The organism is Enterobacter cloacae complex sp. FDA-CDC-AR_0132 (genome assembly GCF_003010695.1).
Lineage (GTDB): Bacteria > Pseudomonadota > Gammaproteobacteria > Enterobacterales > Enterobacteriaceae > Enterobacter > Enterobacter ludwigii.
Genome location: NZ_CP027618.1, coordinates 3,502,676 through 3,616,431, shown reverse-complemented (window position 1 = coordinate 3,616,431; position 113,756 = coordinate 3,502,676). Strand labels below are relative to the sequence as shown.

Here is a 113,756-nt window from a genome sequence, read left to right as displayed (position 1 = left end):
GCGCCTGCCGGGTTGCGTCGTCGACCTGCTCTTGCTGCAACCGCGCGCGGTAAAGCGCAAACCAGTCGTCAAAGCCCTGCCTGTCAATGAACTCGTCGCGCAGCGGTGAGGCACTACTGTGTTGCTCAGTCTGGCTCAGCATCCGGAAGGTGCGGGTGTAATCGCTGCCTTCACGTTCCATGAGTGCAAACAGAGCGTTCAGGATGTCGTTATCGCCCCTCTCCTGCGTCACCAGTCCCAGTTTGTTGCGCATCAACGCGCCGTATTCGCGCAGTAAAATGCCCTGGTAGCTGTCGAGCGCATCATTCAGGGCATCAACGTCGATAAACGGCGACAGAGTTTGCGCAAGACGCTGCAGGTTCCATAGGCCAACAGCCGGCTGATTGTCGAAACTGTAACGTCCCTGATAGTCAGAATGGTTGCAGATGTACCCCGGCTGATAGTCATCAAGGAAGCCAAACGGACCGTAATCAAAGGTCAACCCGAGAAGCGACATGTTGTCCGTGTTCATCACCCCATGGGCAAACCCGACCGTCTGCCAGCGGGCAATCATGGTTGCGGTACGGGCTACCACATCGCGGAACCAGAGAATGTACTTATCGGCCTCGTCCTGGAAATGAGACCAGTGATGACGAATGGCATAATCCGCAAGCTGGCGGACTTTTTCCGGCTCACGACGATAATAAAAGTGCTCAAAGTGGCCAAAACGCAGATGGCTTTGCGCAACGCGCATGAGCATCGCCCCTTTTTCCATCGTTTCACGCGCCACCGGGGTGTCACTGGTTACAATCGACAGTGCGCGGGTGGTGGGGATCCCCAGCGCATGCATCGCTTCTGATGCCAGACATTCGCGAATAGTCGAACGCAATACCGCGCGCCCGTCGCCCATTCGAGAGTAAGGGGTCAGGCCGGCCCCCTTCAGGTGCCAGTCCACCGTCTCCCCGTTGGGCAGCCGTTGTTCGCCCAGCAGAATCCCCCGGCCATCGCCCAGTTGTCCTGCCCAGACGCCAAACTGATGTCCGCTATAGACCTGAGCCAGAGGCTGCATACCGGCAAGCAGCGTTTCGCCTCCCCAGACGCCAGCGCCGTCGGAGGGCTGAAACATCTCAGGTGGAACAGCCAGCTCATCTGCCAGCCGATCATTATGCCAGATAAGACGGGAATTTTGTAACGGTGTGGGTTTGAGTGCGGTATAAAAACCCGGCAACTCGTCATGCCAGTGAGCAGTAAAAGACAGGGTCATAGGTCCTCCTGCTTTTAGTGTAGAGGGTTTACCCGGACTTAAACACGGGCGAAAGAGAGGGTTATCACTGAACGAGCGTGGTGACGTGCTCTGCAGAGACGGCTGGCCAGAGCGCCCCCTGCATTGCGCCAAAGTTAAAGGACAAGACGCGCTGCAATAAACCGTGGTCATCAATGCCGCCGACGAGCACGGACTGACAGTGAGGCGTTATTTGCCAAAGGATTGCGCGCATAAAAGGCTCAAAAGAGAGTTCAGAAGCACGCTGCTGGATAAATCCCTTGTCGAGAATGACCCGTTTAAACAATCCATCATAAACGGCTTTCAACGACGCTGCGCCTGCGCCAAAGTTTGCCAGCACCAGCGGAAAATGGATTGCCATTCTCGCCAGTTGCAGATCGTCCTTCCCGTTATTTAAACCTGGATAATTCTCATTAACAGTAAACTCAAGAAACGGATAACGCTCAAGTATTGAAACAGCGTTCCCATTACTTAATAAAAATTCAACAATTACAGGTGTAATATTGATCCATGCAATTAACTGATGCTGAATAAAAAACAGTTTACAGGTATCAAGCAATTGCAGTTTCTCGTTAAACAACGCTAACTCTTCTTCAGCAGAAAGCCGCGGGATAACGAGTTCGGTGGGGATCCGAACGTGGGTACCGACGCCAGTAAAGTTAACCAGAACCTCTAAACCTTTAAGCTCGCCGGCGCTATTTCGGGCAGGCAGAAGCATCAGTTCAGACTGGTAAGCATTATCTAGCGTAATAATCATTGCACTCGCCCCGCATTAAAGATGAGAGAGGACATCCTGGAGCAATTGCCGACACAATTCCACTGTCTTGATTTTAATAAGATTAATTTCATTAGTTCCGTATTATTTTTCAGATTTATCCCTGAATCTAAAATAATCTTATCCTGGTTGCTCAGTAATAGCCAGTTTTAGATAAAACAGACACCTGAGGAGATAAGTCATTTTTCGTAAATTTAACTTTAAAACTCTTATTTGAGAAAAAATGGCATGATTTATTAGTTATCATGCCATCATAAGAGACTGCTCTTTGACAGACTAAATACGTCGTGCCTGCCAGAAGTTTTTACGCCAGTAAACATTATCGAGCGACGAGCGCATCACCCCACGGCTGGTCGAGGCGTGAATAAACTGATTATCGGTATCATAAATACCGACGTGAAGCCCACTGTCACCCGAGCCGGTTTTGAAAAAAACCAGGTCGCCGGGCAGCAAATCATCTTTATCGATTTCCGTGCCAATTTCCGCCTGTTTGCGCGTTTCGCGCGGAAGCTGTAAATCAAACTTATCGCGAAACGTCATCAGAACAAAGCCAGAACAATCCACGCCCCCACGGCTCATGCCGCCATAACGATAGGGCGTGCCGCGCCAGTTGCTCAGCTGATCGTTAAGGCTGGCAATGACGGTAATAGAATCTGAAAGCCGCGGGTTAGGCGGCGGCGCACGATGGCTACTGCATCCCGCAAGAAATAACGCGGCCATCAGGAGAAACCAGAATCGCATTTTCAGACGAATCCTCTGCTTTTTTTGTTCTTTTCGTAATTTAGCGTGCAACGGCGTTAACAGGCAAGAAACGGTTACGCCTGCACGGTAGAAATCAGCATCTTATGCCCTTCTATATCCAGCCTGCGGAAAGACATATTGTACGCGCGGGCAAGATTTGGCGGCGTCAATACCGCATCGCGCGTGCCGCTGGCAATCATCTTTCCTCGCGCCAACAGCCACACCCGGTGGGCGTGACGCAGCGTATGGTTCAGGTCATGACTGCTCATGACCACGCCGATCCCTTTTCTGCTCAGGGAGCTTAACAGGGTGTCCAGCGCGGCCTGCTGTGCCACATCCAGACCGCTCATCGGTTCATCCAGAAGCAGCAGTCTGCCATGCGGATTGCCGGCCGGGTGAATCTGCAAAATGACGGCCGCGAGACGCACGCGCTGCCACTCGCCCCCGGAAAGCTGGCTGGCATGCCGGGACAGTTTATCTTCTAGCCCTAATCCCGCCGCCACCTCAGTGAGCAGCGACGTATGCTGTTTATCGTGCAGATGCAGCATCAGGTAGTGCCAGACGGGCATCGCAAAGGGCGGGACCTGCTGCTGCACCAGATAGCTGCGCCTGTGCGCCAGCGAGACTGGCGACCAGTCAGCAAGGTTATGCTCCAGCAGGGTTATCTCCCCCGCGCCGGCAGTCAGCCCTGCCATGCGCGCCAGTAAGGTGCTTTTTCCTGCGCCGTTCGGCCCGACAAGATGCAGGATTTCGCCTGCATTGATGGCACCGGTTATCGGCTCGAGACGCCCCGTATCGGCGACGTCCGTGAGCTGCATCAGCAACGTCATTATTTCGCCAGCGCCAGCTTGATAGACTCCATCACAATCGGATCTTCAGGCGTCATGTCCGGTGAAAAACGCTGCACCACCTGTCCGTCACGACCAATAAGGAATTTTTCAAAATTCCACAGGATATCGTCCGGATAGAGCGGCGCGCGTCCTTTACTGGCCATGCGCTCATAAAAACCGCTGCCTTCCGGCGCAACGGCGGTCGGCGCGGCCGCCACCAGCTTCGCATACAGGGGATGGCGATGTTCACCGTTAACATCGATTTTGCTGAACATCGGGAACGTCACACCGTAGGTGGTGCTGCAAAACGTTTTGATTTCGTCTTCGCTGCCCGGCTCCTGGCCCAGGAACTGGTTGCACGGGAAGCCCAGCACGGTGAAACCGTCTTTCTCCCAGGCTTTTTGAATGTTTTCCAGCTGTTCGTACTGCGGCGTCAGGCCACATTTGGAGGCCACATTCACGATGAGCAGCACGTTGCCTTTATAGCTTTCCAGCGTGGTTTTCTCACCCTCAATGGTGGTCACTTCGGTATTCAAAATATCAGACTGCATAGCATTCCCTCTGGTTATCTTACGGGTAGTGATTTAACGTCCGGATTTTAATAGTAGCCAGATAAATACCGGCGCGCCCAGCGTGGCGGTCACCACGCCTATTGGCAGCTCAGCGGCTGTCAGGGCGAGCCGGGCGATGATATCCGCCACCAGCAGCGTTACCGCCCCGGCAACCGCCGAGGCCGGCAGTAAGGTTCGATGGTCGGTGATACCGCACAGACGCAGCATGTGCGGGATAACCAGCCCAATAAAGCCAATCGCCCCGGCCAGTGCCACGCTCACCCCAACCAGCCAGCCAATGGCAATGACCAGCACGTTGCGCCAGAAGCCTATCGGCATGCCAAGCTGGCGGGCCGAGGTTTCCCCCAGCGCGAGAATATTCAGTGGCTGTGCCTGCAGGCCTGCCCATAGCAAGACCGGTATCAGCAGTGCCATCAGCCAGCCCTGGCGCCAGTCTACGCCCCCGAAGCCGCCCATCATCCAGTACATCAACTGACGCAAGTCAAAGGACGTGGAGAAATACACCGCCCAGGTCATCAGCGCGCTACAGATGATCCCCAGAGCCACCCCGGCAAGCAGCAGCCGACTGGTTGATAAGTGCCGTCTGGCAAAGCGCAAAAGGATTACCGTTATCAGCAACGCGCCGATAATGGCGCTGAGGCTGATTCCCCATGAGGAGAGTTCCCCCCCGCCCAACATCACCGCCGCCACCAGCCCTACGCCCGCGCCATTCGACACGCCGAGCAGCCCGGGCTCCGCCAGCGGGTTATCAAATAATGCCTGCATAATGGTGCCGCACAGTGCCAGCGCGGCGCCCACCAGGATCACCGCCAGCGTGCGCGGCAGACGGATTTGCCAGACGAAAAGCTGCCCCTCAGGCTCAAACCAGTGTTCAGGCCCTATCCACTGTTCCCCGGCGCACAGGCTAACGCCTGCGGTAACAATGAGCAGCAGCACGAGCAAAAGCAGGTGTCGTTGATCTAAACGGTGCTGGCGATGGGCATAATCAAACATGGACATGGTTTTAGTAGCGTGTGATGTAATTGATTTTACGGCGGGTTTGCCAGAGAGCGCAAAGAAAAAAGGCCGCGTGAGCGGCCTTTTTAGTTAGTTCATATTACTCTGCTTTGGGCGTTGCGTTTTCGACACGGCTTTTTAACTTCTGGCCGGGTCTGAAGGTCACCACGCGGCGGGCTGTAATCGGAATATCTTCCCCCGTCTTTGGGTTACGGCCCGGACGTTGGTTTTTGTCACGCAAATCAAAATTGCCAAAACCGGAGAGTTTTACCTGCTCACCATTTTCCAGAGCACGACGGATCTCTTCGAAAAACAGCTCTACCAGCTCTTTGGCATCTCGTTTGCTAAGCCCAAGCTTATCAAACAGATATTCTGACATTTCAGCTTTTGTAAGCGCCATAGGTTCAATCCCTCAATGATGCCTGGAATCGCTCTTTTAATGCCTCTACACATTTGGCGACGGTAGCGGCAATCTCCTCTTCTTCGAGTGTACGGCTGGTATCCTGAAGGATAAGGCTAATAGCGAGGCTCTTGAAACCTTCTGCTACGCCCTTGCCGCGGTACACGTCAAATAAGTTTACGCCAACTACCTGATTTACGCCAACTTTCTTACATTCGGCCAAAATATCTGCTGCGGGCACATTTTCCGCGACCACAACCGCGATATCACGGCGGTTTGCCGGGAAGCGTGAGACGTCGCGGGCCTGAGGAATAACGCGGTCTGCAACCGGGCTCCATTCCAGCTCGAACACGATGGTACGGCCGTTCAGGTCCAGCTTGCGCTCCAGCTCAGGATGAACAACGCCAATGAAACCAATGCGTTTGCCGTCTAAATAGATAGCTGCACTCTGGCCTGGATGCAGCGCAGGGATCGCTTCTGCACGGAATTCAATTTCAGATAATTTACCGGTCAGATCGAGAATTGCTTCCAGATCTCCCTTCATATCGTAGAAATCAACCGTGCCTTTTGCCAGGTCCCAGTGCTCTTCGTAACGGTTACCGCTGATGGCACCAGCCAGCATGAGATCCTGACGGATGCCTAAATTTGCCTGATTATCCGGTACAAAGCGTAAACCACTTTCGAAAATTCGCACGCGGTTTTGCTGACGATTCTGGTTGTAAACGATAGTCCCCAGCAGACCGGTCCACAGGGACAGGCGCATCGCGGACATTTCGCTGGAGATTGGGCTTGGCAGGATCAGCGCTTCCTGGCCCGGATGGATCATCTGCTGCAGTTTTGGATCAACAAAGCTGTAGGTGATCACTTCCTGATAGCCTTTGTCGTTCAGCATGGTTTTCACACGCTTAAGAGACAAATCTGCTTCACGGTGGCTTCCCATCACCAGACCCGCCTGAACAGGCTCATCCGGGATGTTGTTGTAGCCGTATACGCGAGCCACTTCTTCCACCAGATCTTCTTCGATCTCCATGTCGAAACGCCAGGATGGCGCAACGGCTTTCCACTCGTCCTGCCCTTCGGTCACGTCACAACCCAGGCGGCGAAGGATATCGCTGACCTGTGCGTCAGCAACATGGTGACCAATCAGACGATCCAGCTTGCTACGACGCAGGGTAATGGTCGCACGCTTCGGCAACGTCGCTTCGTGGGTGACGTCGATAACCGGGCCCGCTTCACCGCCGCAGATGTCGATCAGCAGACGCGTCGCACGCTCCATCGCTTTGTGCTGCAGTGCCGGATCGACGCCACGCTCATAACGGTGAGAGGCATCGGTATGCAGGCCGTGACGACGTGCGCGGCCGGTGATAGAGAGCGGGCTGAAAAACGCACACTCCAGCAGAACGTTTTGCGTTTCATCGTTTACACCGGAGTGTTCACCACCGAAGATACCGCCCATCGCCAGCGCTTTAACGTGGTCCGCGATCACCAGCGTATCAGCATTCAGTTTTGCTTCGGTGCCGTCGAGCAGAACCAGGGTTTCGCCCTCTTTCGCCATACGCACCACAATACCGCCTTCGATACGATCTTTATCGAACGCGTGCATCGGCTGACCCAGCTCCAGCAGAACATAGTTGGTCACGTCAACGACGGCGTCGATAGAACGAATACCACAGCGACGCAGCTTCTCTTTCATCCACAGCGGGGTTGGCGCTTTTACGTTAATGCCTTTCACCACGCGACCAAGGTAGCGTGGGCACGCCTCAGCGGCTTCAACCTGAATCGGCAGTGTGTCACTGATGGTAGCGTCAACCGGTACGATTTCCGGTGCGTTCAGTTCAGTCTGGTTCAGCACGGCCACATCGCGGGCCACGCCGATAATGCCTAAGCAGTCCGCACGGTTTGGCGTCACGCTGATTTCAATGGTGTTGTCATCGAGTTTCAGGTATTCGCGGATGTCGGTACCAATAGGCGCATCAAGCGGCAGCTCAATGATGCCATTGTGATCGTCGGAAATACCCAGCTCAGAGAACGAACACAGCATGCCTTCAGACGGCTCCCCGCGCAGTTTCGCTGCTTTAATTTTAAAATCACCCGGCAGTACAGCCCCCACGGTCGCCACGGCCACTTTCAGGCCCTGACGGCAGTTTGGCGCGCCGCAGACGATATCCAGCAGGCGATCGCCGCCTACGTTAACTTTTGTCACACGCAGCTTGTCAGCGTTAGGGTGCTGACCGCACTCAACCACTTCGCCCACAACGACGCCATTGAAAGCGCCAGAAACCGGCTCAACACCGTCAACTTCCAGACCCGCCATGGTGATCTGGTTGGAAAGCGCTTCGCTATCAAGCGTGGTGTTCACCCATTCGCGTAACCACAGTTCACTGAATTTCATTGTTCTGTCCTGCCCTTATTTAAACTGTTTGAGGAAACGCAGATCGTTTTCGAAGAATGCACGCAAATCGGTCACGCCATAGCGCAGCATTGTCAGACGCTCCATGCCCATACCGAACGCAAAGCCGGAGTAGACTTCTGGATCGATACCCACGTTGCGCAGAACGTTTGGATGCACCATGCCGCAGCCCAACACTTCCAGCCATTTGCCGTTTTTACCCATCACGTCAACTTCCGCAGACGGTTCAGTGAACGGGAAGTAGGACGGACGGAAACGAACCTGCAGGTCTTCCTCAAAGAAGTTGTTCAGGAAATCGTGCAGCGTACCTTTCAGGTTGGTAAAGCTGATGTTCTTATCAACAATCAGGCCTTCCATCTGATGGAACATCGGGGTATGGGTCTGATCGTAGTCGTTACGGTACACGCGGCCCGGTGCGATGATGCGGATCGGGGGCTCCTGTTCCTTCATGGTACGGATCTGAACGCCCGAGGTCTGAGTACGCAGCAGACGGGTGGCGTCGAACCAGAAAGTGTCGTGGTCAGCACGTGCCGGATGATGGCCTGGAATATTGAGGGCGTCGAAGTTGTGGTAATCATCTTCGATTTCCGGGCCAGTCGCCACGGTAAAGCCGAGCTCACCGAAGAAACTTTCAATGCGATCAATGGTGCGGGTAACCGGATGCAGGCCACCATTTTCAATACGGCGACCCGGCAGGGAGACATCGATAGTCTCTGCCGCCAGACGCGCATTCAGCACCGCGCTTTCCAGCTCAGCTTTGCGTGCGTTCAGTGCCTGTTGCACCTGCTCTTTGGCTTCGTTAATGACCGCACCCGCTGCCGGGCGTTCCTCTGGCGGCAGTTCACGCAGGGTTGTCATTTGAAGGGTCAAATGCCCTTTCTTACCGAGATATTCGACGCGGACATTGTCTAACGCGGCAACATCTGAGGCCTGATTAATGGCGGCTGTTGCACTGGCAACCAGCTCTGCGAGATGTGACATGATTTTCCTCATTATGTCGGTGCAGACACCGATTTGGTGGAGTTATTCTCTCGAATTTAGACACAAAAAAAGCCTCCATCAGGAGGCTTATCTGGCGCTGTTTTTCGTTTCATCTTTCACGCGCTAGCCTCCTGAATTCAGGTGCTAAAGTAAAAGAAGAAGCGGAAAATAGCAGCATTCATGCTTGCGTTACCTTGTGTGGTAAAAAACCGTTAAGACCATATTGAAAAGGTTGCACGGGTAAAAGTCAATGTTCTGATGGTGTTAAATGAAAAGAGGGAGCGAAGCCCCCTCTTTCAACTGGCTTATGCCAGTGCTGCTTTCGCTTTTTCGACCAGAGCGGTGAACGCTACTTTGTCGAATACTGCGATGTCAGCCAGGATCTTACGGTCGATTTCAACAGAGGCTTTTTTCAGGCCGTTGATGAATTTGCTGTAAGAAATACCGTTCTGACGTGCTGCTGCGTTGATACGCGCAATCCACAGTTGACGGAACTGACGCTTACGTTGACGACGGTCACGGTAAGCGTACTGACCTGCTTTGATAACAGCCTGGAAGGCAACGCGGTATACGCGTGAACGCGCACCGTAGTAGCCTTTAGCTTGTTTCAAAATTTTCTTGTGACGTGCACGTGCAATTACACCACGTTTTACGCGAGCCATATGTGCTCTCCTGTATCTATATTCTTAGTAAAAAATTAAACGTTAACGGCTTATGCGTACGGCAGGCACGCGATAACCAGACCCAGATCGCCTTTAGAAACAAGGCCTTTTGGACGCAGGTGACGTTTACGCTTAGTAGATTTTTTGGTCAGAATATGACGCAGGTTTGCGTGCTTACGCTTAAATCCACCACCACCGGTTTTTTTGAAGCGCTTAGCAGCACCGCGTACGGTCTTAATTTTTGGCATCTTAATTACTTCCACTTCGCATTGTTAAATAAACGAAACATAGGCGAACAAAACCTATGAGACCCGAAGGCTCCACAGGTTTTGCTGCTTGAAGGCCTTACTGTTTCTTCTTAGGAGCGAGCACCATGATCATCTGGCGGCCTTCGATCTTCGTAGGGAAGGATTCGACTACTGCCAGTTCACTCAGATCGTCACGGACGCGGTTAAGCACTTCCATACCAATCTGTTGGTGGGCCATCTCACGACCGCGGAAACGCAGTGTGATCTTGGCCTTATCGCCATCTTCCAGAAAGCGAATCAGGCTGCGGAGTTTTACCTGATAATCGCCATCGTCGGTACCAGGACGGAATTTAATTTCCTTAACCTGGATAACTTTTTGCTTTTTCTTCTGTTCCTTAGAAGACTTACTCTTTTCATAAAGGAACTTGCCGTAGTCCATGATACGACAAACTGGCGGTTCGGCGTTAGGGCTGATTTCAACTAAATCTACTCCAGCTTCTTCAGCCTTTTCGATCGCTTCTCTCAGACTCACAATCCCCAGCTGCTCGCCTTCCAGACCTGTTAAGCGAACTTCCTGGGCGCGAATCTCGCCATTGATACGATTCGGACGTGCCGTTTGAACTCGTTTTCCGCCTTTAATACCTTATTCCTCCAGTTGTTGAAGACTGCGGCTGCGAATCTCTTGTTGCAGCTTCTCAATCACTTCACTTACGTCCAGGCTCCCCAGGTCTTTACCACGGCGGGTGCGAACGGCAACTTTGCCTGCTTCCACCTCTTTATCACCACAGACCAACATATACGGGACACGACGTAAAGTGTGCTCGCGGATTTTAAAGCCAATCTTCTCATTTCTCAAGTCTGCTTTTACGCGAATGCCCGCATTTTGTAGTTTCTGCGTCAATTCTTTAACGTATTCAGCCTGAGAATCGGTAATGTTCATCACCACGACCTGCACTGGCGCAAGCCAGGTTGGGAAGAAGCCGGCAAACTCTTCAGTCAGGATGCCGATGAAGCGCTCCAGAGAACCGAGGATTGCACGGTGAATCATAACCGGTACCTGACGTTCGTTGTCTTCGCCAACATAAGAGGCGCTTAAACGCTGCGGCAGGGAGAAGTCCAGCTGTACAGTACCGCACTGCCATGCGCGATCGAGGCAGTCATACAGGGTAAATTCAATTTTTGGACCGTAGAATGCGCCCTCGCCCAGCTGGTATTCGAACGGAATGCCGTTCTCTTCCAGCGCCACGGCGAGATCCGCTTCTGCGCGATCCCAGGTCTCATCGCTACCGATACGTTTTTCCGGACGCGTTGAGAGTTTGACAACGATCTTCTCGAAGCCAAAGGTGCTGTACATATCGTAGACCATACGAATACAGGCGTTAACTTCATCGCGAACCTGATCTTCAGTACAGAAGATATGCGCATCATCCTGAGTAAAGCCACGAACACGCATCAGACCGTGCAATGCACCTGATGGCTCGTTACGGTGGCAGCTACCGAACTCTGCCATACGCAGCGGCAGATCGCGGTAGGATTTCAGACCCTGGTTGAAGATCTGAACGTGGCCCGGGCAGTTCATTGGCTTAATGCAGTATTCACGGTTCTCAGAAGAGGTGGTGAACATCGCATCTTTGTAGTTGTCCCAGTGGCCGGTTTTTTCCCACAGCACACGGTCCATCATGAACGGGCCTTTCACTTCCTGATACTGGTACTCTTTCAGCTTGGAGCGTACGAACGTTTCCAGTTCACGGAAGATAGTCCAGCCGTCATTGTGCCAGAACACCATACCCGGCGCTTCTTCCTGCATGTGGTACAGGTCAAGCTGCTTACCGATTTTACGGTGGTCACGTTTAGCCGCCTCTTCCAGGCGCTGCAGGTAGGCGTTAAGGGCTTTTTTATCGGCCCACGCGGTACCATAGATACGCTGCAACATCTTGTTGTTGCTATCGCCACGCCAGTAGGCGCCCGCGATTTTCATCAGCTTAAAGTGATGACAGAAGCGCATGTTCGGCACGTGCGGACCACGGCACATGTCGACGTATTCTTCGTGATGGTACAAGCCAGGCTTGTCATCATGAGAGATGTTTTCATCAAGAATAGAGACTTTATAGCTCTCGCCACGCTTCACGAAGGTTTCACGCGCTTCGTGCCAGCTGACTTTCTTCTTAATGACGTCATAGTTAGTTTCGGCGAGCTCGTGCATACGTTTTTCGAGCGCGTCGATATCTTCCTGAGTCAGGGTATGGTCAAGGTCAACGTCATAGTAGAAACCGTTGTCGATAACCGGACCGATCGCCATTTTGGTGTTCGGCCACAGCTGTTTGATCGCATGACCTAACAGGTGCGCGCAGGAGTGACGAATGATCTCCAGACCTTCTTCGTCTTTCGCTGTGATGATAGACAGCTGCGCATCGCTTTCAATCAGGTCAGATGCATCAACCAGCTCACCATTAACACGGCCAGCGATGGTTGCTTTCGCGAGTCCAGGACCAATGTCCAGGGCAACATCCATTGGGCTTACAGCGTGGTCGTAATGGCGTTGGCTGCCATCAGGAAGAGTAATTACAGGCATTTTATATCCTTATTTGCAGTGATGCCCCACACATAAGAGCATATACAAAGAAAATAATCGTGATTTGACAATAGATTACGACACCATCTGACCAACAATCGTCAAATTGGCTCGCGATCATTCACCCGCCGAAAATCAGATAAATGCGGATTTACGGCAAGCCCTGCAATGGTAACACTAACAAAAGAGAGATTGCACCCTTTGCTGGCAGATTGCTGCGCTGGCACTTTCGCATGAATTTGCAGGGCGCATATCTCCGGTGCTCGCATTCCAGAGATGCTGGGCTACTCTTGAACAAGTCTTTAAACCCAAAGGTGCATACCATGAACGTATCAAGTAGAACGGTTGTGATATTGAACATCCTTTCAGCCACCGGTTTATTGTTGATTCTTGCAGAACGATTCCACTGGTTCTAACCGAACCGGAAGCAGGCATAACCTGATTCACCACTGGAGAAGGGGCATTTCCCCGCCCTGTTTGGTAGACTGTTCGCATCAACTTACAAGGATCAGGTTATGCCAACAAAACGATTTGCCGTAAAACACTGGAAAATGGTACTGGTGCTGATTGCCATCTGCGGCGCGATGCTGCTTCTGCGTTGGGCGGCAATGATTTGGGGCTGAACGTGAATATAAATAACTGCGCAGGGAATAACATCGTTATCCGTAATACCCTTTTGCGGGTATTCACCGCCAGGACGAAATACGGACGATAGGTTTACGTCAAATAGGTTTGCCGCGAAAAAACCGGTACCACAAAATCCGGTTTTTTTGGCGCGATGAATTAGCGTTTAAACGTCAATAACAACACGGCAAAACCCATCAGGACCATTCACCTGCAACCAGTTTATGGACGTCAAAAGCATCATTCATAGACTGACCGGTGGACTGAGAGGCTGGCGCGATGTTAGACCCGGCTTCAACGTCAACGGCTTTCGCAATGCCGATTTGGCTGTGGGTCTCACTGGCTGTCGGGGTGGTTTCATCAGCAGCAAATACGCCAAAAGACAGTGCGGAAAGCACCATCGCTGCTGCGGCAGTTTTGATTTTTTTCATAATGTTTTTTCTCTTTCTACATTTAATACTAATAATGCTAAATACCTTAAGGCCGAATTCTGCCCGTGCTAAGAGTGTAGATCCAGATCACACTTTTGCCTAGCCTATTACGTTATCAATTCGTGTCAAATAAGCCGCAAATTAATGAAAATGCATTATGAAGAAATGATGGAGATATCAGCAGACCAGATATTTCAAAACAGCGTTTAATATAAAACAGCACAGTTTCAAAAAATAAAAAACGGGCCGATAGCGTAATCGGCCCGAGAATATTACATTTTATAACCCAGTGAAACCGTGGTTCTGCGGTCGGTATGATCCGGAGCAGAATCAGGAGGAGAAGAGTTCCAGGTGACGTTGTAGGCCACTTTCAGGCCAAAGTGTTCGTTGATGGCCACGTTCAGCGCTGTTTCTGAGTTCAGCGTCGTATCGTCGGCACCAAACACAGACACCCCCTGGGTAAATTTGGTGTTGTCAGTCATCTGCCAGGCATAGGTGCCGGAAGCGTAACCGAGCGGTTGAGTTTTGGTTTCGCCGTCGGTGTACTCGTCGTAGCGCACGCCTGGACCGAATTCAAAACGTAAACTGTGTACCGGACCGTTCAGGAACTGACGACCGTAACCGGCAGTGAACACATCACGCTGGCGATAGCCGTTGTAACGGTCAGTTAACCAGCTGGCCTGACCAAACAGGTAGTCAAAGTCGGTCATGTTGTAACGGCTACGTCCGCCAACCGCATATTTCTCGGAAGAGCGTTCGTCATTCGCGGAGGTGTTACTGGCATTTCCCCACAGAGACCAGGCGGTGGTATTACCGTACCAGGTCAGCGTACTGTCCGCCGTGAGAGAGGAGCTTTTCGTGTTACCGGATTGTGCAAGATAGCCAGCGTTCAGGTTACCTTCAAACGGTTTTTGCGCGGTGGCTGGATCGTCCATGACAGTAAAAACGGAATCATCTGCGGTCGCGTTCATTGCAGCAAACACGCCACCCGCCAGCATCAGTGCAGCGGGTACTGTCTTCAAAAGCTTCATTTTATTAAGGAGTCCGTACAACAAAAAAAGAGACCACACGGTCCCGGAAACTTTCTTGAGGATCAATGACAAGGCGTCCAGAGAAAGGTAACAAATTATAAAAAGCCGCAAATAACATAGCAATGATTTCTTATTTCATTTTTTGAATAAGAACGATCTCAAAAAGCGTTTTATTTTATATAAGCCGCCGCAGACTTTATGTCAGTATTCATATTTAAAATCATACTGTTATTTACATTGCCTTCCTGACAAATGGTGCCAGACTAAAAGGAACCCACGCTAAAAGGAGGTAATGATGGTTTCTATCTACACCCTGACGCTCTCCCCTTCCCTCGATTCCGCCACCCTGACGCCCCAGATTTACCCGGAAGGTAAATTGCGCTGCAGCGCCCCGGTGTTTGAGCCCGGCGGCGGCGGTATCAATGTGGCGCGAGCCATAACGCACCTCGGTGGAAAGGCGACAGCAATTTTCCCTGCAGGCGGCGCGACCGGTGAGCACCTGGTCTCTCTGCTGGCCGATGAACAGGTGGCCTCGCAGACCGTCGAGTCCAAAGACTGGACGCGGCAAAACCTGCATGTGCACGTGGAGTCCAGTGGCGAGCAATACCGTTTCGTCATGCCGGGTGCAAAACTCAGTGAAGATGAGTTTCGTCAGCTTGAAGAGAAGGTGCTGGCCATTGAGAGCGGTGCTCTGCTGGTGATAAGCGGCAGCCTGCCGCCCGGTGTCAGCACGGAAAAACTGACGGCGCTGATTCGGGCCGCGCAGCAACGCGGTATCCGCTGCATTGTCGACAGCAGCGGCGAGGCGCTGCAGGCAGCCCTGACGCCGGGCAATCTTGAGCTGGTTAAACCCAATCAGAAAGAGTTAAGCGCGCTGGTGAACCGCGAACTGAACCAGCCGGACGATGTCCTCACCGCCGCGCAGGAATTGGTTCACAGCGGCAAAGCGCGACGGGTCGTGGTCTCCCTTGGCCCGCAGGGTGCCCTGGCCGTGGACGAAACGGGGTCCGTTCAGGTTGTCCCGCCGCCGATGAAAAGCCAGAGTACCGTGGGCGCAGGTGATAGCATGGTTGGAGCGATGACCCTGAAACTGGCTCAGGGTGCTTCGCTACTGGAGATGACACGCTACGGCGTCGCAGCGGGTAGCGCTGCCACCATCAACCAGGGCACACGTCTCTGTTCGCTTAGCGACACGCAAAAAATCGTCGATTACCTGTCCCGAAATTAATCCCCCTTTTCCCCTTCTCTGTGAAGGGGAAATACGCGCCATAGTCGCCAAACGCAGCCTATCGACTATGCTAAGAAAACTTCCAAGATAACAATGAGGTGAATTATGAGCAGTGGTGACATCACCCGCTACGTCGTTACCATCAACATTCATCAAGCGTCGCTGACCGAGCTTAATGAGCTCAACAACGCCTTTACCCGGGCCAATTTCCTGCTCACACTCACGGATGACGAGGGCAATATCCATGATTTAGGCACCCTGACGTTTGGCCTGATCAGCGCCCTGAGTAAAGAAGAGGTTCACGCTCTGGCGGCCAGTCTGGTCGAAAGCGTGACCGACAAAGCGGCAGAAATTGATCTTGATACCTGGGAAAGCTGGCAGAAAAAAGAACAATAAGTGCCCTGCATGAATTTAAACCGCTCAGGTGTGCGTTAGTTCGTATTTTTTTACCGCAATTATGCGCTAACTTTATGATCTGGCAGACAACATGGGAGAGACAACATGTGGCAGGCTATCAGTCATCTTTTAAGTGAGCAACTGGGTGAAGGTGAAATTGAACTGCGGAACGAACTGCCAGGCGGAGAAATCCACGCCGCATGGCACTTACGCTACGCCGGGCGCGATCTCTTTGTTAAATGCGATGAGCGAGAGCTGCTTCCGATTTTCACCGCCGAAGCCGACCAGCTGGAACTGTTGTCGCGCAGTAAAACGGTGACGGTCCCGCAGGTCTGGGCCGTGGGCAGCGACCGCGACTACAGTTTTCTGGTCATGGAATTTCTTCCTGCCCGCCCGTTAGACGCCCATAACGCCTTCATTCTCGGCCAACAGTTAGCGCGACTGCATCAATGGAGCGACCAGCCGCAGTTTGGTCTCGATTTTGACAACGACCTCTCCACCACCCCACAACCCAATGCCTGGCAACGACGCTGGTCGACATTCTTTGCTGAGCAACGCATTGGCTGGCAGCTGGAACTGGCTGCGGAGAAAGGTCTGGAGTTTGGCAATATCGATGCCATCGTCGAACATATTCAGCAGCGTCTGGCATCCCACCAGCCTCAGCCGTCTCTGCTGCACGGTGATTTGTGGTCAGATAACTGCGCGCTGGGTCCTGACGGCCCCTATATCTTCGACCCGGCCTGTTACTGGGGCGACAGGGAGTGTGACCTGGCGATGCTGCCACTGCACCCTGAGCAACCGCCGCAAATTTACGACGGGTATCAGTCCGTTCTGCCTCTGCCGCAGGGTTTTCTTGAGCGCCAGCCGGTGTATCAGCTCTACACACTGATGAACCGCGCCATTCTGTTTGGCGGAGAGCATCTGGTCAATGCCCAGAGGGCACTTGAACGTGTGCTTGCCGCGTAATGGCGGGACGGGTGGCTATGTCGCCACCCTCATCGGTTACAGAAATCCCAACAGCGAAAAGAAGAAGTAACCCGCCACGATGATAATGACTGGCAGGATATACAGCGGGAAAATTTGCAGGAAAATGGTGTGACGCGGCACAACAATGCGGGACTCAATCTGCTCGCGGCTCATTCCTTCCGGGCCTTTCGCCTGTTCCAGAATCATCTGGTCTTCCACACCTTCGCGTAAAAAGCGCGTCTGACGGCTCATGCGTGCGCCAGAGGCCTGCAACGCCATACCAATAAAGATCAGCGCGTAGATCACCCAAAACCCGAGATTCAACTGCTGATGAAAATTCGGCGTCGGCGAATTGAACCAAAAGACATTCAGAAACGGCGTGTTAAAACGCATCATTTCAATCATGACATGAGCAAAATCAAGCATTACCGCATTAATACCTGGCTGTTTTTCACTGTGATCGTACATAAATTTGAGCACAGAGATCAGCGTCGAAATGACGGCTGGAATAAAAATTACCCAGCCAGCAATACGTTTTAATACAGCAATGCGTCCAGCTTGTTGATACGTCATCAGTTCCCCTTCATAAAGACGCGTTATTTCTGCCTAAGTCTACCTGCTGACCATCATTTTCGCCCGCTCTTTAAAGGCAATATGCTAAATTGCAGAGTGCACTTAGCATTTATCGTCTGTCGTACACCCTGGATAAGGAGACGTTGTGATGTCGACACCGCGCCAGATTCTTGCCGCAATTTTTGACATGGATGGATTACTGATCGATTCCGAACCGTTGTGGGATCGCGCCGAACTGGACGTTATCGCCAGCCTGGGCGTTGATATCAGCCGCCGTAATGAACTTCCGGATACGCTTGGTCTGCGCATCGATATGGTGGTGGACCTGTGGTATGCCCAGCAGCCGTGGGTGGGACCCGATCGCGACGAAGTGACCGCGCGCATTATCAGCCGCGCCATCTCACTGGTGGAAGAGAGCAAGCCCCTGCTGCCCGGCGTGCGTGAAGCCGTCGCGCTGTGCAAAGCGCAGGGGTTGAAAGTTGGCCTGGCGTCAGCTTCACCGCTGCATATGCTGGAAAAAGTGCTGACCATGTTTGAGCTGCGCGACAGCTTCGACGCGCTGGCCTCAGCGGAAACGTTGCCATACAGCAAGCCGCACCCGCAGGTCTATCTCGACTGTGCCGCTAAGCTCGTTCTTGATCCCCTCTGCTGTGTCGCGCTGGAAGATTCCGTTAACGGAATGGTGGCCTCGAAGGCCGCGCGCATGCGCTCGATTGTTGTTCCCGCGGAGGAAGGCCGACACGATCCCCGTTTTGCCCTTGCCGACGTAAAGCTGAACTCACTGGTTGAGCTGACGGCGCAGCAGCTGCGCGGCGAGTAACCCGCCCCTTTCAGGCAGCGTCAGGCTGCCTGCTTTAAAAACAAAACATCGTTTCATTTTGTTTGCTTTTCTTATCCCCCGCTTCTATCCTTAGCGTCAGAATGACAATAACCTTACTTCTGAGGCGCGTATGATACTGGATAACTTCACTCTGTCAGGAAAAGTGGCCATCGTCACCGGATGCGATACCGGTCTGGGACAAGCCATGGCCATTGCGCTGGCGCAGGCGGGATGCGACATCGTGGGTGTTAACCGCAAAGCGCCGGAGGAAACGGCTGCCTGCATTAGCGCACTCGGAAGGCGGTTCAGGGCGATTCGGGCCGACCTCAGTCAGCAGGAGAGTCTTCAGAACGTTGTTGACAGCGCGGTGGCTGAGATGGGGCGAGTCGATATTCTGGTGAACAATGCCGGGACCATACGCCGTGAAGATGCTCTCGCGTTCAGCGAAAAGGACTGGGACGACGTCATCAACCTGAATCTGAAATCGCTTTTTTTCCTCTCCCAGGCCGTGGCTAAACAGTTTATTGCGCAGGGACAGGGCGGGAAAATCATTAATATCGCCTCGATGCTCTCATTCCAGGGTGGCATCCGCGTGCCCTCTTACACCGCGTCCAAAAGCGGCGTGTTAGGGATCACGCGTCTGCTGGCGAATGAATGGGCGACACACGGCATCAATGTTAACGCCATCGCGCCAGGCTACATGGCGACCAACAACACTCAGCAACTGCGGGATGATCAGCAGCGCAGCCAGGAGATCCTCGACCGGATACCTGCCGGGCGCTGGGGAGTACCAGAAGACCTGCAGGGACCGGTGGTCTTTTTAGCCTCCGCCGCCTCGGATTACGTGAACGGTTATACGTTAGCCGTCGACGGGGGCTGGCTGGCGCGCTAGGCGCGTTTGTGACATACAGTTACACCGTCACCTCTTTCGTCTACTGTATAAAAACCCTATACTGTATGAATTGACAGTTTTGTGGGTTTTATCATGACGGCGGAAGGCCATCTGCTTTTTTCCATTGCGTGCGCAGTTTTTGCCAAAAACGCTGAACTTACCCCTGTGCTCGCACAGGGGGACTGGTGGCATATTGTCCCGTCCGCCGTGTTGACCTGTCTGCTGCCCGATATCGACCATCCAAAATCGTTCCTGGGACAGCGGCTAAAGTGGATATCAAAACCCATCGCCCGCGCGTTTGGTCACCGTGGGTTTACCCACAGCCTGCTGGCTGTATTCGGCCTGCTCACCCTTTTCTATTTAAAAGTCCCTGAGAGCTGGATAGTGCCCGCCGATGCCATCCAGGGAATGGTGCTGGGTTATTTAAGCCATATCCTTGCCGATATGCTGACACCTGCGGGCGTGCCGCTGCTCTGGCCATGCCGCTGGCGGTTCCGTTTGCCCATTCTTGCGCCGCAGAAAGGTAATCAGCTTGAGCGTGTGTTGTGTATGGCGCTCTTTGCCTACGCCGTCTGGATGCCGCAAACCTTGCCCGAAAACAGTGCAGTGCGCTGGTCATCCCAGATGATCAATTCGCTGCAATTTCAGTTCAATCGTTTCATTAATCACCAGATTGAACACTAAGCACACAAATTATTTCCATTTGTCATAACCCATTCCATTTGGATATAAGCGCCACATCACACTTCTGATAACCTTGCGCCAACAGGATCGGTAAAAACCGACCGTATAATAAATCAGGAGAACGGGGATGAATTTTCCACTCATCGCGAACATTGTGGTGTTCGTTGTATTGCTATTGCTTCTCGCGCAGGCGCGCCACAAACAGTGGAGCCTCGCGAAGAAAGTGCTGGTTGGTCTGGCCATGGGTGTCGTGTTTGGTCTGGCGTTGCAGGCTATTTACGGCTCCGATAATCCAGTTCTGAAAGATTCTATTCAGTGGTTCAACATCGTCGGTAACGGCTATGTCCAGCTGCTGCAGATGATCGTTATGCCGCTGGTGTTTGCCTCTATTCTGAGCGCCGTTGCCCGTCTGCATAACGCCACCCAGTTGGGTAAAATCAGCTTCCTGACCATCGGTACGCTGCTGTTTACCACGCTGATTGCAGCTCTGGTCGGTGTGCTGGTCACCAACCTGTTCGGGCTGACCGCTGAAGGTCTGGTCCAGGGTACGGCTGAAACGGCGCGTCTTACCGCGATTCAGACCAACTACGTGGGTAAAGTCGCTGACCTGACGGTGCCACAGATGGTGCTCTCTTTCGTGCCGAAGAACCCGTTTGCTGACCTGACCGGTGCCAGCCCAACCTCCATTATCAGCGTGGTGATCTTTGCGGCCTTCCTCGGTGTGGCGGCGCTGAAGCTGCTGAAAGACGACGCGCCGAAAGGCGAGCGCGTGCTGGTGGCTATCGATACCCTGCAAAGCTGGGTAATGAAGCTGGTCCGTCTGGTGATGCAGTTGACCCCTTACGGTGTTCTGGCGCTGATGACCAAAGTGGTTGCCGGCTCTAACCTGCAGGACATCATTAAGCTGGGTAGCTTCGTCGTCGCCTCTTATCTGGGTCTGGGCATTATGTTCGTGGTGCACGGTATCCTGCTGGGCGTCAATGGCGTTAGCCCGCTGAAATACTTCCGTAAAGTGTGGTCGGTACTGACCTTTGCGTTCACCAGCCGTTCCAGCGCCGCGTCTATTCCGCTGAACGTTGAAGCGCAGACCCGTCGTCTGGGCGTACCGGAATCTATTGCCAGCTTCTCTGCCTCCTTTGGTGCCACCATTGGTCAGAACGGTTGCGCAGGTCTCTACCCTGCAATGCTGGCGGTAATGGTTGCTCCGACCGTGGGTATTAACCCACTGGATCCCGTTTGGATTGCCACGCTTGTCGGGATTGTTACCATCAGCTCCGCAGGCGTTGCGGGTGTTGGCGGTGGCGCAACCTTCGCCGCGCTGATTGTCCTGCCGGCCCTGGGTCTGCCGGTGACGCTGGTTGCCCTGCTGATCTCCGTTGAGCCGCTGATCGACATGGGTCGTACTGCGCTGAACGTGAGCGGTTCCATGACCGCCGGTACGTTGACCAGCCAGTGGCTGAAGCAGACCGATAAAACCATTCTGGAAAGTGAAGACGACGCTGAACTGGCGCACCGTTAATCACGGATGAATAAAAAAACCGCCTGATGGCGGTTTTTTTTTGGCTGTTATTCTTCAATCTCTTCATCCTGGCGGACCTGGTTCGCCCATCGCTGGGCCGACTCCGGCCCCGAAAACGCGGGCGAACGGCGGAAGTGTTCTCCCATCAGAACAAACGCTACGTATTTACCGCGCAGTTGCCAGACATCACGAAAACCATCCACCTTCAGGGCGTGTTCGGGCGGCGCGGGTTCGACGCGGGGCACGTAGCTAATGACAGGGCGGTTTTGTTGACGAAAAGGTTTCATAAGCGACGGGTTCACTAAAGCACATTCTGGAAGCAGGAAAATTCTATGATAGCCGATCCTCCCCCCACGCGTCGCGCCCTGCATCGCTCTGATAGCGCATTCCTTAACCAGGTCATCTGAAAACTCTTAGTTCGCCCGCCCTTTCGCCACATTGTTCTATAGTTAACAAGGTTTTTAGCAATGGATAAAGGAGAAGCGTGCAATGTCGAACAAAGATAAAACACATCAATCACCCATTCATGGCACTGAAGAATCTCAACCAGGCATGGACTCTCTGGCCCCAGCGGATGGCTCTCATCGCCCGTCCCCCGGCCCTTCCGCACCTGGCGAACAGCCTACCGCGCCGGGAAGTATGAAATCCCCGGATACCGGAAACGAGAAGCTGAAATCCCTTGAGTCCCACCGTAAAGGCGGCGAAGGTTTTGCACTTACCACCAACCAGGGCGTGCGCATTGCTGACGATCAGAACTCGCTGCGTGCGGGAACGCGCGGACCGACCCTGCTGGAAGACTTTATTCTGCGGGAAAAAATCACCCATTTTGACCATGAACGTATACCTGAGCGCATCGTTCACGCGCGTGGCTCCGCGGCACACGGCTACTTCCAGCCCTACAAAAGCCTCAAAGAGATAACCAAAGCGGATTTCCTTTCCGATCCGGACAAAATCACACCGGTCTTTGTCCGCTTTTCAACCGTACAGGGCGGCGCGGGTTCGGCAGATACCGTGCGTGATATCCGCGGCTTCGCCACCAAATTTTATACCGAAGAGGGTATTTTCGATCTCGTCGGCAATAACACCCCGGTGTTCTTCATTCAGGATGCGCATAAATTTCCTGACTTTGTCCATGCGGTAAAACCGGAGCCCCACTGGGCCATACCGCAGGGACAAAGTGCGCATGACACCTTCTGGGATTATGTCTCACTGCAGCCAGAAACGTTACACAACGTGATGTGGGCGATGTCAGACCGTGGCATTCCGCGCAGCTACCGCACGATGGAAGGGTTTGGTATTCATACCTTCAGGATGATCAACGCGGACGGGAAAGCCACATTCGTACGCTTCCACTGGAAGCCTGTGGCGGGCAAAGCCTCGCTGGTGTGGGATGAAGCCCAGAAGCTGACCGGGCGCGATCCGGACTTCCACCGTCGTGAGCTGTGGGAGTCGATTGAAGCCGGTGACTTCCCGGAATATGAACTGGGGTTACAGCTGATCCCGGAAGAGGATGAGTTTAACTTCGATTTCGATCTTCTCGACCCGACAAAGCTGATCCCAGAGGAGCTGGTGCCGGTTCAGCTGGTGGGTAAAATGGTGCTCAACCGTAACCCGGACAATTTCTTTGCCGAAAATGAGCAGGTCGCGTTCCACCCGGGGCATATCGTTCCGGGGCTGGATTTCACGAACGATCCCCTCCTGCAGGGGCGGTTGTTCTCCTATACCGATACGCAGATCAGTCGCCTTGGCGGGCCCAACTTCCACGAAATTCCGATTAACCGTCCAACCTGCCCGTACCACAATTTCCAGCGCGACGGGATGCATCGCCAGGATATCGATACCAATCCGGCTAACTATGAGCCGAACTCCATCAACGATAACTGGCCGCGCGAAACGCCGCCTGGACCGAAACGCGGTGGTTTTGAGTCGTACCAGGAGCGCATCGATGGCAATAAAATCCGCGAGCGTAGCCCGTCATTCGGCGAGTATTATGCCCAACCTCGCCTGTTCTGGAACAGCCAGACGCCGATCGAGCAACAGCACATTATCGGTGGCTTTAGCTTTGAACTGAGCAAAGTGGTGCGGACTTACATCCGCGAGCGCGTGGTCGATCAGCTCGCCCAAATCGATATTCAGCTTGCCCAGAGCGTGGCGGATAACCTTGGCATTACGCTGACGGATGAGCAACGCAATGCGGCCCCACCGAAAGACGTTAACGGACTGAAGAAAGATCCGTCCCTGAGTCTGTATGCGGTGCCGGGTGGCTCGATAAAAGGCCGGGTAGTGGCCATTCTGCTGAATGACAACACCCGTGCCAGCGACGTGCTGGGGATTATGCAGGCGCTGAAAACCAAAGGCGTTCACGCCAAACTGCTCTATTCCCGCATGGGGGAAGTGACCGCCGACGACGGTTCAGTGCTGCCGGTTGCGGCCACCTTTGCCGGAGCACCATCGCTCACCGTTGATGCGGTGATTGTGCCGTGCGGCGACATCGACAGTCTGCTGAACAATGGCGATGCGATTTATTATCTGCTGGAAGCCTATAAACACCTGAAGCCGATCGCCCTGTCCGGCGATGCGCGACAGTTTAAAGCGCACCTGAAGGTGGCTGAGCAAGGTGAAGATGGCATTGTCGAAGGCGATAACGTCGATGATGCGTTTATGACGAAGCTGTTCGATCTGCTCGCAGCGCACCGTGTGTGGTCACGCAGCAGTAAGATTGATCGTATACCGGCATAAGAAAAGCCGGGTCTGGCTTTGCCCGACCCGGCGCTGATTGGTATCGTTTACTCAGCCCGGCAGGCACCGCGCCTCCGGGCTATTTTCATACATCCTCAAAGGTGCCCAGACGGTACCCACGCTCGGCAATGGCGTATTTCAGCGATGCCGACGTCAGCACATCCAGTTCCGCCAGTCGCGGCCAGCAGTAGGCACTTTTACGCACAATGTTATCGACAAATGCAGGGTGTGCCATCACTTCCAGCGACCGTTCCCCCCGCGCGGCGGACTCATCCAGCACCTGCAGAAACAGCGCTTCGCTAATCTCGTCGCCGTAGAACGCGCTACTGAACCCGTCCGTTGTGGGCACAGAAGACAATGACAGCCCGTGCAGCGCCTGCACCTCACGATCCACGCGCATTGCCACGCCTTTGCGCTGTGCAAATTCCGCCACTGACGGGAAAAGTGCCGGGATCATATGCACGTGATGATGGCTGTCAATATGCGTGGGTTCACGGCCAAAGAGATCGACGAAACGGTTGAACTGACAGTCCAGCTCGCGGCTAATCTCCTCGAGCGGCAGCGTGCCCTGCTCTGCCTGCTCCCAAATCCATTTGCCCAGCTGTCCGTCCCGCGTCAGTCCTGGTATCGGTGAAAGCGGCATCCCGAGCGTCAATACAAAGTGCATGCCGACGCCCAGCGCTGGCACTTCGCGGCTGAGCTGCGCGGCGTGTTCAACCGCGTCACCATTAACCAGTGCCGTTGTTGAGGTCACCACACCCCGGCGGCAGGCTTCAATAATGCCGTAGTTTTGACCTTTTGAGAGACCAAAATCATCAGCATTGACGATCAGCAGGTTTTCCATCACACATCCTCTCAGTGCTGTTTGAATTTCAGCTTCTCAATCGTGGCGGCAAAATTAGGCAACCATTTTTCATGCGCCAGAATCATTTCGCTGGCCAGTTGCTCGGCATCACGATCGGAATGGACCAGCGGGCTGAGATTGAGCGCCAGAAGAACGTCATTGAGTTCACCGCTCAGCGCCGCGTTGCTGGCTGCCACTTCAAACCCTTTGATGGTGTGGATCAACCCCATCACTTTGTCGTCAAAGTGGGTAATCCGTGGATGCGGCCTGGCGCCATCACGTCCCAGAATGCAGGTCATCTCAACGGCCCAGTCAGCCGGGATGTTGTCGATATGACCGTGATGCGGCACATTGACGTAGTGCTCGGCCTGCTTGTCGTTGTAAATGGCGTTGATCACTTCACACGCCGCATCGGAATAATACGCTCCGCCGCGCAGCTCAAGCTCTTTCGGTTTCACGTTCAGGTTCGGATCTTTATACAAATCAAACAGCTGCTTTTCAACTTTCTGCACCACCTGAGCGCGTGCGCCACCCTTATAGTACTCACCCATCTCGATGGCCAGCATCTCTTTCTGTTTGAAGTAGTAAAGCAGGTATGAGCAAGGCAGCAGATTAAGCGAGCGGATCAGCCCTTCGCTGAACGGCAGGTCAAAGATGTTTTTCACTGACGCAGCGGTCAGGCGCCCGGAGGCTACGCCGTCAAGCAGTTCGCTAAAGCGAGACTGACCATTCACGATGACATCTTTGATAAACACCATATGGTTCAGGCCAAAGAGATCGATAGAAAGATCGTCGTTATCGGTCAACTCCAGCACATCGCTGATGAACATCTTCATGCCAATCGGAATATTACAGACGCCGATAAAGCGTTTGAAACCGGTGTGGCGATAGACCGCCTCAGTCACCATCCCGGCCGGGTTGGTGAAGTTAATCACCCACGCGTTGGGGCAGATCGCTTCCACATCGTTGATGATGTCAAAAATGACCGGAATGGTACGCAGCCCCTTGAACAGGCCGCCCGCGCCGTTGGTCTCCTGCCCCAGATAGCCGTGGCTCAGTGGAATACGTTCATCCATTTCACGCGCTTTGAGCTGGCCGACGCGCAGCTGAGTCGTTACGAAGTCGGCATCCTGCAGCGCCAGGCGACGGTCGAGGGTTTTATGCACGGTCAATGGCACACCGGCTTTCGCGACCATCCGCTTGCAGAGCTCAAAAATGATATTCAGTTTCTCCTGACCTTCCTCAACGTCCACCAGCCATAATTCGCTGACCGGTAATTCATGATAACGTTTCAGGAAACCTTCGAGTAATTCCGGGGTATAACTGCTGCCGCCGCCAATGGTTACGACTTTTAATTTCTTCTGCATAATATCTCCCTTAGCATATCAGGTTAATCGCCTGCAAGGTGTAGCGTACTCTTCCCGCTCTGTGGGCAAGCAATCAAGGCAATATTTGTGGCGGGTAAATCCGCCGAAATTTAATTAATTACCGTCAGGTTCTTCCGGTAACTGTTCGGTGTGAACGAGGTCAATTTCTTAAAGGTCTTAATAAACAAGCTGGGACTACTGTAGCCTGACTCATAAGCAATATCGGTAACCGAGTAGTTGGTTATTTCCAGCTGTTTTTTAGCAAAATTAATGCGGATTTCATTAATAATTTGCACTGGCGTTTTACGATAATAACGCTGAGTTGCTCGGGTCAGATATTCCTGTGATTTACCGGACAAAGCGACCATATTTTCCAGCGCATTTTCGCTGAACTGCCCTTTATCGTGCATCAGTTCAACCGTACTGCGCAGCCACTGCGGAATATCATCGCTCACCTGCTGCTCTTCACGATGATGGCGCAGACGGTTCATCACATAAAACGTCACCGTTTCAATAAACTCATCAAATTCATTCTCGCGAAAGTTAAGCGAGGCGATAACCGTTTCAATCCAGGTCATGAATTCGTTTTTGATGCGATAAACCTGCGAGGCCACAAAGCAGAACGGCACCAGCGGCAGATAGTGTTTCTCAAAGAAGCGTCTGCTGACACCTACGTTAAGAATGCGGGTTGCACCAAATTCATAAAAGCTCTGGTGATGGGACCCCATCGGCAGGAAGACGAAATCTCCCCGCTCAAGCAGGACGCGCTTGCCGTTGATTTCCTGGTAGTAGCGACCGGTCAGAACAATCGTGAACTCATAGTAGTCATGCTGATGCAGACCGCTCGCGCTCTCCGTCTTGTTGTAAATAATCACGTGAAAATTTTTGCCATTAAACAGTTGCTGTTCAAGTGCGGTTTTTATTTCCATCGCGCTGACCTCCTGCTGCAAATTCTGCCTTACTGCATCTTCTCGTGAAGCTCAATTAACTCGGCCACCAGTTCACGTGCCAGCATCGACGTCATCAGATGATCCTGCGCATGCACCAGCACCAGACTGACCTTCATCTTGCCTTCACCCTGGTCGCTTTCGATAAGCTTTGTCTGCACCAGGTGCGCTTCGTTCAGCGCCGTACGGGACTGTTCCATCATGGTTTTCGCGGCTGCGAAATCACCCTGCTTGGCCTGCTTGAGCGCGGCATACGCCAGGCTACGCGCCTGCCCGGAATTGATGATAAGCCCCATCACCACCTCTTCCAGATTGTTCTCTGCGGTTTGTTCTGCAACAATACTGTCCAAATCTAACATTTTTAAGCTCCTTTTGGCTGGCGCGGGTTGCCCCGCGCCGTGCAATTTTAGAATTTCAGTGCGAGGGCGATATCCTCTTCGCTCTCTTCTTCATCGATAACGGTTGCAGCTTTGTTTGCTATCGCCACGAATGGCATATAGAGCAGTGTTGCAATCCCGAGGTTGAATATCGCCAGCAGGAAGGCAGCCACGCTACCGTTGGTGTTGAAGAACGCCCCCAGACCCGCCGGCATGGTCCACGGCGCAATGTTGGTGACGGGCGGAATAATGCCCAGGTAATAGGCCGTCAGGGTAATGGCCGCCAACAGTGGCTGAACCAGAATGAACGGAATGAACATTACCGGGTTCATGATGATTGGCAGACCAAACAGAATCGGCTCGTTAATCTGGAAGATGCCTGACGGCAGCGCCAGCTTCGCAACCTGACGATGGTCAGCGCGACGAGAAACAATAAAGACCGCGATGATCAGACCCAGCGTCGCCCCGGTACCCCCCAGGAAGATATAAGAGTCGAGCATCGGCTTCGCCCACACATGGAAGGTTTTACCGGCTGCCAGCGCCGCGTCAACGGAGCCGTACTGCTGGTAAAGTGCAACGTTTTCCAGTGCCCATGGGGTCATGATACCGCTGTCCAGCGCCGCCAGTGCCAGTGAACCATGCACGCCAAAGAACCACAGCAGGGAGGTGAAAATCACATACGCCCAACCGACCACGCTACCCATTGACGCCAGCGGCGTTGAGATAGAGTCCATGATGATCTGGTGGAAGTTAGTGCCCCAATGAGAGAGCGCCCAGGCGATAATCCCCATGATGGAGAGAATAATGAAGCCTGGAATCAACGCGGAAAATGAACGAGAAACGGACGCCGGCACGCTATCCGGTAAACGGATAACCCAGTTGCGACGAATAATAAAGGTGAACATCTCCGCAACCACCAGACCGATTACGATACCGGAGATGATATTAGCGCCCCCCAGCCAGTTGGCCCCTACGGCATAGGCCTCACCGACGCTGTATGGCGTCACGGTCATAAAGGCGGCAATGGATAATAAACCTGCGGCCAGCGGATCCACTTTCCGCTCTTCCGCCAGTGCCATGCCAATAAAGAAAGGTGCCATCAGCGACATAATACCTAACGTACCGTTATATACGTTGCCGCCGATGGCTTTTAAACCATTAAGGGTTTCAATTGTGGAAGCGTCTAATCGAATTCCTAATGAATAAAAAAAGGAACCTTCACCAAAGCTCAGAAAAACGTTGTTAATTAAAACGAACATTGCCCCAGCCAGCGTCAACGGCATTAATCTAATAAAACCGTTTTTGATGGCATTAACGTGAGGCTGCTTTCCTATTTTAACAGCAAAAGGAAGGAGTACCTTTTCAAGTGAAGCGATGACTTTACTCATAGGAAAATACCCTTAAATGCCGCAACGCAGGTTACGGCGTATTGTGTGTGAAATAACTCTTTGACGGGAAAAATAAAAATTAATTAGCAGCTTTTTTAATTGCTGCAACAGCAGCTTTCAATACACCTAAACCATCAATCTTGCCGTACAATCCCGAATCGATCACTTCGACCGGTTTATTGGGTAACAGACGTTGAATTTCGGGCAACATATAGGCAATTTGCGGCCCCAGTAAAACGACATCGGCTGTCTGGCCCTTTTCGCCCGCCAGCGTCTCCGGAAACGCTTCGATCACCACCGGGACTTCATACTTCTCAGCCTGAGCACGCATCTTTGACACCAGAAGCGAGGTTGACATGCCTGCTGAGCAGAACAGATAGATATGTTTCTTTTCCATAGTAACTTCCCTCTCGTATGACTACCTGCCATCGCGCTATCACTCGACTCGCTATCCTGGCAGACAGGTAGTTTGCTTACTGTTGTTTGTCGTTGGAGTGAGTATACGCAATGGTACAGACAGGAGATAATTCTGCACAGGGGGAAATTGTCTCTCATTGACCTGGCGTGTTGACTACCTTCACATTTCAGGCAAATAATTCGCGAGAAGAAATAAGATTTACGTATGTATAAAAAAACCGGCCCAACGGCCGGTTTGTTAACATACTCAGGCAAGAAGGGTTACTGCGCCTTAGGTGCCTGCGGATCGGTATCGTATTCAGTACAGGTCTGGTAACCGGAGTTGATCACATGACCGGTCTCATCCAACGCAACGAAGTAGGTCTCTGCCTTACCATCACGTTGACCCAGGATATAGGTCTGGCAGGTACCGCGTGCATGAATCATTGTCACTTCAGAAGAAGGCTTGCCGGCAATCGCAGCCACCTGCGAACGGGTCATGCCTTTTTTGACATCTTTCACTACGGGCTGTGTAAACTGATCTTTGGTGCGGTCGTAGGCCGTACACCCTGCCAGCATAGTCAGTACCGCCGCTGCGCTAAGAATTCCTGCTACGTTCTTGTTCATATTCCGTCCTCTTGTTTATCAGCGTGTTATCTAAGCATGGAATAAAAAGTACTATTGTTCAACTTTGTGAATTCCGCCAGACGAATTTCGGAAAATTCTAATAAAACAACGATAACCTGCTAAATCGCCGCAATTTAACGCACTCGAAACTGTGATCCTTGTCGTTTCTCGTTCAAAGGGTTAGTTTTAACAGTTAACACAATCTGTTTATGTTCTGCATATGGAGGGCGTGATGGCTCTGCAACAAGAGATTATTCAGGCGCTGGGCGCAAAGCCCGCGGTAGACGCACAAGAAGAGATCCGCCGCAGCGTGGATTTTTTAAAGTCTTATTTAAAAACTCACTCGTTCCTGAAATCCCTGGTGCTGGGCATCAGCGGCGGTCAGGACTCTACCCTGGCCGGTAAACTCTGCCAGATGGCAATTTCAGAGCTCCGCGAAGAGACGGGTGATGACGCGCTGCAGTTTATTGCCGTGCGTCTTCCCTATGGCGTGCAGGCCGATGAACAGGATTGCCAGGATGCCATCGCCTTCATCCAGCCCGATCGTGTGCTCACCGTCAATATCAAAGGATCGGTGCTGGCCAGCGAGCAGGCGCTTCGCGAAGCAGGCATTGAGTTGAGCGATTTTGTCCGCGGCAATGAAAAAGCCCGTGAACGTATGAAAGCGCAATACAGCATTGCCGGGATGACCAAAGGCGTTGTGGTCGGTACCGACCATGCGGCAGAAGCCATCACGGGTTTCTTCACCAAGTATGGCGACGGCGGTACCGATATTAACCCGCTCTTCCGTCTCAATAAACGTCAGGGTAAGCAGCTGCTTGCCGCGCTGGGTTGCCCGGAGCACCTTTACAAGAAAGCGCCAACGGCGGATCTGGAAGACGATCGCCCCTCCCTGCCGGATGAAGCGGCCCTGGGTGTCACCTATGACAATATTGATGATTATCTGGAAGGCAAAAAACTGGATGAAGGTACCGCGAAAATCATTGAAAGCTGGTATCTGAAAACCGAGCACAAGCGTCGCCCGCCGATCACCGTGTTCGATGATTTCTGGAAAAAGTAACACTCTGGCACCCTCTCTCTGGGGAGAGGGGGTTCGCCCGCACCGTCCGTTGCACCATCCGGCTCTTTTTTAACCAAACCGGCTCTGCTACACTGTATGCCTGAACAGTATATGGAGTAGTATGTGAGCAGGCGTCAATCCGCCCCGCGTCTTGAGTTTGAAGCGGCGGCTATATACGAATATCCCGAACATCTTCGCCCCTGGCTTGAGGAACTGCCTAAACAGCCGGGCGTGTATATCTTTCACGGTGAGAGTGACACCCTTCCGCTCTACATTGGCAAAAGCGTAAATATTCGCAGCCGGGTCATGTCTCATCTGCGCACGCCAGACGAGGCGGCAATGCTGCGCCAGTCGCGACGCATCACCTGGTTTCGTACCGCCGGAGAGATGGGCGCGCTCTTACTGGAAGCCCGTCTGATCAAAGAGCAACAGCCGCTGTTCAATAAGCGCCTGCGCCGCAACCGGCAGCTCTGCTCCCTTCAGATAAACGCCGGTAAGCCGCAGGTTGTCTACGCACGCGAAGTCGATTTTTCTCACGCCCCCAATCTCTACGGGCTGTTCGCAAATAAACGGGCGGCTCTGCAGGCTCTGCAAACGCTGGCCGATGAGTTACAGCTGTGCTACAGCCTGCTAGGCCTCGAAGCAACCACTCGCGGGCGGGCCTGTTTCCGCTCAGCGTTAAAGCGCTGCGCAGGGGCCTGCTGCGGGAAAGAAAGCATTGAGGAACACCACGCCCGGCTCCTCGCAGGGCTGGCGGCGCTTAGCGTTAACTGCTGGCCGTGGGAGGGTGCCGTTGCGCTAAAAGAAGTCGGTGACGCGATGACCCAGTATCACATCATCAATAACTGGCTCTGGCTGGGAGCTGTTGACGATGTAAACGATGCGGCAACCTTGCTGCGCACACCCGCCGGTTTCGACCACGATGGCTACAAAATTCTCTGCAAGCCCGTGTTAACCGGCAAGTATGAGGTCATTGAGCTTAGTGCCCCGGCAGCCAGTTAATTTCGCTGAATAATAAGGTGCCCTGAGCCTCCAGCAGGCGGAGAGTATGGACGCCCTCCTCCCAGCTGGCGCCCTGATCGGCCGTCAGCAACTTATCGCCAAGCTGCCACGCCCCGCTTAACACGAACGCGACGCCCCCGCGGGAGCCGAACGTGGTAAAGGTGCGGTCAGCGACACGCACTTTCGCCTGACAACGGTCACGCCGGGTCATGATGTTGAAATCCATCGACATCCGTCCTTCGGAAAGCAGCGCTTTCACCGGCTGATCGCCGGAAAAATGGTATGGCTGATGATGTTTCAGGGTATGGCAGAACGCCTGACCGGCATCCAGCGTTACCTCACCCCCTTCAAGCAAGGTAATCACCCGATCGACACCGGGAAAAGAGGAGAATTCGCCATTGCTGGCGATGGTCGCGATACTGGCACGCCAGTAAAAATCGCGCGTTGCGGGCGGAAAACAACAAATTTCCCGCGTCTCGCCTGCGCCATTGCGCCAGAGGCTGACCGGCATCTTACGGATATCAAAGAACTCCATCACCACTCCTGAAAGGCACAACCTGTGCCAGGGCAAGGATATCGCTATCGTTGCTGTCTTGTTTGTTATCGTTGGGTTTTCACAGACACAGTATCGGCAGCAGAGCGGGCAGGCCTTAGCGGAACGTTAATAAAAATTATAACGCCATGACTCTGCCAACATTCTCTGAAGCGACTACAGGAGAATACCGCTCTGGCGGCGGCAGACAAGAGGGCATGAAAGAAAAACCGCCGGTCCTGTCCACAGCGTTAGCGCTTTTGTGGACAGGATCCCGGCGGTCTTAAGATGTTGAACCGATTATTCGGTTGGTGCTGGCATTTTACCTTCCATTGCTGGACGTTCTGTCAGACGCTTCTCAAAATTGGCATTAAATTGTTTTTTCTGTTCCGGCGTCAGAATGTTGTAGATCTTGTTCTGGGTTTCCATATGCGCCAGCATGCGGGCTTTATGCTGCTCAGCCATTTTGTCGATCTGCGCTTCGGCTTTTGCTTTATCGAAGCTGTCGCTGGCGATGATGTCATGCATCGCGCGGCGTTCGTCCAGTGACGGACGTTTCATCTGGTCGCGCTGGCTTTTCATGATGTCGCGGACCTGCTGTTTCTGTGCATCCGTCAGGTTCAGATCTTTAAACATCATCATCTCGTGGTGCATACCCGGCTTGCCTTTATGATGCATCATCATTTTGCCTTCGACAGGCGCGGCAGTGGTGGTGGTCGCGGTATCTGCAGCGAACGCCATGCTGGTAGCGCCCAGAGCCAGGGTAGAAGCAACAAACAGTGCAGTAAACTTACGCATAATTTATTTCCTTACTTTCAGTTATTCTTCGGCGCTATGCCGTGTTGACGAGATTAACTTTACGGGGTTTATCGTCAATTAATCAGAGCAACAGTAAAACAATGAAAGTGTAAAAAACAAATTATCGCCAAATGTGGAGGAATTAAGGATAAAGGATGGAGAGTTGCAACGAAAATATTCAAAATGATGATTTTCAAAGCAATTTAGAAAAGTATAGCGAAGTGAAGACCAATAATAAAGCAATTCACCAGGAATATTCTGCAATAGTTGTCATTGCGCTTTAATCGCTAAGAAAAATAATTTGACGTTCCCCTCTCAGGCAATGAGAGGGGAAATGTTCAGGACACTTTTTCCAGCATCAGCCCGGCGCGCAGGCCAAACGCTACCGATGGATTAGGGAACAGAACATATTCAGTGGTTTTCTGCACCTCGTAACGCTCGTCGCCATCTTCCGCCAGCAGAACGCCTTTGCGAAAAGGGGTGAAGTTCAGCGTGTGGGCGGCCATATGCAGCCGGAAGGCCTCGCTGCGGCGAGTGATCTGCTGTACGACCCGATAGCGCACGACAGTCTGTTGCGTTGGCTCGGGTGCCAATCCCCCGAGCAGCGCGCGAAGCGCAAGATGCGTTGGCGCGAAGCGCGCGAGATCGTTCTGGCCAAACGGTAGCGCTTTTCCCAGCTCCAGCGTGCAGGCCAGCGCGCCGAAATGCTCACAGGTGAAATGGGTAAATGTCCCCCCCGGCGACTGATGAAACACCAGAGCCTCCAGCCCGGCGTCGCCCAGCCAGCTCAGAAACGCCTCATCCCACGGCTGGTTACGCTGGGGCAGAACACCAAAGCGCACATGATAAGAGGCGCGAATTGCCGTATGCAGGTCGAGATGCCAGCGCACGGGACCGGCCGCGGCGAAAAATGTTGCAACCACGTGCTCAAGCCACTGCGCCCGCGACGTTTCATCGCCTGGCACAAACTGTGACCAGCGGCCGCCAAACATGCGGTTAAGGTCGCTCTCAAGATAACGTTTGTTTTGCGCCAGCGCAGGCGGGTTGCCAAGCACCACCAGCAGACGGCACTGCAGGGTGATATCTCCCCGATACAACGCGCGAAGCAGCAGGTCGACAATTTCAACCGGCGCGGTTTCATTACCATGGATGCCGGTTGAAAGCAGCAGCGATAACTCACTCTTCGCGGCCGGTGTCAGTTCAAGGACGCCGCGACCCAGCCACCGCCAGTGAAATGAGGGGCCCTCCCCCTCACGCTGTCCGGGCGTTTCATCGGCCAGTGTCAACGCCAGTAAATTTTCCATAGCCACTCCTTTAGCGCTGGAACGGATAAACCGATCCCAACTGCAGGATTGTTGTTAACGCGTCCAGTGCCTCACGCCCTTCACGCAGTAGCTGAGGGTCGACCAGATCGGCCTGCGTTAATCTGTCGCGATAGTAACGATCCACCCAGTCATTCAGGGAGTTAAACAGCGTCTCATTCATCATCACGGCTGGATTAACAGCCTGCATTTCGTTCTGCGTCAGCACTACGCGCAGGCGTAAACAGGCCGGACCGCCGCCGTTGGCCATGCTTTCGCGCAGGTCAAAGACGCGCAGTTCATCGATCGGGTTATCGGCTTTCACCAGTTCAGACAGATAACGCCACACTCCTTTATGGTCCTGCGACTCTTGCGGCAGCACCAGCATCATGCTGCCGTCCTCACGGCTCAACAGCTGGCTATTAAAGAGGTAAGTTTCAACCGCGTCCTGCACGCTGACCGCCTGGGTCGGCACCTGAATCGGCATAAACCCCGGCACCCGCTCATGCAGCGTAGCGAGCAGCTTCTCCTGATGGGCAAACGCCTGCTCATGGCAGAACAGCACCTGGCGGTTAGAGACGGCAATGACGTCGTTGTGGAAAACACCCTGGTCAATCACCTGTGGGTTCTGCTGAGCAAAAATCACCTGTGAGGGATTCACCTGGTTCAGCCGCGCGACGGCCTGGCTCGCCGCCAGCGTCTGGCGGGCGGGATAACGGACAGGCGCCGAATGGCCGCCCTCTTCTCGCCCGTAAATGAACAGCTGCACGCCGGGATCGCCATAATCCCCCCCAAGACGGTTATGGTTTGCCGCTCCTTCATCCCCGAACATGGCCACCTGTGGCAACGCCTGATGGACCTCAAAGTGAGCCTCATGACGGAAAATCGCACGCAGAACGCGCTCGGTCGTCTCCGCTTCAGTGGCACGGTGGAATTTGTTATTCAGGTTCGCCACCGTTAAATGCACTTTGCCATCCAGCGTATCGGCCGACGGTGCAACGGTAGCAGCGTTTGCCACCCACATCGACGAGGCAGAGCTCGCCGCTGAAAGCAGGTGCGGCGTCTGCGTACCCGCTTTTTCGATAACCTGCTCATCGCTGCCGCTAAAGCCGAGCTGACGTAACACCGCCACGTTCGGGCGCTCCTGCGGCGGGATCACCGCCTGCGGGAAACCGGCATCCGACAGGGCTTTCATTTTCAGCAGCCCCTGCTTCGCCGCCAGTTTCGGGTTGGAGACCTGAAAACGGTGCTTCGTCGAGGCTTCATTACCAAACGAGAGGCCAGCATAGTGGTGCGTCAGCCCCACCAGCCCGTCAAAGTTGACTTCACGCGCTTTCATGACGATCCCCCTGAGTAAAATCCAGCCCCGGACTCAGCGTTTCCGGCAGCGTCAGCGCAGGCGTTTCCAGGCTCGCCATCGGCCACGCGCAGTAATCTGCGGCATACCACGCGCTGGCGCGGTGGTTACCCGAAGCGCCTACCCCGCCAAACGGTGCCGTACTCGCCGCACCGGTAAGCGGTTTATTCCAGTTCACAATCCCGGCGCGTGCTTCGAGCAGCAGCTGATCAAATTTCTCACGATGCGGGGAAATCAGACCGCTCGACAGTCCATAGCGGGTGTGATTGGCCATCTCAATGGCGCTGTCAAAATCGTCATAACGCCAGACGCAGAGCAGCGGGCCAAAGACCTCTTCATCCGGCACGTTGCGTGCGCCACTCATCTCAACAATGCCCGGCGTCAGGAGCGATGTTCCGGGCTTGATTTGCTTTGGTTCAAGCAGGGTTTTCGCCCCGCGCGCCACGTGATCCTGCCAGGCTTTCAGCACGTTCAGCGCGGCCTGCTCGGAAATCAGCCCCCCAATAAACGGCTGTGGGTCGGCATCCCACTGCGCAGGCACCAGACGCGCGCTGATTTCCACCAGCCGCGCGAGGAAGGCATCGCCCTGTGCACCCCGTTTCACCAGCAGACGACGCGCGCAGGTGCAGCGCTGTCCGGCGGTAATAAACGCTGACTGGAGGGTCAAATGCACCGCCGCGTCGATATCATCAGGATCTTCAACGATCAGCGGGTTGTTACCGCCCATCTCCAGCGCGAGAATTTTTTCCGGCTGCCCCGCCAGCTGGCGATGCAGTTGGTAGCCTGTTCCGGCGCTGCCGGTAAACAGCAGGCCGTCGATATCACTCAACGCACTCAGCGCCTGGCCGGTTTCACGTCCCCCCTGCACCAGGTTGAGCACCCCGTGCGGCAGACCAGCCTGTTCCCAGAGCTTCACCACCACTTCACCGGTCAGTGGCGTTAACTCACTCGGCTTGAAAATCACGCTATTGCCCGCCAGCAGCGCGGGCACGATATGCCCGTTCGGCAGATGCCCCGGGAAGTTATAGGGGCCAAATACCGCCAGCACGCCGTGCGGACGGTGGCGCAGCGTGGCCGCGCCGTCAGGCATATCGGTATGTTGCTCGCCGGTACGGGTATGGTACGCCTTCACCGAAATGGCGATTTTATTGATCATCGCCGTCACTTCCGTGGCCGCCTCCCAGCGCGGCTTGCTGGTTTCCTGAGCGATAACGCGCGTCAATTCGGCTTTATTGGCCTCCAGCAGTGATGCAAATTTCTCGACTATTCCCTGACGTACGGAGAACGGTTGTTTCGCCCATCCCGGGAAAGCGCGACGGGCGGCATGACAGGCCTGTTCGACCTGCCCGGCGCTGGCGTCATTTCCCTTCCAGAGCACTTCTTGTCCGACCGGATTGGTCTTTATGCGCGGCTCGCCTTCGCCCGTGACCCAGTCACCGTTGATCCATAAAGTCATGCTGTTTTCTCCTCAGGGCAGAGACGCACCAGGCGAACCGTGTCGCCGGCGTTACATTTCAGGGCATCCAGTTGCGCGGCCGTCAGCACCAGACGTTCACTTTTCGGGTTGGTTCGCACCAGCATGGCGCGGAAATTGTTGTACTGCTCGTTAGCCACCAGACATGCCGGCCACTCACCCGGTGCAGGCTGGCCTTCGGAAACCTCAACCAGCCGGCTTTTACGGATCGCACGCACGCGGTCGATATCGCACTCCAGGGTAGGTCCGCCGTCAAAGATGTCCACATAGTTACGGTAGCGGAAACCCTCTTTTTCCAGCACCGCCCGGGCCGGCGCGGTTTGCGGGTGCACTTCGCCAATCACCGCCTGCGCCTGGGGGCTTAAGAAATGGGTATAGATGGGGTGTTTCGGCATCAGTTCGGCGATAAACGCTTTCTGCCCGGTGCCGCACAGATAGTCCGCGCGGCTGAACTCCATCGAGAAGAAGCGCTCGCCGAGGCTCTCCCAGAAAGGTGAATAGCCGGTGTCGTCGATTACGCCGCGCATCTCGGCGACGACCTTTTCGTTAAAACGATCGCGGAACGCGGCCATAAACATGAAACGCGACTTGGAGAGCAGATAACCGTTGCCCTCTTTTCGCCACGCAGGATCGAGGAACAGCGTGCAAAGCTCGCTGGCTCCCGTGTGGTCATTACAGAGAAAAAGCGTGGGCAGCGCGTTATAGACGTTCAGCTCTTTTGAGGCGTGAACCATCGTACCGACACGGTAGTTGTACCACGGGTCGTTAAGCCCGACGGCCACTTCGATTGCGCAAATGCCGGCCACGGTACCGGTGTCGGTATCTTCGAGAACGAACACATAACCCTGTTCGCTTTTTGGCAACGTCCCCTGCCAGGTTTGCAGGGCGCGCTCAATGCGCGCCGACAGCGTTTTTTCATCGGCAGGAAGCGAGGTCAGCCCGCCTCCCGTCTTACCGGCAAGCTGCATGAGCCCGGCGATATCGCCGCGCTCAACGGGACGGATGACCATCATGATGACACCCCGGACTTCACATGTTCACAGGCCAGTGCAAAACGGTCTAAACCGGTTCTCACCTCTTCCTCGCTGACAATCAGCGCAGGGGCAAAACGCACCACGTTGGCACCGGCAATCAGTACCATCACGCCCATTTTTGCCGCTTCCTGTGAAATAAGTTTAGCTTTTCCGGCAAACTCAGGTGTGAGTTCGCAGCCAATTAACAGACCCAGACCGCGGATCTCTTTAAACAGTCCCGTCTTGCTGTTGATGGCGTTCAGGCGCTCAACAAACCAGTCATGACGTTGTTTAACGCCCTTGAGCACTTCCGGCGTGTTAATGATGTCGAGAACCTGTCCGGCCACGGCGGTAGCCAGCGGGTTACCCCCGTATGTTGTACCATGCGTACCCACGGTCATTACGCTGGCGAATTTATCGGTGGTCAGCATGGCGCCAATCGGGAAGCCGCCGCCCAGCGCTTTCGCCGTAGAGAGCACGTCCGGCGTTACGCCGTAGTGCATATAGGCATACAGCTCACCGGTACGCCCCACACCCGTCTGGACTTCATCGAAAATCAGCACCGCGTGATGACGATCGCACAGCTCACGCAGCCCCTGCAGGAACGCTTTTTGCGCCGGAAGGACCCCGCCCTCACCCTGCATAGGTTCGACGATCACCGCACAGGTGGTGTCGTTGATAAGCTCGCTGGCGGACTGCAGATCGTTATACACGCCGTGACGAATATCCGGCGGCAGTGGCGCAAAATCCTGCGAGTATGACGGCTGACCGCCGGCGCTGACGGTAAAGAGCGTGCGGCCGTGGAACGCGTTTTTAAACGCCACAATGCCGCTCTTATGAACGCCGAATTTATCGTGTGCATATTTGCGCGCCAGCTTCAGGGCCGCTTCGTTTGCTTCCGCACCTGAGTTACAGAAAAAGACTTTTTCGGCAAACGTTGCGTCGATCAGTTTTTTCGCCAGTCGCAGAGCGGGCTCGTTGGTAAAACCGTTACCGGTATGCCAGAACTTCGCCGCCTGGTCGTTTAACGCCTGACGCAGTGCCGGGTGCGCGTGACCCAGCGCGTTTACCGCAATCCCGCCTGCAAAGTCGATATACTCTTTGCCCTGTTGATCCCACAGGCGTGAGCCTTCCCCCCGTACCGGAATAAAAGCCGCCGGAGCGTAAACCGGCATCATCCATTCATCGAAATTTTCACGCGTAATTGACAGAGACATAGCGACCTCATCCGGTAAATAAAAGGTTATTTAGATGTTAAATAATTGAGTGTTTGCACTGTGAATGTAGATTGCAGCCTTCGTGCCAGCCAGCGATAAAAATGCATAAACGGGTTAGGGTTACAGAATATCAATAAGTTACGATATGGAGTTATTCACTGTTATTGCATAAAAAGTGAATATTTTTACGACAAGCGGCGGTTTGCCGCACGAAAATAAGAAAGAGTATGCAGAAGCCAAATATAATTCTGGAATTGTGATCGCTCGCGAAATTTATCGGTTCTTTACGCCCTGTTGGGGGGCAATGCGCGTCAGAATGGTGCAAATATTGCACCGTTGGCATGATCTGTCGCAGTTATTGGTCGAACCCCGTAACAGATGACGCAAATTCTGCTACCATCCATGCACTATTCACCTTGCATTGGCAGCGACTATGAAATTTGTCTCTTTTAATATCAACGGCCTGCGTGCCCGCCCTCACCAGCTTGAAGCAATTGTTGAGCAACATCAGCCAGATGTGATCGGCCTGCAGGAGACAAAAGTTCACGACGATATGTTCCCCCTCGAAGAGGTGGCGAAGCTCGGTTACAACGTCTTCTATCACGGACAGAAAGGTCACTATGGCGTGGCGCTGCTGACCAAAGAGACGCCGGTTTCCGTACGTCGTGGCTTCCCGGGCGATGATGGCGAAGCGCAGCGTCGCATCATCATGGCGGAAATTCCTTCACCACTCGGCAATATCACGGTGATTAACGGGTATTTCCCACAGGGTGAGAGCCGCGACCATGAGACAAAATTCCCGGCCAAAGCAAAGTTTTATCAGGATCTGCAGGATTACCTGACCACCGAACTGAAAAAAGAGAATCCGGTGCTGATCATGGGCGACATGAATATCAGCCCGACCGATCTCGATATCGGCATTGGAGAAGAGAACCGCAAACGCTGGTTGCGTACCGGTAAATGTTCTTTCCTGCCGGAAGAACGCGAGTGGATGGAACGCCTGCTCGGCTGGGGTCTGGTTGATACTTTCCGCACCGCCAACCCGGAAACGCAGGATCGCTTCTCGTGGTTTGACTACCGGTCAAAAGGCTTTGATGACAACCGCGGTCTGCGTATTGACCTGCTGCTGGCCAGCCCGCCGCTGGCGGAACGCTGCATCGAAACCGGCATCGACTACGATATCCGCAGCATGGAAAAACCGTCTGACCATGCGCCGGTCTGGGCGAAATTCAAACTGTAACCTCGTGTGAACACGCAAAAAATACTCCTGATGTGCGCCCTTCTGGGCGCATTTGTTCTGACCTTCGTCTTTCTTCCGCCGGGGACGCTCTCCCTGGAAACCATCAAAACGCACCAGCAGTCGCTCCTCTCGCACGTGGAACAGGCACCGTGGCAAAGCGCGTTTTTCTTTTTCGCCCTCTACGTGTTGGTCTCCGCCCTGTCGATACCCGGTGCGGCGATACTGACGCTGCTGGCGGGAGCGCTGTTTACGCTGTGGGAAGGCACCCTGCTGGTCTCGTTTGCTTCTACCCTCGGCGCCACGCTGGCGATGCTTGCCAGCCGTTATCTGCTGCGCGACTGGGTACAGCGGCGATTCACAACACAGATGAATACGGTGAATGCCGGTATGGCGCGAGACGGTGCAGGGTATCTTTTTGCCCTGCGTCTGATGCCCTTGTTCCCGTTTTTTCTCGTGAATCTGCTCATGGGGCTGACACGTATTGCGGTCAGTCGCTACTGGTGGGTGAGCCAGGTCGCCATGCTGCCTGCAACCATTATCTTTCTGAACGCCGGACGCGCGCTGGGGAAAGTGAATTCGCTTCGCGATATTTTATCGCCGGGACTGATATTCGCCTTTACACTACTGGGGTTATTGCCGCTGGCGACGCGCTGGCTGTTTTCCCGTTTTACCCCTTCATCAAAAAAGTGAGGCATTATGCGCCGTGTGCGTTTTTGCACGTTTCTGAGCGGTCTGCTGCTGGCAGCCCCGCTGTTTGCAGCGGACAACTGGCAGGCTATCCAACAACAAGCCAAAGGCCAGACCGTCTGGTTTAACGCCTGGGGCGGCGATCGGGCGGTAAACCGCTACCTTGAGTGGGTAAGCGGTGAGATGAAAACGCATTACGACATAACCCTTAAAATCGTCCCACTGGCGGATGCCGCCGATGCGGTCAAACGTATTCAAACAGAAGCCGCCGCAGGCCGGAAAACAAACGGTTCAGTCGACCTCTTATGGGTCAACGGTGAGAACTTCCGTACCCTGAAAGCCGCTAACCTGCTGCAAACCGGATGGGCGCAGACCTTGCCCAACTGGCGCTATGTCGATACCCGCAAACCGGTTATGGAGGATTTTGCTGTCCCCACTGATGGCGCGGAATCCCCATGGGGCAGTGCGCAGCTCACCTTTATTGCCCGCCACGCAAGCCTGCCTGCGCCCCCAAACGATCCTCAGGCGTTACTGGCGTATGCGCAGCAGCATCCGGGCAAAGTCAGCTACCCACGCCCGCCCGATTTTACCGGTACGGCGTTTCTGGAACAGTTGCTCCTGACCCTCACCGCTCACCCGGAGGCGCTGCAAAAAGCCCCTGATAACACCTTTGCCCTGGTGACGGCTCCGCTGTGGCACTACCTGGACAAATTACACCCGCTGCTGTGGCGAAAGGGAGAGGACTTTCCTCCCTCGCCCGCCAGAATGGATACCTTGCTTGCCAGCGGTAGCCTCAATCTCTCCCTGACCTTTAACCCGGCACATGCGCAGCAAAAAGTGGCCAGCGGTGAACTGCCTGCCGACAGCTACAGCGTTGGTTTTGACAACGGAATGATAGGCAACGTCCATTTTGTGGCCATTCCGTCGAATGCCAGCGCAAGCGCAGGCGCGAAGGTGGTCGCCAATTTCCTCCTTTCACCGCAGGCGCAAATCCGCAAGGCCGACCCTGCCATCTGGGGAGACCCGAGCGTACTGGATGCGAAAACACTGCCCGAAAAAGAAGCGAAGCAGCTCGTTGCCCATACGCCGGCAGGGCTGCCGAAAATGCTTCCCGAGCCGCACGCCGCCTGGGTTAACGCGCTGGAGCAGGAATGGCTGCGTCGTTACGGCACCCGCTGAGCTGGCTCGTCTGGCTGGCGATGGCGGTCATCTATCTGCCGTTGCTTCCCGCCGCCGCCATACTGTTTGCCCCGGCATTCTCGCTGAACAACTGGCAGTTGCTGCTTAACGACCCGCAGCTGCCACAGGCTACGGTCGCCACGCTGGTCTCAACGCTTATCGCGACGCTGGGGTCGATGTTTATCGCCCTGGTGCTCGTGGCCCTCCTGTGGCCGGGCGAGCGCTGGCGACGGCTCAGCAGCCGGCTGACGTGGCTGCTCGCCGTTCCTCATGTGGCCTTTGCCACCAGCGCTTTACTATTGTTTGCCGAAGGGGGCCTGTTGTATCAGGTGTGTAGCGTCTGTACGCCACCGCTTGACCGATACGGTGCAGGGCTGGGGCTGACGCTTGCGGTAAAAGAGAGCGCGTTTGTGCTGTGGGCCCTTTACGCCGTCCTGCCGGAAAAACGCCTTGCGCAGCAAAAGGTCGTGCTGCATACCTTCGGCTACGGGCGTTTTCAGGCGCTGAACTGGCTCATCCTTCCAACGATCGCGCCGGCTCTTGGCGCCGTGATGCTGGCGGTGCTGGCCTGGTCCCTGTCGGTTGTGGACGTGGCGATGGTGCTCGGGCCTGGCAATCCCCCGACGCTTGCCGTACTGGCGTGGCAGTGGCTCAGTCAGGGCGATACGCAGCAGCAGACAAAGGGAACGCTGCTGTGCCTGCTTCTCCTTCTGCTGCTGGCCGCGTTTTCTGCACTGGGTTACGGCGCATGGAGACTCTGGCGTCGCACGCTGCCGGATCTGAGCGGACGCCGTCGAATGTCGCTTATCGCGCCACCAGCGCGTCTGTTCAGCGGATTTCTGCCCGCCTGCGGGGTGCTTTGCGCGGTCGTGCTGCTCATGCTGGCGCAGCGGGACGACATCGGTGCGGTTGGCACCAGTCTCTCCTTTGGCCTGCTCGCCAGCCTGATTTCGCTGGGGGTAATCGTTCTCTGGCTTGAGTGGGGACCGCAGCGAGGCACACAGTGGGTGTGGTTGCCGCTGGCGCTGCCGGCGCTGCCCCTCGTTACTGGACAATACGTTATCGCGTTGCGACTGGATATCGACGGGCACTATGCCGCCGTGCTGTGGAGCCATCTGCTGTGGGTTTTACCGTGGATGTTGCTAGTCCTCCAGCCGGCCTGGCAGAGGATCGATCCCCGTCTGATCCTTACCGCCAGAACGCTCGGCTGGCGGCGGGGAAAAATCTTCTGCTGGCTGAAATGCCCCTTGCTGGTACGCCCGGCGCTGCTGGCTTTCGCGACCGGGTTTTCCGTCAGCATGGCGCAATACATGCCAACCCTCTGGCTGGGCGCAGGCCGTTTTGCGACGCTGACCACTGAAACCGTGGCGCTCAGCAGTGGAGGCAGCATTCCGCTTCTGGCTAACCGGGCGCTGGGGTTGCTGTTGGTCACGGGGAGCGTGTTTGGCCTTGCCGCCCTGCTATCCCGGCTCGCAAGCCGTTACCGACGAGGATTACGTTAATGCTGCAGGTCAGCAATCTCACCATTGAACCGCTTTTCCGCGAGGTCAATTTTTGTGTGCCACGCGGCGAAATAGTCACGCTGATGGGCCCTTCCGGCAGCGGAAAGTCAACCCTTTTTGCCTGGATGGTGGGCGCACTGTCAGACGATTTTCAGGCTCAGGGCGAACTGTGGCTTGATGAACGTCGCTGCGACGGACTGCCCGTGGAGGCCCGCGGGTTGGGGATCCTCTTTCAGGATGCCCTGCTGTTTGACCATTTCAGCGTCGGACAAAATTTGCTGCTGGCATTACCTGAACGGATTGTCGGACGAGCACGGCGGGAAGCGGTCGAGCAGGCGCTCGGTTCTGCCGGGCTTGCCGGGCATTACGCCAGCGATCCGGCGACCCTTTCCGGCGGCGAACGTGCCCGGGTCAGTCTGCTGCGTGCCCTGCTTGCAGAGCCGCAGGCGTTACTGCTGGATGAACCGTTCAGCCGTCTCGATAATGCGTTACGCGCCTCGTTTCGGGCATGGGTATTTGACACTACCCGCGCACGCAATATTCCGGTGGTTCTGGTCACGCATGACGACGAAGACGTGCCCCCGGGCGGCGAAGTGATTGAGATTTCTCGCTGGCAATAATGTGCTAACGCAATGTTTTACCTTTCAGGAGAGACGACAATGCCCCCCTCTTTTACTGACGTCAGGTTATTCGATGAAACGTGTTTCTCAACTGACCGCGCTGGCCATGCTGTGCGGCCTCGCTTCATTTTCCTCTCTGGCTGCTGATATGCCGCACGCCATGACGCTGTCTCAACTTCAGGCACAACACGGCGCGGTGATCGACACCCGCGCCAGCGCGTTTTACAACGGCTGGCCGCAAACGCTGAGCGCGCCCTCCGGGCATGAGCCCGCCGCACTTAACCTTTCCGCCTCCTGGCTTGGCGCGATGAGCGATGACCAGATTGCCGTCTGGGCCAGACAGCACCAGCTTACGCCGGCCATGACGATCGCGCTCTACGGTCGCGACGCCGATAATCAGGCGGTCAAAGCGCGGCTGGAAAAAGCCGGCTACCACCAGATTTCCGTGCTCAACGATGCCCTGCAGGTACCTGAGCGTCTGCAGCGTTTGCCGCACTTTGAACAACTCGTCTACCCGGAGTGGATCCACCAGCTTCAGCAGGGTAAACCCGTCACTGCCGCGCCGACGGGCGACTGGAAAGTCATTGAAGCCGCATGGGGCGCGCCGAAGTTTTATCTGCTGAACCATATTCCCGGTGCCGGCTACATTGATACCAACGAAGTGGAAAGCGAACCGCTGTGGAATAAAGTTTCTGACGACACGCTAAAAGCGATGCTGGCGAAGCACGGGATCCGTCACGATACGACCGTCATTCTGTATGGCCGTGACGTATATGCCGCCGCCCGCGTGGCGCAGATCATGCTGTATGCGGGCGTGAAGGACGTCCGCATTCTTGATGGCGGCTGGAAAGCCTGGTCTGACGCGGGTCTGCCGGTTGAACGGGGAATGCCCAAAGACGTGAAGCCCGCCCCCGATTTTGGTGCACCGATCCCCGGCCAGCCGCAGTTGATGGTGGATATGGCGCAAGCACGGGGGATGCTGCATCGCCAGGACGCGTCGCTGGTCAGCATTCGTTCCTGGCCGGAGTTCATCGGCGAAACCAGCGGCTACAGCTACATCAAGCCAAAAGGTGAAATTGCCGGTGCCCGCTGGGGTCATGCCGGTAGCGACGCCACCCATATGGAAGATTTCCATAATCCGGATGGCACCATGCGCAGCGCTGACGACATCGCCGCCATGTGGAAAACCTGGAACATCCTGCCGGAACAGCACGTCGCGTTTTACTGCGGCACCGGCTGGCGTGCGTCCGAGACGTTTATGTACGCACGGGCGATGGGCTGGAAAAATGTCGCCGTCTATGACGGCGGCTGGTACGAGTGGAGCAGTCATCCACAGAACCCCGTCTCCAGCGGAAAACGCGGGCCAGAAAGTTCACGCTAACGGGTAAGTGACTTCAGCGTCACGTACCCGCTCCAGATGCGCGTTGTGGTGGTCAGCCAGCACAACGCGCCAAATATCCACGCCTGCACGCTGAAGTGCGCGGGAAAGAGGCAGCACAGCACAAACAGCGCGATCGTCTCCGTCCCCTCCGTTAACCCACCAATATAGTAAAACGACTTATGCGCGTAGCCAGGGTTGTCGATGTTGTGTTTCGCTGCCAGCGCGGCAAATGCCAGAAAACTGCTCCCGGTACCGATAAAGGCAAACAACAGCCAGCCAGCGGCAAGCGCATTCTCTGCGGGGGCCGCCAGCGCGAATCCGAAGGGAACCAGCGCGTAAAACAGAAAATCGAGGGCGATATCAAGAAAGCCTCCCGCATCCGTCAGCCCGCGCCGGCGTGCCAGCGCACCGTCGAGACCATCCAGCAGGCGATTCAGCACGATGGCGACGAGCGCCGCCGGATACCAGCCGAGGGCCAGAAACGGTAAGGCCAGCACGCCTATGGCAAACCCGGTCAGGGTTAATCCGTCAGGCGTGATCCCCGGCTTATCCAGTACTGACACCAGCCGGTTGAGCGCGGGTTTAATCCGCGGGTGCAGATGACGATCAAGCATGGGGATCCTCTTTAAACGTGGCACATAACCCCTGCGCCGGGATGTCCAGCGCGGCATTAAAGCGTGCAGAGAGATTCTGAAACGCAATCAGCGCCGTCATTTCGGCGATCGCGTCCTCGCTGAAATGGCGTGTGATCTCACTTTTGATTTCGTCATTCACTCGGGGCGGCGTCGCGGTGACAGCCTCGGCATAGGCCAGCGCTGCACGCTCCTCTTCGCTAAAAAGAGCGGAATCACGCCACGCGTTGACGGCCTGAACCTTATCCAATGCGCCTGAGCGCTCCGCCAGGCGCAAACTGTTGGCATCGATACAAAAAGCACAGTGGCAAAGCTGCGATACCCGGGTCATTAACAGCGAACGAAGCACCGGCGACAGGCGCGCGTGACGACGTTCGAGAAAACCGACGAACAATGCCACCAGCCAGAAAAGACGTGGCATCCTTCCCCACCAGCGCGTGGGGTTAAGCACGGCACCAAAGTGTTTTTTCTGCATGGCGGCAATCGGTTTTATGCTGACCGGAAGGGTGGCGATGGGATCTACCCAGGTGGACGTCTCTTTCACCTGATTCTCCTGATGGCTGGACTCTTAGAAAGGGCACGATAATATGGTGTTTTTCGCTAACTAGTATTGACGACCATGCTAAAAACAGTCGATGTCGTTGCGGCAATCATCGAAAAAGACAACAAAATTTTACTGGCCCAGCGCCCGGCTCATGCCGACCAGCCGGGCATGTGGGAATTCGCAGGCGGAAAAGTAGAAGCCGGTGAGACGCAGCCCGAGGCGCTTGTCCGCGAGTTGCACGAAGAGCTCGGCATCCACGCGCAGCCAGGTGAGTATGTGGCAAGCCATCAGCGTGAGGTGTCACAGCGGTTAATCAACCTTCACGCCTGGCACGTTCCGGCGTTCAGCGGCGCGCTGACGGCGCATTACCACAGTGCACTGGTGTGGTGTACGCCCGAAGACGCATTTGGTTTCAACTTAGCGCCTGCGGACATCCCGCTGCTGGAGGCGTTTATTGTTTTACGCGACGCCAGACCAGCGGATTCGTGCTAATGGTGCGTTCATCACGCTGGCACTGCAACAGAATGCCATCCGCTTTTACCACTGCCCCTTCCGAATAGTTCTGATCCTGATAGATGCAGCACTGGTTACACGGCTGCGCTCGCTGGCCGCTGGAGCTGAACACCTCCGGCGGCACATTTACGTCCACATCCGGGCGAATGCGGTCTGCCTGCGCGCCTGCGGTAAACATCAAACATAACGCGGTTGTCACGTAACGGTTCATAGACTTATCTTCCTGTTGTGCCCTGATAAAGACTATAACGGTAAACCGGCGCAGAACCTTTAATTTATCTCGTCATCGCTTTTGGTTATGACGCAGCCCCGCTGATTAATTTCCCTTTCGGCATGCATTTCTGCTTGCTTCACAAAGCGGTACGGATGGTATAGTCAAAAAAACAACACAATTCGTATAAGCAATATACATAAAATAATATAAGGGGTTCTTATATCTATGGATCAGACACGCTCTCTGGAAGCTTTCCTCTCTTATGTTCAACAGCGCGACCCGCATCAAAGTGAGTTTGCGCAGGCCGTACGTGAAGTCATGACCACGTTGTGGCCGTTCCTTGAAGAAAACCCGCGTTATCGCCAGATGTCACTGCTTGAGCGCCTCGTGGAGCCGGAGCGCGTGATCCAGTTTCGCGTGACCTGGGTAGATGACCGTAATCAGGTCCAGGTTAACCGCGCGTGGCGCGTGCAGTTTAATTCCGCCATCGGCCCGTTTAAGGGCGGGATGCGTTTCCACCCTTCCGTGAATCTGTCGATTTTAAAATTCCTCGGCTTTGAGCAGACGTTTAAAAACGCCCTTACGACCCTGCCAATGGGCGGCGGGAAAGGCGGCAGTGATTTCGATCCGAAAGGCAAAAGCGAAGGCGAAGTGATGCGTTTCTGTCAGGCGCTGATGACCGAACTCTATCGTCATCTTGGTCCCGATACTGACGTTCCGGCGGGCGATATCGGCGTCGGTGCGCGTGAAGTGGGCTTTATGGCCGGCATGATGAAAAAGCTCTCGAATAATAGCGCCTGTGTCTTTACGGGCAAAGGGCTCTCCTTTGGTGGCAGCCTGATCCGTCCGGAAGCCACCGGCTACGGGCTGGTCTATTTTACCGAGGCGATGCTGAAGCGCCACGGCTTAGGGTTTGAAGGTATGCGCGTGGCGGTGTCCGGCTCCGGTAACGTGGCTCAGTACGCTATTGAGAAGGCGATGCAGTTTGGTGCCCGCGTGGTTACCGCGTCAGATTCACGCGGTACCGTGGTGGATGAAGCCGGTTTTACGGCCGAGAAGCTGGCACGCCTGTGCGACATTAAAGCCAGCCGCGACGGCCGTCTGGCGGATTATGCCCGTGAATTTGGTCTGACCTGGCTCGAAGGTAAACAGCCGTGGGGCGTGCCGGTCGATATCGCCCTGCCATGTGCGACCCAGAACGAACTGGATACCGAGGCCGCACGTACCCTGATTACCAACGGCGTGAAGGCCGTGGCCGAAGGGGCGAATATGCCAACCACCATCGAAGCGACCGATCTGTTCCTTGAGGCTGGCGTGCTGTTTGCGCCGGGCAAAGCCGCGAACGCCGGCGGCGTGGCGACCTCTGGCCTGGAGATGGCGCAAAACGCCGCGCGCCTCGGCTGGAAGGCAGAGAAAGTGGATGCGCGTCTGCACCACATTATGCTGGATATTCACCACGCCTGCGTCGAGTACGGCGGTGAGGCATCGCAAACCAACTACGTGCGTGGCGCAAATATCGCCGGGTTCGTGAAGGTCGCGGATGCGATGATTGGGCAAGGGGTTATCTAAGCACGCTGTCGCCCTTTCCCGTTGGGAGAGGGCGACAACCGAAAGCACATCAGGCTGCGCTTTTTTTCTTTTTGAACGGTTTCTTCGGCGCACCACCCGGTGCAACCATCCCCCGGAACTGCTTCACCGGCGTATTACGCGCCTGGTTAATCAGCTCGTACAAGGTCCCCACCAGCGGCTGCATAAAGTCCTGATAGCGACACTGCTTTTCACTGATTTGCGTCAGCACAGATTCCCAGTGTGCCGTCATGTCCGGCCTTGCGGCCAGCTCAGGCAGTGAGTGGATCAATGCGCGCCCCGGTTCAGTCGAGTGGATATAGCGCCCTTTTTTCTCCAGAAAACCGCGCTTAAACAGCAGCTCGATAATCCCCGCACGGGTCGCTTCCGTGCCCAGTCCGTCGGTAGCACGCAAGATCTTCTTCAGATCCTTATCCTGAACAAAACGGGCGATCCCGGTCATTGCCGAGAGCAGTGTCGCATCGGTGAAGTGGCGCGGCGGTTGGGTCTGGCGTTCAACCACTTCGCCTTTCTCACACAGCAGCTCGTCATCTTTGGCGACCACCGGCAGCGGCGTGCCGTCATTCTCTTCGTCACGCTCTTTGTTGCCAAGCAGCGTGCGCCAGCCAGCCTCCGCCAGGAAACGCGCCTTGGCGATAAATTTCCCCTTGGCAATTTCCAGCTCAATCACGCATTTGCGGAACACGGCGTCCGGGCAGAACTGCATCAGATACTGACGAGCAACCAGGTTATACACCTTCGCTTCGTTTTCCGTGAGGTTAACGTTGCTGGCGCGCGCCGTCGGGATAATCGCATGGTGGGCATCCACCTTTTTATCATCCCAGCAGCGGTTATGAATGTCCGGATTCACAACCGGTTGTGGCAGCAGATCCGGCGCGTGAACGGCAATGGCGTTCATCACCGAGTGACGGCCGGCAAAGTGCTCTTCCGGCAGATACCGGCTGTCCGAACGCGGATAGGTAATGAGTTTGTGGGTTTCGTAGAGCTTCTGGCAGATATCAAGGACGTTCTGCGCGCTCAGACCGAAGCGTTTCGCCGCTTCAATCTGCAGCGCGGATAGCGAGAACGGCAGCGGCGCGGGTTCTGATTCCCGTTTATCGTTATAGCTGGTGACAATAGCAGGCTGACCGGTAATCCGGTTGACCACGTGCTCCGCCAGCGGACGGTGCAGCAACCGCCCCTCTTCATCCTGATACGATTCGCAGGCATCGCTTGGCTGCCAGACGGCGGTAAAGCGCTCGTCTTTCGGCGTGACGATATGCGCTTTAACCTCAAAGAAATCTTTGGCGACGAAATTCTCAATCTCTTCGTCACGACGCACCACCAGCCCCAGCACCGGCGTTTGCACACGCCCGACGGAGAGGACACCCTGATAACCGGCATTACGCCCCAGGATGGTGTAGGCGCGGGTCATGTTGATCCCGTAAAGCCAGTCCGCACGAGCGCGGGCCAGCGCGGAAACGCACAGCGGAATAAACTCGCTGTTCGCGCGCAGACGTGAAATGGCCCGCTCCACGGCCTGCGGATTGAGGTCGTTAATCAGGCAGCGCTGGACCTGCTGGCGTTTTTCCGGCGCCAGCTCCAGATAGTCCAGCACCTCATCCACCAGCAGTTGCCCTTCCCTGTCGGGGTCACCCGCGTGGATGACTTCCGTCGCGTCATGCAAAAAACGTTTAATCACGTTGAGCTGTTTGGTGACGGAAGGCCGTGGCTGCAGGCGCCATTTTTCAGGGACGATGGGCAGGTCATTGAGGTTCCAGCGGGCATAGCGGCTGTCGTAGACATCCGGCTGCGCCTGCTCAAGCAGGTGACCTATACACCAGGTGACCACCTGCCCGTTACCGCATTCGATAAAGCCGTCGCCCTTGCGATGCGGCTTCGGCAGCACATCGGCAATGGCACGGGCCAGGCTCGGCTTTTCGGCAATAAACAACCGCATTGAATTAACGGATCTCAATCATCGGTCGGCCACCGCGCGCGGTCACCAGTTCACCGATCGCCGTCAGGGTAATACCAAACTCTGCGGCCGTCGCCTGAACGTCGGCTTCAGCGTCTGGCGTGACCGCCAGCAGCAAACCACCGGACGTTTGCGGATCGCACAGCAGATTGCGCCACGCTTCAGGCATTTCGCCCATCAGATGACCATAGCTGGCAAAGTTACGCTGGGTACCGCCCGGAACGGCGCCCGCTGCAATGTACTCCTCCACACCAGGCAGCTTCGGCACGTCCTGATACCAGACCTGCGCCTGTACGCCCGCGCCCTGACACACTTCGGAGAGGTGTCCGAGAAGGCCAAAACCGGTCACGTCGGTCATGGCTTTCACGCCGTCGATATTCGCAAAGGCCGCACCCGCGAGGTTCATCTGGCACATGACCTCGGTTGCCAGCCCCTGGTGTTCCGGCTTCAGCAGCGATTTTTTCTCCGCAGTAGTGAGGACACCAATGCCCAGCGGTTTGGTGAGGAACAGCTTGCAGCCCGCCTGCGCGGTGCTGTTGCGTTTCACGCGCTCGGTGGGCACCACGCCCGTGACCGCGAGACCGAAGATCGGCTCCGGCGCATCGATAGAATGACCACCGGCCAGCGCGATCCCCGCCTGCTGGCAGGCAAAACGTCCCCCTTCAATCACCTCACGGGCAATTTCAGGAGCAAGGGTGTTAATCGGCCAGCCCAGAATGGCAATCGCCATAATCGGTTTGCCCCCCATGGCGAAAATATCGCTGATGGCGTTGGTGGCCGCAATACGCCCGAAATCGAACGGGTTGTCGACAATCGGCATAAAGAAGTCGGTGGTACTGATAATGCTGGTGCCGTTACCCAGGTCATAAACTGCCGCATCGTCACGCGTTTCGTTACCGACAAGCAGGTTCGGGTCGACAAACTTCGCCTGTTCACTGTGGAGAATGGTCTCCAGCACTTTCGGGGAAATTTTACAACCGCAACCGGCTCCGTGGCTGTATTGCGTTAAACGAATGGTTTGCTCGCTCATGGACGTCTCCTGTCATCTCAATCGCGCTATGGTAGCGCTCATTCCATAAAGAGGTAAGTATGACTGTCTGAATTCTGCGGCAGATGCTCAGAATCCAGACAGTTTAGCGCGCGTTATCAGAAACGGCTGACGAAAGGCGTGGTGTCCGGCACATTAATGGTGGCGGAGGCTTTAAGCTGAGGCGTGCCGAGATAGAGGAAGCCGACAATTTTATCATGTTCGCCACAGGCGAATCCGTCGCGAACCGACTGGCTGTTGGTCAGCAGCCCTGTGCGCCAGATACCGTTAAACCCTTGCGCCACGGCGGCCATTTGCATTGCCATGACGGCACAGCCGGCAGACATTTCCTGCTCCCAGACCGGCACTTTGTGGTCGGCCTGACATTTCGCCACGACAGCGATGATCATCGGCGCACGGAATGGCGCACTGCGGGCTTTCTCAATACCCTTCTCATCCTGACCTGCGGCAACCGCCCCCTGCTCCAGTATCTGACTGAAACGATCGCGGCCTTCACCTTCAATCACAAAGAAGTGCCATGGCTGCAGTGTACCATGATCCGGTGCACGCAGGCCGGCACGCAGAATATTCTCCAGTTGCTCCCCTGCCGGCGCCGGCTCGGTGAGACGTGAAGCGCTACGGCGGTTAACAAGCAGTTCAAGTGCGTCCATTGGTTAACTCCTTTCTTGAAATTTACTCACAAAATTAACACGGCGGCAGATTTTGTTACAGCGTAGCAGGCGATTCCTGCTGACAAGTGACGGTTGGGTCATTACGATAACCGCACATTGCCGTCCCGTGGCGACGGAAAAAGTCATTTTCTGGTTAGGGAGAATACATGCGAACCCTTTGGCGAATCATTGCCGGTTTCTTTAAATGGACGTGGCGACTGCTCAACTTCGTCCGCAACCTGGTGATGAATATCTTCTTCATCCTCCTGGTTCTGGTTTGCGCAGGCGTCTGGATGCATATCAGCAACGCAAATCAGGCGCAGCATTCGACTCGCGGGGCGCTGTTACTTGATATCACGGGCGTCATCGTCGATAAGCCGTCCACCAGCAATCGTCTGGGCGTTATTGGCCGTCAGCTGTTTGGCGCGACATCAGACCGTCTTCAGGAAAACTCCCTGTTCGATATCGTCGATACCATTCGTCAGGCAAAAGATGACCGCAACATTACCGGCATCGTGCTGGATCTGAAAGATTTTGCCGGCGGCGACCAGCCTTCAATGCAATACATTGGTAAAGCGCTGCGCGAATTCCGCGACAGTGGCAAGCCGGTGATTGCGGTCGGGGACAGCTACAGCCAGGGGCAGTATTATCTGGCCAGCTTCGCCAATAAAATCTGGCTCTCCCCGCAGGGTACGGTCGATCTGCATGGCTTTGCCACTAACGGTCTGTATTACAAATCGCTGCTCGACAAACTGAAAGTCACCACCCACGTCTTCCGCGTCGGAACCTATAAATCCGCCGTGGAGCCGTTTATTCGTGATGATATGTCCCCTGCGGCCCGTGAAGCGGACAGCCGCTGGATTGGTGAGCTGTGGCAGAACTATCTGAGCACCGTGGCCGCTAACCGCCAGATAACCGCTGATCAGGTATTCCCTGGCGCGCAGGGCGTGCTGGAAGGCCTGCGCAAGGTTGATGGTGATACCGCAAAATATGCGCTGGATAACAAACTGGTCGATGCGCTGGGCACCAGCGCGGATATCGAAAAATCACTGAGCAAACAGTTTGGCTGGAGCAAAGAGGATAAAAACTTCAGCGCTATCAGCATGTACGATTATGCGACCAAAAAGCCGGATGACAGCGGTGACAGCGTCGCGGTGGTCTTTGCTAATGGTGCCATCATGGACGGCGAGGAAACGCCGGGTAACGTGGGCGGCGATACCACCGCATCGCAAATCCGTGATGCTCGCCTTGATCCGAAAGTGAAGGCGATTGTACTGCGCGTAAACAGCCCTGGCGGCAGCGTCAGCGCTTCTGAAGTGATCCGCGCTGAACTTGCCGCGGCACGTGCAGCCGGCAAGCCGGTAGTGGTATCGATGGGTGGAATGGCGGCCTCGGGCGGTTACTGGATTTCAACCCCGGCTAACTACATCGTCGCCAACCCGAGCACGCTGACCGGCTCGATTGGCATCTTTGGGGTGATTAACACCGTGGAAAACAGCCTGGATTATCTGGGCGTCCATACCGATGGCGTTGCCACTTCACCGCTGGCGGATGTGTCGGTCACCAAATCGCTGCCACCTGAAGTCTCTGAGATGATGCAGCTCAGTATCGAGAACGGCTACAAGCGCTTTATTACGCTGGTGGCAGAGTCCCGTAAAAAGACACCGCAACAGATCGACGACATTGCGCAGGGCCACGTCTGGACCGGCCAGGATGCGAAGAATAATGGTCTGGTAGACAGCCTGGGAGACTTTGATGACGCGGTGAAGAAAGCCGCCGAACTGGCGAAGCTCAAGCAGTGGCACGTTGAGTATTACCAGGACGAGCCGTCGTTCTTTGACCTGGTGATGAACAGCATGTCCGGCTCCGTGCGTGCCATGCTGCCTGAGGCGCTGCAGGCGTATCTGCCTGCGCCAGTCGCGACAGCGGCTAAAGCGATGAAAGCGGAAAGCGACAAACTGGCGGCCTTTAACGATCCACAAAGCCGTTACGCGTTTTGTCTGACCTGTGCAAACGTCCGTTAAACACCGTCCCCTCTTCCCGTGAAGAGGGGATTTTTTTCTTTTGAAGAACAAGAACTCACTACCATGCAGAAGAAATCGATTTATGTAGCCTACACTGGCGGTACCATCGGTATGCAGCGCTCTGAAAATGGCTATATCCCGGTCTCCGGCCACCTTCAGCGCCAGCTCGCGCTGATGCCTGAATTCCACCGTCCGGAAATGCCTGACTTCACCATCCACGAATACGAGCCGCTGATGGACTCCTCCGATATGACGCCGGAAGACTGGCAGCATATCGCGGACGACATTAAAGCCCATTACGACCAGTACGACGGCTTTGTGATCCTGCATGGTACCGACACAATGGCGTTTACCGCCTCGGCACTCTCCTTCATGCTGGAGAATCTGGGCAAACCCGTCATCGTCACCGGCTCGCAAATTCCGCTGGCGGAGCTGCGTTCTGACGGGCAGATCAACCTGCTCAACTCCCTGTATGTGGCAGCGAATTACCCGATTAACGAAGTGTCGCTGTTCTTCAACAACCGACTGTATCGCGGCAACCGGACCACGAAGGCGCACGCCGATGGTTTTGACGCTTTCGCCTCACCGAACCTGCAGCCGCTACTGGAGGCGGGCATCCATATTCGTCGTCTGGGCACCCCGCCTGCGCCGAGCACGGCGGGCGAACTGATTGTTCATCCGATCACGCCGCAACCGATTGGCGTGGTAACGATTTACCCGGGTATCTCTGCAGATGTGGTGCGTAACTTCCTGCGCCAGCCGGTGAAAGCGCTGATCCTGCGCTCTTACGGCGTGGGCAATGCCCCGCAGAACGGCGAGTTCCTGAAAGAGCTGCAGGAAGCGAGCGAGCGCGGGATCGTGGTGGTTAACCTGACGCAATGCATGTCCGGTAAAGTCAATATGGGCGGTTACGCCACCGGTAACGCCCTCGCGCATGCAGGCGTTATCAGCGGATTCGATATGACCGTTGAAGCTACGCTGACTAAACTTCACTATTTACTGAGTCAGGATCTGGATATTCAGTCCATCCGCAGCGCGATGATGCAAAACCTGCGCGGCGAACTGACGCCGGACGAATAAGGAGGCACCATGACGCAACGCGCCCTGTTACTGGTCGATTTGCAAAATGATTTCTGTGCGGGCGGCGCACTGGCCGTCGCTGAAGGTGACAGCACCGTAGACGTGGCGAATACGCTGATTGAGTGGTGCAAAACGCGGGGTGAGGCGGTTGTCGCAAGCCAGGACTGGCACCCGGCTGACCACGGCAGTTTTGCCAGCCAGCACGGCGTTGAGCCCTTCACGCAGGGTGAACTTGACGGCCTGGCACAAACCTTCTGGCCGGATCACTGCGTGCAACAGACGGAAGGTGCGCAGCTGCATCCGCTGCTGAATCAGAAGGCCATCGACGCGGTGTTTCATAAAGGCGAAAACCCGTCTATCGACAGCTACAGCGCCTTCTTTGATAACGGGCATCGCCAGAAAACGGCGCTGGACGGGTGGTTACGCCATCACGAAATCACCGAACTGATTGTGCTGGGTCTGGCGACGGATTACTGCGTGAAGTTCACCGTGCTGGACGCCCTCCAGCTAGGCTATACCGTCAGCGTCATCACCGATGGCTGTCGCGGGGTGAACATTCAGGCGCAGGACAGCGCACAGGCGTTTATGGATATGGCCGCGGAAGGCGCCACCCTGTATACCCTGGAAGACTGGCTGGAAACGCACGCCTGACCTTCTCGCCGGGCAAGCCACAGTGCTGCCCGGCACGCCCCGTCTCATTCCCCATAAAGTGAACTCCCTCGCATCACCAGCGAAGCGGCAATGCTATTCTCTTCAGGCTGTTTTTTCGCCACGCCTTTTCCGTGGCGTGGTTATTTTTGTTAAGTCAAAGAGGAACTTGTATGAAACGTTTGCCTTTGCTGGCAGCATTACCCCTGCTTTGCGCGTCAGTTGCTTCCGCCACTCCCCTGATGTCTGTGGGATATTTTAATGGCGGTGGCGATGTCACCGCCGGTCCCGGTGGCGATATCAATACGCTCGACGTTCGTCAGATTACCCACCTGAACTACTCATTTGGTCTGGTCTATAACGATGAGAAAGACGAAACCCATGCTGCGCTGAAAGATCCGGCGAAACTTCATCAGATCTGGCTGTCGCCAAAAGTCGCCGCCGATCTGGCGCTAATCCCGACGCTGCGTAAGCAAAATCCAAACCTGAAAGTGCTGCTCTCCGTGGGCGGATGGGGTGCGCGTGGCTTCTCCGGCGCAGCCGCGACCCAAGAGAGCCGTGCGGTGTTTATCCGCTCGGCTCAGGAGATTGTCGAAAAATATGCACTCGACGGCATCGATCTTGACTGGGAATACCCGGTAAATGGCGCATGGGGACTGGTGGCCAGCACGCCAGCCGATCGCGATAACTTCACCGCACTGCTGAAAGAATTGCGCGCCGCCTTCGGCCATAAAAAACTGGTCACCATCGCGGTGGGGGCAAATGCAGAAAGTCCGAAAAGCTGGGTGGATGTGAAGGCCATTGCCCCGCTGCTCGACTACATCAACCTGATGACCTACGACATGGCGTATGGCACACAGTATTTCAACGCCAATCTGTATGACTCCAGCGACTGGCCAACGGTGGCCGCCGCAGATAAATACAGCGTGGATTTTGTGGTGAACAACTATCTGGCGGCCGGGCTGAAGCCGCAGCAGATGAACCTCGGGATTGGTTTTTACGGCCGCGTGCCGAAACGCGCCGTGGAGCCCGGTATTGACTGGACAAAACCCGATGCGCAAAACCATCCGGTGACCCAGCCCTACTTTGGGCCTCAGGAAACCGGCTTGTTCGCGTCACTGGGTTACGACCTGACCAAAGATACGTATGTGAAGTACAACGATATTGTGAAAAAGCTCTTAAACGATCCGCAGAAGCGTTTTACCGAACACTGGGACGAACGGGCGCAAGTGCCGTGGCTTTCAGTGAATGCGGCGGACGGCAAGGCGCTGTTTGCCCTTTCCTATGAGAACCCGCGTTCCGTCGCCATCAAAGCGGATTACATCAAGGAGAAAGGTCTCGCCGGGGCGATGTTCTGGGAGTACGGCGCGGATGACAATAACCAGTTAGCGAAACAGCTGGCGGAGTCGCTGGGAATTAAACCCAAAGAGTAAGGTAAGCACGCCCTCTCTCCAGAGAGAGGGCGCTGGCAGGACTGCCGCCCACCGTTACTGCATTTTTATCGTCGCGATCGGCTTTGGCGTGATACCAAAGTCCTCTTTCAGCTCGCGCTTGCTCTTCATCACCATCTGGCCTTGAGTGTCGATAGTCATGTGTTGCGCGTCGGTATTGTTACGCGCCTGCCAGAGCATCACCAGTTGCAGACTGTTCTCTTTTTGCTCCGGCGTGAGCGCGACACCGTCCGGCCATTTTCCCAGTTCAACAGCAGTCACCAGGCGCTGATACACCTCCGGCGTCATACCGCTAATCATGTCATCAATATTCACGATCTCTCCCTTTCAAAGGAATAATTTGCTGAATCGTTTTTTCAACCTTTTATCTGGTCACCGTTTTCATCATCGGTGAAGCTCATCGACGCTGAATTCACACAGAAACGCTCACCCGTCGGTTGAGGGCCATCCGGGAAGACGTGTCCAAGGTGGGCGTCACAGGTTCCGCAACGAATTTCAGTACGCACCATGCCGTGCGACGTGTCGCTCAGGTAGCGGATCGCATCGTCGCTGACCGGCTCATAAAAGCTTGGCCAGCCACAGCCAGAATCGAACTTCGTTTGGGAATTGAACAACGGGGCGTCACATACCAGACAGTGGTAGACACCGTCGCGCTTGTTGTGCAGTAAACGGCCGGTAAAAGGCGGTTCGGTTCCGTGATTTTGCGTCACGTAAAACTGCATTTCGGTGAGGTTTTTTTTCAAATCGTCAGGGTTACGTTGGTTCGACATATGCTTACATCTCGCTGTAGAAACAGACACCTTTTAACCCGGATTCTAACAAAACATTAACACCCTTGCGTGCACTTTTGTTCTAAACTTATGTGTCGCGAAAAGGCGGTCAGGCAATTGTGATCATGTTCACATTTTTATCCTGCGAGGACTTTAAAATGCCGCGCGCAGCCCCCATGTGGTTGCTAGCTCAAAGGGAAAGTGAGGCGAGTCAGTCGCACAAACGTTAGTCACAGGATTGATTTGTCGCAATGATTGACACGATTCCGCTTGACGCTGCGTAAGGTTTTTGTAATTTTACAGGCAACCTTTTATTCACTAACAAATAGCTGGTGGAATATATGACTATCAAAGTAGGTATCAACGGTTTTGGCCGTATCGGCCGTATTGTTTTCCGTGCTGCTCAGAAACGTTCTGACATCGAAATCGTTGGTATCAACGATCTCCTGGACGCTGAATACATGGCGTACATGCTGAAGTACGACTCAACTCACGGTCGTTTCGACGGCACCGTTGAAGTGAAAGACGGCCACCTGGTTGTTAATGGCAAAACCATCCGCGTTACTGCTGAGAAAGACCCAGCTAACCTGAAATGGAACGAAATCGGTGTTGATGTTGTAGCTGAAGCTACCGGTATCTTCCTGACCGACGAAACTGCGCGTAAACACATCACCGCGGGTGCGAAAAAAGTTGTTCTGACCGGTCCTTCTAAAGACAACACCCCAATGTTCGTTCGTGGTGCAAACTTCGAAACTTACGCTGGCCAGGACATCGTTTCTAACGCATCCTGCACCACCAACTGCCTGGCACCGCTGGCTAAAGTAATCAACGACAACTTCGGCATCGTCGAAGGTCTGATGACTACCGTTCACGCGACCACCGCGACTCAGAAAACTGTTGACGGCCCGTCTCACAAAGACTGGCGTGGCGGCCGTGGCGCGGCTCAGAACATCATCCCATCCTCTACCGGTGCAGCTAAAGCTGTAGGTAAAGTACTGCCAGAACTGAATGGCAAACTGACTGGTATGGCGTTCCGCGTTCCAACTCCTAACGTATCCGTTGTTGACCTGACCGTTCGTCTGGAAAAAGCTGCTTCTTATGAAGAAATTAAGAAAGCAATCAAAGCTGCTTCCGAAGGCGCAATGAAAGGCGTTCTGGGCTACACCGAAGACGACGTTGTATCTACCGATTTCAACGGCGAAGTGTGCACTTCCGTGTTCGATGCTAAAGCGGGTATCGCACTGAACGACAACTTCGTGAAACTGGTTTCCTGGTACGACAACGAAACCGGCTACTCTAACAAAGTACTGGACCTGATCGCTCACATCTCCAAATAAGTTGAGATGAGTTCTTGATCCAAAAAGGCGACTTCGGTCGCCTTTTTTATTGTTTTTAGACAGAGGATTGCTTAATGATTAATAAAATTTTTGCACTTCCGGTAGTCGAACAACTTACCCCTGTGCTCTCCCGCCGCCAGATTGATGGTGCGGATATCATCGTCGTTGACCACCCGCGCGTAAAAGCCTCCGTGGCGCTGAACGGCGCACACCTGCTCTCCTGGAAACCTGAAGGCGAAACGGAAGCACTGTGGCTGAGCGACGCGACCTCCTTTAAAAAAGGGGATGCGATTCGCGGCGGCGTGCCTATTTGCTGGCCATGGTTTGGTCCTTCCGCTGAGAAAGGCCTGCCTTCTCACGGTTTTGCCCGTAACCAGCAGTGGACGCTGAAAGCGCACAATGAAGACGATAACGGTGCGGTACTGACCTTTGAGCTGCAGGCGAATGAGGAAACCCGCGCCCTGTGGCCGCACGATTTCACCCTGTACGCACGCTTCAAGCTGGGCAAAACCTGCGAAATCGAACTGGAAGCGCACGGTGAATTTGAAACCACCTCCGCCCTGCACACCTATTTCAACGTTGGTGACATCAGCGCCGTGAAGGTGAGCGGCCTTGGCGATACCTTTATCGACAAGGTGGATAACGCGAAAGAAGGAAAACTGAGCGACGGCATTCAGACGTTCCCGGACCGTACTGACCGCGTTTACCTGCATCCGGAAGCGTGCAACGTGATCCACGACAGCGCCCTGAACCGTGGTATCGAAGTGGTACACCACCATCACAGCAACGTGGTGGGCTGGAACCCAGGCCCGGCACTTTCTGTCAGTATGGCCGACGTGCCTGATGAAGGTTACAAAACCTTCGTCTGTGTGGAAACGGCGTGCGTCACTGCGCCACAAAAAACCAGCGAAGAAAAACCGTCTCGCTTAGGGCAGACAATCAGTATTGTGAAGCGCTAATACGCTACCGCCCCTCTTCCTGTAAAGGAGAGGGGCATGCGTCAGGATTAAACGACATCCAGCGGGAGTTTATGGGTGGGTGGCGGGAAAGCATTATCCAGTTTGTGACGTTCTTCCGCGGTGAGGGTTATCTCCAGCGCTCCAGCGTTGGCGTTAACATGCTCAATCGAGGCCGCTTTCGGTATGGCAATAACACCCTGATGGCGGATAACCCACGCCAGCAGAATTTGGGCGGCAGTGGCGCGGTGGTTATGCGCGATGGCATTCACGACCGGATGGTTCATCAGCCCCGAACGCAGGCGCCCGGCCTGAGCCAGCGGGCAGTAAGCCATCACCGGCATCGCCTGTTGCTGACACCAGGGAAGCAGATCAAATTCAATTCCCCGTGACGCCAGATGATAAAGCACCTGATTAGTGGCACAGGCGGAACCGCCCTCTTCACGCCACAGCGCCTGCATATCTTCATAATCCAGGTTTGAGACGCCCCAGCGGCCAATTTTTCCCTGCTGCTGGAGTCTTTCCATCAGCGTAATGGTTTCATCCAGGCCATAATTACCGCGCCAGTGCAGAAGGTAGAGATCGATATGGTCTGTCCCGAGACGTCGCAGACTGGCATCACACGCCGCCTGGCCTTTCTGACCGCCAGCGTTCCACGGGTAGACTTTTGATACCAGAAAAACGTTGTCGCGCTGGCCCTTAATGGCCTCCCCGACCACCTCTTCCGCTCCGCCTTCGGCATACATTTCAGCGGTATCAATTAACGTTAACCCCAGATCAATGCCCGCCCGCAGTGCATTCACTTCGGATTTACGCTGGCTGGCTTTTTCTCCCATATACCAGGTACCCTGTCCAATAGCCGGAAGTGGACGCCCTGCGGAAAAGGTCACGGTTTTTACGCTCATATCATCCCCTCTTTTTCGTTGCACCATACCAATGCAAACGGGGCGCAAGCGCCCCGTTTTGATGCAATGATTGCACTGTTTTAATGCACAATCAGAACTTGTAGGACACACCGACTGAGAATATGCCCGCCCAGGACTTATCAACCATCGGGCTGTCTTTCACTTCATCGCTCAGACGCTCATAGCGCCCGGTACCGTAGACGTTCCAGTCACCGAGGAAGTTATAGCTCGCCGTCAGCTCAAGGTACGGATCCCAGCCGTCGTCCGCACTGTAGCTCTTCAGACCGCTACGACGGGATTCGTTCTTAGAAACACCATAGTAGTAGTCGTTGTAGTTCTCACTGTTATATTGCACACCGATACCCGGAGTTAGCGTTAACGCACCGTTGGTGTAGCGATAGAGCCAGGCCAGATCCCAGATAAAACCGTTGCTGTTATCCAGCGTATCCCCCGCAAGCGCGGTACGCAGGAAGCCATATTCGGTGTTATGCACATAAGAGAGTCCCGCCATCATGGTGCTCTTACGCTTGTCGAGCTGGCGAAGCGCATGGCTGTCGCTGTCACCCGGCTTGAAGTGCGTCGGATCGTAGTAAGCCATGATGGAGAGCTTGTCGGCCGTATCATTCCAGAGATAGTAGCCACCGCCCAGACCGCGGAACCAGAAGTTATCGCCTTCATAGGTGACAACCGGAACTGGATAAACATCACGATCATACTGTTTGTATGGGCTGTTAATCACGCCAACGCCCGCGCCAACAGTCCACTGACTTTCCGCCGCCTGTGCGGTGCTAACAGCGGTTGCGGCAAGTACGCCCAATGCCAGAAGTTTGAGTTTGGTCACAATCCATTCTTTCCTGTAGTCAAATAATCAGCGAGAGAAGTTTAACCGCCATTGTCGTACATCCCAAAATTTTTTGCCTGCTAATCAGTCTGATTAACCCGTTATTTTCAACTTTTCAGGTGACAGCCTGCTTTCATTTATATGACTACTGAATGAAAAACGTGCTTTTACCCTAAAATAGCAGGGGAAATTTTTGGATGAGTTATTGATATGTCATTGAAATTAGATTTTATCGGCATGCAAGTTTTGCAAATGCCATCTACGCTTTAAATTAAGAAGAGTTTTTTCTGAACACCCTGCGGTTCTTAGCGTCTGACCTGGCACACAGGTTGCTGCTCTGGCAGTGAGGTGCGAGAGATTCTCTTCCGGGAGCCTCCACTACTCATACGAACGGCTCTTATCCTGTGCTAAAAAACGAAAGGACGGCATGCCATGAATATATTCGATCACTATCGCCAGCGTTATGAAGCTGCCAAGGACGAAGAGTTCACACTGCAGGAGTTTCTTACCATTTGTCGGCAAGATCGCAGTGCCTATGCCAATGCGGCAGAACGGCTATTAATGGCTATTGGTGAGCCAAACATGGTTGATACTGCCCTGGAACCTCGGCTTTCCCGTCTCTTTTCGAATCGGGTGGTCGCCCGCTACCCGGCGTTTGAAGAGTTCTATGGTATGGAAGATGCCATCGAACAGATTGTCTCCTACCTGAAGCATGCCGCCCAGGGTCTGGAAGAGAAGAAACAGATCCTTTATTTACTCGGCCCTGTGGGTGGGGGTAAATCATCACTGGCTGAACGTCTGAAATCACTGATGCAGCGCGTCCCTATCTATGTGCTGAGCGCTAACGGTGAACGCAGCCCGGTGAATGACCATCCGCTGTGCCTGTTTAATCCGCAGGAAGATGCGCAAATTTTGGATAAAGAGTTTGGTATTCCGCGGCGCTATCTTGGCACCATCATGTCGCCTTGGGCGGCAAAACGCCTGCACGAGTTTGGTGGGGATATCACCAAATTCCGCGTCGTCAAGGTGTGGCCATCCATTCTGGAACAGATTGCTATCGCCAAAACTGAACCGGGGGATGAGAACAACCAGGATATCTCCGCTCTGGTGGGTAAAGTCGATATTCGTAAGCTGGAAAACTACGCGCAAAACGACCCGGATGCCTACGGTTACTCGGGTGCGCTGTGCCGCGCCAACCAGGGGATTATGGAGTTCGTCGAGATGTTTAAAGCACCAATTAAAGTGCTGCATCCGCTGCTGACAGCCACCCAGGAAGGGAACTACAACGGTACGGAAGGTATTTCCGCTCTGCCGTTTAACGGCATTATCCTCGCGCACTCGAACGAATCTGAGTGGGTCTCCTTCCGTAATAACAAAAACAATGAGGCGTTCCTTGACCGTGTCTACATCGTCAAAGTGCCTTATTGCCTGCGGATCTCCGAAGAGATCAAAATTTACGAGAAACTGCTTAACCACAGTGAGCTGGTACACGCACCTTGCGCACCAGGCACCCTGGAAACGCTGTCACGCTTCTCCATTCTCTCGCGCCTGAAAGAGCCGGAAAACTCCAGCATCTACTCGAAAATGCGCGTGTATGACGGGGAAAGCCTGAAAGATACCGACCCGAAAGCGAAGTCTTATCAGGAGTACCGCGACTACGCCGGTGTGGACGAGGGGATGAACGGTCTGTCCACGCGTTTCGCCTTTAAGATCCTCTCCCGCGTGTTTAACTTCGATCATGCGGAAGTGGCGGCCAACCCGGTTCATCTGTTCTACGTGCTGGAGCAGCAAATTGAACGCGAGCAGTTCCCGCAGGAACAGGCTGAACGCTACCTTGAGTTCCTGAAAGGCTACCTGATCCCGAAATATGCGGAGTTCATCGGCAAAGAGATCCAGACCGCCTACCTGGAGTCTTATTCAGAGTACGGGCAGAACATTTTTGACCGTTATGTCACCTATGCTGACTTCTGGATCCAGGATCAGGAGTACCGCGACCCGGATACCGGCCAGCTGTTCGACCGGGAATCCCTGAACGCAGAGCTGGAAAAAATCGAGAAGCCGGCCGGGATCAGTAACCCGAAAGACTTCCGTAACGAGATTGTGAATTTCGTCCTGCGCGCCAGAGCGCATAACAACGGACGTAATCCGAACTGGACCAGCTACGAGAAACTGCGCACGGTAATCGAGAAGAAAATGTTCTCCAATACTGAAGAGCTGTTGCCGGTGATTTCGTTTAACACTAAAACGTCAACCGATGAGCAGAAAAAGCACGACGATTTTGTCGACCGTATGATGGAGAAAGGCTACACCCGCAAACAGGTTCGCCTGCTCTGCGAATGGTATCTGCGCGTACGTAAATCGTCTTAATACAAGTACAAGTGCCCGGTAGCGCATACGCCTGCCGGGCTACAAAAATGTCCGGCACGTCCGGACACTGCAAGTTGGCAAATGCAGTACGGGGGATATATGACCTGGTTTATTGACCGTCGTCTTAACGGCAAAAACAAGAGCACGGTAAATCGCCAGCGCTTCTTGCGCCGTTATAAAGCGCAAATTAAACAGTCGATCTCCGAGGCCATCAATAAACGCTCGGTGACCGACGTCGACAGCGGCGAATCTGTCTCCATCCCCACCGATGACATCAGCGAACCGATGTTTCATCAGGGACGTGGCGGCCTGCGCCATCGCGTACACCCAGGTAATGACCACTTCGTGCAGAACGACAGAATCGAGCGCCCGCAAGGCGGCGGGGGCGGTTCAGGAAGCGGTCAGGGACAGGCCAGCCAGGACGGTGAAGGACAGGATGAGTTTGTCTTCCAGATTTCAAAAGATGAGTATCTCGACCTGCTGTTTGAGGATCTGGCGCTGCCGAATCTGAAAAAGAACCAGCATCGTCAGCTTAACGAGTACAAAACCCATCGCGCGGGATATACCGCAAACGGCGTGCCCGCCAACATCAGCGTGGTCCGCTCGCTGCAGAACTCTCTGGCGCGACGCACGGCCATGACGGCAGGTAAACGGCGCGAACTCCGCGAGCTGGAGAGCAGCCTGAAGGTGGTGGAAAATACGGAACCGGCGCAACTGCTGGAAGAGGAACGCCTGCGCAAAGAGATAGCCGAACTTCGGGCTAAAATAGACCGGGTACCGTTTATCGACACCTTCGACCTGCGCTACAAAAATTACGAAAAACGCCCCGAACCGTCGAGCCAGGCGGTCATGTTCTGTCTGATGGATGTCTCCGGTTCGATGGACCAGGCCACCAAGGATATGGCGAAGCGTTTTTATATCCTGCTCTATCTGTTCCTGAGCAGAACCTATAAGAACGTGGAAGTGGTCTATATTCGCCACCACACTCAGGCGAAAGAGGTGGATGAACATGAGTTCTTCTACTCGCAGGAGACCGGTGGCACCATCGTGTCGAGCGCTCTGAAACTGATGGATGAAGTGGTGAAAGAGCGTTACGACCCGGCGCAGTGGAACATCTATGCCGCGCAGGCATCAGATGGCGATAACTGGGCAGATGACTCCCCGCTGTGTCACGACATTCTGGCGAAGAAAATTCTGCCGGTGGTGCGTTACTACAGCTATATCGAAATTACCCGCCGTGCTCATCAGACGCTGTGGCGTGAGTATGAACATCTGCAATCGATGTTTGATAACTTTGCCATGCAGCATATCCGCGATCAGGATGATATCTATCCGGTGTTCAGGGAACTGTTCCATAAACAAAGTTCAACAACAAGTTAATCATCATTAATCAGCCAGTTATTTATACTAACTGGCTGATCTTTTGGCTTTCAGGGTAATTTGCCTGTAAAGGGCAAGCGGATTATTTAATACCTCAACAATCCCATGTTTGACTAAAATTCTTTCTTCCGATATTGGCACAGCCCTACCAGGGTTATATGTTTGTTGGATAAGCTATACGATAAACTAAGGATAAGCATATCCGGAGAAGGAAGAACAACAGGCGCATAAAAATTGCCCAAAGCAGGAACGTATTGCTGACCTACCAAAACCGAACATTGAATCCACCTTACCTCCAGTGTTAGAGTCAGCAACTCACGGCCATTTACACATAATTTTAAGCGTTAAGCCCCGTAGGGCTTTTTCACAGATGCGTTATGCAGCCCATTGAAAATATTTCTCCACCGACGGCAGAACAACTTACCCAACTCCAGGGCGCACCAGACTTTACTGACGCACAGGTGGCCTACCTCGCAGTACTGACTGGAAGCAATCACTACAGGTAATATACGGGTGGAGAGCCTCCTCGTGGATGGGAATGCATATACTATTTTTATGGATGTCGCGCTGACTTTTAGTCAAAATGAAAAGAAATTGGTACTACGCTAACTAACACCAGATAAGTATTCAAGGAGTCTTTAATGTTTCGATGGATAAAAAAAGCAAACAGATCTAAAAACTATTTTTTGAAAAGGATCAAACTTAAGTTAAAACTTAACTTATTGAGTATGATTTCCGCTCAGGGGCGTACTTCTCGAACGAGACATGGGTCGGGCACAAACCATCTGATTATCCCCTTCATTGGTAAAGGGATTGGTGATGCTATTGTCATTGGTGGTGTGATTGAGACTCTGGTAAGAAACAATTTTCAGGTCTCTGTTATTGCAGATAAAAGGACGCACTTTCTCTTCAAAGAATGGCGCAATTTAGAAGCTCTTTACTTTTATGAACCTAACAACAAAAAGATGCTAATCAAGGTGTTAAGGGAACTTCCACCTTTTGTATTTGTTGACTCGCATGAAATAACTCATTCAAATGTCGAAACATTTAATTTAATCAGACTAATAAAACCACACAAAACAATCGGTTTTACCAGGAAGTATCGTATCTATGACGAAGTAATTAACATTAGCTGCCCTTTGTCACATATAAGCACAAGATACATTGATTTCCTGAAGCATCTGGGGATATCGGCACAGAACTATGATTACACTGTGATCATACCTGACGACGATGTACAAAAAGCAAAGGATTTTCTTAAGAAAACCACTGATAAAAAAACGGTTGCGTTCATTCCTTACGGCAGTGTGAGTGAACGTTTCTTCTCAACAGCGCAGATTGAGGCCATTACCAGTCACATGGCTAAATATAAAGATACTTTTCACTTAATCATTCTTGGCGAACAACATAAAATAAAGCCTATTCCCGATGCAGATCATGTCACTAAGAGCTCATTGCCCTCATTCTTTTCGGCTGCACAAATCATAAAAGAGAGTGCACTCGTGATTTCTCCAGATACATCATTCGTGCATGTATCCAGAGCATTTAAGAAAAAACTAATTTGCCTCTATCCATTTAAAATGCTTGTCGCTCAGGCAGATAATGCTGATGTCTGGGGACCAAACTATGAATCAGCTATCCAGGTTAGACTGAAAGAGCGCCGCGTGATGGATACCGATGTTCGGCCTATACTGAATATTATTGACGAGCAATTGAAGAGTATCGCCGATAATAGTTCGAGATAAAGAAATCACATCTGTAATTTTTCTCGCTTCTCAGGACTTTCACTTTATGAAACCTGAGAAGCTTCATGCCTGTTAAGCGTTTTTAAATCTTTCTCCGATCTCACCTGCACATTGCAGCTGGATATAATATCTTCTGATGCCGACACATAATCAGCGGGTAAAGCAATCGCCCAACAGCAACGTCTATACCAACGGCGAAATATTCTGTGCTAAGGTTAAACGCTGCGTATTGGTATTTAACAGGTAAATCGCTATGTCTGATGACGTTAAGGGAACAACAACCCACCAGCAACTCATTACGTTGTTAACCCAGCAGGGCGCGCGATTTCGCGTCATGGAGCATGACGCCGTGGGGAAATGTGAAGCGGTGAGTGAGATCCGCGGAACCGATCTGGGGCAAGGGGCAAAAGCACTGGTCTGTAAGGTGAAGGGAAACGGCGTAAAAAAACACGTTCTGGCGATCCTCGCCGCCGATCTGCAGGCCGATTTAAGCCAGCTTGCCAGCCATTTTGGGGGGATAAAAGCGTCTCTCGCAAGCCCTGCCGAAGTCGATACCCTGACCGCCTGCGTTTTTGGCGCCATTCCGCCTTTTAGCTTCCATCCCGATCTGGCACTGGTGGCCGACCCGCTCCTGTTTGAGCGTTTTGATGAAATCGCGTTTAACGCCGGTCTGCTGGAAAAATCCGTGATTATGGATACGCAGGATTATTTGCGTATCGCCCGTCCTGAGCTGGTGACGTTCCATAAAGCGTAATCGTGTAGGCTGGCATCCCGTCAGCCTTTTTTTTCCAGAAAAATAACTGACGCGACCAGGATAATGGCAACAGCGAAAAACGATGAAGAGATGATCAGCGTTTCGACAAACATGTGATCGTACATTTTTGCGCCCCTTTTTCGATGCCTGCCCCTGTTTTATCCCCCGTAAATGACAGGGTTATGACAGCAGTAAAATCTTTTTAAAAACTGTCTTCAGCCGTGTTTCCGCGTAAAGTAAGCAGGCTTACTCTTTTGGCAAGGATTCCTTATGTTTGACCCGACTCTGCTCATTCTTCTGGCCCTCGCTGCGCTGGGCTTTGTCAGCCATAACACCACCGTCGCTATCTCAATTCTGGTGCTGATCATTGTGCGCGTGACCCCGTTAAACACCTTTTTCCCGTGGATAGAAAAACAAGGTCTCACCATCGGGATCATCATTCTGACCATTGGGGTGATGGCACCTATCGCCAGCGGTACGCTGCCTGCCTCGACGCTGCTGCACTCGTTTGTGAACTGGAAATCGCTGATAGCGATAGCGGTAGGCGTTTTTGTCTCGTGGCTGGGCGGGCGTGGCGTTACGCTGATGAGCAGCCAGCCCTCGCTGGTGGCCGGTCTGCTGGTGGGAACCGTGCTCGGTGTAGCGCTCTTTCGTGGCGTTCCGGTGGGCCCGCTGATTGCGGCCGGGCTGGTCTCACTGTTTATCGGGAAGTCATAGTCAGGCTGGCAATATAGCGCGCTGGCGTCTGCCCCAACCCTTTCTTAAACATCGTGATAAACGCGGTGGTGGAGTCGTACCCCAGCGACTGTGCCACCTGCTGTACCGACTTTCCCCCAATCAACAGCTGTAACGCCACAATAAGCTGCAGCTGATGCCGCCAGCGGCGAAAGCTCAGGCCCGTTTCTTTCACCACCAGGCGCGCCAGATTGCGCTCACTCATGGCAAAGTGGCTTGCCCATTGCGCCAGCGTCTGCCAGGCGGCAGGCTCTTCCGCCATCTTCTCGCTCATCAGCCGGATTTTTGGATGAGGCGAAACGGGCAGTTGCAAATGTTCCTGACGCTGCAGCGGTAGCTCGTCAAAAAGAACATCCACCAGACGCGATGTGGCAGCAAGCGAAAGCGCTTCACGTGATTTTTCCGCCAGCGATAAGATCAGTTCCCGCACCAGAGGGGAGATCTTCAGGGTGCAGCAGCGATCGGGCAAACTTACCGCTCCGGGTTCAATAAACAAAAAGCAAAGCTGGGCACCCGGCGTGGCCTTATTGCTGTGCGGCATCTGGCCAGGGATCCACACGGCATACTGGGGCGGTACCATCAGCATGGCGTTTTCCACTTCGCAGGTGATGGCTCCCCCCAGCGCCAGAATCAGCTGTCCCTTACGGTGTTGGTGTCGCGGAATGTATTGTTCCTGCGCCACCACGCGGATGCGAAACGCGACAGCCGCATCATGCTGGCTATCGGGATCGTAGCCGTCCAGTCCGAGACCAATCATCAGGTTGTCCGATATTAGCGATAAACTGTCATTTTAGCCTGATTTCAACCGTGGAGAAAATCGGTATTGTGTGCGCTCGCTTGAACGTATGAGAACACAATGACTACTGCAATTCGGGTTTCAGGAAAACAGGGCGCGCTGCTCATCGCAGGTATCCTGATGATTGCCACTACGCTTCGCGTCACCTTTACCGGAGCAGCACCGCTGCTCGATACCATTCGTCTCGATTATGGCTTGAGTACGGCGCAAACCGGTCTGCTGACCACCCTGCCTCTGCTGGCTTTCGCCCTTATCTCTCCGCTCGCCGCAGGTGTTGCCCGGCGTATCGGCATGGAGCGCAGCCTGTTTATCGCCCTGCTGCTGATTTGCGTCGGCATTGCTGTGCGCTCCCTGCCTTCCGCCCCCCTGCTTTTCATCGGTACGGCGGTGATTGGCTGCGGTATCGCACTGGGCAATGTGCTTTTGCCTGGGTTAATTAAACGTGACTTCCCGGGACAGGTTGCCAGACTCACCGGTGCGTATTCCCTGACGATGGGGATCTCCGCGGCGTTAGGTTCCGCACTGATTGTTCCGTTGGCGCAAGGGGAAGCTGGCTGGCATGGCGCCCTGCTAATGCTGATGGCCTTTCCGCTGGCGGCGTTACTGCTCTGGCTGCCACAGTGGCGTCAGAAACACGTTGCGACGGTGACCGGTGCAGGCGCGTTACATAACCGCGCCATCTGGCGCTCTGCCCTCGCCTGGCAGGTCACCCTTTTTCTGGGGATTAACTCGCTGATTTACTATGTCATCATCGGCTGGCTACCGGCGATCCTGCTCAGCCACGGGTATAGCGAAGCCCAGGCGGGTTCTGTGCACGGACTCTTACAGCTGGCCACCGCCGTTCCGGGTCTCGCTGTGCCGCTGATCCTCCATCGTCTGAAGGATCAGCGAGCAATCGCCGGCGTCGTGGCGCTGTTGTGCGCGATAAGCGCAGCAGGATTGTGGTTTGCGCCGGGAATGGCGGTCATGTGGACGCTGGTGTTTGGTTTTGGTACCGGGGCAACGATGATCCTTGGCCTGACCTTCATCGGGCTGCGCGCCAGCTCTGCGCATCAGGCCGCGGCCTTGTCCGGCATGGCACAGTCGGTTGGCTATCTGCTGGCCGCCTGTGGCCCGCCGTTGATGGGCAAAATTCACGATGCTGCCGGTGACTGGCGGTATCCGCTTCTGGCCTGTGCACTGGCCGCCGTGATCATGGCCGTTTGCGGTATGCTTGCCGGGCGTGACCGGGAGGTCACGCCCCGTTAGTAGAATGGCAGACCACCAGGTCTGCCTTTTTTATCCGCGCGCCGCGCGCAGCATTGCCTGTACCAGCACCACCGGTCGACCTTCCAGCGCGGCACGTTCATGCTGGAATAAAGTGATCACGAAGAACGGATGGGTCAGTAGCTCCGCGGCGCGAATTTCACCCTGCTCGTCCCAGCCGGTGACGCGCATTTCGCCGCTCTCCAGCTCCCGTGCAAATTCCGGCGACACACCGTAATTGCAATGATATCCCTCCACGATTTCCGGTTTGCCATAGGCTTTGGCGATGAGCGTATTGTTGCGCAGCTCAATTGCATCGGTTTTTTCCACCAGCGAGCAGGTTAATGGCGCAATCACCATTGTGCCTTCGGTATCCGTTTCGGCGTGCGCCGCATCGTGCCAGCCCAGCACATTACGGGCGTACTCAATCAGCGCATGCTGAAACCCGCCGCAGGTGCCGAGGAAGGGAATGCTGTTTTCGCGTGCGTAGCGTGCAGCGATAAAGGCCGCCGCCGTGTTTTTGTACGGGCTTGCAGGAACCAGCCAGATAGCGTCATAACCCACCAGATCTTCCGGGCTGGTCAGTTCCGTGGTCGCGAGCCAGTCATAATCAGCGGTGAGGTCAAGAACGGCAGCGGCGTCGTCAATTGCCAGCGGGATCGCCTGGTGCGCAATAACATCGGGATTGTAATCGCCAACCAGCGCAATGCGCAGTGTGGTTTTAGCCGGGAGGTGTTCCATGAAAGGTTCCTTATGCCTGAGTATTAGCAGATAACATAAGGAACCTCAGACTACCGATCTTCTGCAATTATCACAATACCTTAAATTGGGTGGGTAAAGACAAAGTGCTAGAGTAATACGCAGAACGTTTTGCCGCAGGTGAGGAGAAAAGATGATCCAGTGTAAACGCGTATACGAACAGGCAAGCCCGGACGATGGTTATCGGGTGCTGGTAGACAGACTCTGGCCGCGTGGCGTGAAGAAAACCGATCTCGCGTATGATGAATGGTGTAAAACGCTCACCCCGTCCAACGATTTACGCAAGGCGTTTCATAGCGAAACCCTTGATTTCAACGCCTTCAGCAAGGCGTACCGGGAAGAGCTGGCGCAGCACAAGGACGAGGGGTTGCGTCTTGCGGCGCTGGCCAGCAAGCAGACCTTAACCCTTCTCTATGGCGCGAAAGATAAGGAACACAATCACGCCCTGGTGTTAGCCGACTGGCTGCGTAATGTCTAGTCAGTCGATCATCAGTTCATCAAGGATTTGCGGCGCCGTATCCGGGGTAAGCGGCATCAGATGTTCGGCGCGAATAAACGCAAAGCCATGCTGATTGTCAAACGCGAAGACATCACCGGTCACCAGCCAAAGCGCGCGATCCGAGGTGGTGGGTAACTGCGTCATGGCGCCATTGACCGGGTTAACGAAACGCTGGCCGGGATGACACAGGCCAAACAGTTCAACAGATTTACCAATATTACGACGGCCGGACGCCGTGCGGGCACCGATGATCATCGCCATGCTGCCCGGTTTAAGCTGAAACATACTTCTCTCACGATAACGGTAGCCATCGAAAGGCTAAGAATAATCCTAAAGAGAAGTGTACCGCAGCCACTGTCCCGCTGTCACCTGGCAGGTTGCGGATGATCGCGACGATAAAGCGCCCATTCATCGATCACTTCGCCGCCGGGCAACTTGCACTCCGTACGCACCCCTTGCGGGCTCTGAACCGGGACCTGTTCCCCGCCTTTATTCAGGCAGTAGACGGAGGCGGGATTAGCCATCCCGATAACATGGGGCGGTTTCGGGGCATCAGGCGGGGTTGTTTTGGAGGTACAGGCGGCCAGCGGTAACGCCAGTGCCAGAAGCAGTAATCTCATCTCATTGATCCTTTTCACTTCATCAGACTTTAAGGGTAACGGGTCACCGCCGCTTTCTCCACGATTTCTCCATCTTAACTGCACTTTTCCACACTACAGTGGCACGTGTTCTCAATGACCAGAGAACATCATTCCGTAATCAAGATGTCTTTGCCCCGGTCTCAACATCGGGGCTTTTTTTCTCCCCCGCTCCCCTGTGATGAATATTAAAATTTATATATTCATGTTTTACTATGCCCGAAGTCGAAAAATTCAGCATAACATGCAGATGCAGACGTCTTCTGCATGGGAGTGAGCCTACGTCATGTCGGATATTATCCTTGCCCGTGTTTCAGAAACGCTCGCCACTGAGCAGTCCCTTGAAAGTCTCGTTCGCCAGCTGCTGGAGATGCTGGAGATTGTGACTGAAATGGAGTCCACCTACCTGACGAAGGTCGATATCAATGCGCGGCTGCAGCATATCCTCTACGCCCGCAACAGCAAGCAGATGCAGATCCCTGAGGGGCTGAGCGTTCCATGGGGCGACACCTTGTGTAAGCGCGCCATCGAGAGTGGTACGTTGTTCAGTAACGAGGTGGCAGAGCGCTGGCCGGATTGCGATGCCGCGAAAGCCCTTGGCATTACAACCTACATGAGTATCCCTATTCATCTTGCGGATGGTTCACTCTATGGCACGCTCTGCGCCACCAGCACGGAAAAGAAACATCCCAGCGATCGCGGTGAACAAGTTTTGAAATTATTCGCCGGGTTGATTGCCCAGTATATTCAGAAAGAGTCGCTGGTGATCCAGCTTCGGGAAGCCAATGCGGCACTCATTGCGCACTCTTATACCGATGCCCTTACCGGATTACCAAACCGCCGCGCCATCTTCGAAGAGCTGACGACCCTGTTTTCACTGGCAAAGCACCTTAAACGCAACGCCATCATCGCGTTTATCGACCTTGATGATTTCAAGCTGATTAACGACCGTTACGGGCATGAATCAGGCGATCGGTTCCTGATTGAAGTGGGTAAACGTCTGACTGAAGAAAAACAGGCGGACGAAATAATTGGCAGGCTGGGCGGTGATGAGTTTCTGGTGGCCTCGCTTAGCCAAACCAACAGTACGGGTGAGAGCACACAGATTAACCTGCTTAAAACGCGCCTCGACGCCCGTATTGCAGGAGAATACTGGCTGGGAAGCGTGAACATTATTTATCCTGGTGCCAGCTTCGGTGTGATTGAAGTTGACCCCACCGTGACCGATCCGGACAGTGCGTTACGCGCGGCTGATGTCGCGATGTATCAGCATAAGAAAGGAAAAAGCAAAACGTGCTTTCTCGCGATGGATTAACCCCGTACACTCTACGGCGTTATAAAAACCGAAACAGGTGATGGTATGAGAATAGGGATCCTCTTCCCGGTCGTTATTTTTATAACGGCGGTAGTGTTTTTGGCCTGGTTTTTTGTCGGTGGTTACGCTGCTCCGGGGGCATAAATGAGAAAAACAACCCTCATTATGCTGATCGTGGCAATCGTGGCTGTTGCAGGCTCGCAGCTAGGCTGGTGGTAAACCCACCACGTAAAAAGGCCGCCATATGGCAGCCTTTTTCAACGTTTATCAGGCTTAGCTTTTGATTTTTCTGTAGATAAACAGAACAACCAACGCACCGATCACCGCGACAGCGAAACTGCCGAAGTTAAAGCCATCGACCTTACCAAAGCCGAACAGCGTACTGATCCAACCGCCCACCACTGCACCGATAATCCCCAGTATTACGGTGACGATAAACCCACCGCCATCTTTGCCCGGCATAATCCACTTCGCCAGAATACCTGCAATAAGCCCAAAGATAATCCAGGATAAAATTCCCATAAGTTTCCTCTCCGTATGGTTTTTGTCATTAAATCAACGACACAAGAAAGGATAGCACAGGATTTCAGAAAGGAAATTTGTGATAAGCATCACAGTGAGAGAGTGCGCGTTTATTCATCAACAGCACCACAAGAAATGTGGGGTTGCATCTTTTGTTGAGAAAGATTATCTTTCTCAACACTGAATAGTTGAGCGAAACACTCAGGTATTCAGTACGACATTGCTCACATTGCTTCCAGTATTTCTTGCCCACTCTAAAGTGGGCTTTTTTTTGCCTACACTGCAACAAAAGCGTGCCGGTTTCGCCCTGCACGTTTTGCCTGATAGAGCGCCTGGTCGGCGGCTATAATGATGTTCTGCTGGCTGCCCGCGATATCCACGGCACGCGCAGTGGAGATCCCGACGCTAACCGTGACCCGCCCGAAGGGACTGAAAGCATGTTCAATATGCAGCGAAAAGACATTGCGAATGATCGTCTGACCGAGGCGGAGCGCTTCCTGGATATCCGTGTCAGGCAGGATCAGTGCAAACTCTTCCCCGCCATAGCGCGCCACAACCTGGTTGTCCCGGTTGAGGCTCTCCCTGAGGCTATTTCCCAGCAGGGTTAAACAGCGGTCCCCTTCGGGATGACCATAGTTATCGTTGTATTTTTTGAAGTAGTCCACATCGACAATCAACACCGAAATCGGGGCGTCGCTGGCCGCACAGGCCGCAATTTCTGACAGAATTTTTTCATCAAAAATGCGTCGGTTGAAAAGCCCGGTTAGCGCATCTTCAGACGCAATAATCTTCAGCGCTCTGTTATCCCGTGTTTTTCTGGATAAATCGGAATAGAGGAAACAGGACGCCGCAATGAGTATCGCGGTAAAAACCAAAATGAGTACAGAAAGCTGGAGAGCCTGCTTGCGCCAGGGGGCGAGCGCTTCTTGCGTACTGACCGCCACGGTGGTGACGAGCCCGTAGCGCTTGTTCTTCTCGAAAGCATAAATGCGTTCGATTTTATCAAACCGTGAGACAGAGCTGGCAATACCCGCGTTTTGTACCTTGAGGTATGTCCTGAAGAGAGGCGAATCCGAAACAATCGCGCCAATGTAATTATTTTTAAACGGATGACGTACCAGCAACACGCCTGACTGGGTTGTTAAGCCGATCACGCCTGAGTGACCAATATTGATCTGCCCGTATAACGCCAGAAAATTTTCGATACCCAGCGTAACCACAACGACACCGTTAAACGCGCCGGTAGGGGTTTCCAGCCGACGACTAATGGTTATGACCCATTTACCATTCGTTCTGCTGACCACCGGCTGGCCAATAAAAATCTGCTGGCTCTTATTTTCTTTGTGGTAGATAAAAAACGACCTGTCCACCCCTTTCCGGGGTCCGGAAAAACTTTCATGCAGTGCCGTAAAAATATTCCCTTGCGCATCGTAAACAACCACATTATTTATCTGGATAAGAAGATTATCCTGATTGCTTATCATCCGCTGGATATTTTTGGCCTGTTGTGGGGTCATGCCATAAATTTTGATTATGTCGGAAACCGAAGTAATCAACATTTCACTTTGGCGCATGATCCCTTCGCTGTACACGTCTAAGGTATGGCTCAGGTTGGCAACGCTGGTATTTATTTGCTGGATTGACTGCTGCCTGGACGTGGTAATTTGGACGGCAAGCGACAGCGAAATGATCAATGAGACAATGATGACGGTAATAGTTGTTGTGTAAAAAGTATTTTTCACATGCACGAGCTCTTCCACCTTATCACGCCTGACATCCCTGGCTGACAACTAGAGTCACTGTAACAAAGCTCAGGATAAGAGGAAAATGAATTGCACTTAAGCATACAACAGAAATCTGATGATATTTCGCTTTTCGCAAACGGGCATCAGATATTATTACTGGGCCCCTTTCACAGAAAAAAATCTCTTACAGACTGACCTTCTCCAGCGGCTTAGATAAGATGACTTTAATAAATTCTTTATACGAGACCGGTTTACCAAAATAGTATCCCTGCAACAGGGTAATCTGATTACGGTTGAGATAGTCCAGTTGCTCCTTCGTTTCTACCCCTTCAGCCACGATATGCAGTGAGAGTTTTTTCGCCAGGTCAATCACACAGTCCAGCAGGATCGTAGAGTCTTTCGCCTCTGATACCCGGTTCACGAAACTTTTATCGATTTTAATATAATCAATCGCCAGCGCGTGCAGACAGGAGAGTCCGGAATACCCGGTCCCAAAGTCATCAAGTGCAATGACGAAACCGGCGTTATGTAACGCATTGAGATTTTCCACCAGATGAGGATTATCGATCAGCGGTTCACGCTCGGTCACTTCGAGAACCAGTTTGACCTCTTTACCATAAAAGCCTTTTCCAAAGACCCGGCAGTCAGCGATAAAAGAAGGCGCATTGATGTGTCTGGCGCTGATGTTCACCCCGATGTGAAATCCGTCCGGCAACTTAGGCAAAAGCGGCTTAAGCTCGGTCACCACTTTCGCCATTAACCCTTTGGTCAGCGGAATTATCAGACCGCTGCGCTCGGCAATCGGAATAAAAACATCCGGTGGGATAAAGCCTGATTTTGGGTGCTTCCACCTTGCCAGTACTTCCACGCCATACAAACCGCCGGTATCGCCATTCACGATCGGCTGATAGTACGGAACGATCTCGCCGTGGATGATGGCTTTACGCAGATCGTCTTCAAACGAGCTGCTTTTCCCCCTGTAGCGACGGATAAGAATGCCAACAGCCGCAGATAACGCAAGGATAAGCAGTATCAGGCTCAATCCCTGGTACAGTAAACGCGTCAGGCTGAAAAAGGCGGGAGGCTGCCAGGCCATGCTAAACGGAAAATGTGCCGATGCTGTTATGGAGCCCGCCCACTTCACGGGGGGCCAACTGATCACATCGCCCGCGCCGGCTATTGCTTTATCGCCAACAACCAGCCTCAGTCCCGTGTTGTTTGCTGCACTCGCAATAACATCCCGCAAATGCGCGTCGCTAACGCTTACGATAACGCGCCCTTTCGCGACGGACATCTGAAAAAGTAACACCGGAATGCCGTTCACCAGGCGATTACCGGGGAGCAGCATCAATCCTTTGTTGGGCAGCGTCTGCGGGCGAACAATCAATACGCCGTTTCCGGGAAGGGAGGTACAGACGATCCTGCCCTGCTGCTCAATCATAATGGCGCGAAGATGCGGTTTCAGCGCAGCTTCCGAACCCAGTTCACGCTGTCCGGTGTCGGTACACCCTGCAGCGGCAACCCGTTTTGCGGTATCTGCAGCACTGACAGCCTCAGCAAGAATGGCCTCAATTTTACGCGTGCTTGCGGCGGCGGTTTCGGCATAATTTGACCGGGCCATATGCCACAACTGCCAGTTAATGATCAGCATGCCACTCAGAAACACAAATAAGGCACACAGAATGGGGAGCATAACGTTACGCACGATTTTTTCCTTAAGAGAAAAACGCTCATTTATGACCTGTATAAGGCGATCGCCTGGCAAACTCTGCGCTGCTTAAAACAATGTGAAAAGTTTAGTTAAGATTTATCTTAAAAAACTGGTACTTCCGCATGAGTTACTCTGACTGAATAAGATAAACCTCCGTTATTATCAGGCTTGTGCCTTGCCCTGGCTGTGTTAAGATTTGTGAAATCAGGGAGCGGACGGGACCACTGGAAAATGAAAAAGATCATTGCCGTTGCTATCATTTCAACGTTACTGGTCGCCCTCTCTCTCTACGCGGTTAATGCGGTTATCGTGGCCCAGCAAAAGAGCAAACAGCTCGAGGTTTCCCATTCCCTTTTGCAATATTCAGAAGGCCTCTCTCAAAGTGTGGCGCAGGCGCTCAAAAGCATTACTACACAGGGTTGTGATAAAACCAGTCTCGATAGTTACAGGCAGATAAAGTTAGATAGCCTCTATTTCGGGGATATCGGTTTTATTGAAAAGGGGAAAATAGCCTGTACTGCTTTTTGGGGTAAACTCGCCACTCCCGTTGCCCTTCCTGCAGAGCTGCATAAAACGCCACGGGGTTTTCTTCTGGCACAGTTTTCCAGAAAAGATTTTTTTACAGGCAATGCGGCAATTTATAATAACGTGATTATATTCACCTCCCGCTATGCTTACGATAAGTTCACGCCGATTACGGCGAACTATTCACTGAGTACGACGACCAAAGATTTCGGCAGAACATTTTTCTCAGCCTCCCCGGTGATAAAAGAACAGAGCTGGCTGCATTCGAATCTGTTTACCTTAACCCTGACGCAGTGCAGCACCGTATGGGATTTGTGTGTGATCGTGAAGCATCACAACGCAGGGCTGGCTTCGTTGTCTCTGGTGGTGTTTACCCTTCTCACGGCAATTCTGGCTTTCATCTGGATAGCGATCACGCTGTTTTTCTTCCGCATCTATGAAGATCGGTTCTCACTGGAGCGCACGCTGGTTAACGCGGTAAAAGCCAATACCATCAGCGTTAACTACCAGCCCATTATTCGAATCCAGGATAAAAAAATGGTGGGCGTCGAAGTTCTGTCGAGATGGCGCGATAACAATCATGGAGAGGTCTCGCCTGAGCTCTTTATTCCCTTAATTAAGAAAATTGGCCTGTATCAAAAGTATTATATCAATATCATCGAAAAATCCCTGGCAGAAATCGCCTCGCTGGCGATTAAACATCAACTGGTGATTTCATTAAATATTGGCCGAACCGAGATTGAAGACGGGCAATTCATTAAGATTCTGTGTCATGAGTGTTTAGTGAACAGCATTCCACTCTCCTTGATAAAAGTCGAACTCTCTGAAAAGGCGGTTTCCACTGCGGATGTTCTCGAAGGGTTCTGTCAGGCGTTAAAATCACTGGGTGTGAGAATATCAATTGACGATTTTGGAGTACAAAACTCTAACCTCGCCCGCATATCGCTTCTGGAATACGATGAGATCAAAATAGACAAATCGCTGGTAGATGGTATTAATGAGCATTACAAACAGAATATATTCGTCATCTTTAGTGACGCCCTCGCCAGACTGAATAAAACGCTCGTCTTTGAAGGTGTGGAAAGCGAAACGCAATATCGCTTTATCGCAGACCGGTATCCTGATGCCCTGATTCAGGGATGGTATTTCTCTAAATCACTGACCATTGATGAACTGACGCAGCAACTTAACAACGATAAGCAAAAACCAGCGCGTTAACGTGTCAACATTGACGACGTGACGGCTCTGCATAGCGTCCAGTTATAATTCACGACGTTGAGTTTTAGTTCTCCGCAAACCTCACCGTAACGCTGCATGCGGCGCTCACGGAAAAACGCCCTCAGCGATTCAGGCAGACAGTCTGCCTGGTAGCGCAACAGCGTAGTGTGCCAGAACGGCGCTGGTAAAGGGGTATTGCCATGGCGTAAGCGCAACGCCTCTTGCCAGTCCGTGGTTAACAGACGTTCACAAAACGCCTGCCGCTGCTTCACGGCAAGTGTATCGGGTATGCCTGCAAGCAAGAGCTGGTTGGGCAATGCCACCAGCCTGAGTTCCCGAACCGTGATACCCAGACCGGCAAAAGGGATCCATGCGTCGATAAGCTGATGCGTCTTCGCCGGTAACGGTGCATTCTCGTCGTAGAAAGGGAGCGTTATGGGTACGAAGGTGAAATGGAAGCCGGATGGCGGCTGGAGGTCTACTAACGAGTCGTGGCGGGTCAACGCCCGCAGTTCCCGAAACAACATGTCGACAGACGCGGCCATTTCCGGCTGGAAACCTGTCGCCAGTGCGAGCTTTTGCGTAGCATAAAACGGCTCCCTTACCGCTCCGATACCGTCCCGCTTTTCCCAGAGCGCCAGCGTCTTCGCGTTAGTGTCGTGGTAATGTTTTTCCAGATCAGACGTTTCCATTTCTTTCCTAAAAACATATAGTCGTCACATTCAGACCGTAGATTACCCTGAAGCACACTCTCATTTGGTTAAAACGTGAAAAATTCTCTGTTGTTTCCGCTGGTACTCTTTTTCCTGATCGTTATTTTCGCCCTGCTCATCGGTAAACCCTCAACGCACATCCCGGATAAAAAATGCATGTGGTCCGATAGCGTGATGCTGAGCTGTTTAGCAAAGCATCAGCACAACGGTTTTTGAGGCGGACTATTCATTTCCCCACTGATTGAGGAAGTTCGCAATATCATCAATGCGCGCGCTACGGATGCCGGCTTCACTGGCCATCTCTTGCTGGGCTTCCTCGCTGATCTCTTCATTGTTCGATAAACGGGTGAGCAGCAACTGGAAATAACAGGCAAGAGGATCGCGCTCTGCCTCACTTACCGGCTCCGCGGCTTCCGACGCGTATTCATCGACGATGTCATAATACTTAAGTGGAATTTCATTGTGCATAAACAGTCTCTTCTCTGACCTTTAAGGGTAATGCCTGAGTATATCGGACGGCACTCTTAGACCAAAGCCTTGTTAATCAACGCAACCACAGTGCAATCAATGCAGCCAGCGCCGGTAAAGCCTGAACATAGAGTATTTTTCGGCTGGCGGTCATGGCACCGTAAATGCCCGCAATCAGCACGCAGGTCAAAAAGAAGAAGACCACAGGAACACCGCTTTCACCAAGCCACAGTCCCCAGAGCAGTCCCGCCGCCAGAAAACCGTTATACAGCCCCTGATTTGCGGCCAGCACGCGGGTATCGCGTGCAAAATCAGGGCTGAGATTAAATGCCTTGTGGCCTGTTTTTGTGTTCCACAGGAACATTTCCAGCACAAGTATGTAGAGATGAATTAATGCAACAATAGCGACAAGGATCGTAGCTAACATCTTGCAGTCTCCCGCAGGCAGAGGAAAAAAACGAGGACCGTCTGGCCCCCGTTCACGTTTAACCCAGAATCTGGATGACATATTCGCGATGATCGCGTCGCCAGACTCTGAACATTTTAGCATCTTCTATAGCGTTAACGATCGGGCCAGCGACTTCAACCATTTAATATGGTGCATCAACATGACACCGGAACGAACGTTAACTCAGAACGCTGCCGTTCCATACATCTCCGAGATTTATTACCCGGTCATTATTGTATGCACCAGAGGCATTCAGGTTTTTCAGCGGGCTCCAGTCATTGTTCCAGGGGATAAACATGGTTGCTTTAGGGTATTTCTGAAGAATAACACTCACTAAGTTTGCATAATCAAACTGGCCGTTAATTGTTGATGGCCCCACTTCTGCAAAGGCAAACGGCTTATTCAATGCCACCATTTCATCGTAACCGTTTACAGTGGCAGGATTGTCTGTATACAAGTCCAGGCCAGTAATATCAACATACTCTGCGCCAGGGTAATAAGATGTCTTATAATCCCGGTTTGCATCAGGAGAGAAGACCCAGAGTAAATTGTTTAACCCTTTCGTTTTAACGAAATAGTTAAAGATATCCTGATACAGGCGTCGATACAGATCCATACGTACAGTATCGTTTGTATTCTCACCGGTTGCCCCCCACCAGAACCACTCGCCATTCATCTCATGCAAGGGTCGATAAAAGACGGTGACACCTTTCTCATTCAGTTGCTGTAGGCCCTGAGCGACTTTATCAAGCATTGCCAGCCAGCGCCCACGCGACGGTGTTCCAGACTGTAAGATTGCAGAAAATTCATCATTACTCACAGGATGCTTGAGAGCCCCCTTTCCATCACCTGGATTATTCCCCGCAAAACAAGGGTTTGGTAAATGGTGGCTGATCGCGACCAGTCCGCCTTTTTTCCAGTGGTCGATCAGATCGGCATTACAACCAAAATCGATCAAACTGGCTTCCTCTCCTGGGGTACAGGCATCCCAGCCACGGGCATAGTCAGCGCTATAAATAGCGGGGAATTTCCCGGTCAGGGCCTGCAGTTCTTTTCCTTGTTGCAGGGAAAAAGCATCGACGCCGCCGATATTGCTATAGCCACCAAAAATACCTGAAATGAGCTTTTTACCCTGTCGTTCGGACAGACCACTCAACCACTGATAAATCATTTTCGCATTATTATCTGCAGACTGATTTGCGGGTACTACAGTAAAAGTACTCATTTGTAGAATATCCTTACGTCTCGATTGGAAAATACATGGCAATGAATGACCATGCGTGTTTGCTATGTACACAATAAAACCGACATTTCCCGGCTTTATTTTTTCGTACAGTTTGTCTGACTTTTCCCACTACCGCGGAAAGTGCCAGCGCAGCAATACCGTTTGATTAAATAACTTGCTGCGACACGGATATTTATATCAGCCGCCTGCTTAAAATGATGCTAATTCACGTTGTGCTATCTCCCGTAATACGAGTGATATTCCGCACACCAGAAAGTTATGCTGACAAGAGAATTAATGAGAGTTTCACCGTAATCGCGTCGTACCCGATAAGTCAGATCAGGTATTCATGAGCGCGGCACCGGGTGAGGCCGGACACCATAACAATGAATTTAGTGAGACGTGGAATTAAGATATTCAAGAAATTTTGGGGCATACATCGCCGAATCAAACGGCGAAAGCTCATGATGGCCCGGTAGAGTGTGGACGGTAAATGCTATTGAAGGAGGGGTTTTGATAACCGTACGAAATCGAATAATAAAAAACGGGACCCCATTGGCTCCCGTTCTTGTTTAACCCAGACTCTGGATTACATGTTCGCGATAATCGCGTCGCCAAACTCTGAACATTTCAGCAGCTTAGCGCCTTCCATCAGACGTTCGAAATCATAGGTAACGGTTTTCGCGTTGATCGCGCCTTCCATACCTTTAACGATCAGGTCTGCGGCTTCGAACCATTCCATATGACGCAGCATCATTTCTGCAGACAGGATGATAGAACCTGGGTTCACTTTATCCTGGCCGGCATATTTTGGTGCCGTACCGTGGGTCGCTTCGAACAGTGCGCACTCGTCACCGATGTTCGCACCAGGAGCGATACCAATACCGCCAACCTGCGCCGCCAGGGCGTCGGAGATGTAGTCACCGTTCAGGTTCATACAGGCGATAACGTCATATTCAGCAGGACGCAGCAGGATCTGCTGCAGGAACGCATCGGCGATCACATCTTTAATGATGATCTCTTTGCCGGTGTTCGGGTTCTTGATCTTCTGCCATGGACCACCGTCAATCAGCTCACCACCGAACTCTTCCATCGCCAACTGGTAGCCCCAGTCTTTGAATGCGCCTTCGGTGAACTTCATGATGTTGCCTTTGTGAACCAGCGTCACAGAGTCACGGTCGTTGGTGATCGCGTATTCAATGGCCGCACGCACCAGACGTTTAGTCCCTTCTTCGGAGCAAGGCTTGATACCGATACCGCAATGCTCAGGGAAGCGAATTTTCTTCACGCCCATCTCTTCGCGCAGGAATTTAATCACTTTCTCTGCGTCAGCAGAGTCCGCTTTCCACTCGATGCCCGCGTAGATGTCTTCTGAGTTTTCGCGGAAGATAACCATGTCGGTCAGTTCAGGGTGCTTAACCGGGCTTGGGGTGCCCTGATAGTAACGAACCGGACGCAGACACACGTACAGGTCCAGCTCCTGACGCAGCGCAACGTTCAGGGAACGAATACCGCCACCGACTGGAGTTGTCAGAGGGCCTTTAATAGCAACGCGGTAGTCGCGGATCAGGTCCAGCGTTTCAGCTGGCAGCCAAACGTCCTGGCCATAAACTTGAGTAGATTTTTCACCGGTGTAAATTTCCATCCAGGAAATTTTACGCTCGCCTTTGTAGGCTTTCTCAACAGCGGCATCAACCACTTTCAGCATTGCCGGGGTAACGTCTACACCGATACCGTCACCTTCGATGAACGGGATAATCGGATTGTGAGGAACGTTAATCTTGCCGTTTTGCAGGGTGATCTTTTTACCTTCCGCCGGAACAACTACTTTGCTTTCCATTAACCTCTCCTTCGAGCGCTTCTGGTTGTTACTGATCTTATGTTAATAAATTGTAATGAGCCCTTCGATAGTACCTGATTGTCCGACGCCATGAAAGGTCTTCGTTAATAGGCTATAATGCGGCAATTGATAACGTCTGAAAATACCATGAAGAAAACTTCTTTTACAAAACACCGGGTTGAGCGATTCAGCTCACGACAAGCCGCCAGAAGACCACAAGAATCCCAGCCAAAGCGGGTGATTTTGTTCAATAAACCCTACGATGTTTTGCCGCAGTTTACTGACGAAGCCGGACGCAGCACGCTGAAGGATTACATTCCTGTTCAGGGCGTCTACGCCGCTGGCCGTCTGGACCGGGATAGCGAAGGACTTCTGGTCTTAACCAACGATGGTGCCTTACAGGCCAGGCTCACTCAGCCGGGCAAACGCACGGGAAAGATTTACTTCGTCCAGGTTGAAGGTGAACCGGATGAAGAGACGCTGGCGACATTACGCCGCGGCGTGACGTTAAACGATGGTCCTACGTTGCCTGCAGGTATCGAGCTCGTCAGCGAGCCGGAATGGCTGTGGCCACGCACCCCGCCGATCCGCGAGCGCAAATCCATCCCGACGAGTTGGCTCAAAATCACCCTTTATGAAGGCCGTAATCGCCAGGTTCGCCGGATGACCGCACACGTGGGCTTCCCTACCCTGCGACTTATTCGCTATGCCATGGGCAACTACACCCTGGATTCACTGGCAAACGGTGAATGGCGGGACGTTACCCCTTAAGGAGTCACTATGTTTAAACCGCATGTCACGGTCGCCTGCGTGGTTCACGCGCAGGGTAAGTTTTTGGTCGTAGAAGAGAGTATTAACGGCAAGGCGCTGTGGAACCAGCCAGCCGGGCACCTTGAAGCCAATGAAACCTTACTGCAGGCCGCCAAACGCGAACTGTGGGAAGAGACCGGTATCCACGCGGAGCCGCAGCACTTCATCCGTATGCACCAGTGGATTGCCCCTGATCACACTCCGTTCCTGCGCTTTTTATTTGCCGTCGAGCTTAGCGAAACGTGCGCCACAGAGCCGCAGGACGATGATATCGATCGCTGCCTGTGGGTCACTGCCGAAGAGATCCTGAACGCGCCAAACCTGCGCTCGCCGCTGGTTGCCGAGAGTATCCGCTGCTGGCAGGCTGCTGGTCGCCTGCCGCTTGAGGTGATTGGAGAATTTAACTGGCCGTTTACAGAGGGTGCCAATGGTGGGGGGGCGTGATAGAATACGCCGCCTTGAAGTTCAATGTCGTGAGTATTCCATGTCAGATAACAGCCAGAAAAAAGTGATCGTCGGCATGTCCGGCGGTGTCGATTCCTCCGTTTCCGCCTACCTGTTGCAACAACAGGGCTATAAGGTGGAGGGCCTGTTCATGAAGAACTGGGAGGAAGATGATGGCGAGGAATATTGCACTGCTGCTGCGGATCTCGCCGATGCGCAGGCGGTGTGCGATAAGCTGGGCATTGAACTGCACACCGTTAACTTTGCCGCAGAATACTGGGACAACGTCTTCGAGCTTTTCCTGGAAGAGTACAAAGCCGGTCGTACCCCGAACCCGGACATTCTGTGCAACAAAGAGATCAAATTTAAAGCCTTCCTGGAATTCGCCGCAGAAGATCTGGGCGCAGACTATATTGCGACCGGGCACTACGTGCGTCGTGCCGATGTGAATGGCAAAAGCCAGCTGCTGCGCGGTCTGGATGGCAACAAAGATCAAAGCTACTTCCTTTATACACTCAGCCACGAACAGATTGCGCAAAGCCTGTTCCCGGTAGGCGAGCTTGAAAAGCCGCAGGTGCGTAAAATCGCCGAAGAGCTGGATCTGATCACCGCGAAGAAAAAAGACTCTACCGGTATCTGTTTTATCGGCGAGCGTAAATTCCGCGATTTCCTTGGTCGTTACCTGCCGGCACAGCCGGGCAAAATCGTTACCGTCGACGGTGATGAGATTGGTCAACATCAGGGGCTGATGTACCACACGCTGGGCCAGCGTAAAGGGCTGGGTATTGGCGGCACCAAAGAAGGCAGCGAAGATCCGTGGTACGTCGTAGATAAAGATGTCGAAAACAATATTCTGGTTGTTGCTCAGGGCCACGACCATCCGCGTCTGATGTCCGTCGGCCTCATCGCACAACAGCTGCATTGGGTCGATCGTGAGCCGCTGAAGGGTACGCTGCGCTGCACGGTAAAAACACGCTATCGCCAGACCGATATCCCTTGTACCGTCACCGCGCTGGATGATGAACGCATTGATGTGCGTTTCGACGAGCCGGTTGCGGCGGTCACCCCAGGCCAGTCCGCCGTATTCTACAGCGGCGAAATCTGTCTGGGCGGCGGGATCATTGAACAGCGCCTGCCGCTGCCGGCCGTTTAACACGATTGCACACATAAAGGAGAACGTGTGGCGAAGAACTATTATGACATCACCCTGGCACTGGCTGGAATTTGCCAGTCTGCCCGTCTGGTGCAACAGCTGGCGCATCAGGGTCATTGCGATGCTGACGCGCTGCACGTTTCACTCAACAGCGTTATCGACCTCAACCCCGGTTCGACTCTGGGTGTCTTCGGTGGGAGTGAAACCAATCTTCGTCTCGGTCTTGAAACTTTGCTTGGCGTGCTTAACGCCAGTAGCCGTCAGGGGTTGAACGCGGAGCTGACCCGCTACACGTTAAGCCTGATGGTGCTGGAGCGTAAGCTCAGCGCGGCTAAAGGCGCGCTTGATACGCTCGGTGACCGCATTGCCGGGCTGCAGCGCCAGCTCGACCATTTTGATCTGCAGTCCGAAACGCTGCTCAGTGCCATGGCCGGTATTTATGTTGACGTCATCAGCCCGCTGGGCCCACGTATTCAGGTCACCGGCTCTCCTGCCGTGCTGCAAAGCCCGCAGGTTCAGGCAAAAGTCCGCGCCTCCCTGCTGGCGGGTATTCGTGCCGCCGTGCTGTGGCATCAGGTTGGCGGTGGCCGCCTGCAGTTAATGTTTTCTCGTAATCGCCTGACGACTCAGGCAAAACAAATTCTTGCTCATTGTTAACCTCCCGGAGTTGCGAATTATGGAATTATCCTCACTGACCGCCGTATCCCCTGTAGATGGACGCTACGGCGATAAAGTCAGCGCGCTGCGCGGGATCTTCAGCGAATATGGTTTGCTGAAGTTCCGTGTTCAGGTTGAAGTACGCTGGCTGCAAAAGCTGGCCGCCCAGGCAGCAATCAAGGAAGTTCCTGCTTTTGACGCCCAGGCAAACGATTACCTCGATAAAATCGTTGCTGACTTCAACGAAGAAGATGCTGCGCGCATTAAAACTATTGAGCGCACCACCAACCATGACGTAAAAGCGGTTGAGTATTTCCTGAAAGAGAAAGTGGCAAGCGTGCCTGCGCTGCATGCCGTGTCTGAATTCATTCACTTCGCCTGCACCTCAGAAGACATTAACAACCTGTCTCATGCGCTGATGCTCTCCACCGCGCGCAAAGACGTGGTGCTGCCTTACTGGCGTAAAATCATCGACGCGGTAAAAGCACTGTCTGTCGAATATCGTGATATTCCGCTGCTGTCCCGTACCCACGGTCAGCCGGCCACTCCCTCCACGATGGGTAAAGAGATGGCAAACGTGGCGTACCGTATGGAACGTCAGTATCGTCAGCTGGAGCAGGTCGAGATTCTGGGTAAAATCAACGGTGCGGTAGGTAACTACAACGCCCACATCGCCGCCTACCCGGAAGTGGACTGGCATCAGTTCAGCGAAGCGTTCGTGACCTCTCTGGGCATTCAGTGGAACCCGTACACCACCCAGATTGAGCCGCACGACTATATCGCGGAACTGTTTGACTGCATCGCTCGCTTCAACACCATTCTGATCGATTTCGATCGTGACGTGTGGGGTTACATCGCGCTGAACCACTTCAAACAGAAGACTATCGCCGGTGAAATTGGCTCCTCAACCATGCCGCACAAAGTCAACCCAATCGACTTCGAAAACTCCGAAGGCAACCTGGGCCTGGCGAATGCGGTGCTGCAGCACATGGCGAGCAAACTGCCGGTTTCCCGCTGGCAGCGCGACCTGACTGACTCCACCGTGCTGCGTAACCTGGGCGTGGGTATCGGCTACGCGCTGATCGCGTATCAGTCCACCCTGAAAGGTGTAAGCAAACTGGAAGTGAACCGCGATCGTCTGCTGGACGAGTTGGATCACAACTGGGAAGTGCTGGCAGAGCCCATTCAGACCGTCATGCGTCGTTATGGCATTGAAAAACCGTACGAGAAACTGAAAGAGCTGACGCGCGGCAAACGCGTAGACGCCGAAGGCATGAAACAGTTTATCGACAGTCTGGAACTGCCAGAAGACGAGAAAACCCGCCTGAAAGCGATGACCCCGGCAAACTATATCGGCCGTGCCATCACCATGGTTGACGAGCTGAAGTAACCTCCCTTCCCCCTTTCCGCCTGGAAAGGGGGCTGCTTTTCCCCGGTTTACTTAATGTTTATCCCCACAACAACATAATCAGCGTTAAACTATTCATACCATTCATATAGGGAGAAAAGATGATGCGCGTACTGGTTGTTGAGGATAACGCATTGCTACGCCATCACCTGAAGGTTCAGCTTCAGGAGATGGGACATCAGGTGGACGATGCCGAAGATGCAAAAGAAGCCGATTATTATCTCAATGAGCACCTGCCGGACATCGCCATCGTCGACCTCGGATTGCCTGATGAAGACGGTTTGTCGTTGATTCGTCGCTGGCGCAGCCATGATGTCTCCCTTCCGGTTCTGGTGTTGACCGCACGTGAAGGCTGGCAGGACAAGGTTGAAGTGCTCAGCGCGGGCGCGGATGATTACGTCACCAAGCCGTTTCACATCGAAGAAGTGGCGGCACGCATGCAGGCACTGCTACGCCGCAACAGCGGCCTGGCCTCCCAGGTGATTTCGATTCCCCCTTTCCAGGTTGATCTCTCCCGTCGTGAATTCTCGATCAATAATGAAGTCATTAAGCTGACCGCGTTTGAATACACCATCATGGAAACGTTAATCCGCAACAGCGGCAAAGTGGTGAGCAAAGACTCCTTAATGCTTCAGCTTTATCCGGATGCCGAGCTGCGTGAGAGCCACACGATTGATGTGTTGATGGGACGTCTGCGCAAGAAAATTCAGGCGGAGTACCCGCAGGACGTGATCACGACCGTCCGTGGTCAGGGTTATCTGTTCGAAATACGCTAAATGAAAGGGATCTTGCGTCATATTCTGCCCCTCTCGCTGCGGGTTCGCTTTTTACTGGCAACGGCCGCCGTCGTGCTGGTGTTATCCCTCTCCTACGGCATGGTGGCTCTGGTGGGCTACAGCGTCAGTTTTGATAAAACAACTTTTCGACTGTTGCGTGGTGAAAGCAACCTGTTTTATACCCTGGCGAAATGGGAAAACAACACGATCACCGTCGAAATGCCGGAAAACCTTAACCAGCAAAGCCCGACGCTGGCCCTGATTTATAACGAAAAGGGAAAACTACTTTGGGCACAACGCGATATTCCATGGCTGGTTAAAAGTATTCGTCCGGAATGGCTTAAGACCAATGGTTTCCACGAACTTGAAGCCGATCTGAACACCACCAGCTCGCTGCTGCGCGAGGACCGCTCCCTGCAGCAAAAGCTGAATGAGATCCGCGCAGACGATGCCGAAACAGAAATGACGCATTCCGTGGCGATTAACCTCTACCCGGCCACGATGAACATGCCGCAGTTAACTATCGTGGTGGTCGATACCATCCCGGTCGAACTTAAACGTTCTTATATGGTATGGAACTGGTTCGTCTATGTTCTGGCCGCGAATCTGCTGCTGGTGATCCCGCTGCTGTGGCTCGCCGCGTGGTGGAGTTTACGCCCCATCGAATCGCTGGCGAGAGAGGTGCGCGAGCTGGAAGAACATCATCGTGAGAAGCTCAACCCGGAGACTACCCGCGAGCTGACAAGCCTGGTGCGTAACCTCAACCGTCTGCTGAAAAGCGAACGTGAGCGCTATGATAAATACCGCACCACCCTCACCGACCTCACGCATAGCCTGAAAACGCCGCTGGCGGTGATGCAAAGTACCCTGCGTTCGATGCGCAGCTCAAAGCTGAGCGTTGATGACGCCGAGCCGGTGATGCTGGAACAGATCAGCCGTATTTCTCAGCAAATTGGTTACTATCTGCACCGTGCCAGCATGCGTTCCGGCAGCGCGTTATTGAGCCGCGAACTGCATCCTGTGGCACCGCTTCTGGATAACCTCACCTCCGCGCTCAACAAGGTTTACCAGCGCAAAGGGGTCAATATCAGCCTCGATATCTCTCCCGAAATCAGCTTTGTTGGTGAAAAAAATGATTTCATGGAAGTGATGGGCAATCTGCTGGATAACGCCTGTAAATATTGTCTGGAATTCGTGGAAGTTTCCGCGCGTCAGACGGATAACGAATTGCATATTATCGTTGAGGATGATGGCCCGGGGATCCCGCGCAATAAACGTGATGTGGTATTCGACCGCGGTCAGCGTGCGGATACGTTGCGCCCCGGCCAGGGGGTTGGGTTAGCGGTGGCACGCGAAATCGTCGACCAGTACGACGGAAAAATTGAAACCGAAGACAGTTTACTCGGAGGCGCCAGAATGGAGGTCATTTTCGGTCGCCAGCAGCCCACATCGAACGATAGTTAACCCGTTATGTGAAAAATGCGAGGATCTCGCACCCAGGCTCCTGTGCTTCCGTTATAATCCGAGTCAGTAAGAGCCTGCGGAATAAAAAAATATGGATTATCACTTAACACTTAACTGGCCCGAATTTATTGAACGTTACTGGCAGAAACGCCCGGTCGTTCTTAAACGCGGGTTCAGCAATTTTGTCGATCCCCTCTCCCCTGACGAACTGGCCGGCCTGGCCATGGAGAGCGAAGTCGACAGCCGCCTGGTAAGCCACCAGGACGGGAAATGGCAGGTCAGCCACGGTCCTTTCGAAAGCTACGATCACCTCGGTGAAAACAACTGGTCATTACTGGTTCAGGCGGTTAACCACTGGCATGAACCGACTGCGGCGTTAATGCGTCCGTTCCGCGCCCTGCCCGACTGGCGAATGGACGATCTGATGATCTCCTTCTCCGTGCCAGGAGGGGGCGTTGGTCCGCATCTGGACCAGTACGACGTATTCATCATTCAGGGTACAGGCCGCCGCCGCTGGCGCGTGGGCGACAAAGTGCCGATGAAACAGCACTGCCCGCATCCGGACCTGCTTCAGGTCGATCCGTTTGAAGGGATTATCGATGAAGAGCTGGAGCCGGGTGATATTCTCTATATCCCACCAGGGTTCCCGCACGAAGGGTATTCGCTGGAAAACTCGCTGAACTACTCCGTCGGATTCCGCGCACCAAGCGGTCGCGAAATGATCAGCGGCTTTGCTGACTACGTGCTGCAGCGTGAACTGGGCAGCCATCGTTACAGCGATCCGGATGTGCCTGCACGCGAGCACCCTGCTGATATTGTGCCAGCCGAACTGGACAAGCTTCGCGGCATGATGCTGGATTTGATCAATGAACCGGCGCATTTCAGCCAGTGGTTTGGTGAGTTTATCAGCCAGTCACGCCATGAGCTGGATGTGGCACCGCCAGAGCCGCCATACCAGGCCGACGAGATTTATGACGCACTGCAGCAGGGCGACAAACTGGTTCGTCTGGGCGGGTTGCGCGTACTGCGCATCGGTGAAGATGTTTTCGTTAACGGCGAGAAGCTGGACTCCCCTCACCGTCCGGCGCTGGAGGCTATTGCCAGCCACCTGACCTTAACGGCTGATACCTTTGGCGATGCGCTGGAAGATCCCTCTTTCCTCGCGATGCTCGCCGCGCTGGTGAACAGCGGGTACTGGTTCTTTGAGGACTAAACCGTAAAGTAAAGCGTGCCGGGTGGCGGCTTCGCCTGACCCGGCCTTTTTTTTTGTCATTACCGCGCCGCGGTCAGCTCCGCAATTCGCACAATCACCTTCACCGCTTTTTCCATACCTTCCAGCGTCACGAACTCGTGCTTGCCGTGATAGTTGTAGCCACCGGTAAACAGATTCGGGCAAGGCAGCCCCATGAACGACAGCTGCGAACCGTCTGTGCCGCCACGAATCGGTTTTAACAGCGGTTCAATATCACAGTCACGCATTGCCTGCTGCGCGATATCGAGGATATGCGGATGCGCCATCACTTTCTCGCGCATATTGTAGTAGCTGTCTTCGATAATCAGCTCGATATAGCAATCCGGATGCAGGCCCTTACCGACCTTTTTGGCTATCTCCATCATCTTACGTTTACGCGCTTCAAATGCTTTACGGTCAAAGTCGCGAATGATGTAGTGCATCTGCGCACTGTCTACGGTGCCCTTAATGCTGGTCAGGTGATAAAAACCTTCATAACCGTCGGTCTGTTCCGGGCTCTCTTCTGGCGGAACTTCCGCATGAATACGCGCCGCCAGCGACAACGCGTTCACCATGACCCCTTTGGCGGAGCCAGGATGAACGTTGTTTCCGACGATTTTGATTGTCACGGACGCGGCGTTGAAATTCTCGAACTCCAGTTCCCCTACGCCGCCACCGTCGACGGTATAGGCCCACTTCGCGTTAAAGGCCTCTACGTCGAAGTGTTTTGCCCCCTTGCCGACCTCTTCATCCGGCGTAAAGGCGACACGGATATCCCCGTGCGGGATATTTTTCTCTTTCAGCACCGCCAGCGCCGTCATGATCTCGGCAATACCCGCTTTGTCATCGGCACCCAGCAGCGTTTTGCCGTCGGTGGTGATGAGCGTCTGACCGAGCAGCTGGTGCAGCACCGGGAACATCACCGGCGACAGCACTTCGTCACCAATCCCCAGCGCAATGTCACCGCCGCGGTAGTTTTCAACAATCTGCGGGTTCACATGTTTACCGCTAAAATCCGGAGAGGTGTCGACATGGGAGATAAAGCCAATCGCCGGGATATCACCGGAGACATTCGCAGGCAGCGTTCCCATCACAGTGCCTTTCTCGCTTAACGTGACGTTAACCAGCCCCATGGCGTCGAGCTGCTCTTTGAGCAGGTTTAATAACTTCCACTGGCCTTCGGTGCTTGGCACCTGGCGGACACCCGGTTTAGATTGGGTATCCAGCGAAACGTACTGTAAAAAACGCTCAAGTAATTTATCCATGCAGTCACCCTCACTTTTTGTGACAACATTATCAATAAGCATCAAAAGGCAAATATTGCGTCAGGTCACTTTTATCCCGCAAACGAGAATATTTTCCGTTTATATCGTATCCGTTAGTAAATGTAGCTTATGAATCAGTGACAAGGATTGGCGATTACAGTGGTTTGCCGTAGAATGTCCGCCCTCATTACGAGTCACCAAGGTGGTTACACACAAACCCCGCTTCGGTCTGCATCCCGGAGCGTCTATATGGGACAGCGCAAAAATTGAATACACAATCCCGTTCACGTTCACCGCTGGTGCAACTGGAACGAATTCGTAAAAGTTTTGATGGTAAAGATGTTATTTCCGGGCTCAACCTGACCATCAATGACGGTGAGTTCCTCACGCTGCTTGGCCCCTCTGGCTGCGGCAAGACAACCGTACTGCGCCTTATCGCCGGACTGGAAAACGTCGATAGCGGTCACATCCACCTTGAACACCAGGATATCACCCAGGTCCCCGCCGAAGAGCGGCACGTGAATACCGTCTTTCAGAGCTATGCCCTGTTTCCGCACATGACCGTGTTCGAGAACGTCGCATTTGGCCTGCGGATGCAAAAAACACCGGCCAGCGAGATCCCTGCTCGCGTTACCGACGCGCTGCGCATGGTGCAACTGGAAGAATTTGCCCAGCGTAAGCCACACCAGCTTTCCGGCGGCCAGCAGCAGCGCGTTGCTATCGCCCGCGCTGTGGTCAATAAACCGCGTCTGCTCCTGCTGGATGAGTCACTTTCCGCGCTGGACTACAAACTGCGCAAGCAGATGCAGAACGAGCTTAAAGCCCTGCAGCGCAAGCTCGGCATTACCTTTGTCTTCGTTACCCACGATCAGGAAGAGGCACTCACCATGTCGGACCGTATCGTGGTGATGCGTGACGGCAAAATCGAGCAGGACGGCACGCCACGTGAAATCTATGAAGAGCCGAAAAACCTGTTCGTGGCCAGCTTCATTGGGGAGATCAACATTTTCAACGCCACGGTGATTGAACGCCTGGACGAACAGCGCGTGCGGGCCAACGTAGAAGGCCGCGAGTGCAATATCACCGTGAATTTCGCCGTCGAAAAAGGGCAAAAGCTCAACGTCCTGCTGCGCCCGGAGGATCTGCGCGTTGAAGAGATCCACGGCAATACTGATGCCGAGGGCCTGATTGGCTATATCCGGGAGCGCAACTATAAAGGGATGACGCTGGAGTCTGTCGTCGAACTGGAAAACGGTAAGATGGTGATAGTCAGCGAGTTCTTTAATGAGGACGACCCTGATTTCGACCACTCCCTCGACCAGAAAATGGTTATCAATTGGGTAGAAAGCTGGGAGGTTGTACTGGCTGATGAAGAACACAAGTAAATTCCAGAATGTGGTGATTGCTACTATCGTCGGTTGGCTTGTGTTGTTTGTCTTCTTACCCAACCTGATGATCATCGCAACCAGCTTCCTGACCCGCGACGATACTGACTTCGTAAAGCTGGTCTTTACGCTGGACAACTACTCGCGTCTGCTCGATCCGCTCTATTTTGACGTGCTGTTGCACTCGCTTAATATGGCGCTGATCGCCACCGTTGCCTGCCTGGTGCTGGGTTATCCCTTTGCATGGTTTCTGGCGCGTCTGCCGCAAAAAGTGCGTCCACTGCTGCTCTTTTTGCTGATCGTGCCTTTCTGGACCAACTCCCTGATCCGCATCTACGGGCTGAAAATTTTCCTCAGCACCAAAGGCTATCTGAACGAGTTCCTGTTGTGGCTGGGCGTGATTGATACGCCAGTGCGCATCATGTTTACGCCGGGTGCGGTCATTGTGGGTCTGGTCTACATCCTGCTGCCCTTTATGGTGATGCCGCTCTACTCCAGCATTGAGAAGCTGGATAAACCGCTGCTGGAAGCTGCGAGAGACCTGGGCGCCAGCAAACTGCAGACCTTTATCCGGATTATCATTCCGTTGACCATGCCTGGCATCATTGCAGGTTGTCTGCTGGTAATGCTGCCGGCAATGGGCTTGTTCTACGTGTCCGACCTGATGGGCGGCGCGAAAAACCTGCTTATCGGCAACGTGATTAAGAGTCAGTTCCTGAACATTCGCGACTGGCCGTTCGGTTCCGCCACCAGCATTACGCTCACGGTGGTGATGGGCCTGATGCTGTTGATCTACTGGCGTGCTTCACGATTACTGAATAAAAAGGTGGAACTCGAATGATCGGTCGACTGCTTCGCGGCGGTTTTATGACCGCCATCTATGCGTATCTTTATATTCCGATCATTATTTTGATCGTGAACTCGTTTAACAGCTCGCGTTTCGGCATCAACTGGCAAGGTTTCACTACCAACTGGTACAGCCTGCTGATGAACAACGACAGCCTGCTGCAGGCTGCTCAGCACTCCCTGACGATGGCGATTTTCTCCGCCACCTTCGCCACGCTGATTGGTTCGCTTACCGCCGTGGCGCTCTACCGCTATCGCTTCCGGGGTAAACCGTTCGTCAGCGGGATGCTGTTTGTGGTGATGATGTCGCCGGATATCGTCATGGCGATTTCGCTGCTGGTGCTGTTTATGCTGCTGGGCGTCCAGTTGGGCTTCTGGTCACTGCTGTTCTCCCACATCACTTTCTGCCTGCCGTTTGTGGTGGTCACCGTCTTCGCACGCCTGAAAGGGTTTGACGTGCGCATGCTGGAAGCCGCAAAAGATCTGGGTGCCAGTGAGATGACGATCCTGCGCAAAATCATCCTGCCGCTGGCGATGCCCGCCGTTGCTGCCGGATGGCTGCTGAGTTTTACCCTGTCGATGGACGATGTGGTGGTCTCCTCCTTCGTCACCGGCCCGAGTTATGAAATTCTGCCATTGAAGATCTATTCAATGGTGAAAGTCGGCGTCTCGCCCGAGGTGAACGCGCTGGCGACCATACTGTTAGTGTTCTCGCTGGTGCTGATGATTGCCAGCCAGGTTATTGCTCGTGATAAAACAAAATCTCAGGGGACAATGAAATGAAAAAAATGCTTGCCGCTGCGGCACTGGTGCTCGGAATGGGTGCCGCGCACGCTGATGACAGCAAAACGCTCTATTTCTATAACTGGACCGAGTATGTGCCACCTGGCCTGCTGGAGCAGTTCACGAAAGAGACGGGCATCAAGGTTATCTATTCTACCTATGAGTCGAATGAAACCATGTACGCCAAGCTCAAAACTTATAAAGAAGGCGCGTACGATCTGGTCGTCCCGTCGACCTATTTCGTCGATAAAATGCGCAAAGAGGGCATGATTCAGAAGATCGATAAAACGAAGCTCACTCACTTCAACAATCTCGATCCGGAGATGCTCAATAAGCCGTTTGACCCGAATAACGACTACTCCATTCCTTACATCTGGGGCGCAACCGCCATTGGGGTCAACAGCGAGGCTATCGATCCGAAAACCGTTACAAGCTGGGCCGATCTGTGGAAACCGGAATACAAAGGCAGCCTGCTGTTAACCGACGACGCGCGCGAAGTGTTCCAGGTAGCGCTGCGTAAGCTCGGCTACTCAGGCAATACGACGGACCCGAAAGAGATTGAAGCGGCCTATAACGAGCTGAAAAAGCTGATGCCTAACGTGGCGGCATTTAACTCTGATAACCCGGCAAACCCGTATATGGAAGGCGAAGTGAATCTGGGTATGGTGTGGAACGGCTCCGCGTATGTTGCCCGTCAGGCCGGTACGCCGCTGGAGGTAGTGTGGCCGAAAGAAGGCGGGATCTTCTGGATGGATAGCCTCTCTATTCCTGCAAACGCGAAGAACGTTGACGGTGCCCTGAAGCTGATTAACTTCCTGCTGCGCCCGGACGTCGCGAAACAGGTTGCGGAGACCATTGGTTATCCCACCCCGAACCTCGCTGCGCGCAAGCTGCTCAGCCCGGCCGTCGCGAACGACAAATCGCTCTATCCGGATGCGCAAACCATCAGTAAAGGCGAGTGGCAAAACGATGTCGGTGACGCAAGCCGCATCTATGAAGAGTATTACCAGAAATTAAAAGCGGGCCGGTAAGCGGCCAGGCTTTCTTTCTCACTCCGTCTTAGCGGAGTGAGGAACGATTAACTGACGGCGTTCTCCCCGGCCCAGATCGTGGCCTTCCTCATCGCCTCTACGATGTCTTCCTCTGCCAGCCCCAGCGCGTGACTTATTCTGCTTGCCTCATCCCACTGCTGCTGCTCGTAGTAATGGCAGAGGCGAACCATATCCGCTAACTGCCCTTCCTGATGGCACAACGCATTACTCACGCTCTGCGGGACAGCAATTTGCGTCATCAACTCTGCCATCGGCAGCTCAAGCAGGGTATCAAGCAGTGAGAACAGACCGCACATGAACGCATTCTCAGCCAGCATCGGCTCATTCAGTTTCTCGGCAATCAGTTCACAGAATTTCCCGCGCATCATACTCATCGGGTAAAGCTCGGTGACGGTGTCGTTGGCTGCACTTGCCAGCACTACAACGGCCACAAACCTTCTGAGCTGATTTTCTCCAAGGTACCTCAGCACTTCACTCAGGGTTAACTTGCTGAAATTACAGGCCCCCATGTGTTTAAAAGCGGTGTGCTTCATATAGCGCATGATTTTATAGGACAGCGTGAGGTCGCTTTTGATTAACGACTCGATTATCCGAAAGTCAGGTTTATTGCGTCCTACTTCCATTTGCAGACGGAAAATTGCAAGCTGATTTTGCGATAGCCGTTTATATTTAATCACCTCCGGACGACAGAAAAAATATCCCTGAAAAAGAGAAAATCCGGCATCGCTGTATTGTTTGAATTCCTCTTTAGTCTCAATTTTTTCAGCCAGATATTTAATATGCCCGGTCAGGCTTTTACGCTCACTCAGGTAATTTTGAATTTGCGCTAAGGTGTAATTCTGGACATCGAATTTGATGATGGAAATATAGGGCAAGAAAACATCCCATTCCGGTGCGAGAGTGAAATCATCGAGCGCAAAGCAGTACCCGTGCTCATACATTTCTCTCACGGCCTGCAAAAGCGCCTCACCCGGGTCAGCATCTTCCAGGATCTCAATGACCACGTTGTTTTTGTCCAGCGCCTCAGCGCTGCGGTCGATAATCATCCGGGAAGGAAAATTGATAAACGACGTATGTTCCCCGGCGATGCGCTGGGACGGCACGGATAAGAACTGGTCTGATATCATTCTGGACGTGGCATATTCCGCCGACACATCGGGGAAACGGTTGGTCATTCCGTCTCTGAAAAGCAGCTCATAGGCCACGGTATTCATATCGAGGTTAAAAATGGGTTGTCTCGCGATAAATCCATACATATCCCATCCTCCTGAATGTCTTTATATTTATTAGCATCCCCTATCTGCACAACGATAACGAGCATTATCGAACACTAATTTGATTGAATGCACAAAATAAAAGCATCCACACTAATTAACGGGAATTAGCGATCAAAGATTTAAATTAAATATACCCGGTGCTCTACAGAAACATGGCGAAATATCCGATAAGTGATCTGTGCCTGCCCGACATGCACGTCATTACGGGAGTTGAGAATGAAAGACGCCATGGTCCGAAAACAAAAAATAAGAGTCAAGACGTTGATGCTATTGTCCATTTTCCTCACCGTGACGGTGGGCTTTACGGCAACGATCGGTTTTATGATGTGGCAGTGGATGGATCAGCAAGAAGTGCTGGCTAAAAAACACATCCGTCAGATTGCTGAAGTGCAGTCTTTGCAGGTCAGTAAACAGATGGATTCCGCCCTGGCGGCCGCGCGTGACATGGGAAATAGCGCTCAGGCACTGCGCGACGCGGGCATCGCTGATCGACAGGGACTCAACCAGCTGCTAATCCATTATCTCTCAGCGCACCCTCAGTTTCTTTCAATGTCGATGGCCTTTGAACCTGATGCCTTCGATGGCAACGATGCCACCTTTGCCGGTCAGAGCGGTGAAGATCCCGCCGGACGTTACGCCCGCTACGTTGACCGTGACGCCACAGGCAAACCGGCATTACATCTGCTGACGGACATCGAAACGCCCGGCAGCGGCGATTATTATCTGCTGCCGAAGCAACGGCAAAAAGATGTCATCATCGAACCCTATATTTATCCCTACAATGGGGTGGACGTAATGCTCACCTCGATTGCCGCCCCCATCATGCGTGAGGGTCAGTTCCTGGGGTCCGTCACGTCGGATTTCTCACTCGCCACCCTGCAATCGATGATCGGGGCGATTAAGCCGTGGAACGGTACAGGCTACGCCCTGCTTCTGTCGGCGGGCAACAGCGTGGTTTCCAGCCCGGATAAACGTGCCGTAGGCAAGCCTTACACCGGAACTGTCACAGGGGATGAGGTGATACGCACAAACGATCCTCAACTGAAGGAAGAGGCATTTATCACCTGGCAGGCGATTACCATCGGCAACAGTCAGACGCCCTGGAAGCTGGCTATCGTCACCCCGGTCAGCGAAGTGATGGCCGAGGCAAGACAATTTTTACTGAAAGCCATCCTCCTGATGGTGTTAAGCATTGTGGTTGTCAGCCTGGTCATGGCGCAAATCTTTACCCGTAAAGTGGACCGCCCGGTGGGGGGCGAACCGTCAGATGCCGCCGGGATCGCGCTGGCCGTGGCCGGCGGCGACCTGAACAACGCTATCCCGGTGCGTCCCGGGGATACCAGCAGTATTTTTTACGCCCTGCACACCATGCAGATGCAGCTCAAGCGCATCGTGGGTAACATCAGCGAAGCCAGCCACTCCGTTCACGGTGGCACCAGTGAAATTTCGGCAGGCAATCTCGATCTGGCCTCACGCACCGAAGAACAGGCAGCGGCGATTGTCGAAACCGCGGCCAGCATGGAAGAGATTTCGGTCACGGTGAAAAATAACGCCGACAATGCGCACAAAGCCACCACCCTTACCGATCGCGCCGCGACCCTTGCCGGACATGGCGAGACGCTGGTCAACGATGTCGTGGTGGTGATCGGGGAAATTGACGAAAGCGCCCGTAAGATTGGAGAGATCAACAGCATTGTGGACGGTATCGCCTTCCAGACCAATATTCTGGCGCTGAATGCCGCCGTAGAAGCGGCGCGCGCGGGCGAACAGGGGCGCGGTTTTGCAGTGGTGGCGGGTGAAGTGCGCAACCTTGCCCAGCGAAGCACCAACGCGGCAAAAGAGATCTCCCAGCTGATAGCCGAGTCTTCAGGCCGTGTCAGCAAAGGCGTTGAGCTGGTCAATGAAACCAGCGTCATGATGAAGCAGGTCATTGAGGCCGTGTCGCATGTGCATCTGGTGATTAACGATATTGTTCAGGCTCTGGATGAGCAGAATAGGGGAATTAGCCAGGTCAGCATTGCCGTCAATCAGATGGACAGCACGACCCAGCAGAACGCGTCCCTGGTACAACAGATCTCGGCAGCGGCCCTGTCACTGGACGAGCAGGCGAAATCGCTGGAGAAAACGCTGGCGTACTTTACGCCATAAACAAAAAAGGCACCCGCAGGACGGGTGCCTTTTCAGGCTATCACGATTACAGCCCTTTCAGGAGCTTATCGACAAACTCCGGTACGACGGTACTGGCCAGGCCATAGTGCTTCTCTTCGAACTCGCTGCCCACCTGGCTCGGCTCCAGATTCAGCTCAACCGTATGCGCGCCGTGCAGCCGCGCTTCGTGAACAAAGCCGGCCGCCGGATAGACATGGCCAGACGTGCCAATGGCGATAAAGACATCCGCCATGGCCAGCGCGCTGTAAATGTCATCCATACCAAGCGGCATTTCACCAAACCAGACCACATGCGGGCGCAGGCGCGACGGAAACTGGCAGCAGTGGCACTTATCTTCAGGCAGCACGTCCTCTTTCCAGTCCAGCACCTGACCGCTCCAGGCGCAGCGAACTTTCAGCAGTTCACCGTGCATATGGATGATGTTTTTGTTACCGGCCCGTTCATGCAGATTGTCGATATTCTGCGTAACCAGCAAAAAACGATCGCCAAGGGCCTCTTCCAGCTTTGCCAGCGCCAGATGCGCCGGGTTAGGCACAACCTCTGGCTGCTGCAGCTGACGACGGCGGGCGTTATAAAACGCCTGCACAAGATCCGGATCGCGGGCAAAGCCTTCCGGCGTCGCCACATCCTCAACACGGTGCTCTTCCCATAACCCGTCCGCAGCGCGGAAAGTGCGAATACCTGACTCTGCGGAGATCCCCGCCCCGGTCAGCACCACCACTCTGGGTTTATCCATCGCTTCTGGCATCATTCTGTCTCTGAAAAAGATCCGCTGGCGCAAGCGCTCACGTAAGCGGCGTTTATTTTTGCGAAAACGGCTGAGTCGACCTAAGCGACGCGACAGCATAAAAACCTCGTAAACTAATCGGTGAGATGAAGGAATGCGGCTCCGCGCATCCCTCCTGCGTCCCCGTGTCGCGCACGTTCAATACGCGGCACGCGGGCAACCGGCAATAAATGTCGGGGCAAACGCCCGGACAGCTGTTCCGTTAACGCGCTAAAGTTTGAAAGCCCTCCCCCAATCACCAGCAGATCCGGGTCGACGATGGTGAGAATATTTCCCAGACACACCGCCAGCAGATCCAGATAGCGCTCAACGTGCTCTCGCGCCTGCGCATCCCCCTGCTCCCACAAGGTAATGATTTGAGGGGCTTCAAGTTTCTGATGATAGAAGTGTTCGTAAAGCCATGCAAACCCACGTCCGGAGAGGTAGTTCTCAATACAGCCATGCTGACCGCAACCGCAGCGGGTCAGCGGGAAGTCGCGCCCGACGACCGCCAGGGCATCAACCGGCAGGCGGATATGGCCGAACTCTCCCGTAATGTAACTGCGCCCGGTAATCGGCTTACCGTTGATGACGATCCCTCCCCCTACGCCCGTGCCGAGGATCAGCCCCATCACCAGCGGATAGCGCTGAAACTCATCGTCCCAGGCTTCGGAGAGTGCAAAACAGTTGGCATCATTATCTAAACGCACGTCGCGTTCAAGCAGAGCGGAGAGATCGGCGCGCAGCGGTTTACCGCTGGCAGCAGGAACGTTGGCCGCATACAGCGTACCATCGTCAGTTTCGGGCATTCCCGGAATACCAATGCCGACGCTGCCTTTCACGCCAAAACGTGAATCAGCTTGCGTCACCAGCGCGGCAATGGCAGTTAAAAATTCATCGTAGCTTTCGCGTGGCGTGGGAACGCGGGTTTCCCACTGCAGTTTGAGGTTTTTATCAAACACGCCCAGCGCAATTTTGGTGCCGCCAATATCAAATCCATAATACATCACGCATTCCTCTTTTTGATTTGGCGGCCTGACGACCGCTAAATCATGACGTAATTACTGGCCACTTAGTACCCTCGCCGGATCAATTCGGCTTGCGCGACGCGCCGGATACCAGCTTGCCAGCAGACTCAGTAAAAGTGCCGTTACCAGCACATAAAAAACGTCCAGCCAGTGCAATTCAGACGGCAGGAAGTCAATAAAATAGATATCACCTGACAGGAACTGGTGGCCAATAAGCGCCTCGATGCCATTGATAATTGGCGTCAGCTGCAGAGAAACCACCACGCCAATCACCACGCCGCAGAGGCTCCCGAACAGCCCAGCCAGCAGACCGTACCAGACAAAGATGGCGCGAATAAGACCGTCTTTTGCCCCCAGGGTACGCAGGACGGCGATGTCGCCGCTCTTGTCTTTGACCGCCATCACCAGCGTCGAAACGATATTAAAGCACGCGACCCCAATCACCAGCACCATCGCCAGATACATAATGGCGCGGATCATCTGGATATCACGGTACATATAACCGTAAGTGCCAATCCAGCTTTTGATGTAGACATAGTTATTGGTCACGCTGCCGGCATCACGCACCAGTTTATTGGCGTTGAAGACGTCGTTGACCTTAATGGCAATCCCCGTCACGCTGTCGGCCATGTCGAGATACTGGCGCGCATCTTCCATCGGCACCATCGCAAAGCTGTGATCGAGCTGGCCGCTTAACTGAAGAATACCGGTGACGTGCAGGCGTACACGTTTAGGCTGCTGCAGCTTGTGGTCGGCACTGGCGTTCGGGATCATGATAGAGACCCAGTCGCCCTGCTTAACCTTCAGGGCCTCGGCAACGCCTTTGCCCATAATAATTTGCTGTTCACCGGCCTTAAAGTTTGCCCACGCGCCGTTTTGCACATATTTCGGCAACGCGCTGAGGCGCTCTTCCTGCACCGGGTTCACCCCTTTTACCTGAATGGCGCGCAGGTTAACGCCGCTCTCGACCAGCCCGGTAAAGTTAATGTAAGGCGCGGCCGCCACGATGCCTGGCACTTTTTCGATTTTGCTCAGGGCATCGCTCCAGTGCGTCCACGGCTGATTCACCGGTTCGATTTCACCGTGCGGGACCACCGCCAGGATGCGGTTATTCAGTTCACGCTCAAAACCGTTCATGGCGCTAAGGCCCACGATCAGCACCGCCACCCCCAGCGCAATACCGATGGTGGAGATCACCGAGATCAGTGACACCATGCCGCCGCGACGACGTCCGCGGCTAAAACGCAACCCTATGAGTAACGATAACGGTGAAGCCATTACTCCGCCCCCATCAGGGTCAGCTCTGGGTTCAGATGACCGTCGCGCATCTCAAGCTGACGTCCCATCCGTTTTGCCAGCTGGAGATCGTGGGTTACCACCAGAAACGCGGTTCCCTGCGAGGCATTCAACTCACCCAGCAGCTGGAAAATACTGTCCGCGTTGCGGGCGTCCAGGTTACCCGTTGGCTCATCCGCCAGTACCAGGCGCGGATTGTTGACCAGCGCACGCGCAATGGCCACACGCTGGCGTTCACCGCCGGAAAGTTCAGAAGGACGATGGTTACCGCGATGCCCAAGCCCAACCGCTTTCAGCATATCGCTGGCGCGGGTGTTAATTTCTGCGGGTTTCTTTTTACCAATCAGCAGCGGCATCGCCACGTTTTCCAGCGCCGTGAAATCCGGCAGCAGGTGGTGGAACTGGTAGATAAAGCCCAGCTCGCGGTTACGCAGCTCCGCTTTTGCCGCAGATGACATTTTGCTCATTGGCTGTCCGGAGAAAATCACGTCACCGCTGGTGGGTGTATCCAGCCCACCGAGCAGGTGTAATAACGTACTTTTGCCGGAGCCGGAACTGCCCACAATCGCCATCATCTCACCTTCGCCCACGCTGAAGCTCACATTGTGCAACACGTCAGTCTGCACAGTGCCTTCCTGATAGCGTTTGGACAGGTTGTCGCATTGCAACAGGATCTTATTCATAACGTAAAGCCTCAGCGGGTTGAGTGGCGGCAGCGCGCCAGGAAGGATAAAGCGTAGAAAGCAGCGCAATGGCCATCGCAGCCAGCGCAATTCCAATCACCTGTAACGGTTCGATAGCCACGGGCAACGCCGCACCATCAAGCAGAGCGCCGATGATCGGCATTAAATTATTAAGCTGGCTGGCGAGCAGCGCCCCCAGCGCCGCACCGAGTAGCGCACCGATAATCCCGGCACTGGCACCCTGCACCATAAATACCGCCATGATCTGGCGCGGCGTTAGCCCCTGAGTCTGCAGAATAGCGACCTCACCCTGCTTTTCCATCACCATCAACCCCAGTGAGGTGATGATGTTGAAGGCCGCGACCGCCACGATCAGGCTCAGCAGCAGCCCCATCATATTTTTTTCCATCCGCACGGCCTGGAACAGCTCGCCTTTGCGTTCACGCCAGTCCTGCCATTTGGTCCCTTCCGGCAACGTTTGCTGGCTGAGGGTATCCACTTTTAGCGGGGCGTCGAGCCACAGGCGCCAGCCGGTGATATTCCCCGCCGGATAGCGCATCAGACGTGACGCGTCCTGAATATTCACCAGCATCTGATAACCATCGACTTCGCTGTTGGCGGCAAACGTGCCAACCACCGTGAACAAGCGCTGGCTTGGCAAACGTCCCATCGGCGTAAACTGACTGGCCGACGGTACCATTACGCGCAGCTGGTCGCCACGGTTGACGCCAAGCTGCCCGGCCAGTTGCTCGCCGAGGATCACGTTATATTTGCCGGCTTCCAGGTCGGTCTGCTTCACGTTCACGAGGAACGGCGTCAGCGGGTCGTTTTGCGCCGGGTCAATGCCCAGCATCACGCCGACCGCCACGCTACGGGCGCTTTGCAGCACCACATCGCCCGTGGTTAACGGCGCAACGCGCGTGACACCCTGTAACTTCGCCGCGCTTTCCGGGAGCTGTTGTGGGTTAACGGAACCGTTGGTTGAGGAGAGGATAGCCTGCGGCATCAGCCCCAGGATGTTGTTTTGCAGCTCGCGCTCAAAGCCGTTCATGACGGAGAGAACCGTCACCAGAGCCATTACGCCAAGCGTAATGCCAATAGTCGAAAGCCAGGAGACAAAGCGACCGAAGCGGTCCGCGGCGCGCCCACGCATGTAACGTAAGCCTATGAAGAGTGCGACAGGTTGGTACATGAAATCCGTCTGTTTGCTGATAGCAGACCCACGAGTATATAAGCGAATCCCTTAAGCGTAAATGACTGAAACCGTAAGCTTTGGTAATCATTTTTCTGAAAAATTCAGATAAATCAGGGTACTACTCTCTGAAACCCCACTGTACAGCCTCCACCTTTTCCGAAAAACCTCCTGATACAGACTGTTACCCGTTACATCACGGTTTTGTTTAACAACAATTGTTCGTTCGTTTATGGCAAAAAGGTAGTCGCGAACAATGAAGCAAAAAGCATTATGGATTAACCAGATAAAAGGGCTGTGTATCTGCCTGGTGGTTATCTACCATTCAGTCATCACCTTTTATCCCCATCTCAATGGGTTACAACATCCGTTATCCGGTCTTCTCGCCAAATGTTGGGTCTATTTTAATCTCTATCTTGCTCCCTTCCGCATGCCGGTGTTTTTCTTCATTTCCGGCTATCTGATTCGACGTTACATCGATGAGGTGGACTGGCGTACCAGTCTCGATAAACGGATCTGGAGCATTGTCTGGGTACTGGCGCTGTGGGGCGTTCTGCAATGGCAGGCGCTGAGCCACCTCAACGCCTGGCTTGCTCCCGAGCGTGAACTGGCCACCTCCTCCAATGCGGCCTATGCCGATTCCCTTTCCGGGTTTATGAAGGGAATGCTCACCGCCAGCACCAGTCTCTGGTATCTGTATGCCCTGGTGGTCTATTTCACGCTGTGTAAACTGCTGAGCCGCTGGAAGCTGCCGGTACTGGGGCTGCTGGCACTGGCGAGCGTCGCGATAAACTTCCTGCCGCTGCCGTGGTGGGGAATGAACAGCGTGGTGCGCAACATGATCTACTACAGCCTCGGCGCATGGTATGGCGCTGAGCTGATGGCGTGGATGAAAGGGTTCAATCTGCGTCGCGCCTGGCTGGCGTTAGCTGCGTTCGCTGCCGTCTCTGTGGTGCTGTGGTTTGCTAACGTCCCGCTGCTGCTCTCCCTGCTGTCGATTGTGTTAATAATGAAGCTTTTCTACAGCATTGAGCAACGTTATGCCGTCCATCCTAATAATCTGCTTAACGTGATCGGTTCTAATACCATCGCGATTTATACCACCCATCGCATCCTGATTGAGGCCTTTAGCCTGTTCCTGATTGGTGAGATGAATGCCACATACTGGCCGGTCTGGGCGGAGCTGACGTTGATTCTGGTCTACCCGTTTGCCAGCCTGTTGCTCTGCACCGTTGCCGGGCTTGGGGTGCGTAAGGTCTCCACCGCACTGTTTGGTGATGTGTTCTTCTCCCCGCCTTCCACGCTTTCTCCGTCATCGGCCAGCCGCTGATGCGCTTTTCGCCCCCTTTTGGGGGCGAATTTCCTCCCTGTGCGGTTCCGGTTTGATTATGTAAAACGATCGAGGATAATAAAGACATTGCGTATCAGTGATATGCCCCAATACTGTTGGTATATCCCCAAGAGACTCTGACATAGCCATGCCTGAACACTATCGATATTCCTTACCTGTCAAAGCGGGCGATCAGCGCCAGCTGGGCGAACTTACTGGCGCGGCGTGCGCCACGCTGGTGGCAGAAATCGCTGAGCGGCACCCGGGGCCGGTGGTACTGGTTGCCCCGGATATGCAAAATGCCCTGCGTCTGCATGATGAAATTCGCCAGTTCACTGACAATCTGGTGTTCAGTCTGGCCGACTGGGAAACGCTGCCGTATGACAGTTTCTCGCCGCACCAGGAGATCATCTCCTCTCGTCTGTCGACCCTGTATCAGTTACCGACGATGCAGCGCGGCGTGCTGATCGTCCCCGTAAACACCCTGATGCAGCGCGTCTGTCCGCACAGCTATCTTCATGGCCATGCGCTGGTGATGAAAAAAGGCCAGCGCCTGTCCCGGGACGCCCTGCGCGCGCAGCTCGACAGCGCCGGTTATCGCCATGTCGATCAGGTGATGGAGCACGGGGAATATGCCACGCGTGGTGCACTGCTCGATCTTTACCCGATGGGCAGCGACCAGCCGTATCGTCTGGATTTCTTCGATGATGAAATCGACAGCCTGCGCGTATTCGACGCCGACACGCAGCGCACGCTGGAAGAAGTGGACTCCATCAATTTACTGCCCGCACATGAGTTCCCGACAGACAAAACTGCAATCGAGCTGTTCCGCAGCCAGTGGCGCGACAGATTCGACGTCAAACGCGATGCCGAACATATCTATCAGCAGGTCAGCAAAGGGACGCTGCCGGCGGGGATTGAATACTGGCAGCCGCTGTTCTTTAACGAGCCTCTGCCCGCGCTGTTCAGCTATTTCCCGGCCAATACGCTGATTGTTAACACCGGTGATATCGACGCCAGCGCCAGCCGTTTTGAGAGCGAAACCCGCGCCCGCTTTGAAAACCGGGGCGTGGACCCGATGCGTCCGCTGTTGCCACCGGAGGTGCTGTGGCTGCGCACTGATGAGCTGAACGCCGAGCTGAAACGCTGGCCGCGTATGCAGCTAAAAACCGATTCGCTCGCCGACAAGGCCGCCAATACCAACCTCGCCTTCCGCACGCTACCGGATTTATCCGTTCAGGCGCAGCAGAAGTCGCCGCTGGATAATCTGCGCAAGTTCCTCGAATCCTTTACCGGGCCGGTCGTGTTTTCCGTTGAAAGTGAAGGCCGCCGGGAAGCGCTGGGTGAACTGCTGGGGCGGATCAAAATTGCGCCGAAACGTATTTTGCGCCTGAGTGAAGCCACCGGTAATGGCCGTTATCTGATGATTGGCTCCGCCGAGCACGGGTTTGTGGATACCCTCAACAATCTGGCGCTGATTTGCGAAAGCGACCTGCTGGGGGAACGCGTGGCGCGCCGCCGTCAGGACAGCCGTCGCACCATTAATCCGGACACGCTGATCCGTAACCTCGCCGAACTGCACCCCGGCCAGCCGATTGTTCACCTCGAGCACGGGGTTGGCCGTTATCAGGGCATGACGACGCTGGAAGCCGGTGGCATCAAGGGCGAATACCTGATGCTGACCTACGCCAATGACGCCAAACTCTATGTGCCGGTCTCTTCCCTGCATCTCATCAGCCGCTATGCCGGCGGTGCAGAAGACCATGCGCCATTACATAAACTGGGCGGCGACGCCTGGGCGCGCGCGCGGCAGAAAGCCGCGGAAAAAGTGCGTGATGTGGCGGCTGAGTTGCTGGATATCTACGCCCAACGCGCGGCCAAAGAAGGCTTTGCCTTCAGGCATGATAAACAACAGTACCAGATGTTCTGCGATAGCTTCCCGTTTGAAACCACGCCGGATCAGGCCCAGGCCATTAATGCTGTGCTGAGCGACATGTGCCAGCCGCTGGCGATGGACAGGCTGGTTTGCGGCGATGTCGGCTTCGGCAAAACCGAAGTGGCGATGCGCGCCGCCTTCCTCGCTGTAGAAAACAACAAACAGGTCGCGGTGCTGGTGCCTACCACCCTGCTCGCCCAACAGCATTTTGACAACTTCCGCGACCGTTTCGCCAACTGGCCGGTTCGTATTGAGATGCTGTCACGTTTTCGCAGTACCAAAGAGCAGACGCAGATTCTGGAACAGGCCAGCGAGGGTAAGATCGATATTCTGATCGGCACCCACAAGCTGCTGCAGAGTGATGTGAAGTGGAAAGATCTGGGGCTGTTGATCGTCGATGAAGAACACCGCTTCGGGGTCCGTCATAAAGAGCGTATTAAAGCGATGCGTGCCGACGTCGATATCCTCACCCTCACCGCCACACCGATTCCGCGAACGCTGAATATGGCGATGAGCGGCATGCGTGACCTGTCAATTATCGCCACGCCGCCGGCACGTCGTCTGGCGGTAAAAACCTTTGTTCGTGAGTACGACAACCTGGTCGTCCGCGAGGCTATTCTGCGTGAAGTACTGCGCGGGGGTCAGGTCTATTATCTCTATAACGACGTGGAAAATATCCAGAAAGCGGCGGACAGGCTGGCCGAACTGGTGCCGGAAGCGCGCATCGCTATCGGTCACGGTCAAATGCGCGAGCGCGAGCTGGAGCGGGTGATGAACGATTTCCACCACCAGCGCTTTAACGTCCTGGTGTGTACCACCATCATTGAGACCGGGATCGATATTCCGACGGCCAATACCATCATTATTGAGCGCGCGGATCACTTTGGACTGGCGCAGCTTCACCAGCTGCGTGGCCGCGTTGGCCGCTCGCACCATCAGGCCTACGCCTGGCTGCTGACCCCGCATCCGAAAGCGATGACCACCGATGCGCAAAAACGTCTGGAGGCTATCGCGTCGCTGGAAGATCTGGGCGCGGGCTTCGCGCTGGCGACACACGACCTTGAGATCCGCGGCGCAGGTGAACTTCTGGGCGAAGACCAGAGCGGCTCGATGGAAACCATCGGCTTCTCGCTCTATATGGAGCTGCTGGAAAATGCGGTCGATGCCCTGAAGGCCGGACGTGAGCCATCGCTGGAAGATCTGACCAGTCAGCAGACTGAGGTGGAACTGCGCATGCCTTCCCTGCTGCCGGATGATTTTATTCCGGACGTGAACACACGTCTGTCGTTCTACAAACGTATCGCCAGTGCGAAAAATGAGAACGAACTGGATGAAATTAAGGTAGAGCTGATCGATCGCTTTGGCCTGTTGCCGGATGCCGCGAGAAACCTGCTGGATATTGCGAGGCTGCGCCAGCAGGCACAGAAGCTGGGCATTCGTAAGCTCGAAGGCAATGAAAAAGGTGGCGTGATTGAATTTGCCGAGAAGAATCACGTTAATCCGATGTGGCTAATCGGTCTGCTCCAGAAACAGCCGCAGCATTTCCGTCTGGATGGTCCAACGCGTCTGAAATTTACGCAGGAGCTGACGGATCGTAAAAACCGGATGGAGTGGGTTCGTCACTTTATGCGTCAGCTGGAAGAGAACGCTGTTGCATAATTCCCCCTTCCCCCCGTTGGCGCAATGCTTACGGGGGGACAATTTACAAACTCTTTGCACTTCACCTGGATTTCCCGACATACCCATTCGCCATAATTATCGTTAACGCCTTATAAAACAATAACCTTATTATTTATATGGATTATGGTGATGATGACCTCTTCGCGTTTTACCCGCTGGATAACCGTGTTTGCGCTGGCAGCAACGGTCGCTGTTGCGCTTCCTGCACGCGCAAATACCTGGCCTCTTCCCCCTGCTGGCAGCAAGGTCGTGGGCGAAAACCGTTTTCATGTGGTTGAAAATAATGGGGGATCGCTCGAAGCGATTGCCAAAAAATATAACGTAGGCTTTCTGGCTCTGCTGCAGGCTAACCCTGGCGTCGACCCCTATGTGCCACGCGCTGGCAGCGTCCTGACCATCCCGTTGCAGACCATTCTCCCGGATGTAGCGCGCGAAGGGATCGTGATAAACCTTGCCGAGCTGCGTCTTTACTATTACCCACCGGGTAAAAATGAAGTCACCGTTTATCCAATCGGTATTGGCCAGCTGGGCGGCGACACGCTGACCCCAACAATGGTCACCACCGTATCGGATAAACGTGCCAACCCAACCTGGACGCCAACGGCTAATATTCGTGCTCGCTATAAAGCACAGGGGATTGATTTGCCGGCTGTGGTGCCA

At 53.9% G+C, this 113,756-nt stretch carries 115 protein-coding genes and 1 other annotated feature (2 of these 116 running past the window's edge); of the genes, 53 read left to right on the top strand and 62 right to left on the bottom strand.

The window, feature by feature from the left end:
* From selO to thrS, 14 genes are all read right to left on the bottom strand, one after another.
* On the bottom strand, nucleotides 1-1,243 hold the 5' portion of the coding sequence (selO, locus tag AM379_RS17500) for a protein adenylyltransferase SelO (protein ID WP_106503959.1). 200 nt of this gene lie to the left of the window's left edge; 1,243 of the gene's 1,443 nt are visible here — the first part of the coding sequence; it begins with the start codon at nucleotides 1,241-1,243; the stop codon falls past the left edge of the window.
* A gap of 64 nt (nucleotides 1,244-1,307) precedes the next feature.
* On the bottom strand, nucleotides 1,308-2,018 hold the full coding sequence (locus AM379_RS17495) for an EAL domain-containing protein (RefSeq protein WP_020884402.1): 711 nt from the start codon (nucleotides 2,016-2,018) through the stop codon (nucleotides 1,308-1,310).
* Between the two features lie 294 nt (nucleotides 2,019-2,312).
* A complete protein-coding gene (locus AM379_RS17490; RefSeq protein ID WP_020884403.1) occupies nucleotides 2,313-2,777 on the bottom strand; it encodes an NlpC/P60 family protein in 465 nt (154 codons plus the stop codon).
* Nucleotides 2,778-2,851: 74 nt separating this feature from the next.
* Nucleotides 2,852-3,607: a vitamin B12 ABC transporter ATP-binding protein BtuD gene (btuD, locus tag AM379_RS17485; RefSeq protein WP_032677976.1), complete on the bottom strand. Its 756-nt coding sequence runs from the start codon at nucleotides 3,605-3,607 to the stop codon at nucleotides 2,852-2,854.
* Nucleotides 3,607-4,158, bottom strand: coding sequence for a glutathione peroxidase (locus tag AM379_RS17480; RefSeq protein WP_014169696.1), 552 nt, complete (start codon nucleotides 4,156-4,158; stop codon nucleotides 3,607-3,609). The genes btuD and AM379_RS17480 overlap by 1 nt, the downstream gene beginning before the upstream one ends.
* A gap of 33 nt (nucleotides 4,159-4,191) precedes the next feature.
* Nucleotides 4,192-5,172 carry a vitamin B12 ABC transporter permease BtuC gene (gene btuC, locus AM379_RS17475; protein ID WP_032679674.1) on the bottom strand — a complete coding sequence of 327 codons (981 nt, stop codon included), beginning with the start codon at nucleotides 5,170-5,172 and terminating at the stop codon, nucleotides 4,192-4,194.
* Between the two features lie 103 nt (nucleotides 5,173-5,275).
* Nucleotides 5,276-5,575, bottom strand: coding sequence for an integration host factor subunit alpha (ihfA, locus tag AM379_RS17470; RefSeq protein ID WP_003857805.1), 300 nt, complete (start codon nucleotides 5,573-5,575; stop codon nucleotides 5,276-5,278).
* Nucleotides 5,576-5,579: 4 nt separating this feature from the next.
* A complete protein-coding gene (gene pheT / locus AM379_RS17465; protein WP_106503958.1) occupies nucleotides 5,580-7,967 on the bottom strand; it encodes a phenylalanine--tRNA ligase subunit beta in 2,388 nt (795 codons plus the stop codon).
* Between the two features lie 15 nt (nucleotides 7,968-7,982).
* Complete coding sequence (gene pheS, locus AM379_RS17460; RefSeq protein WP_020884406.1) at nucleotides 7,983-8,966, bottom strand: phenylalanine--tRNA ligase subunit alpha; 984 nt, start codon at nucleotides 8,964-8,966, stop codon at nucleotides 7,983-7,985.
* Nucleotides 8,967-9,028: 62 nt separating this feature from the next.
* Nucleotides 9,029-9,153: a sequence feature (Phe leader region), on the bottom strand.
* Entirely contained in the window at nucleotides 9,104-9,148 is a 45-nt protein-coding gene (gene pheM / locus AM379_RS17455; protein ID WP_001386830.1) for a pheST operon leader peptide PheM, read from the bottom strand. Its footprint overlaps the feature before it by 45 nt.
* Nucleotides 9,154-9,271: 118 nt before the next feature.
* On the bottom strand, nucleotides 9,272-9,628 hold the full coding sequence (gene rplT / locus AM379_RS17450) for a 50S ribosomal protein L20 (RefSeq protein ID WP_000124850.1): 357 nt from the start codon (nucleotides 9,626-9,628) through the stop codon (nucleotides 9,272-9,274).
* 50 nt (nucleotides 9,629-9,678) lie between these two features.
* Nucleotides 9,679-9,876: a 50S ribosomal protein L35 gene (gene rpmI / locus AM379_RS17445; RefSeq protein WP_003030583.1), complete on the bottom strand. Its 198-nt coding sequence runs from the start codon at nucleotides 9,874-9,876 to the stop codon at nucleotides 9,679-9,681.
* Between the two features lie 97 nt (nucleotides 9,877-9,973).
* Nucleotides 9,974-10,516 (bottom strand): translation initiation factor IF-3, encoded by a 543-nt coding sequence (gene infC, locus AM379_RS17440; protein ID WP_023616141.1) that lies wholly within the window; start codon nucleotides 10,514-10,516, stop codon nucleotides 9,974-9,976.
* Between the two features lie 3 nt (nucleotides 10,517-10,519).
* Nucleotides 10,520-12,448: a threonine--tRNA ligase gene (gene thrS, locus AM379_RS17435; protein ID WP_014169692.1), complete on the bottom strand. Its 1,929-nt coding sequence runs from the start codon at nucleotides 12,446-12,448 to the stop codon at nucleotides 10,520-10,522.
* Between the two features lie 143 nt (nucleotides 12,449-12,591).
* On the opposite strand from thrS, the gene yncL reads away from it, so the two are divergent.
* Both yncL and yniD read left to right on the top strand, forming a co-directional pair.
* The gene (gene yncL, locus AM379_RS24565; RefSeq protein WP_071605471.1) at nucleotides 12,592-12,864 is read left to right on the top strand and encodes a stress response membrane protein YncL; all 273 of its coding nucleotides are present in this window, start codon (nucleotides 12,592-12,594) and stop codon (nucleotides 12,862-12,864) included.
* A 99-nt stretch (nucleotides 12,865-12,963) separates the two neighbouring features.
* Entirely contained in the window at nucleotides 12,964-13,071 is a 108-nt protein-coding gene (yniD, locus tag AM379_RS17425) for a small membrane protein YniD (protein WP_008500658.1), read from the top strand.
* A 198-nt stretch (nucleotides 13,072-13,269) separates the two neighbouring features.
* On the opposite strand, the gene AM379_RS17420 is transcribed toward yniD, so the two are convergent.
* A complete protein-coding gene (locus AM379_RS17420) occupies nucleotides 13,270-13,503 on the bottom strand; it encodes a hypothetical protein (protein WP_032677973.1) in 234 nt (77 codons plus the stop codon).
* 272 nt (nucleotides 13,504-13,775) lie between these two features.
* Nucleotides 13,776-14,534: a DUF481 domain-containing protein gene (locus AM379_RS17415; protein WP_025204400.1), complete on the bottom strand. Its 759-nt coding sequence runs from the start codon at nucleotides 14,532-14,534 to the stop codon at nucleotides 13,776-13,778.
* Between the two features lie 295 nt (nucleotides 14,535-14,829).
* Here AM379_RS17415 and pfkB point away from each other — a divergent pair, with 295 nt between their 5' ends.
* From pfkB to AM379_RS17400, 3 genes are all read left to right on the top strand, one after another.
* Nucleotides 14,830-15,762, top strand: coding sequence for a 6-phosphofructokinase II (gene pfkB / locus AM379_RS17410; protein ID WP_032677972.1), 933 nt, complete (start codon nucleotides 14,830-14,832; stop codon nucleotides 15,760-15,762).
* A gap of 105 nt (nucleotides 15,763-15,867) precedes the next feature.
* Complete coding sequence (ghoS, locus tag AM379_RS17405; protein WP_014169688.1) at nucleotides 15,868-16,158, top strand: type V toxin-antitoxin system endoribonuclease antitoxin GhoS; 291 nt, start codon at nucleotides 15,868-15,870, stop codon at nucleotides 16,156-16,158.
* A gap of 105 nt (nucleotides 16,159-16,263) precedes the next feature.
* Nucleotides 16,264-17,124 (top strand): fructosamine kinase family protein, encoded by an 861-nt coding sequence (locus AM379_RS17400; protein ID WP_014169687.1) that lies wholly within the window; start codon nucleotides 16,264-16,266, stop codon nucleotides 17,122-17,124.
* Nucleotides 17,125-17,160: 36 nt separating this feature from the next.
* Here AM379_RS17400 and AM379_RS17395 read toward each other — a convergent pair whose 3' ends face one another.
* On the bottom strand, nucleotides 17,161-17,697 hold the full coding sequence (locus tag AM379_RS17395; protein ID WP_014169686.1) for a YniB family protein: 537 nt from the start codon (nucleotides 17,695-17,697) through the stop codon (nucleotides 17,161-17,163).
* 148 nt (nucleotides 17,698-17,845) lie between these two features.
* On the opposite strand from AM379_RS17395, the gene hxpB reads away from it, so the two are divergent.
* From hxpB to AM379_RS17375, 4 genes are all read left to right on the top strand, one after another.
* On the top strand, nucleotides 17,846-18,517 hold the full coding sequence (gene hxpB, locus AM379_RS17390; protein WP_032677970.1) for a hexitol phosphatase HxpB: 672 nt from the start codon (nucleotides 17,846-17,848) through the stop codon (nucleotides 18,515-18,517).
* Nucleotides 18,518-18,647: 130 nt separating this feature from the next.
* Nucleotides 18,648-19,409, top strand: a complete 762-nt coding sequence (gene kduD / locus AM379_RS17385) for a 2-dehydro-3-deoxy-D-gluconate 5-dehydrogenase KduD (protein ID WP_032677969.1) — start codon at nucleotides 18,648-18,650, stop codon at nucleotides 19,407-19,409.
* 93 nt (nucleotides 19,410-19,502) lie between these two features.
* Nucleotides 19,503-20,093 carry a metal-dependent hydrolase gene (locus AM379_RS17380; RefSeq protein ID WP_020884412.1) on the top strand — a complete coding sequence of 197 codons (591 nt, stop codon included), beginning with the start codon at nucleotides 19,503-19,505 and terminating at the stop codon, nucleotides 20,091-20,093.
* 127 nt (nucleotides 20,094-20,220) lie between these two features.
* Entirely contained in the window at nucleotides 20,221-21,612 is a 1,392-nt protein-coding gene (locus AM379_RS17375) for an L-cystine transporter (protein ID WP_106503957.1), read from the top strand.
* Nucleotides 21,613-21,659: 47 nt separating this feature from the next.
* On the opposite strand, the gene cedA is transcribed toward AM379_RS17375, so the two are convergent.
* Nucleotides 21,660-21,914, bottom strand: coding sequence for a cell division activator CedA (gene cedA, locus AM379_RS17370; protein WP_071605472.1), 255 nt, complete (start codon nucleotides 21,912-21,914; stop codon nucleotides 21,660-21,662).
* Between the two features lie 187 nt (nucleotides 21,915-22,101).
* Between cedA and katE the strand changes: the two genes are divergently transcribed.
* Complete coding sequence (gene katE / locus AM379_RS17365) at nucleotides 22,102-24,351, top strand: catalase HPII (protein WP_032677968.1); 2,250 nt, start codon at nucleotides 22,102-22,104, stop codon at nucleotides 24,349-24,351.
* Nucleotides 24,352-24,436: 85 nt separating this feature from the next.
* Here the strand turns inward: katE and chbG are convergent, their stop codons facing one another.
* From chbG to osmE, 7 genes are all read right to left on the bottom strand, one after another.
* Entirely contained in the window at nucleotides 24,437-25,195 is a 759-nt protein-coding gene (gene chbG / locus AM379_RS17360) for a chitin disaccharide deacetylase (RefSeq protein ID WP_106503956.1), read from the bottom strand.
* A gap of 11 nt (nucleotides 25,196-25,206) precedes the next feature.
* The gene (locus AM379_RS17355) at nucleotides 25,207-26,562 is read right to left on the bottom strand and encodes a 6-phospho-beta-glucosidase (protein WP_106503955.1); all 1,356 of its coding nucleotides are present in this window, start codon (nucleotides 26,560-26,562) and stop codon (nucleotides 25,207-25,209) included.
* Nucleotides 26,563-26,672: 110 nt separating this feature from the next.
* Nucleotides 26,673-27,512: a transcriptional regulator ChbR gene (gene chbR, locus AM379_RS17350; RefSeq protein ID WP_014169676.1), complete on the bottom strand. Its 840-nt coding sequence runs from the start codon at nucleotides 27,510-27,512 to the stop codon at nucleotides 26,673-26,675.
* An 8-nt stretch (nucleotides 27,513-27,520) separates the two neighbouring features.
* On the bottom strand, nucleotides 27,521-27,868 hold the full coding sequence (chbA, locus tag AM379_RS17345; protein ID WP_106503954.1) for a PTS N,N'-diacetylchitobiose transporter subunit IIA: 348 nt from the start codon (nucleotides 27,866-27,868) through the stop codon (nucleotides 27,521-27,523).
* 47 nt (nucleotides 27,869-27,915) lie between these two features.
* Nucleotides 27,916-29,274: a PTS N,N'-diacetylchitobiose transporter subunit IIC gene (chbC, locus tag AM379_RS17340; protein WP_014169674.1), complete on the bottom strand. Its 1,359-nt coding sequence runs from the start codon at nucleotides 29,272-29,274 to the stop codon at nucleotides 27,916-27,918.
* A gap of 79 nt (nucleotides 29,275-29,353) precedes the next feature.
* Nucleotides 29,354-29,671, bottom strand: coding sequence for a PTS N,N'-diacetylchitobiose transporter subunit IIB (gene chbB, locus AM379_RS17335; RefSeq protein ID WP_008500676.1), 318 nt, complete (start codon nucleotides 29,669-29,671; stop codon nucleotides 29,354-29,356).
* Between the two features lie 281 nt (nucleotides 29,672-29,952).
* A complete protein-coding gene (osmE, locus tag AM379_RS17330; RefSeq protein WP_014169673.1) occupies nucleotides 29,953-30,297 on the bottom strand; it encodes an osmotically-inducible lipoprotein OsmE in 345 nt (114 codons plus the stop codon).
* Nucleotides 30,298-30,529: 232 nt separating this feature from the next.
* On the opposite strand from osmE, the gene nadE reads away from it, so the two are divergent.
* Nucleotides 30,530-31,357, top strand: coding sequence for an ammonia-dependent NAD(+) synthetase (gene nadE, locus AM379_RS17325; RefSeq protein ID WP_020884418.1), 828 nt, complete (start codon nucleotides 30,530-30,532; stop codon nucleotides 31,355-31,357).
* A 123-nt stretch (nucleotides 31,358-31,480) separates the two neighbouring features.
* Entirely contained in the window at nucleotides 31,481-32,359 is an 879-nt protein-coding gene (gene cho / locus AM379_RS17320; protein WP_014169671.1) for an excinuclease Cho, read from the top strand.
* On the opposite strand, the gene ves is transcribed toward cho, so the two are convergent.
* From ves to astC, 7 genes are all read right to left on the bottom strand, one after another.
* A complete protein-coding gene (gene ves, locus AM379_RS17315) occupies nucleotides 32,337-32,894 on the bottom strand; it encodes an environmental stress-induced protein Ves (RefSeq protein ID WP_020884419.1) in 558 nt (185 codons plus the stop codon). The two genes, cho and ves, sit on opposite strands and share 23 nt — an antisense overlap.
* Nucleotides 32,895-33,191: 297 nt before the next feature.
* Nucleotides 33,192-33,689: an ATP-independent periplasmic protein-refolding chaperone Spy gene (spy, locus tag AM379_RS17310; protein ID WP_020884420.1), complete on the bottom strand. Its 498-nt coding sequence runs from the start codon at nucleotides 33,687-33,689 to the stop codon at nucleotides 33,192-33,194.
* Nucleotides 33,690-34,027: 338 nt separating this feature from the next.
* Nucleotides 34,028-34,993 (bottom strand): succinylglutamate desuccinylase, encoded by a 966-nt coding sequence (gene astE / locus AM379_RS17305; RefSeq protein WP_106503953.1) that lies wholly within the window; start codon nucleotides 34,991-34,993, stop codon nucleotides 34,028-34,030.
* 10 nt (nucleotides 34,994-35,003) lie between these two features.
* Nucleotides 35,004-36,329 carry an N-succinylarginine dihydrolase gene (gene astB, locus AM379_RS17300; protein WP_032677963.1) on the bottom strand — a complete coding sequence of 442 codons (1,326 nt, stop codon included), beginning with the start codon at nucleotides 36,327-36,329 and terminating at the stop codon, nucleotides 35,004-35,006.
* Complete coding sequence (gene astD / locus AM379_RS17295) at nucleotides 36,316-37,803, bottom strand: succinylglutamate-semialdehyde dehydrogenase (protein ID WP_020884423.1); 1,488 nt, start codon at nucleotides 37,801-37,803, stop codon at nucleotides 36,316-36,318. The genes astB and astD overlap by 14 nt, the downstream gene beginning before the upstream one ends.
* Nucleotides 37,800-38,834: an arginine N-succinyltransferase gene (astA, locus tag AM379_RS17290; RefSeq protein ID WP_014169664.1), complete on the bottom strand. Its 1,035-nt coding sequence runs from the start codon at nucleotides 38,832-38,834 to the stop codon at nucleotides 37,800-37,802. Before astA ends, astD begins: the two co-directional genes overlap by 4 nt.
* Nucleotides 38,831-40,051 (bottom strand): succinylornithine/acetylornithine transaminase, encoded by a 1,221-nt coding sequence (gene astC, locus AM379_RS17285; RefSeq protein ID WP_014169663.1) that lies wholly within the window; start codon nucleotides 40,049-40,051, stop codon nucleotides 38,831-38,833. Before astC ends, astA begins: the two co-directional genes overlap by 4 nt.
* A gap of 433 nt (nucleotides 40,052-40,484) precedes the next feature.
* On the opposite strand from astC, the gene xthA reads away from it, so the two are divergent.
* From xthA to AM379_RS17255, 6 genes are all read left to right on the top strand, one after another.
* Nucleotides 40,485-41,291 carry an exodeoxyribonuclease III gene (gene xthA, locus AM379_RS17280; RefSeq protein ID WP_020884424.1) on the top strand — a complete coding sequence of 269 codons (807 nt, stop codon included), beginning with the start codon at nucleotides 40,485-40,487 and terminating at the stop codon, nucleotides 41,289-41,291.
* 6 nt (nucleotides 41,292-41,297) lie between these two features.
* The gene (locus AM379_RS17275; protein ID WP_106503952.1) at nucleotides 41,298-41,981 is read left to right on the top strand and encodes a TVP38/TMEM64 family protein; all 684 of its coding nucleotides are present in this window, start codon (nucleotides 41,298-41,300) and stop codon (nucleotides 41,979-41,981) included.
* A 15-nt stretch (nucleotides 41,982-41,996) separates the two neighbouring features.
* Nucleotides 41,997-43,157 (top strand): ABC transporter substrate-binding protein, encoded by a 1,161-nt coding sequence (locus tag AM379_RS17270; protein WP_425250063.1) that lies wholly within the window; start codon nucleotides 41,997-41,999, stop codon nucleotides 43,155-43,157.
* Nucleotides 43,130-44,659, top strand: a complete 1,530-nt coding sequence (locus AM379_RS17265; RefSeq protein ID WP_106503950.1) for a thiamine ABC transporter permease — start codon at nucleotides 43,130-43,132, stop codon at nucleotides 44,657-44,659. Before AM379_RS17270 ends, AM379_RS17265 begins: the two co-directional genes overlap by 28 nt.
* Nucleotides 44,659-45,279, top strand: a complete 621-nt coding sequence (locus AM379_RS17260; protein WP_047744471.1) for an ATP-binding cassette domain-containing protein — start codon at nucleotides 44,659-44,661, stop codon at nucleotides 45,277-45,279. Before AM379_RS17265 ends, AM379_RS17260 begins: the two co-directional genes overlap by 1 nt.
* A 73-nt stretch (nucleotides 45,280-45,352) precedes the next feature.
* On the top strand, nucleotides 45,353-46,660 hold the full coding sequence (locus tag AM379_RS17255) for a rhodanese-like domain-containing protein (protein WP_032681220.1): 1,308 nt from the start codon (nucleotides 45,353-45,355) through the stop codon (nucleotides 46,658-46,660).
* On the opposite strand, the gene AM379_RS17250 is transcribed toward AM379_RS17255, so the two are convergent.
* Nucleotides 46,657-47,274: a CDP-alcohol phosphatidyltransferase family protein gene (locus AM379_RS17250; RefSeq protein WP_106503949.1), complete on the bottom strand. Its 618-nt coding sequence runs from the start codon at nucleotides 47,272-47,274 to the stop codon at nucleotides 46,657-46,659. The two genes, AM379_RS17255 and AM379_RS17250, sit on opposite strands and share 4 nt — an antisense overlap.
* A complete protein-coding gene (locus tag AM379_RS17245) occupies nucleotides 47,267-47,836 on the bottom strand; it encodes a carboxymuconolactone decarboxylase family protein (protein ID WP_020884431.1) in 570 nt (189 codons plus the stop codon). The genes AM379_RS17250 and AM379_RS17245 overlap by 8 nt, the downstream gene beginning before the upstream one ends.
* A 75-nt stretch (nucleotides 47,837-47,911) precedes the next feature.
* Between AM379_RS17245 and AM379_RS17240 the strand changes: the two genes are divergently transcribed.
* Complete coding sequence (locus AM379_RS17240) at nucleotides 47,912-48,328, top strand: pyrimidine (deoxy)nucleoside triphosphate diphosphatase (protein ID WP_025204417.1); 417 nt, start codon at nucleotides 47,912-47,914, stop codon at nucleotides 48,326-48,328.
* Here AM379_RS17240 and AM379_RS17235 read toward each other — a convergent pair.
* Nucleotides 48,288-48,560, bottom strand: a complete 273-nt coding sequence (locus AM379_RS17235; RefSeq protein ID WP_106503948.1) for a YnjH family protein — start codon at nucleotides 48,558-48,560, stop codon at nucleotides 48,288-48,290. The two genes, AM379_RS17240 and AM379_RS17235, sit on opposite strands and share 41 nt — an antisense overlap.
* Nucleotides 48,561-48,788: 228 nt before the next feature.
* Here AM379_RS17235 and gdhA point away from each other — a divergent pair, with 228 nt between their 5' ends.
* The gene (gdhA, locus tag AM379_RS17230; protein ID WP_032677955.1) at nucleotides 48,789-50,132 is read left to right on the top strand and encodes an NADP-specific glutamate dehydrogenase; all 1,344 of its coding nucleotides are present in this window, start codon (nucleotides 48,789-48,791) and stop codon (nucleotides 50,130-50,132) included.
* A 49-nt stretch (nucleotides 50,133-50,181) separates the two neighbouring features.
* On the opposite strand, the gene AM379_RS17225 is transcribed toward gdhA, so the two are convergent.
* The 3 genes from AM379_RS17225 to AM379_RS17215 form a co-directional block, all read right to left on the bottom strand.
* Entirely contained in the window at nucleotides 50,182-52,089 is a 1,908-nt protein-coding gene (locus AM379_RS17225; RefSeq protein WP_020884435.1) for a DNA topoisomerase III, read from the bottom strand.
* A gap of 4 nt (nucleotides 52,090-52,093) precedes the next feature.
* The gene (selD, locus tag AM379_RS17220; protein WP_020884436.1) at nucleotides 52,094-53,137 is read right to left on the bottom strand and encodes a selenide, water dikinase SelD; all 1,044 of its coding nucleotides are present in this window, start codon (nucleotides 53,135-53,137) and stop codon (nucleotides 52,094-52,096) included.
* Between the two features lie 116 nt (nucleotides 53,138-53,253).
* Nucleotides 53,254-53,805, bottom strand: a complete 552-nt coding sequence (locus tag AM379_RS17215; protein WP_106503947.1) for an NAD(P)H nitroreductase — start codon at nucleotides 53,803-53,805, stop codon at nucleotides 53,254-53,256.
* Between the two features lie 167 nt (nucleotides 53,806-53,972).
* Between AM379_RS17215 and sppA the strand changes: the two genes are divergently transcribed.
* The 4 genes from sppA to AM379_RS17190 all read left to right on the top strand — a co-directional run bounded on the left by sppA (nucleotide 53,973) and on the right by AM379_RS17190 (nucleotide 58,990).
* The gene (gene sppA, locus AM379_RS17205) at nucleotides 53,973-55,829 is read left to right on the top strand and encodes a signal peptide peptidase SppA (RefSeq protein ID WP_025204420.1); all 1,857 of its coding nucleotides are present in this window, start codon (nucleotides 53,973-53,975) and stop codon (nucleotides 55,827-55,829) included.
* Between the two features lie 63 nt (nucleotides 55,830-55,892).
* On the top strand, nucleotides 55,893-56,909 hold the full coding sequence (ansA, locus tag AM379_RS17200; protein WP_020884438.1) for an asparaginase: 1,017 nt from the start codon (nucleotides 55,893-55,895) through the stop codon (nucleotides 56,907-56,909).
* 9 nt (nucleotides 56,910-56,918) lie between these two features.
* Nucleotides 56,919-57,560 carry a bifunctional nicotinamidase/pyrazinamidase gene (pncA, locus tag AM379_RS17195; protein ID WP_032681225.1) on the top strand — a complete coding sequence of 214 codons (642 nt, stop codon included), beginning with the start codon at nucleotides 56,919-56,921 and terminating at the stop codon, nucleotides 57,558-57,560.
* Nucleotides 57,561-57,730: 170 nt separating this feature from the next.
* Nucleotides 57,731-58,990 carry a glycoside hydrolase family 18 protein gene (locus AM379_RS17190; protein WP_020884440.1) on the top strand — a complete coding sequence of 420 codons (1,260 nt, stop codon included), beginning with the start codon at nucleotides 57,731-57,733 and terminating at the stop codon, nucleotides 58,988-58,990.
* Between the two features lie 54 nt (nucleotides 58,991-59,044).
* Here AM379_RS17190 and AM379_RS17185 read toward each other — a convergent pair whose 3' ends face one another.
* A complete protein-coding gene (locus AM379_RS17185; RefSeq protein WP_153852331.1) occupies nucleotides 59,045-59,308 on the bottom strand; it encodes a YeaC family protein in 264 nt (87 codons plus the stop codon).
* A 56-nt stretch (nucleotides 59,309-59,364) separates the two neighbouring features.
* A complete protein-coding gene (msrB, locus tag AM379_RS17180) occupies nucleotides 59,365-59,778 on the bottom strand; it encodes a peptide-methionine (R)-S-oxide reductase MsrB (RefSeq protein WP_020884441.1) in 414 nt (137 codons plus the stop codon).
* A gap of 341 nt (nucleotides 59,779-60,119) precedes the next feature.
* On the opposite strand from msrB, the gene gapA reads away from it, so the two are divergent.
* Both gapA and AM379_RS17170 read left to right on the top strand, forming a co-directional pair.
* Nucleotides 60,120-61,115, top strand: a complete 996-nt coding sequence (gapA, locus tag AM379_RS17175; RefSeq protein ID WP_020884442.1) for a glyceraldehyde-3-phosphate dehydrogenase — start codon at nucleotides 60,120-60,122, stop codon at nucleotides 61,113-61,115.
* 74 nt (nucleotides 61,116-61,189) lie between these two features.
* Nucleotides 61,190-62,074, top strand: a complete 885-nt coding sequence (locus AM379_RS17170) for a D-hexose-6-phosphate mutarotase (RefSeq protein WP_106503946.1) — start codon at nucleotides 61,190-61,192, stop codon at nucleotides 62,072-62,074.
* 47 nt (nucleotides 62,075-62,121) lie between these two features.
* On the opposite strand, the gene AM379_RS17165 is transcribed toward AM379_RS17170, so the two are convergent.
* The gene (locus AM379_RS17165) at nucleotides 62,122-62,976 is read right to left on the bottom strand and encodes an aldo/keto reductase (protein WP_041162542.1); all 855 of its coding nucleotides are present in this window, start codon (nucleotides 62,974-62,976) and stop codon (nucleotides 62,122-62,124) included.
* Between the two features lie 91 nt (nucleotides 62,977-63,067).
* Nucleotides 63,068-63,817: a MipA/OmpV family protein gene (locus AM379_RS17160; protein WP_014169638.1), complete on the bottom strand. Its 750-nt coding sequence runs from the start codon at nucleotides 63,815-63,817 to the stop codon at nucleotides 63,068-63,070.
* A gap of 432 nt (nucleotides 63,818-64,249) precedes the next feature.
* Here AM379_RS17160 and yeaG point away from each other — a divergent pair, with 432 nt between their 5' ends.
* From yeaG to AM379_RS17140, 4 genes are all read left to right on the top strand, one after another.
* Entirely contained in the window at nucleotides 64,250-66,184 is a 1,935-nt protein-coding gene (gene yeaG / locus AM379_RS17155; RefSeq protein ID WP_014169637.1) for a protein kinase YeaG, read from the top strand.
* Between the two features lie 99 nt (nucleotides 66,185-66,283).
* Nucleotides 66,284-67,564 (top strand): YeaH/YhbH family protein, encoded by a 1,281-nt coding sequence (locus AM379_RS17150; RefSeq protein WP_049022945.1) that lies wholly within the window; start codon nucleotides 66,284-66,286, stop codon nucleotides 67,562-67,564.
* A 641-nt stretch (nucleotides 67,565-68,205) separates the two neighbouring features.
* Nucleotides 68,206-69,309 carry a glycosyltransferase family 9 protein gene (locus AM379_RS17145; RefSeq protein ID WP_106503945.1) on the top strand — a complete coding sequence of 368 codons (1,104 nt, stop codon included), beginning with the start codon at nucleotides 68,206-68,208 and terminating at the stop codon, nucleotides 69,307-69,309.
* 253 nt (nucleotides 69,310-69,562) lie between these two features.
* Nucleotides 69,563-70,063, top strand: a complete 501-nt coding sequence (locus AM379_RS17140) for a YbaK/prolyl-tRNA synthetase associated domain-containing protein (protein ID WP_014169635.1) — start codon at nucleotides 69,563-69,565, stop codon at nucleotides 70,061-70,063.
* Between the two features lie 20 nt (nucleotides 70,064-70,083).
* Here AM379_RS17140 and yoaI read toward each other — a convergent pair whose 3' ends face one another.
* A complete protein-coding gene (gene yoaI / locus AM379_RS24385) occupies nucleotides 70,084-70,188 on the bottom strand; it encodes a small membrane protein YoaI (protein WP_014169634.1) in 105 nt (34 codons plus the stop codon).
* Between the two features lie 145 nt (nucleotides 70,189-70,333).
* Here yoaI and AM379_RS17135 point away from each other — a divergent pair, with 145 nt between their 5' ends.
* On the top strand, nucleotides 70,334-70,780 hold the full coding sequence (locus tag AM379_RS17135; RefSeq protein WP_014169633.1) for a DUF441 domain-containing protein: 447 nt from the start codon (nucleotides 70,334-70,336) through the stop codon (nucleotides 70,778-70,780).
* Here the strand turns inward: AM379_RS17135 and AM379_RS17130 are convergent.
* A complete protein-coding gene (locus tag AM379_RS17130) occupies nucleotides 70,764-71,555 on the bottom strand; it encodes an AraC family transcriptional regulator (protein WP_014169632.1) in 792 nt (263 codons plus the stop codon). The two genes, AM379_RS17135 and AM379_RS17130, sit on opposite strands and share 17 nt — an antisense overlap.
* A gap of 99 nt (nucleotides 71,556-71,654) precedes the next feature.
* Between AM379_RS17130 and AM379_RS17125 the strand changes: the two genes are divergently transcribed.
* Nucleotides 71,655-72,842: a CynX/NimT family MFS transporter gene (locus AM379_RS17125; protein ID WP_014169631.1), complete on the top strand. Its 1,188-nt coding sequence runs from the start codon at nucleotides 71,655-71,657 to the stop codon at nucleotides 72,840-72,842.
* Between the two features lie 30 nt (nucleotides 72,843-72,872).
* On the opposite strand, the gene AM379_RS17120 is transcribed toward AM379_RS17125, so the two are convergent.
* Entirely contained in the window at nucleotides 72,873-73,580 is a 708-nt protein-coding gene (locus AM379_RS17120; RefSeq protein ID WP_014169630.1) for a CTP synthase C-terminal region-related (seleno)protein, read from the bottom strand.
* Nucleotides 73,581-73,731: 151 nt separating this feature from the next.
* On the opposite strand from AM379_RS17120, the gene AM379_RS17115 reads away from it, so the two are divergent.
* Entirely contained in the window at nucleotides 73,732-74,076 is a 345-nt protein-coding gene (locus AM379_RS17115) for a DUF488 domain-containing protein (RefSeq protein WP_014169629.1), read from the top strand.
* Here the strand turns inward: AM379_RS17115 and AM379_RS17110 are convergent, their stop codons facing one another.
* Both AM379_RS17110 and AM379_RS17105 read right to left on the bottom strand, forming a co-directional pair.
* Nucleotides 74,077-74,382, bottom strand: a complete 306-nt coding sequence (locus AM379_RS17110; protein WP_106503944.1) for a hypothetical protein — start codon at nucleotides 74,380-74,382, stop codon at nucleotides 74,077-74,079.
* A gap of 80 nt (nucleotides 74,383-74,462) precedes the next feature.
* Nucleotides 74,463-74,717, bottom strand: coding sequence for a putative hemolysin (locus AM379_RS17105; protein WP_044868072.1), 255 nt, complete (start codon nucleotides 74,715-74,717; stop codon nucleotides 74,463-74,465).
* 304 nt (nucleotides 74,718-75,021) lie between these two features.
* Between AM379_RS17105 and AM379_RS17100 the strand changes: the two genes are divergently transcribed.
* The 3 genes from AM379_RS17100 to yoaJ are packed head-to-tail and all read left to right on the top strand — an operon-like array spanning nucleotide 75,022 to nucleotide 76,269.
* Entirely contained in the window at nucleotides 75,022-76,050 is a 1,029-nt protein-coding gene (locus AM379_RS17100; protein WP_025204427.1) for a sensor domain-containing diguanylate cyclase, read from the top strand.
* Nucleotides 76,051-76,095: 45 nt separating this feature from the next.
* On the top strand, nucleotides 76,096-76,194 hold the full coding sequence (locus tag AM379_RS17095) for a YoaK family small membrane protein (protein ID WP_014883431.1): 99 nt from the start codon (nucleotides 76,096-76,098) through the stop codon (nucleotides 76,192-76,194).
* Entirely contained in the window at nucleotides 76,195-76,269 is a 75-nt protein-coding gene (yoaJ, locus tag AM379_RS24640; protein ID WP_071605476.1) for a protein YoaJ, read from the top strand. It begins immediately after the preceding gene.
* Nucleotides 76,270-76,323: 54 nt separating this feature from the next.
* Here yoaJ and AM379_RS17090 read toward each other — a convergent pair whose 3' ends face one another.
* The 3 genes from AM379_RS17090 to AM379_RS17080 all read right to left on the bottom strand — a co-directional run bounded on the left by AM379_RS17090 (nucleotide 76,324) and on the right by AM379_RS17080 (nucleotide 80,022).
* The gene (locus tag AM379_RS17090) at nucleotides 76,324-76,572 is read right to left on the bottom strand and encodes a GlsB/YeaQ/YmgE family stress response membrane protein (RefSeq protein WP_006174788.1); all 249 of its coding nucleotides are present in this window, start codon (nucleotides 76,570-76,572) and stop codon (nucleotides 76,324-76,326) included.
* Between the two features lie 275 nt (nucleotides 76,573-76,847).
* Nucleotides 76,848-78,320: a sensor domain-containing diguanylate cyclase gene (locus AM379_RS17085; RefSeq protein WP_032679672.1), complete on the bottom strand. Its 1,473-nt coding sequence runs from the start codon at nucleotides 78,318-78,320 to the stop codon at nucleotides 76,848-76,850.
* A 181-nt stretch (nucleotides 78,321-78,501) separates the two neighbouring features.
* Nucleotides 78,502-80,022 (bottom strand): EAL domain-containing protein, encoded by a 1,521-nt coding sequence (locus AM379_RS17080; RefSeq protein WP_080964480.1) that lies wholly within the window; start codon nucleotides 80,020-80,022, stop codon nucleotides 78,502-78,504.
* Between the two features lie 237 nt (nucleotides 80,023-80,259).
* Here AM379_RS17080 and AM379_RS17075 point away from each other — a divergent pair, with 237 nt between their 5' ends.
* Nucleotides 80,260-81,771, top strand: coding sequence for an EAL domain-containing protein (locus AM379_RS17075; RefSeq protein ID WP_106503943.1), 1,512 nt, complete (start codon nucleotides 80,260-80,262; stop codon nucleotides 81,769-81,771).
* On the opposite strand, the gene AM379_RS17070 is transcribed toward AM379_RS17075, so the two are convergent.
* The 5 genes from AM379_RS17070 to icd form a co-directional block, all read right to left on the bottom strand.
* Nucleotides 81,768-82,463, bottom strand: a complete 696-nt coding sequence (locus AM379_RS17070; RefSeq protein ID WP_047357289.1) for a hypothetical protein — start codon at nucleotides 82,461-82,463, stop codon at nucleotides 81,768-81,770. The two genes, AM379_RS17075 and AM379_RS17070, sit on opposite strands and share 4 nt — an antisense overlap.
* A 243-nt stretch (nucleotides 82,464-82,706) precedes the next feature.
* Complete coding sequence (locus AM379_RS17065) at nucleotides 82,707-82,952, bottom strand: YmjA family protein (protein WP_014169620.1); 246 nt, start codon at nucleotides 82,950-82,952, stop codon at nucleotides 82,707-82,709.
* Between the two features lie 76 nt (nucleotides 82,953-83,028).
* On the bottom strand, nucleotides 83,029-83,379 hold the full coding sequence (locus AM379_RS17060; RefSeq protein WP_020884453.1) for a DUF1304 domain-containing protein: 351 nt from the start codon (nucleotides 83,377-83,379) through the stop codon (nucleotides 83,029-83,031).
* Between the two features lie 199 nt (nucleotides 83,380-83,578).
* Nucleotides 83,579-84,625, bottom strand: coding sequence for a glycosyl hydrolase (locus AM379_RS17055; RefSeq protein WP_050736644.1), 1,047 nt, complete (start codon nucleotides 84,623-84,625; stop codon nucleotides 83,579-83,581).
* A 589-nt stretch (nucleotides 84,626-85,214) separates the two neighbouring features.
* A complete protein-coding gene (gene icd / locus AM379_RS17050; RefSeq protein WP_014169617.1) occupies nucleotides 85,215-86,465 on the bottom strand; it encodes an NADP-dependent isocitrate dehydrogenase in 1,251 nt (416 codons plus the stop codon).
* 117 nt (nucleotides 86,466-86,582) lie between these two features.
* Between icd and rluE the strand changes: the two genes are divergently transcribed.
* The 8 genes from rluE (at nucleotide 86,583) to AM379_RS17010 (ending at nucleotide 94,390) form a co-directional block, all read left to right on the top strand.
* Nucleotides 86,583-87,236, top strand: coding sequence for a 23S rRNA pseudouridine(2457) synthase RluE (gene rluE / locus AM379_RS17045; protein ID WP_032681233.1), 654 nt, complete (start codon nucleotides 86,583-86,585; stop codon nucleotides 87,234-87,236).
* Between the two features lie 9 nt (nucleotides 87,237-87,245).
* Entirely contained in the window at nucleotides 87,246-87,719 is a 474-nt protein-coding gene (locus tag AM379_RS17040; RefSeq protein WP_047955425.1) for an NUDIX hydrolase, read from the top strand.
* Nucleotides 87,720-87,759: 40 nt separating this feature from the next.
* Nucleotides 87,760-88,872 carry a tRNA 2-thiouridine(34) synthase MnmA gene (mnmA, locus tag AM379_RS17035; RefSeq protein WP_032670452.1) on the top strand — a complete coding sequence of 371 codons (1,113 nt, stop codon included), beginning with the start codon at nucleotides 87,760-87,762 and terminating at the stop codon, nucleotides 88,870-88,872.
* A gap of 27 nt (nucleotides 88,873-88,899) precedes the next feature.
* Complete coding sequence (gene hflD, locus AM379_RS17030) at nucleotides 88,900-89,529, top strand: high frequency lysogenization protein HflD (RefSeq protein WP_014169611.1); 630 nt, start codon at nucleotides 88,900-88,902, stop codon at nucleotides 89,527-89,529.
* A 19-nt stretch (nucleotides 89,530-89,548) separates the two neighbouring features.
* Nucleotides 89,549-90,919: an adenylosuccinate lyase gene (purB, locus tag AM379_RS17025; RefSeq protein WP_020884458.1), complete on the top strand. Its 1,371-nt coding sequence runs from the start codon at nucleotides 89,549-89,551 to the stop codon at nucleotides 90,917-90,919.
* 122 nt (nucleotides 90,920-91,041) lie between these two features.
* Entirely contained in the window at nucleotides 91,042-91,713 is a 672-nt protein-coding gene (gene phoP, locus AM379_RS17020) for a two-component system response regulator PhoP (protein WP_032670531.1), read from the top strand.
* Nucleotides 91,714-93,177, top strand: coding sequence for a two-component system sensor histidine kinase PhoQ (gene phoQ / locus AM379_RS17015; RefSeq protein WP_032681238.1), 1,464 nt, complete (start codon nucleotides 91,714-91,716; stop codon nucleotides 93,175-93,177). It begins immediately after the preceding gene.
* A 91-nt stretch (nucleotides 93,178-93,268) separates the two neighbouring features.
* Nucleotides 93,269-94,390 carry a ribosomal protein uL16 3-hydroxylase gene (locus AM379_RS17010; RefSeq protein WP_032677894.1) on the top strand — a complete coding sequence of 374 codons (1,122 nt, stop codon included), beginning with the start codon at nucleotides 93,269-93,271 and terminating at the stop codon, nucleotides 94,388-94,390.
* A 59-nt stretch (nucleotides 94,391-94,449) separates the two neighbouring features.
* Here AM379_RS17010 and pepT read toward each other — a convergent pair whose 3' ends face one another.
* Nucleotides 94,450-95,673 (bottom strand): peptidase T, encoded by a 1,224-nt coding sequence (pepT, locus tag AM379_RS17005; RefSeq protein WP_032681239.1) that lies wholly within the window; start codon nucleotides 95,671-95,673, stop codon nucleotides 94,450-94,452.
* A 233-nt stretch (nucleotides 95,674-95,906) separates the two neighbouring features.
* Between pepT and potA the strand changes: the two genes are divergently transcribed.
* The 4 genes from potA to potD are packed head-to-tail and all read left to right on the top strand — an operon-like array spanning nucleotide 95,907 to nucleotide 99,718.
* Nucleotides 95,907-97,058, top strand: coding sequence for a spermidine/putrescine ABC transporter ATP-binding protein PotA (gene potA / locus AM379_RS17000; RefSeq protein WP_181010280.1), 1,152 nt, complete (start codon nucleotides 95,907-95,909; stop codon nucleotides 97,056-97,058).
* Nucleotides 97,042-97,899, top strand: coding sequence for a spermidine/putrescine ABC transporter permease PotB (potB, locus tag AM379_RS16995; protein ID WP_020884651.1), 858 nt, complete (start codon nucleotides 97,042-97,044; stop codon nucleotides 97,897-97,899). The genes potA and potB overlap by 17 nt, the downstream gene beginning before the upstream one ends.
* Complete coding sequence (gene potC, locus AM379_RS16990) at nucleotides 97,896-98,687, top strand: spermidine/putrescine ABC transporter permease PotC (RefSeq protein ID WP_063925083.1); 792 nt, start codon at nucleotides 97,896-97,898, stop codon at nucleotides 98,685-98,687. The genes potB and potC overlap by 4 nt, the downstream gene beginning before the upstream one ends.
* Complete coding sequence (potD, locus tag AM379_RS16985) at nucleotides 98,684-99,718, top strand: spermidine/putrescine ABC transporter substrate-binding protein PotD (RefSeq protein WP_014169602.1); 1,035 nt, start codon at nucleotides 98,684-98,686, stop codon at nucleotides 99,716-99,718. The genes potC and potD overlap by 4 nt, the downstream gene beginning before the upstream one ends.
* Before the next feature lie 47 nt (nucleotides 99,719-99,765).
* On the opposite strand, the gene AM379_RS16980 is transcribed toward potD, so the two are convergent.
* On the bottom strand, nucleotides 99,766-100,995 hold the full coding sequence (locus AM379_RS16980; RefSeq protein WP_106503941.1) for an EAL and HDOD domain-containing protein: 1,230 nt from the start codon (nucleotides 100,993-100,995) through the stop codon (nucleotides 99,766-99,768).
* Between the two features lie 237 nt (nucleotides 100,996-101,232).
* Between AM379_RS16980 and AM379_RS16975 the strand changes: the two genes are divergently transcribed.
* Nucleotides 101,233-103,164: a methyl-accepting chemotaxis protein gene (locus AM379_RS16975; protein ID WP_106503940.1), complete on the top strand. Its 1,932-nt coding sequence runs from the start codon at nucleotides 101,233-101,235 to the stop codon at nucleotides 103,162-103,164.
* Between the two features lie 46 nt (nucleotides 103,165-103,210).
* Here AM379_RS16975 and cobB read toward each other — a convergent pair whose 3' ends face one another.
* Genes cobB through lolC form a run of 5 tightly spaced genes read right to left on the bottom strand, consistent with a single transcriptional unit; the run spans nucleotide 103,211 to nucleotide 108,150 of the window.
* Entirely contained in the window at nucleotides 103,211-104,032 is an 822-nt protein-coding gene (gene cobB, locus AM379_RS16970; RefSeq protein ID WP_014169599.1) for a Sir2 family NAD+-dependent deacetylase, read from the bottom strand.
* Nucleotides 104,033-104,046: 14 nt separating this feature from the next.
* Nucleotides 104,047-104,958 (bottom strand): N-acetylglucosamine kinase, encoded by a 912-nt coding sequence (gene nagK, locus AM379_RS16965; protein ID WP_106503939.1) that lies wholly within the window; start codon nucleotides 104,956-104,958, stop codon nucleotides 104,047-104,049.
* Between the two features lie 54 nt (nucleotides 104,959-105,012).
* Nucleotides 105,013-106,257: a lipoprotein-releasing ABC transporter permease subunit LolE gene (gene lolE, locus AM379_RS16960; protein WP_014169597.1), complete on the bottom strand. Its 1,245-nt coding sequence runs from the start codon at nucleotides 106,255-106,257 to the stop codon at nucleotides 105,013-105,015.
* Nucleotides 106,257-106,958, bottom strand: a complete 702-nt coding sequence (lolD, locus tag AM379_RS16955; protein WP_020884656.1) for a lipoprotein-releasing ABC transporter ATP-binding protein LolD — start codon at nucleotides 106,956-106,958, stop codon at nucleotides 106,257-106,259. Before lolD ends, lolE begins: the two co-directional genes overlap by 1 nt.
* Nucleotides 106,951-108,150 (bottom strand): lipoprotein-releasing ABC transporter permease subunit LolC, encoded by a 1,200-nt coding sequence (gene lolC, locus AM379_RS16950; RefSeq protein WP_032681244.1) that lies wholly within the window; start codon nucleotides 108,148-108,150, stop codon nucleotides 106,951-106,953. The genes lolD and lolC overlap by 8 nt, the downstream gene beginning before the upstream one ends.
* Before the next feature lie 256 nt (nucleotides 108,151-108,406).
* Between lolC and AM379_RS16945 the strand changes: the two genes are divergently transcribed.
* The 3 genes from AM379_RS16945 to ldtC form a co-directional block, all read left to right on the top strand.
* A complete protein-coding gene (locus AM379_RS16945; protein WP_106503938.1) occupies nucleotides 108,407-109,480 on the top strand; it encodes an acyltransferase family protein in 1,074 nt (357 codons plus the stop codon).
* 148 nt (nucleotides 109,481-109,628) lie between these two features.
* Nucleotides 109,629-113,075, top strand: a complete 3,447-nt coding sequence (gene mfd, locus AM379_RS16940) for a transcription-repair coupling factor (protein ID WP_025204447.1) — start codon at nucleotides 109,629-109,631, stop codon at nucleotides 113,073-113,075.
* A gap of 150 nt (nucleotides 113,076-113,225) precedes the next feature.
* Nucleotides 113,226-113,756 carry the 5' portion of a L,D-transpeptidase LdtC gene (gene ldtC, locus AM379_RS16935; RefSeq protein ID WP_032681246.1) on the top strand. It continues 435 nt past the right edge of the window, so 531 of the gene's 966 nt are visible here — the first part of the coding sequence; the start codon lies at nucleotides 113,226-113,228; its stop codon lies beyond the right edge, outside the window.

Excerpts from the sequence above, each read along its gene's own strand:
- AM379_RS17495 (WP_020884402.1), bottom strand. The coding sequence starts at position 2,018 with ATGATTATTACGCTAGATAATGCTTACCAGTCTGAACTGATGCTTCTG.
- AM379_RS17490 (WP_020884403.1), bottom strand. The coding sequence starts at position 2,777 with ATGCGATTCTGGTTTCTCCTGATGGCCGCGTTATTTCTTGCGGGATGC.
- btuD (WP_032677976.1), bottom strand. The coding sequence starts at position 3,607 with ATGACGTTGCTGATGCAGCTCACGGACGTCGCCGATACGGGGCGTCTC.
- AM379_RS17480 (WP_014169696.1), bottom strand. The coding sequence starts at position 4,158 with ATGCAGTCTGATATTTTGAATACCGAAGTGACCACCATTGAGGGTGAG.
- btuC (WP_032679674.1), bottom strand. The coding sequence starts at position 5,172 with ATGTTTGATTATGCCCATCGCCAGCACCGTTTAGATCAACGACACCTG.
- ihfA (WP_003857805.1), bottom strand. The coding sequence starts at position 5,575 with ATGGCGCTTACAAAAGCTGAAATGTCAGAATATCTGTTTGATAAGCTT.
- pheT (WP_106503958.1), bottom strand. The coding sequence starts at position 7,967 with ATGAAATTCAGTGAACTGTGGTTACGCGAATGGGTGAACACCACGCTT.
- pheS (WP_020884406.1), bottom strand. The coding sequence starts at position 8,966 with ATGTCACATCTCGCAGAGCTGGTTGCCAGTGCAACAGCCGCCATTAAT.
- rplT (WP_000124850.1), bottom strand. The coding sequence starts at position 9,628 with ATGGCTCGCGTAAAACGTGGTGTAATTGCACGTGCACGTCACAAGAAA.
- rpmI (WP_003030583.1), bottom strand. The coding sequence starts at position 9,876 with ATGCCAAAAATTAAGACCGTACGCGGTGCTGCTAAGCGCTTCAAAAAA.
- thrS (WP_014169692.1), bottom strand. The coding sequence starts at position 12,448 with ATGCCTGTAATTACTCTTCCTGATGGCAGCCAACGCCATTACGACCAC.
- yncL (WP_071605471.1), top strand. The coding sequence starts at position 12,592 with ATGCGGATTTACGGCAAGCCCTGCAATGGTAACACTAACAAAAGAGAG.
- yniD (WP_008500658.1), top strand. The coding sequence starts at position 12,964 with ATGCCAACAAAACGATTTGCCGTAAAACACTGGAAAATGGTACTGGTG.
- AM379_RS17420 (WP_032677973.1), bottom strand. The coding sequence starts at position 13,503 with ATGAAAAAAATCAAAACTGCCGCAGCAGCGATGGTGCTTTCCGCACTG.
- AM379_RS17415 (WP_025204400.1), bottom strand. The coding sequence starts at position 14,534 with ATGAAGCTTTTGAAGACAGTACCCGCTGCACTGATGCTGGCGGGTGGC.
- pfkB (WP_032677972.1), top strand. The coding sequence starts at position 14,830 with ATGGTTTCTATCTACACCCTGACGCTCTCCCCTTCCCTCGATTCCGCC.
- ghoS (WP_014169688.1), top strand. The coding sequence starts at position 15,868 with ATGAGCAGTGGTGACATCACCCGCTACGTCGTTACCATCAACATTCAT.
- AM379_RS17400 (WP_014169687.1), top strand. The coding sequence starts at position 16,264 with ATGTGGCAGGCTATCAGTCATCTTTTAAGTGAGCAACTGGGTGAAGGT.
- AM379_RS17395 (WP_014169686.1), bottom strand. The coding sequence starts at position 17,697 with ATGACGTATCAACAAGCTGGACGCATTGCTGTATTAAAACGTATTGCT.
- hxpB (WP_032677970.1), top strand. The coding sequence starts at position 17,846 with ATGTCGACACCGCGCCAGATTCTTGCCGCAATTTTTGACATGGATGGA.
- kduD (WP_032677969.1), top strand. The coding sequence starts at position 18,648 with ATGATACTGGATAACTTCACTCTGTCAGGAAAAGTGGCCATCGTCACC.
- AM379_RS17380 (WP_020884412.1), top strand. The coding sequence starts at position 19,503 with ATGACGGCGGAAGGCCATCTGCTTTTTTCCATTGCGTGCGCAGTTTTT.
- AM379_RS17375 (WP_106503957.1), top strand. The coding sequence starts at position 20,221 with ATGAATTTTCCACTCATCGCGAACATTGTGGTGTTCGTTGTATTGCTA.
- katE (WP_032677968.1), top strand. The coding sequence starts at position 22,102 with ATGTCGAACAAAGATAAAACACATCAATCACCCATTCATGGCACTGAA.
- chbG (WP_106503956.1), bottom strand. The coding sequence starts at position 25,195 with ATGGAAAACCTGCTGATCGTCAATGCTGATGATTTTGGTCTCTCAAAA.
- AM379_RS17355 (WP_106503955.1), bottom strand. The coding sequence starts at position 26,562 with ATGCAGAAGAAATTAAAAGTCGTAACCATTGGCGGCGGCAGCAGTTAT.
- chbA (WP_106503954.1), bottom strand. The coding sequence starts at position 27,868 with ATGTTAGATTTGGACAGTATTGTTGCAGAACAAACCGCAGAGAACAAT.
- chbC (WP_014169674.1), bottom strand. The coding sequence starts at position 29,274 with ATGAGTAAAGTCATCGCTTCACTTGAAAAGGTACTCCTTCCTTTTGCT.
- chbB (WP_008500676.1), bottom strand. The coding sequence starts at position 29,671 with ATGGAAAAGAAACATATCTATCTGTTCTGCTCAGCAGGCATGTCAACC.
- osmE (WP_014169673.1), bottom strand. The coding sequence starts at position 30,297 with ATGAACAAGAACGTAGCAGGAATTCTTAGCGCAGCGGCGGTACTGACT.
- nadE (WP_020884418.1), top strand. The coding sequence starts at position 30,530 with ATGGCTCTGCAACAAGAGATTATTCAGGCGCTGGGCGCAAAGCCCGCG.
- ves (WP_020884419.1), bottom strand. The coding sequence starts at position 32,894 with ATGGAGTTCTTTGATATCCGTAAGATGCCGGTCAGCCTCTGGCGCAAT.
- spy (WP_020884420.1), bottom strand. The coding sequence starts at position 33,689 with ATGCGTAAGTTTACTGCACTGTTTGTTGCTTCTACCCTGGCTCTGGGC.
- astE (WP_106503953.1), bottom strand. The coding sequence starts at position 34,993 with ATGGAAAATTTACTGGCGTTGACACTGGCCGATGAAACGCCCGGACAG.
- astB (WP_032677963.1), bottom strand. The coding sequence starts at position 36,329 with ATGAAAGCGCGTGAAGTCAACTTTGACGGGCTGGTGGGGCTGACGCAC.
- astD (WP_020884423.1), bottom strand. The coding sequence starts at position 37,803 with ATGACTTTATGGATCAACGGTGACTGGGTCACGGGCGAAGGCGAGCCG.
- astA (WP_014169664.1), bottom strand. The coding sequence starts at position 38,834 with ATGATGGTCATCCGTCCCGTTGAGCGCGGCGATATCGCCGGGCTCATG.
- astC (WP_014169663.1), bottom strand. The coding sequence starts at position 40,051 with ATGTCTCTGTCAATTACGCGTGAAAATTTCGATGAATGGATGATGCCG.
- xthA (WP_020884424.1), top strand. The coding sequence starts at position 40,485 with ATGAAATTTGTCTCTTTTAATATCAACGGCCTGCGTGCCCGCCCTCAC.
- AM379_RS17265 (WP_106503950.1), top strand. The coding sequence starts at position 43,130 with ATGGCTGCGTCGTTACGGCACCCGCTGAGCTGGCTCGTCTGGCTGGCG.
- AM379_RS17260 (WP_047744471.1), top strand. The coding sequence starts at position 44,659 with ATGCTGCAGGTCAGCAATCTCACCATTGAACCGCTTTTCCGCGAGGTC.
- AM379_RS17255 (WP_032681220.1), top strand. The coding sequence starts at position 45,353 with ATGAAACGTGTTTCTCAACTGACCGCGCTGGCCATGCTGTGCGGCCTC.
- AM379_RS17250 (WP_106503949.1), bottom strand. The coding sequence starts at position 47,274 with ATGCTTGATCGTCATCTGCACCCGCGGATTAAACCCGCGCTCAACCGG.
- AM379_RS17240 (WP_025204417.1), top strand. The coding sequence starts at position 47,912 with ATGCTAAAAACAGTCGATGTCGTTGCGGCAATCATCGAAAAAGACAAC.
- AM379_RS17235 (WP_106503948.1), bottom strand. The coding sequence starts at position 48,560 with ATGAACCGTTACGTGACAACCGCGTTATGTTTGATGTTTACCGCAGGC.
- gdhA (WP_032677955.1), top strand. The coding sequence starts at position 48,789 with ATGGATCAGACACGCTCTCTGGAAGCTTTCCTCTCTTATGTTCAACAG.
- AM379_RS17225 (WP_020884435.1), bottom strand. The coding sequence starts at position 52,089 with ATGCGGTTGTTTATTGCCGAAAAGCCGAGCCTGGCCCGTGCCATTGCC.
- selD (WP_020884436.1), bottom strand. The coding sequence starts at position 53,137 with ATGAGCGAGCAAACCATTCGTTTAACGCAATACAGCCACGGAGCCGGT.
- AM379_RS17215 (WP_106503947.1), bottom strand. The coding sequence starts at position 53,805 with ATGGACGCACTTGAACTGCTTGTTAACCGCCGTAGCGCTTCACGTCTC.
- sppA (WP_025204420.1), top strand. The coding sequence starts at position 53,973 with ATGCGAACCCTTTGGCGAATCATTGCCGGTTTCTTTAAATGGACGTGG.
- ansA (WP_020884438.1), top strand. The coding sequence starts at position 55,893 with ATGCAGAAGAAATCGATTTATGTAGCCTACACTGGCGGTACCATCGGT.
- pncA (WP_032681225.1), top strand. The coding sequence starts at position 56,919 with ATGACGCAACGCGCCCTGTTACTGGTCGATTTGCAAAATGATTTCTGT.
- AM379_RS17190 (WP_020884440.1), top strand. The coding sequence starts at position 57,731 with ATGAAACGTTTGCCTTTGCTGGCAGCATTACCCCTGCTTTGCGCGTCA.
- AM379_RS17185 (WP_153852331.1), bottom strand. The coding sequence starts at position 59,308 with ATGATTAGCGGTATGACGCCGGAGGTGTATCAGCGCCTGGTGACTGCT.
- msrB (WP_020884441.1), bottom strand. The coding sequence starts at position 59,778 with ATGTCGAACCAACGTAACCCTGACGATTTGAAAAAAAACCTCACCGAA.
- gapA (WP_020884442.1), top strand. The coding sequence starts at position 60,120 with ATGACTATCAAAGTAGGTATCAACGGTTTTGGCCGTATCGGCCGTATT.
- AM379_RS17170 (WP_106503946.1), top strand. The coding sequence starts at position 61,190 with ATGATTAATAAAATTTTTGCACTTCCGGTAGTCGAACAACTTACCCCT.
- AM379_RS17165 (WP_041162542.1), bottom strand. The coding sequence starts at position 62,976 with ATGAGCGTAAAAACCGTGACCTTTTCCGCAGGGCGTCCACTTCCGGCT.
- yeaG (WP_014169637.1), top strand. The coding sequence starts at position 64,250 with ATGAATATATTCGATCACTATCGCCAGCGTTATGAAGCTGCCAAGGAC.
- AM379_RS17150 (WP_049022945.1), top strand. The coding sequence starts at position 66,284 with ATGACCTGGTTTATTGACCGTCGTCTTAACGGCAAAAACAAGAGCACG.
- AM379_RS17145 (WP_106503945.1), top strand. The coding sequence starts at position 68,206 with ATGTTTCGATGGATAAAAAAAGCAAACAGATCTAAAAACTATTTTTTG.
- AM379_RS17140 (WP_014169635.1), top strand. The coding sequence starts at position 69,563 with ATGTCTGATGACGTTAAGGGAACAACAACCCACCAGCAACTCATTACG.
- yoaI (WP_014169634.1), bottom strand. The coding sequence starts at position 70,188 with ATGTACGATCACATGTTTGTCGAAACGCTGATCATCTCTTCATCGTTT.
- AM379_RS17135 (WP_014169633.1), top strand. The coding sequence starts at position 70,334 with ATGTTTGACCCGACTCTGCTCATTCTTCTGGCCCTCGCTGCGCTGGGC.
- AM379_RS17130 (WP_014169632.1), bottom strand. The coding sequence starts at position 71,555 with ATGATTGGTCTCGGACTGGACGGCTACGATCCCGATAGCCAGCATGAT.
- AM379_RS17125 (WP_014169631.1), top strand. The coding sequence starts at position 71,655 with ATGACTACTGCAATTCGGGTTTCAGGAAAACAGGGCGCGCTGCTCATC.
- AM379_RS17120 (WP_014169630.1), bottom strand. The coding sequence starts at position 73,580 with ATGGAACACCTCCCGGCTAAAACCACACTGCGCATTGCGCTGGTTGGC.
- AM379_RS17115 (WP_014169629.1), top strand. The coding sequence starts at position 73,732 with ATGATCCAGTGTAAACGCGTATACGAACAGGCAAGCCCGGACGATGGT.
- AM379_RS17110 (WP_106503944.1), bottom strand. The coding sequence starts at position 74,382 with ATGTTTCAGCTTAAACCGGGCAGCATGGCGATGATCATCGGTGCCCGC.
- AM379_RS17105 (WP_044868072.1), bottom strand. The coding sequence starts at position 74,717 with ATGAGATTACTGCTTCTGGCACTGGCGTTACCGCTGGCCGCCTGTACC.
- AM379_RS17100 (WP_025204427.1), top strand. The coding sequence starts at position 75,022 with ATGTCGGATATTATCCTTGCCCGTGTTTCAGAAACGCTCGCCACTGAG.
- AM379_RS17095 (WP_014883431.1), top strand. The coding sequence starts at position 76,096 with ATGAGAATAGGGATCCTCTTCCCGGTCGTTATTTTTATAACGGCGGTA.
- AM379_RS17090 (WP_006174788.1), bottom strand. The coding sequence starts at position 76,572 with ATGGGAATTTTATCCTGGATTATCTTTGGGCTTATTGCAGGTATTCTG.
- AM379_RS17075 (WP_106503943.1), top strand. The coding sequence starts at position 80,260 with ATGAAAAAGATCATTGCCGTTGCTATCATTTCAACGTTACTGGTCGCC.
- AM379_RS17070 (WP_047357289.1), bottom strand. The coding sequence starts at position 82,463 with ATGGAAACGTCTGATCTGGAAAAACATTACCACGACACTAACGCGAAG.
- AM379_RS17065 (WP_014169620.1), bottom strand. The coding sequence starts at position 82,952 with ATGCACAATGAAATTCCACTTAAGTATTATGACATCGTCGATGAATAC.
- AM379_RS17060 (WP_020884453.1), bottom strand. The coding sequence starts at position 83,379 with ATGTTAGCTACGATCCTTGTCGCTATTGTTGCATTAATTCATCTCTAC.
- AM379_RS17055 (WP_050736644.1), bottom strand. The coding sequence starts at position 84,625 with ATGAGTACTTTTACTGTAGTACCCGCAAATCAGTCTGCAGATAATAAT.
- icd (WP_014169617.1), bottom strand. The coding sequence starts at position 86,465 with ATGGAAAGCAAAGTAGTTGTTCCGGCGGAAGGTAAAAAGATCACCCTG.
- rluE (WP_032681233.1), top strand. The coding sequence starts at position 86,583 with ATGCGGCAATTGATAACGTCTGAAAATACCATGAAGAAAACTTCTTTT.
- AM379_RS17040 (WP_047955425.1), top strand. The coding sequence starts at position 87,246 with ATGTTTAAACCGCATGTCACGGTCGCCTGCGTGGTTCACGCGCAGGGT.
- mnmA (WP_032670452.1), top strand. The coding sequence starts at position 87,760 with ATGTCAGATAACAGCCAGAAAAAAGTGATCGTCGGCATGTCCGGCGGT.
- purB (WP_020884458.1), top strand. The coding sequence starts at position 89,549 with ATGGAATTATCCTCACTGACCGCCGTATCCCCTGTAGATGGACGCTAC.
- phoP (WP_032670531.1), top strand. The coding sequence starts at position 91,042 with ATGCGCGTACTGGTTGTTGAGGATAACGCATTGCTACGCCATCACCTG.
- phoQ (WP_032681238.1), top strand. The coding sequence starts at position 91,714 with ATGAAAGGGATCTTGCGTCATATTCTGCCCCTCTCGCTGCGGGTTCGC.
- AM379_RS17010 (WP_032677894.1), top strand. The coding sequence starts at position 93,269 with ATGGATTATCACTTAACACTTAACTGGCCCGAATTTATTGAACGTTAC.
- pepT (WP_032681239.1), bottom strand. The coding sequence starts at position 95,673 with ATGGATAAATTACTTGAGCGTTTTTTACAGTACGTTTCGCTGGATACC.
- potB (WP_020884651.1), top strand. The coding sequence starts at position 97,042 with ATGAAGAACACAAGTAAATTCCAGAATGTGGTGATTGCTACTATCGTC.
- potC (WP_063925083.1), top strand. The coding sequence starts at position 97,896 with ATGATCGGTCGACTGCTTCGCGGCGGTTTTATGACCGCCATCTATGCG.
- potD (WP_014169602.1), top strand. The coding sequence starts at position 98,684 with ATGAAAAAAATGCTTGCCGCTGCGGCACTGGTGCTCGGAATGGGTGCC.
- AM379_RS16980 (WP_106503941.1), bottom strand. The coding sequence starts at position 100,995 with ATGTATGGATTTATCGCGAGACAACCCATTTTTAACCTCGATATGAAT.
- AM379_RS16975 (WP_106503940.1), top strand. The coding sequence starts at position 101,233 with ATGAAAGACGCCATGGTCCGAAAACAAAAAATAAGAGTCAAGACGTTG.
- cobB (WP_014169599.1), bottom strand. The coding sequence starts at position 104,032 with ATGCTGTCGCGTCGCTTAGGTCGACTCAGCCGTTTTCGCAAAAATAAA.
- nagK (WP_106503939.1), bottom strand. The coding sequence starts at position 104,958 with ATGTATTATGGATTTGATATTGGCGGCACCAAAATTGCGCTGGGCGTG.
- lolE (WP_014169597.1), bottom strand. The coding sequence starts at position 106,257 with ATGGCTTCACCGTTATCGTTACTCATAGGGTTGCGTTTTAGCCGCGGA.
- lolD (WP_020884656.1), bottom strand. The coding sequence starts at position 106,958 with ATGAATAAGATCCTGTTGCAATGCGACAACCTGTCCAAACGCTATCAG.
- lolC (WP_032681244.1), bottom strand. The coding sequence starts at position 108,150 with ATGTACCAACCTGTCGCACTCTTCATAGGCTTACGTTACATGCGTGGG.
- AM379_RS16945 (WP_106503938.1), top strand. The coding sequence starts at position 108,407 with ATGAAGCAAAAAGCATTATGGATTAACCAGATAAAAGGGCTGTGTATC.
- mfd (WP_025204447.1), top strand. The coding sequence starts at position 109,629 with ATGCCTGAACACTATCGATATTCCTTACCTGTCAAAGCGGGCGATCAG.